The organism is Polaromonas sp. CG_9.7 (genome assembly GCF_015752205.1).
Lineage (GTDB): Bacteria > Pseudomonadota > Gammaproteobacteria > Burkholderiales > Burkholderiaceae_C > Polaromonas.
The window spans coordinates 1-112,809 of sequence record NZ_JADOVG010000007.1 but is presented as its reverse complement, the minus strand read 5'-3'; the positions used below and the strand labels follow the sequence as shown (position 1 = coordinate 112,809).

Below are 112,809 nucleotides of genomic sequence, written 5' to 3'. Positions count from 1 at the left end.
CGACAGGACTATGACATGCTGTACGACGCCGGCGTGAAGGGCATCTACGGCCCCGGCACGCCGATTCCGGCCAGCGCCAAGGACGTGCTGGAGCAGATCCGGGCTGCTATCAAGTGATCGAGGGCGAATTGCTGGAAGGCGTGCTGCACGGCAACGCGGTTCAACAGCGCCGCGCCATTGCCAAATCCATCACCCTGCTCGAATCGACCCGCGCCGACCACCGCACGCAGGGCGACGAGTTGCTCACCACGCTGCTGCCGCACACCGGCAAGGCGTTTCGCCTTGGCATCAGCGGCGTGCCGGGTGTCGGAAAATCCACCTTCATTGAAGTGCTGGGCCTGTACCTGATCAAGCAGGGCCACCGGGTGGCGGTGCTGACCATTGACCCCTCATCGAGCGTGTCGGGCGGCTCCATTCTGGGCGACAAGACGCGCATGGAAATGCTCTCGGTTCACGAATCAGCCTATATCCGGCCCAGTCCTTCGAGTTGCACCCTGGGCGGTGTGGCAGAGAAAACCCGCGAAGCCATGCTGGTTTGCGAAGCGGCCGGCTACGACGTGGTGATTGTCGAAACCGTCGGCGTCGGCCAGTCCGAAACGGCCGTGGCCAACATGACCGACATGTTCGTGGTCATGCAACTGCCCAACGCGGGCGATGATTTGCAGGCGATCAAGAAGGGCGTGATGGAACTGGCCGATCTGGTCATCATCAACAAGGCCGACATTGACGCTATCGCCGCAATGCGCGCTGAGGCCCAGATCAAGTCGGCCATGCGCCTGTTTGGCCTGGTCAACAACGCCATGGGCGCTGCGCAGGCGGCTGACTTTGACAAGCAGTGGCATGCGCAAGTTCTGCAGCTCAGCGCTCTGCACAACAAGGGCGTCGATGCATTCTGGGCGGCGGTGATGGAGTTCAGAGGTTTGCAGACGGCAAACGGCAAGCTGGCCAGCCGGCGCCAGCATCAGGCGCTGAGCTGGATGTGGGAACGCATCGATGCCGGCCTGAAACTGGCATTTCGCCAGGACCCGGCGGTCAGCGCCCTGTTGCCGTCCCTGCTGGAACAAGTGGACAATGGCCAGCTTCCTGCCTCGACTGCAGCACGAAATCTGCTCTTTGCGCACATGCAGCGGGCATAACCAGCTATTAAATAAGTAGCATAGAGTCAGAATCAAAAGAAAGCGATGTATGCAGGAAATTCTTGAGCAATTGGAAAAAAAGCGCGCGGCGGCCCGCTTGGGCGGGGGCCAAAAGCGCATTGATGCGCAGCATGGAAAAGGCAAGCTGACGGCGCGCGAGCGTCTGGACGTATTGCTGGACGAAGGCACATTCGAGGAATGGGACATGTTTGTCGAACACCGCTGCAGCGACTTCGGCATGCAGGACAACAAGATTCCGGGTGACGGCGTGGTCACTGGCTACGGCATGATCAATGGCAGGCTGGTGTTTGTCTTCAGCCAGGATTTCACCGTGTTTGGCGGCGCCCTGAGCGAAGCCCATGCCGAAAAAATCTGCAAGGTGATGGACCAGGCGATGAAGGTCGGCGCGCCGGTGATCGGCCTGAACGATTCGGGCGGGGCGCGCATTCAGGAAGGCGTGGCGTCGCTGGGCGGTTATGCCGACGTGTTCCAGCGCAACGTCATGGCCAGCGGCGTGATTCCGCAGATCAGCATGATCATGGGGCCTTCAGCAGGCGGCGCGGTCTATTCACCGGCCATGACCGACTTCATTTTCATGGTCAAGGACTCGTCCTACATGTTTGTCACCGGCCCCGAAGTGGTCAAGACCGTGACGCATGAGGAAGTAACAGCCGAAGAACTGGGCGGCGCCATCACCCACACCACCCGGAGTGGCGTGGCCGACCTGGCGTTCGAGAACGATGTCGAAGCGCTCATCATGCTGCGCCGCCTGTACAACTACCTGCCGCTGAACAACCGCGAAAAAGCGCCGACGCGCCCCAGCGCCGACCCGGCCAACCGCATGGACATGAGCCTGGACACGCTGGTGCCCTTGAGCGCCAACAAGGCGTACGACATGAAGGAACTCATCACCAAGACGGTCGACGATGGCGACTTTTTCGAGATCCAGCCCGAGTACGCGAAGAACATCATCATCGGTTTTGCCCGCATGGAAGGACAGTCGGTCGGCATTGTCGCCAATCAGCCTTTGGTGCTGGCCGGCTGCCTTGACATCAAAAGCTCCATCAAGGCGGCACGCTTTGTGCGGTTTTGCGATGCCTTCAACATTCCGGTCATTACCTTTGTCGATGTGCCCGGCTTCATGCCCGGCACCTCGCAGGAATACGGCGGCATCATCAAGCATGGCGCCAAGCTGCTGTATGCCTATGCCGAATGCACGGTGCCAAAAATCACCGTCATCACCCGCAAGGCCTACGGCGGCGCATATGACGTGATGAGTTCCAAGCACCTGCGCGGCGACGTGAACTTTGCCTGGCCGAATGCCGAAATTGCCGTCATGGGCGCCAAGGGCGCGGTCGAGATCATCTTTCGCGAAGACAAGGGCGACCCGGTCAAGCTCGCCGCCAAGGAAGCCGAATACAAGGCACGGTTTGCCAATCCGTTTGTCGCCGGCGCGCGCGGCTTCATCGACGACGTGATCCTGCCGCACGAAACCCGCAAGCGCATCTGCCGCTCGCTGGTGATGCTCAAGGACAAGAAGCTTGAAAATCCGTGGCGCAAGCACGGCAATATTCCACTCTAAGCGCCCGAGGAAAAAATACGATGTTTACCAAAATTCTGATCGCCAACCGGGGCGAAATTGCCTGCCGGGTTATTCTTACCGCCCGCAAGATGGGAATCAAGACGGTGGCGGTGTATTCAGACGCCGACAAGGATGCCCGCCATGTCGAACTGGCCGATGAAGCCGTCAACATCGGGCCCGCGCCAAGCCGTGACAGCTACCTGCAAGCCGAAAAAATCATTGCCGCCTGCAAGCAGACTGGCGCCGAAGCGGTGCATCCCGGCTACGGTTTCCTCAGTGAAAATGCGGGCTTTGCCAAGCGGGTGGAGGAAGAAGGCATTGTTTTCATCGGCCCCAAGCATTATTCGATTGCCGCCATGGGTGACAAGATCGAATCCAAGAAGCTGGCAGGGGCTGCGGGCGTGAACTGCATTCCGGGCGTCAACGACGCGATTGAAACGGCTGAAAAAGCGGTGGAAATTGCGCAGAGTATCGGCTACCCGGTGATGATCAAGGCCAGCGCTGGCGGCGGTGGCAAGGGTTTGCGTGTCGCCTTCAACGACAAGGAAGCGTTCGAGGGCTACACCAGTTGCCGCAACGAAGCGCGTAACAGCTTTGGCGACGACCGGGTGTTTATCGAGAAGTTTGTCGAGGAACCGCGCCATATCGAAATCCAGTTGATCGGCGACAGCCATGGCAATGTAATCTACCTGAATGAACGCGAGTGCTCGATCCAGCGCCGTCACCAGAAGGTGATCGAAGAAGCGCCATCGCCCTTCATCAGCGACGAGACGCGCAAGGCGATGGGCGAGCAGGCGGTGCAACTGGCCAAGGCCGTGAACTACCAGTCGGCCGGCACGGTCGAGTTTGTCGTTGGCAAGGACCAGAGCTTTTATTTCCTGGAAATGAACACTCGCTTGCAGGTCGAGCATCCGGTCACTGAATGCATCACCGGCCTGGACCTGGTGGAATTGATGATTCGCGTGGCGGCTGGCGAAGCGTTGCCGCTCACGCAAGATCAGGTCAAGCGCGACGGCTGGGCGATTGAATGCCGCATCAATGCCGAAGACCCTTTCCGGGGATTTTTGCCCTCCACGGGCCGGCTGGTGCGCTTTCAGCCACCCAAGGAAACGATGTTTGCATCGGACATCGAACACCTACACGGCGTGCGGGTCGATACCGGCGTGCAGGACGGCGGCGAGATTCCGATGTTCTATGACTCGATGATTGCCAAGCTGATCGTGCACGGCACTGACCGCAATGACGCCATTGCGAAGATGCGCGAGGCGCTGAACAGCTTTGTGATTCGCGGCGTCAGCAGCAACATTCCATTCCAGGCGGCCTTGCTTGCGCATCCGAAGTTTGTGGCCGGCGACTTCAACACCGGTTTCATTGCCGAAAACTACGCCAACGGTTTCCGTGCCGAAGACGTGCCGCATGAAGATGCCGACTTTTTGGTGGCATTGGCTGCGTATGTGAATCGCCGCATCCTGGCGAGGGCTGCTGGCATCAGCGGCCAGTTGCCGGGCCATGGCGTCACGGTGGGCGAAGAGTATGTGGTGATTGGCCTGGGCGACAGCGGTGAAAACACCGCGCAACCTGCAGTGGTGCGGGATTATCAAGCCGTTTCAGGCTCCAGCGCAGTACAGACGGGTGATAAGCGCTATGAAATATGTAGCGGCTGGCATCTGGGCGGTGCGCGCATTCGCGGCACTGTCAATGGGCAGCCGTTTGCCGCGCAGGTCGAACGTGGCGTGGGCAAGAATCCACTGGCGATACGCATCATTCACAACGGCACCCGGCTCGATGCCATGGTCTTGTCGCCGCGTGCCGCCGGGTTTCATGCGCTGATGCCTTTCAAGGCACCGCCGGACATGAGTCGCTTTGTGCTTTCGCCCATGCCTGGCTTGTTGGCTGAGGTGTCGGTGCAAGTCGGTCAAAAGGTGCAGGCCGGCGAGCGCGTGGCCGTGATCGAGGCCATGAAGATGGAAAACGTGCTGTTCGCCATGGCAGACGGGGTGGTTGGCAAGGTACTGGCATCCAGGGGCGAGTCGCTGAGCGTGGACCAGCCGATTGTGGAGTTTGTATGATGGCGGCGGCTGACAAGCGCCCGTTCAAGGTGCTGGGCATCCAGCAGATCGCCATTGGCGCCACTCACAAGGACAGGCTTCGCCGGTTGTGGGTCGATATGCTGGGGCTGGAGGTCACCGGTAACTTCGTCAGTGAACGCGAGAATGTCGATGAAGATATCTGCAGCATCGGCACCGGCCCGTTCAAGGTTGAGGTGGACCTGATGCAGCCGGTGGATATTGATAAAAAACCGGCAGTCCACACCACGCCGCTCAACCATGTTGGTTTGTGGATTGACGACCTGCCCGCTGCAGTGCAATGGCTCACGGCGCAGGGCGTTCGCTTTGCGCCGGGCGGCATCCGTAAGGGGGCAGCGGGTTTTGACATCTGCTTCCTGCATCCCAAGTCGAATGAAGAGTTTCCGATCGCTGGCGAGGGCGTGCTGATTGAAATGGTCCAGGCTCCGGAAGAAGTCATCAACGCGTTCAGTGCACAAACCTAACGCTGAAAAGTGACTTGGTCACGACACCGCGTTGAATTTTTCCGTCAGACTGTTGCGTTAACCGCAGAGAGTCGACTCCGTGTCGAAGGTCCCAAGCCACGCATGCATTTCTCAGTGCCTTTTTTGAACCAAAGGGGCGAAGTGTTTGTTGACTGTGTCGTATGCAGGAATTTCGTTGCCAACTGATGTCAATGCCAGGATTCAATCTGGAAGTATTTTCCGCGCAACCCAAAGTTCATGTCTTTGGCACACGCTGGGCGCGTGACCGTTCCAGTGCTGCCTTGATGATTGCGCGTTTGCGTTCAGCCTCGTCGGTAGCCGGCTGCGTCCGGGCAGACTGCTGGCTTGCCGGATTCATCGTCGTAGCTGCTGTTTCTTCAGAAATTTCAGAGACTTTGTGCTTGTCCCGATTGTTTCTATGCTTATGAACTTCATGGCGTGCATGTGCGGCTTGTGCTTGAGGCTCTGACCAGGCATTCCAGCCTGTGCGGGTCCCGGTGACGTCTTCCAGCTTGATGCAGTCGACAGGGCAAACCGGCAGGCATAACTCGCATCCCGTGCAGACGGGCTCAATCACGGTATGCATCATTTTGTTGCTGCCGACGATTGCATCCACTGGACAGGCCTTGATGCACAAGGTGCAACCGATGCACCAGTCTTCATCGATGAAAGCAACGGAACGCGGCCCTTCCAGTCCATTCAGGGGATTCAGCGGCAGCACCGGCAAGGCTGTTATGGCTGACAGGCGCCTTATTCCTTCGATTCCGCCGGGCGGACACTGGTTGATGGCCGCTTGGTCTGAAACAATGGCTTGCGCGTAGGCCGCGCAATCTATGTAGCCACAGCGCGTGCATTGCGTCTGGGGGAGTGCTGAATTGATGCGGTCAAACAGAGTGTTGGGATAGGTTGGCGTCACAACCTATTGTCCCACTGGTTGTCAAACCGCTTTTAAGGCGCTGTCACATGTTGGACCGCGCCAAGCTTTCTCATGCAGCTGATTTTTCCGGAGGAATAGGCGTGTCGGTTGATGCTTTGACCCCTGAATCCGGGGCCGAGGCCACGGTTGCATCCGGCATGGTCGTAGTCTGTGCCTCTGCAGTCGGGTTGTTCTTGGAAACAAATTCCGGCTTGTTCGCTGTATTTTTGACGGCCATCAGCACAGGCTTGCCCACTGGAGGTTTTTCTGCGCCGTTCGGAATCTCTTTTGCCGGTGATTCCGCAGCCGCCACTTTTGATTTAAGCCCGGGTGTTGTGGTTGCAGTCTTGGTGCCGCGCTTGGCAGCTTGTTTCTCAGCTTCAGCGGCGACCAAGGTCGTTGATGTCTTGAGTGTTGAAGGAGTTTCCAGTGTTGGCTGATTCACCGGCTTAGCTGCTTTTTTAGCTGCTACTGGCGCTTTTCCAATGTGTGCGAGTGGCTCGTTATGTTGGAGAATGAAGCTTTTTACCGCTGGATAGACCACGTCACGCCAGCGTCGACCGCTGAAAATACCGTAATGGCCAGCGCCTTCGGCTTCCAGATGGACCTTTTGGCCTGCTGCCACGCCACTGCACATGTCAAGCGCCGCGCGGGTCTGGCCGGAGCCGGAAATATCGTCCAGTTCGCCTTCCACGGTCATCACGGCCGTAGTTTTAATGTCGCCCGGTTTGACGCGCTCAAGATTACCTTCAGTGGACATTACGTCCCAGGTGCTATTGACGAGTTTGAAATCCTGGAAAACCGTTTTGATGGTTTCAAGATAATAGTCGGCGTCCATATCAAGAACAGCGTTGTACTCATCATAGAACTTGCGATGCGCATCTGTGCTGACGTCGTCGCCCTTGATCAAATTCTTGAAGAAGTCATAGTGACTGGTGGCATGGCGGTCGGGGTTCATGGCCACAAAACCGGTATGCTGCAGGAAGCCGGGGTAGACACGTCGTCCCTTGCCAGCAAAGTTTCCAGGCACGGCATAGATCACATTGTTTTCAAACCACTCGTAGGGCTTGGTCGTCGCCAGGTTGTTAACCGATGTGGGACACAGGCGTGCATCAATCGGGCCGCCCATCATGATCATGGACAGCGGGGTTTTTTCTCCGCGGGATGCCATCAGCGAAATCGCCGCGAATACAGGCACGGTGGGTTGGCAAACGCTGATGACATGGCAATTGCCGTATTTGCCTTGCAGATGGCGAATGAATTCCTGCACATAGTTCACATAGTCGTCGAGGTGGAAAGCGCCTTCGGACAGCGGCACATCACGTGCATTTTTCCAGTCGGTGATGTAGACCTTGTGGTCTTTGAGCATGGTCTTGACTGTGTCACGCAGCAGAGTGGAGTAATGGCCCGACAAGGGCGCGACCACCAGCACGGCTGGCTGGTCTTTGAGTTGCGTGAGCGTGTCAGAATCATCTGTGAACCGCTTGAATCGGCGCAGCTCGCAAAAAGGTTTGTCAACTTCGATGCGCTCATGGATCGCCAAACTTACACCTTGCTTGTCAACATCCACCTGATGGATGTCGAACGATGGCTTTTCGTAGTCTTTGCCAAGCCGGTACATGAGGCTGTAGCCGGCCGAGACACGCTGGGACAGCGGAGTTTTACCAAGGGGTGACAAAGGGCTGGTATAGAGCTTTGCCGCTGCCTGCGCAAAGTCAACAAACGGCTCCATCAACGTGCGCTGGGATTCATAGAGTTTGTACAGCATCGGGAGGAACCTTTTTTATGAAAAATTTTAAAAAACCAAATATGTTGCAGTGCAATATAACAGTCGAAGCTACTTGTCAACTAGGGATAATTGCCAATTTCTAACAAAAAATAACAAATTTATAAAAACAGAATACCTCATTTTAGGTATTGAGACCAAGTCTTTGATGGAACTCTATGCTAGAGAAAATTTCTTATAAAAACAAGAAGAGTTGGTTTGCGGTATCGGAAAAGCTCGCCAAGCTTTGAAGGAACTCTTCGCCAAAATATCAATTTTGTAGCAATCTACTGAGCAAGACTTTCTACTTCATCATTTCCAGAGGACAAACATGCTCAACCCGCTAAATGCCCATTCCCTTGACAGCTTGCCGTCGCTGAAAAAATCTGACAGATTGCCGGTCATGTTCATTGGGCATGGCAGTCCAATGAATGCCATTGGCGACAACGAATACCGGCGAAGCTGGCAGGCCCTGGGTGCCCGGTTTGGCACAGAACTGCCCCGACCGCAACTGATCCTGTGCATTTCGGCCCACTGGCTGACGCAAGGCTGGTGGCTCACCGCCATGGCGCAACCCAAGACCATTCATGACTTTGGCGGATTTCCGCAGGAACTGTTTGACCAGCAATACCCTGCACCCGGCGATCCAGATGCGGCGCGCGCCATCAGCGTGCTGGTCCGGCAGCGTGCGTCGGCGCCGCTGGGGCTTGATACTGGTGAATGGGGTCTGGACCATGGCGCCTGGTCAGTGCTCAAGCCAATGTTTCCCGACGCCGACATTCCGGTGATCCAGCTCAGCATGGACTACGGACGCGCGCCCGAAGACCATTACGCCCTGGCCAAGCAGCTCAAGGCGCTGCGTGACCGGGGCGTGTTGATTGTGGCCAGCGGCAACATCGTGCACAACCTGCGCCAGATGCAGCGCGGCGCCAGCGGCAACCAGGCTTTTGACTGGGCGCTGGAGTTCGACCAGACCATAGGCGGGCAACTTCAGCAAGGCAATCTGGATGCCTTGCCCAATTTTCAGAAGCTGGGTTCACTGGCCAGCATGGCCCATCCGACCCATGAGCATTACTTGCCATTGCTGTATGCGGCCGGTGCGGTTGATGCGCGCGAACCGATGCGGTTTTTTAACACCAGCTTCCAGGGCGGCTCGATCTCCATGCGCTCGATGGTCTGGGGTTGAACGTCAATGCTATGAAAGATGTAGCTGCTAAAGCAATACCAGTATGCGCAAATGCCATAAATTACTACTAATAAAATAAAAATGCCGGTCAGTTGATCGCTGACTGGCATGGTAGGTGGCGGACCCTTGCAGGCAGGCCAGGCTGCTTATTCCTTGATGTCGACGCCGTAGAAGTTATGCCGGCCAAACGGCGAGTTCTTGAAGTCAATGACGTTTTTGCGGACTGGTTTGATCTGCACAGCATGGGCAATGGTGAACCAGGGTGCCTGCTCTTTGAAAATTACCTGCGCCTGCTGGTACAGCTTGGTGCGTTCGGCCATGCTGGTCACGGTTTTGGCCTTCAGCACAATATCTTCATACGGCTGGTAGCAAAACTTGGCAATGTTGCTTCCGCTGACCGACTGCGCCGAAGCGCAGCCCAGCAGTGTGTACAAAAAGTTGTCCGGATCGCCGTTGTCGCCGGTCCAGCCCAGCATGCCCATCTGATGCTCGCCGGCCTGCATCCGCTTGCGGTATTCGCCCCATTCAAAGCTCTTGATTTCAGCCTTGACGCCGACCTTGACCAGATCAGCCTGCATCAGCTCGGCAATCCGTTTGGCATTCGGGTTGTACGGGCGCTGCACCGGCATGGCCCATAAATCAGTGGTGAATCCGTCCGGGTAGCCGGCTGCCGCCAGCAATTTCTTGGCAGCTTCAGGGTTGTACTCGTCATCCTTGATGGCGTCGTTATAGGACCACATCGTTGGCGGAATCGGATTCTTTGCGACGATTCCGGTTCCCAGATACACGCCGTCCACAATGGCCTTTTTATTGATTGCCATGTTGATGGCCTTGCGCACGCGCACGTCGTCAAACGGCTTTTTAGTGGTGTTGTAAGCCAGGTAGCCGACGTTGAGTCCTGGTTGCTCCAGAACCTGCACGTTCGGATCCTTGCGAATCGCCTCCAGGTCAGCCGGGTTGGGGTAGGGCATGACGTGGCATTCGCCTTTTTGCAACTTGGCCCAGCGCACCGACGCATCGGGCGTGATCGAGTAAATCAGGTCGTCAATCTTGGCCTTGCCGGCCCAATGCTGGGGAAACGCCTTGTAGCGGATGACGGCATCCTTCTGGTACTGAAGCAGCGAGAAAGGGCCTGTGCCGATAGGGTCCTGGTCGATCTTTTCCGGTGTGCCGGCTTTCAACATGGCATCGGCATATTCCTTCGACTGGACAGCCGCATAAGGCATTGCCAGATTGGCCAGGAAAGGCGCTTCAGGCTTGTTCAGCGTAATCTTGATGGTGTAGTCATCAACCTTTTGTACCGATGTCAGCAGCTTGGGCATGCCCATGTCGCTGAAATAGGAGTGGTTGGGGCTGGTGACCCTGAAAAAAGCGTTGTCTTCCTTCCACTGACGCTCGAACATGAACAGCACATCGTCGGCATTGAAGTCGCGCGTGGGCTTGAAGCTTTTGCTCGTGTTATGCCATTTCACGCCTTTGCGCAGATGAAAGGTGTATTCCTTGCCGTCGGCCGAGATGTCCCACTTTTCGGCCAACCCTGGCACCACAGTGGTGCCGCCACGCTCAAACTCGACGATGCGGTTATAGATGGGGTCATTGGCATCAAAGGACGTGCCCGTGGTGTTCACGCCGGGATAAAAGTTTTCCGGGCTGCCTTCGGAGCAAAACACCAGGGTTTTGGCCGATACCGGCGAAAGCGCCAGCAATGCGGGCAGAGCCAGCGCGCAAATCAGAGTGCGCTTCAGGGGACGCAGCCGGCTGGCAGGGGTGAGGGTCTGTTTCATCTGACGACTTCCTTCGAGGTTGGTGCTGCATCGCAGCGGGCTGGCGGCCAGACTTCCCACACGCTTGGCGTGTGCTTGCTGGTCATTCGAAAAGGGTTCGCAACAAAGAGGGCAAGGTGTTGTTCCTGAGTTCACGCAACCATAAAATTTTCGGCATAGTGGCAGGCAACGCGCCGGCCGGCAACATCGCGAAGCTCCGGTCTTTCGGCACGGCAGCGTTCGGTCACATGCGGACAACGGGTGGAAAACACGCAGCCTTTGGGTGGATTGAGAGGCGAAGGCAGTTCGCCCTTGAGCACGATGCGGTGCTTGATGACGCTGCTGCCGGCCAGGCTGGGGGTCGAAGCCAGCAAAGCCTGGGTGTAGGGATGCAGCGGTTGTGCGAACAGCGTGTTTTTCTCGCCCTGTTCGACGGCATGGCCCAGGTACATCACCAGTACGTCGTGGGCGATGTGGCGCACGACGCCCAGGTCATGCGAGATGAAGAGATACGCCAGCCCCATCGACTGCTGCAGGTCGGCCAGCAGGTTGAGCACCTGCGCCTGAATCGACACGTCCAGCGCCGACACCGGCTCGTCGGCCACCACCAGCGCCGGGTTCAGCATCAGCGCGCGGGCAATGGCGACACGCTGGCGCTGACCGCCGGAAAACATGTGCGGATAACGGTCGTAATGCTCGGGCCGAAGGCCGACCAGTGCCAGCATGGCCTGCGCTTTTTCGGCCCGCTCGGGCGCCGTCAGGGGCGTATTGATTTCAAGCGGTGCTTCCAGAATGGCACCGATTTTCTTTCGCGGGTTGAGCGATCCGTAGGGGTTCTGGAACACCAGTTGAACCGCCTTGCGAAGCTTCAAGTGCTGTTCGTCTGAACCGTGCACCGCATCGACGCCGGTGATGCTGAGTTCGCCACTGCTTGGGGTTTCAATCAGCGACACCATGCGCGCCAGCGTTGATTTTCCGCAGCCCGATTCACCGACCACAGCCAGCGTCTTGCCGGCGTGGACGGTGAACGACACGCCGCCGACAGCCTGAAGCAGATCGGGCCTGGCCATGAAGCCACGCCGGATTTCATAGACGCGCTTGAGGTTTTTGGCTTCGACCACGGGCGCGGTCACTGGGGCTGGGCTCCTCATCGTGCGGTTTCCGGCATGGGGTTGTCGTGCGCCATGGCCGCTTCCCTGCCGGGGTCGCCCAGCGGATAGTGGCAGCGCACCATGCCGTCCTGCCAGGCGCGCAGCGCCGGGCGCACGGTTCGCGAATGCTCGGTGGCGTAGGCGCAGCGCGGTGCAAACAGGCAGCCGGTTGGCCGGTCGTAGAGGCCGGGCACCATGCCGGGAATAGTCGCCAGCCGGCTGTTGCCATCGCTGCGCTCGGGCAGCGCGGCCAGCAATGCTTCGGTGTAGGGATGCTGGGGACTGTTGAACAAGGCGTGGGCGCTTTGCTCTTCCATGATCTGGCCGGCATACATGACGGCCACGCGCTGCGCCATCTCGGACACAACGCCCATGTTGTGGGTGATCAGCACCAGCGCCATGCCACGTTCCTTTTGCAGGCTGCGCAGCAGATCAAGGATTTGCGCCTGGATGGTCACGTCGAGGGCGGTGGTCGGCTCGTCGGCAATCAACAAGCGCGGATTGCAGGCAATCGCCATGGCAATCATCACGCGCTGGTTCATGCCGCCTGACAGCTGGTGCGGATACGCCTTGAGCCGACTTTCGGGCGCTGGAATGCCAACCTGCTCCAGCAGCTCGATGGCCTGGCGTGTGGCGGCCTTGCGGTCCAGGCCCAGATGCAGGCGCAGCGTCTCCGTGATCTGGAAGCCGACGGTAAAGCACGGGTTCAGGCTGGTGGTCGGGTCCTGGAAAATCATCGCCACGTCCTTGCCGGTGAGCTTGCTGCGCTCGCCATCCGACAGTGAAAACAGGTCGTGGCCGGCAAAACGCAACTTGTCGGCGCGCACCCGGCCTGGAAAGGCCACCAAGCCCATGAGGGCCATCATGGTAACGCTTTTGCCGGAGCCGGATTCGCCGACGATGCCCAGGACTTCGCCTTCTTCCAGCGACAGGCTGACGCCGTCCACCGCATGCATCACGCCGTTTTGCGAGGGAAACTCGACGGACAGGTTTTCTATTTCAAGCAGAGCCATGTTTAAATCCTGCCCCTTCTCGGCTCACTGCGTGTAGCCGGATCCCCGCGCTGGGGACAACACCTGCGGCCCGGCAAGGCCTTCTCCGTGCTGTTACTTGCGAAGAGGTCTATCGGGTGTATATCGATCTTATTCATCGTTTGAGTTTGGGGTCGAACGCATCGCGCAGTCCGTCGCCCAGCAAATTGAAGGCCAGAACGGTGATCAGGATGGCCAGCCCGGGAAAGGTCACGACCCACCAGGCGCGCAGCACGAATTCACGGGCATCCGCCAGCATGGTGCCCCATTCGGGTGAAGGTGGTTGCGCCCCCAAACCCAGGAAGCCAAGCGCCGCAGCGTCAAGAATGGCAGTGGAAACACCAAGTGACGCCTGCACGATCAGCGGCGCAGCGCAATTCGGCAAAATTTCGCTGAACATCAGCCGCATCCGGCCCGCGCCGCTCATGCGGGCTGCGGTGACGTAGTCTCGGGATGTTTCGGCAATAACTGCTGCGCGTGTAATACGCACGTAATGCGGCAACACCACGATGGCCACCGCCAGCATCGCATTCATCAGGCCGGGGCCCAGAATGGCGACGATGACAATGGCCAGCAACAGACTGGGCAGGGTCAGGATGATGTCCATTAGCCGCATGATGGCAATTTCAAAAACACCCCGGAAAAATCCGGCCAGCAGACCCAGCACGGTGCCCACCACCACCGATATCGCCACCACAGCCAGGCCGATGACCAGCGACAGCCGCGCGCCGTACATCAGGCGAGACAGGATGTCTCTGCCAATGGCGTCGGTGCCCAGGGGGTAGGACCAGGAGCCGCCCACTTGCCAGGCGGGGGGCTGCAGGAAAACAGTGCTGTCTGTGATGTTGGGGGAATGCGGTGCCAGCCACGGGGCAAACAAGGCCACCAGCAGCACCGTCACGACAACAACCAAACCCATCACGGCACCACGGTTGGCGCTGAAATAGCTCCAGAATTCGCGCAAGGGATGGACCGGGGCGGGTCCGCTGGAAAGCTTCGTTTTCAAAATAACCGTGCTCATCGCTGGTGCCTGATGCGGGGATTGATGATGCCGTAGGTGATGTCCACCAGCAGGTTGACCGCCATGACAATGGCGCCCAGCAGCAGGATGCCGCCCTGCAGCACCGGGTAGTCGCGCCGGCTGATGGCTTCAATTAGCCATTTTCCGACACCGGGCCATGAAAAAATTGTTTCGGTCAGGATGGCGCCAGTGAACAGCACGCCGACCTGCAGTCCTATCACGGTGACCACCGGAATCAAGGCGTTGCGCAGGGCATGAACGGCCACCACGCGCAGGTTGGACAGGCCCTTGGCGCGCGCAGTACGGATGTAGTCCTCACCCAGCACTTCAAGCATGGCCGAGCGCGTCATGCGCGCAATGACGGCCAGCGGATTGGTACCCAGCACAATCGTCGGCAAAATCAGGTGCGAAGCCGCCGACCAGAAGGCGCCCTTGTCGTCTGACAGGAGCGAGTCGATCAGCAGGAAACCTGTGGTTGGCTCAATGTAGTACTGTACGGACATGCGGCCCGACACCGGCGTCCATCCCAGCTGGACTGAAAAAAGCAGGATCAGCAGCAACCCCCACCAGAAAATCGGCATTGAATAACCCGTCAGGGAAATGCCCATCACGCCGTGGTCAAGGATGGAGTTTCGCTTGACAGCCGCAAGAATCCCGGCCGGAATGCCGATCAGCAGCGCGAAAAGAATGGCGCAGACGGCCAGTTCAATGGTGGCCGGAAACAGCGTCATGAATTCGCTGAGGACCGGTTCCTGGGTGATCAGCGACTTGCCGAGGTCTCCCTCGAGCACCCGGCCGATATAGATGCCGTACTGCACCAGCACCGGCTTGTCGAGGCCGAACTCCTTGAGTAATTGGGCATGGCGCGCCGGATCAATGCCGCGCTCGCCCGCCATGGTTTCAATCGGGTCTCCCGGCACCATGCGGATCAGGAAAAAAGCCAGCAATGTCATGCCCAGGAAGGTAGGAATGATCAGGCTCAGGCGGGTGAAAATAAAGCGCAGCATGGATTTGAAAAACTACTGGTCTGGTTCGTGGGGGACAGGGCCAGCAAATGATTGAATATAAGGACAAACTGCAGCTGGCTCGACAGGCAACATTTTTTCAGTGCCAGAACGCTTGAACTTAACCTGAAGCAATTGCAATGTAGCAATAAATGCGCAAGTCTTTTTTTAATCTTAGCCAATAATTTTCTGTCCCGACCGATTTTGGTGCGTCATTTCTCCTTGTTTACCCTAGCTGCGCAAGCAATCAGCCGGATCGGCGTCGGCACCTATTGGCAACCCAAAAAACAGGCATGAAAAAAGCCGCTGAATTGCGGCTTTTAGGATGGCTGGTGTGTAGACGTTTACTTGACGTGCTTGCCAATCAGGCCGGCCATTTCAAACATGGACACTTGTGGCTTGCCGAAAACAGCAAGCAGTTTCGTGTCTGCATTGATCATGCGTTTGTTCGCCTGGTCCTGCAAATTGTTGGCCTTGATGTAGACCCACAATTTGCTCACAATTTCAGTACGCGGCAAGGGCTTGTCGCCGACCACTGCGGACAACTCGGGGCTCAAGGTCAGCGCCTTCATGAAAGCTGGATTTGGTGTGCGCTTCTTGGCAGGCACAGCGACTTTCTTTTCTGCTGATTTGGCCGTTGCAGCCTCTTTGGCCGGGCCGGCTTTTTTGGCGGCAGCCGTTTTGGCAGGTGCCGCTTTTTTTGCAGCGACAGTTTTTTCTGGAGCCGCTTTTTTTGCTGGCGCTTTTGGTGCAGTTGCCATGATTGATTCCTTCTAGACAGTGGACAGATCGCCATCCGAAGAACAACTTCTCCGTGGCTTAACGCATGCTACTGGAGAAAATCATGTTTGAAAGCGGGAAAACACTTTATTTCCGGCTTCGTTTGGAAGATTTACCCATGAAAATCAAAAAATCAATGCCTGAGTATCGAAGTCAACCGAATACGGCGGCATGGACATACGGAAAATTTTTCAACATTTTTTTAAGGTGAAGTCGAAATGACCCCCATACCTTCCCCTGCATTCGCAACCTCTGATCTTTGCGATATTCATAAAAACGACGTCTCGGGCCAATTCCGGGTGATGCTGCCCGTGTTCAAAAACTTTGGGGGACTTGCCCGTTTTAGCGGACCTGTGTCGACTGTTAAGTGCTTTGAAGACAATTCACTGGTCAAGGATGCAGTGGATTCCCCCGGGGAAGGCCGGGTGCTGGTGATTGACGGCGGCGCTTCACTTCGCCGCGCGCTGGTTGGCGGTAACCTGGGCGCTGCAGCGGCTAAAAACGGCTGGGTGGGCATCGTGGTGGACGGCTGCGTGCGTGATGTTGTCGAGCTTGCGCAGTGCGACATCGGAATTTGTGCGCTCGCTGCCATGCCACTGCCCACTGAAAAAAAGCAGCAGGGGCAACGGGACATAGCCGTCCAGGTTCAGGGGGTGTGGATATATCCGGGAGACTGGCTGTATGCCGATGAAGACGGCATGGTCGTCATTGCGTCACCGACGAATGAATAAAGGTATGCAAACCTCAGTTCAAGCTGCTCAGCCCTTTGTACAGCATGTAGGCTGCCAGTAAATACAGGATACTGGCAAATACCCGCTTGAGTTTGCCGACCGGAATATTGTGCGCTGACTTGGCGCCCAGTGGTGCAGTGAGGAAACTGCACGTGGCAACAACAGCCAGCGCTGGCAGCCAGATGTAGCCCAGGGAGTTTGCCGGCAGGTTCTGCACGGTTTGTCCGCTGATGACATAGCCCAGCACATTGGCCAGGGCAATCGGAAAACCCAGCGCCGCAGAGGTGGCGACGGCATTGTGGATGCGAACATTGCACCATGTCATGAAGGGCACACTGATAAATCCACCGCCTGCGCCGACCAGTCCAGACAAAAAGCCGATGATGCCTCCAGCGGCCAACTGACCACCCGTCCCTGGCATCTGGCGCGTAGCTTTGGGTTTTTTGTCCAGAAACATTTGGGTGGCTGAAAAACTCACGAATACGCCAAAGAAAATCGCCAGGTAAGATCCTTTGAGCAGTGAAAACACGCCCAGGCTGCCAATGATGCTGCCCGCCACGATGCCGGGCGCCAGTCGCCTGACGATGTCCCAACGCACGGCGCCGCGCTTGTGGTGCGCCCTCACGCTTGAAAGTGACGTGAAAATAATAGTTGCCATCGAGGTGGCTATGGCCATTTTCACTGCCAGGTCTGCCGAAACCCCGCGATTGGCCAGGATGATGGTGAGGAACGGCACCATCAGCATGCCACCGCCAATGCCCAGCAAGCCAGCCAGGAAGCCGGTTCCCACGCCAAGCACGGCCAGTTCAGCGATCAGCAAAGGTTCGAGAATCATCGAGGCAGCAAACGTTGGTGAAACAGGACGGCCGCCGTATTCGGGTCACAGCGGCAGTGCCTGAAACGAGAAGTCTTGTTAAAAAAATTAGGTGTCTGCGAATGCCACCGGACCGTCATCCTGAACCGGGGTTCAGGTGGGCGAGGGCAGTCAAACTTCGGGTTCGTCTGACGCGAGACGATCACGCCTGTTTGACAATTTACCAAGCCCGTGCTCGTGGAGCATTGGTTCAAGGAAATATAAAGCCCGGCGCGCACCGCAGACAAGTCAATTGTAGGCCCATACGGCGATTCGATGGCCGCAGGACTGACCGAAAAGGTCACGCTGCCAAATTCTGGCTGGCCAGCGCGGCATCCAGTTTTTGAAGCAATGACTGCAGTTGCGCGCGGGACGCACCGCTCACCCCATCAGCGGCATCGGACAGCGGGTCTGGATTCTGCAAGACACGCTCAGGCATGGGGGGCGCAGGCTCCAGCAATTGATAAGCCAGATTCAGTGCCGCCAAGACGGCAATCCGATCACGTGCCTTCACCTTGGCGGCATCACGGATCTTGCACATGGCCGAATCGACGGTTTCAACCGCTTCACGCAGACGCGCTTCGCTGTTTTCCGGGCAGCCCAGCATGTAGTTCTGGCCCATGATTTGCACTTCTAGCTGTTTCATCGCGCAGGGTCCACAAAGGGGTTGACAACGGAGTCGGTGGTTTCGGGCAGGCGTTCGATCAGGGCATCCACGCGGGCACGGGCCGCACTGAGACGGGACCTGAGCGAGTCCCGCTCGTGCGACAAGGCTGTGACCTGTTCGAGCAGCTGGGCGTTGGTGCGCTGCAATTGCTCGTAGCGCAGCAAAAGCTGCTCTACGCGTTCGGTAATTTGGTCGATGGGATCGATTGGGTGTTGGTTCAGCATGGCATTTGCGATTGTAGGGTCAGGCGTATTTTGCCGCGTAGAATGCCCGCTGTTGGTGCTCGCCGCATGGTTCACATGCTGCAGTTCAACGGGAAGCAGGGGGAAGTCAACGTCATGAGCGCCGTACAACCGGTTTGCCAAGCGCTGCGACTTTTAACCTGCGCTGCCCCCGCAACGGTAAACGGACGAATGCAGTGCACTGAGCAAGTCAGGGTCTCTTTCAGTTTTCATCATGAGCCACTGAGCGTTTTGAACACGCGTTTGGGAAGGCGATGAAAGCAGTTCCGCGAGCCCGGATACCGGCCAACAAGGTGGACACGCACGTTTTTTTAAACGAACTGGCGTGTTCTTAACGCTCATGCACTGGCGGGGAACCCAGTGAGAGCATTTTGTTGATAGCTTGATCCCATGAAAATCTGTATTTCCAACGTGCGTATGGCCGCGCTGCCTTTGGCTTTGGCTGCTGTATTTCCGTCTTTTTCGCAAACGCAAACAGCGCCTCAACTCAAGGAAATGGTCGTCACTGCCTCCCGAACTGCCCAGCGGGCTGACGAGCTGGTCAGTGACGTGGTGATCATCAACCGTGCTGATATAGAAAAATCCACCGGCCGTACGCTTCCTGAAATCCTGGCCCGCGTTCCTGGGATTCAGTTCAGCGCCAATGGCGGGCTTGGGAAAAACAGCAGCGTGAACATCCGCGGCGCCGAAGCGCGGCACACGGTATTGCTCATTGACGGAGTGCGTTTTGGCTCGGCCACCACCGGCAGCCCGAGCTGGGACACCATCCCGGTGGACATGATCGAGCGTATCGAAATCCTCAAAGGTCCGGCGTCTGCCCTGTATGGCAGCGAAGCTGTGGGTGGCGTGGTGCAGGTGTTCCTGCGCAAGGGTGTTCAGGGTTTCAACCCGTATGCTTCATTGACGCTGGGCAGCTATGCGCATCGCCAGGTAACGGCCGGTGTCAGTGGTGGCAGTGGACCGGTGACCTATTCGCTTGGCTTGCAAAAGACCCGCGAGGCCGGATTTTCAGCCACCAATCCTAAAGTGCTGTTTGGCAATTACAACCCCGATACCGATGGCTTTGACCAGGATTCACTTAACGCATCGGTGGCTTACCAATTAAATGCTGATTGGAAAATCGATGCCGGTTTGTTGGCGTCGAACAGCACCAGCCACACCGACGATGGCCCCAACCGCGATACCTTTTACAAAGGCAAGTCACGTGTGGTCCGCACGGGCGTCGAAGGCCGCGTGCTGCCCGGCTGGAAAACCCAGTTGCGCTACAGCGAAGCATCGGACAGCAGCCGTGCAGTGGTCGCCTCCTTCTTGCCCAGCCTGTTCAAAACCACCCAGAATCAGCTGAGCTGGCAAAACGATGTGGACACTCCCATAGGCGTTGCGCTGGCAGGCGTGGAGCGTCTGGAGCAAAAAGTTGACAGCAGCACCCAATACACAATCACTGACCGCACTGTATCGTCTTACTTTACCGGTTTGAACGGCAGCGCGGGTCCGCACAGCTGGCAGGCCAACCTGCGCCGCGACCAGAATTCGCAATTTGGCGGAAGCACCACCGGTTTCGGCGGCTACGGTTTTGCCCTCACGCCGCAGTGGCGTGTCAACGCATCCTACGGCACCAGCTTTGTCGCACCGTCGTTCAATCAGCTTTATTTCCCCAATTTTGGCAATGCGAACTTGCAGCCGGAACGCGGCCGCAACACTGACCTGGGCGTGACCTGGAGTGATGCGGGGCAAACGGTGAAGCTGGTCCACTTCGACAACAAGATTCGCGGTTTTATCAGCAATACGACGATTGCCTCGAACATTCCGCGTGCCCGGATTGATGGCTATACCCTGTCCTACAACGGCAGCTTTGGCCCGCTGTCGCTCAATGCATCGCTTGATGCAATGGACCCGCGCAATGAGCTGACGGGCAAGCGACTGGCGCGCCGCAGCGCCAATCTGGCCACGCTGGGGGCTGACTATTCGGTGGGTGTGTGGGCTTTTGGTGGCTCCCTGCTGCATGCCGGCAAAAGTTTTGACGACTCAGCCAACACGCGCGAACTGGCTGGCCGCACCACTGCGGACCTGTATGTGGATTACGTGGTCAACAAGGAGTGGAAAGTCCAGACCAAGCTGAACAACGTGACCGACAAACAGTATGAAACGATTTATGGCTACAACCAGCCCGGACGCGCCGTGTATGTCACGCTGAATTACCAGCCCAAGCGGTAAGCTGGATGACCGCCCGCTGCCCTGCCATCCTTATTGCCGCTCCGGCTTCCGGCCAGGGCAAGACCACGGTGGCATGCGCCCTGGCGCGGCTGCATGCGCGGCAGGGCCGGCGGGTGCGCGTCTTCAAGTGCGGTCCGGATTTCCTGGACCCTTATTGGCTGGCGCTGGCCAGCGGCGCACCGGTGCATCAGCTCGACCTGTGGATGACCGGCGAGGCGGACTGCGCGCAGCGTCTGCACGATGCGGCGAAAGATGCTGACCTCATCATTGTCGAAGGCGTGATGGGCCTGTTTGACGGACAGCCGAGCGCGGCTGATCTGGCGCAGCGCTTTGGCTTGAAGGTGGTCGCGGTGATTGATGCCAGTGCCATGGCCGGAACCTTTGGCGCGCTGGCCTGGGGCTTGCAGCATTACATTGAAGGCTTGAATTTTGCCGGCGTGCTGGCCAACCGCGTCGCCTCGCCCGGCCACGCAGTGATGCTGGAAGACAGCCTGCGCGACCCGGCCCAATGGCTGGGCGCCTTGATGCGCAATGAAGCCCTGACGCTGCCCGAACGACACCTGGGCCTGGTCATGGACCATGAACTGGGCGATGCCATGGGCAGGCTGGATGCAGCGGCCGATGCACTGGCGGGCACGCGGCTGGGGCAGATGACAGACGACGACCTGCAAGCCTGGGCCGTTGACTTTCAGCCTGGTGATGCACCAGCGCAGAAGTTTCCTGAAGGCGCATTGCAGGGTCTGACGATTGCTGTCGCCCGCGATGCAGCCTTCTGTTTTTTGTATGCCGCCAACCTCGACTGCCTGCAGTCAATGGGCGCCAAGCTGGCCTATTTTTCACCGCTTGCAGAGGATTCACTGCCGGAATGCGACGCGCTTTGGCTGCCCGGCGGTTACCCCGAACTGCATGCTGAAACACTGGGTGCCAACACGGCCATGAAAAGCAGCATCACCGCACACGTTCAGGCCGGCAAGCCGGTCTGGGCCGAGTGCGGCGGCATGATGGCCTTGTTTGATGAAATCATCGATGCCAACGGCGTCAGCAATCCGGTGTGGGGCGTCCTGCCTGGCAGCGTGACGATGCAAAAGCGGCTGGCTGCGCTGGGGCCGCAGCAGCTTGACATGCCGGGCGGCACCTTGCGCGGCCACACCTTTCACTATTCCACCTGCGCAACGTCGCTACCCGCCGCCAACCGCACCCAAGCTGCGCCGGGACGCACCTTGCGCGGCGAAGGCGAGGCCCTGTTTGTGTCGGGTTCGACAGGCGCCGTCAAGGCGAGTTATTTCCATGCCTGGTTTGCGTCCAGCCCGGCTGCGGCGGCGCGCTTGTTTTTAAAGGAACACCATGACTGAAGCAGCAAACGACTGGCGCGCACTGGCCGCCAGCAAAGACACCACGGCCTATGGCCCGCAGCGTATCGTCTGCCTGACCGAAGAGCCCACCGAGTGGCTGTACATGCTGGGTGAAGAGCGCCGCATCGTCGGCATCTCGGGCTACACCGTGCGCCCGCCGCGTGCCAGGGAGGAAAAGCCCAAGGTCAGCGCCTACCTGAGCGCCAAGATCGACAAGATTGTTGATTTGAAGCCCGACTGCGTCATCGGCTTTTCAGACCTGCAGGCCGACATTGCCGCGCAGCTGATTCGCCATGGCATCCAGGTCACCATCTTCAACCAGCGCAGCGTGGCCGAGATTTTCTCGATGATGTACCAGCTCGCCGCAATGGTCGGGCAGGTCGAGCGCGGCATGCTGCTGATCGGGCAGATGCAGCAGCGGCTGCTGGACATCGAGCAGGCGGCGCGCTCACTCAAGCGCCGCCCCAGGGTTTTTTTCGAGGAATGGCACGACCCGCACATCAGCTGCATTGCCTGGGTGTCCGAGCTGGTCGGCATTGCCGGCGGCGACGACTGCTTTCCCGAATTGGCAAAAGAACCGATGGGCAAGGGGCGCATCATTGCCGACGGGCTGGAAATTGTGCAGCGCGCGCCCGACATCATTTTTGGCTCCTGGTGCGGCAAGAAATTCCGGCCCGAGCTGGTCGCCGCCCGTCCTGGGTGGGAGAGCGTACCGGCTGTCAAAAATAATCAACTGTTCGAGATCAAGTCGTCCGAAATCCTGCAGCCCGGCCCGGCCGCGCTGACCGAAGGCGTGGAAAAGCTGCACAAGTTCATCCTGGGTTGGGATGCAGCCCATGGATGAAATGCTGTCCGCTGCCCGCAGCGAACTGATTTTGGGTGGCCAGAAAAGCGGCAAGTCGCGCCGCGCCGAGTTGCTCGCGCGCAGCTGGCTGGCGCAGTCGCCGGCGCATCAAGCGGTGCTGATCGCCACCGCCCAGCCCTGGGACGCCGAAATGCGCGAGCGCATCGCGCGCCACCAGACCGACCGTGCCGAGCGGGTGCCGGGCATGCAAACCGTGGAAGAGCCGCTGGCGCTGGGCCCAACCTTGGCCCGTCATAGCCAGCCGCAAACCCTCGTTGTCGTGGACTGCCTGACGCTGTGGCTGACCAATTTGCTCATGCCAATGGAGAATTCCAAGCAAAATGAGGCTCTGGCGCACGATCCACGGGCGCAAGTAGCTATGCTTTTAAGAGCAATCGAAAACGCCGCCGGCCCGGTCGTGCTGGTCGGCAACGAAATTGGCCTGGGTGTGATTCCGCTCGGGCGCGAAACGCGGGCGTTTGTCGATGCGCTGGGACTGATGAACCAGGACGTGGCGCAGGCTTGCCAGCGTGTCACTTTCATGGCGGCCGGTTTACCGCTCACTCTTAAAGGCTAAGCATGAAGGATTTATCTTGCTTTTCCTCCCTCCGGGAAAGTGCTGGGGTGAGGGCTAGCAGGATGAAAACTTTCACCACAGCTTTCATCCTGCTGCTCAGCCTGGCCGTGCTGGCCCCGGCCCACGCCTTGCAACTCACCGATGACAGAGGCGTCAGCGTCACCCTGGCGCAAAGCCCGCAGCGCATTGTCAGCCTGCTGCCTTCGCTGACTGAAAGCATCTGCGCGCTTGGGGAGTGCCAGCGTCTGGTCGGAGTGGACCGCTATTCAAATTACCCGGCCAGTGTCAAAAGCCTGCCTGGAGTAGGCGGTGGACTGGACCCGAACATCGAGGCCATCGTCGCGCTCAAACCCGACGTGGTGGTCCTGGCCACTTCATCGCGCGCCAGCCAACGCCTGGAATCGCTGGGCCTGAAGGTCGTGGCGCTGGAGCCCAAGACCCATGCCGATGTGCAGCGCGTTCTGAAAAAGCTAGGCGCGCTGCTCGATATTCCCGACGCTGCGGGCGCTGGCCGAGTCTGGCGCATCATCGACAGCGGCGTTTCGGCGGCCGCGCAGTCGCTGCCGGCCAAGGTCCGTAACACCCGCGTGTACTTTGAAGTCAGCCGCGGGCCTTATGCCGCCGGCGAGTCGTCCTTCATGGGCGAAACGCTGACCCGGCTGGGCGTGAAAAACATCATTCCCGCCGCACTGGGACCGTTTCCACGCATCAACCCGGAATTCGTGGTGCGCGCCAATCCGGACCTCATCATGGTGAGCAGCCGCAACGCCGATGCCATGAAAGCGTATCCCGGCTGGGGCGCCATCAAAGCGATACGCGATCAGCGCATTTGCCTCTTCAACCCCGAGCAATCCGATGTGCTGGTGCGGCCCGGTCCACGCATGGCTGAAGCGGCACGCATCATGGCCCAGTGCATCGCCGACAACGCAGGCGCTGGATGAGCCTGACCTTCACCCGCCAGCACCGCAAGGCGTTTTGGCTGGCGATCGGTTTGGCGGTCGCGTCGGTGGCTTTGCTGCTGCTCGGCATGAGCGTGGGCAGCACCGGTTTTGACAGCGTGCTGAACATGCAAAACGATGCACAGGCGTTGCTGATCGTGTCGGAAATCCGCCTGCCGCGCACCTTGGGCGCCTGGCTTGCCGGTGCGCTGCTGGGACTGGCCGGCGCGGTGGCGCAAGGCCTGTTTCGCAACCCGCTGGCCGATCCGTATTTGCTTGGCAGCGCGTCGGGCGCCTCGCTCGGCGTGGCGCTGGCAATGGCCCTGTTTGGCATGTCGCCGCTGGCCACGCACTGGCTGGCGCGCCTCGGCTTGACGGGGGCCGCCTTTGTTGGCGCCGTGCTCGCCGTGCTGCTCACGCTGGTGTTGGCCAAGGGCGTGCAGCACACGCTGCGGCTGCTGCTGGCGGGCGTGATTGTGGGTGTGGTGCTGGGCGCCGTCACGTCGCTGATCCTGCTGCTCACACCTGAAATCATGCAGGCGATGCAGTCTTTCATGCTGGGCAGCACCGCTTTTGTCGGCTGGAGTGCCTGCGCCATCATGGCGGCGGTGTTTGCCGTGATGATGCTCGCTGCCTGGATGATGAGCCACGCGCTCGACGGCCTGGCGCTGGGCGAATCGACCGCGCACAGCCTGGGTTTGCCTCTGCCGCAGATGCGCGCGGCGCTGGTGGCGGTGCTGGCGCTGGCCACCGGCACGGCGGTGGCGCAAACCGGGCTGATCGCCTTTGTCGGCCTGGCCGCGCCGCACCTGGTGCGCTCCGTCGTCAAGACCACGCACGGCCGCCTGATCGGCCTGGCCAGCCTGACGGGTGCGGTGCTGCTCACGGGCGCCGACATCCTGGCCCGGTGGCTGGTGGCGCCGCAGGAGTTGCCGGTCGGCGTGCTGACCGCCGTTCTCGGTGGCACTTATTTGCTCTGGCTGATGCACAGAAATACCGGGCGGGGGAACGGACTGTGACGGCTCCGGCAGTCGATGTCGCTATGGATTCAATAGCTATAAATGCCCGATCCATAAGCGCAAAGCTCGGAAATGATGAAATTTTGCATGGCATTGACCTGGCGTTGCCTCATGGCCGCTGGACCAGCATCGTCGGCCCCAATGGCGCGGGCAAATCAACGCTGCTCAGGGTGCTGGCGGGATTGCTGCCGCACAGCGGCGAAGTCACATTGCTGGGCCAGTCGATGGCCGCGATGCGCGGACGCCATCGGGCGAGGCAACTGTCATGGCTGGGCCAGAACGAAAGCTCGGCCGACGACCTGACGGTGTACGACGTGGCCATGCTCGGTCGCCTGCCGCACCAGGCCTGGCTGGCGCCGCCCAGCCCCGCCGACCACGCCGCCGTCGAGCGTGCCCTGCGCGCGACGCAGGCCTGGGACTGGCGCGGCAGGGCGCTGGGCCAGCTCTCGGGTGGAGAGCGCCAGCGCGTGCTGCTGGCGCGCGCGCTGGCGGTCGAGGCTGCGGTGCTGCTGATGGACGAGCCCCTGGCCAACCTTGACCCGCCGCACCAGACCGATTGGCTATTGATGGTGCGTCATCTGGTCGCCAGCGGCAAGACTGTGGTCAGCGTGCTGCACGAAATTTCTTTCGCCTTGCAGGCCGATGCGCTGGTGGTGATGGACAAGGGCCGCGTCACGCACCAGGGCGCCTGCGCCGACGTCGCGACGCACCGGGCCGTTGAGAACGTGTTTGACCACCGCATTTCCGTGCTTCACTTGGGCGGGCAATGGCTGGCTTTGCCCCGAATCTAGTTTTTCGTTCTGCTCAGCCATGCCCCATGCACTTTACGAACCTGATTTTCAGAAAACTCAATTTTCGGGTGCTAAACTGAAAGAGAACTTCAGGTGGCCTGCAGACTTCGGTTTGCAGGCTTAAACGGGAAGTCGGTGCGCACGGGTTAGTCATTAATCCACGCCATTCCGACGCTGCCCTCGCAACGGTAAACGAGTCAAAGCCAGATCCATCACCACTGTGCCAACGCATGGGAAGGGGATCCGGCAAACAAGCTTTGTGCTTGTTCACTCGTGAGCCCGGAGACCGGCCTGATTTTTTGCGCGTGATCTTGCGATGGGCAAGGGTCAGCAGGCGTCAGTCCACAGCGGTTTCGGGCATTTTTGCACCGGCATCCGTTGCTTTTGCGGCTTCGCCTTCTTTCTCCTTTTTTCCTCCCTTCGCTTCATCACACCCATTTAATCTGTCGCGCGATGGGCGTGGAGGAGACGATATGTTGAGGCAACGTTTTTCAGCGTTGGTGTCATGAGCGGCGGCACTGTGTGGTTTGTGGGTGCAGGGCCGGGTGACCCGGAACTCATCACCGTGAAGGGCCGGGCGCTGATCGAGCGCGCGGGCGCCATTTTGTTTGCCGGCTCCCTGGTCAGCGAAGCCGCCACGCGTTGGGCACCGGCGGGCTGCGTGATCGCCGACAGCAAGGACATGACGCTGGAGCAGATGTCGGCCTGGCTGATCTTGCAGGCCGGGCGCTGCCGGACCGTGGTGCGCCTGCAGACCGGCGACCCGGGCCTGTATGGCGCGCTGATTGAGCTGGTGCAGCCGCTGGACGCGGCCGGCGTGCCGATTGCCGTGGTGCCGGGCGTGTCCTCGGCCATGGCTTCGGCTGCAGCCGCGGTCGAAAGCCTGACCCTGCCTGAAGTCACCCAGACCGTGATATTTACCAGGGTGGAAGGGCGTACGCCGATGCCTGAAGGCGAATCGCTCGAAGCGCTTGCAGCGCACCACAGCACGCTGTGCATTTTCCTGAGCATCACGCTGATGGGGCGTGTCACGGCAGCGTTGACGGCGGCCGGCTGGTCGCCTGATGCGCCGGTGGTGGTGGTTCACAAGGCCAGCTGGCCGGACGAAGAAAAAATCATCCGGGGCACTGTGGCCACCATTCAGGGCCTGTGCCGCGACGCCAAAATCGTCAGCCAGTCAATGATCATCGCCAGCCCGACGCTGGGTTCCCGGCACTGGCAAACACTGGCCAAGTCGAAGCTTTACGACGCCAGCTTCACGCACAAATTCCGGCGCGCCAGCACCGGTTTGACAACCGATACATCCCCCAATCTTCCGGAGACAACATGACAGCAGACACCATTCTTCTGGTGGGCCACGGCTCGCGCGAAAAATCAGGCAACGACGAGATTGAAGCGTTCGCGGAGCAGTGGCGGGCGCGTCAGCCGGGCTGGCGCATCGAGATTTGCTTCATCGAGTTTTCCGAAATTACCATGAGCGAAGGCCTGCGCCGCGCCGCCAGCGGCTCGCAGCGCGTGATGGTGGTGCCGCTGATTTTGAATGCCGCCGGGCACGTCAAGATGGACATTCCGCAGGCTATCGATGGTGCGCGGCTGAAGTTTCCGGGGGTGCAGTTCTTGTACGCACCGCACCTGACGGCGTGCGATCACATCCTGTCGATTGTCAAACGCCGCCTGAAGGGTGCGATGAAAGTGCTGGACATGCCGGACCCGACGACCACCGGCGTGGTGATGCTGGGGCGTGGCTCGTCAGACCGGCAGGCCAATGGCGAAATGGCCAAGATGGCGCGTTGGCTGATGGAGGAAACCGATCATCCACTGGTCGATCTGGCCTTCACCGGCATCACCTGGCCGCGCCTTGAAAAAGCGGTGCAGCGGCAAAGCCTGCTCGGCATGACGCAGGTGGTGGTGCTGCCTTACTACCTGTTCAACGGCACGCTGGTCGAGCGCATCACCCGGCAGGTCGACAATCTGAAAATCCAGTACCCGACCATCCGGTTCACCTCAACCGACTACTTCGGTTTTGAGCGGGAAATTTTTGAACTGCTGGAAGAGCGGGTGAATGACTTGAAAAGTGGCGTCACCGCGTCACGCATGCCGTGCGATGGTTGCAAATACCGCGAGTTCGGGGTCGCAAACGGCATGGGTGGCCACCACCACGACGACGCCGTTGCGCACAACCACGACCATGATCACGCGCACGACCATGCCCATGAACATGCGCATTCTCCTGCCCAGGCCACGATTCAAATTCATGCGCACCCGCACCCGCACCCGCATCCGCATCCGCATCCGCATGACCACGCCCATCCGCACGAAGTGGCTCACTCATGAGCCATGCCAACATCGTCACCGAGCAGCTCACGGCTGCAGGCCGGGCTATTGAGCACGATTCTTTTGCCGTGATTGACCGTGAAGTGTCATCGCACAGCTACACATCGGACCAGTGGCCCATCGTGCGTCGCATGATCCACGCGAATGCCGACTTTGACTTCAACGGCATGACCGACTTTCATCCGCAGGCGGTTGCGGCTGGCGTGGCGGCTGTGCTGTCACGCGGCACACGCGTGGTGGCCGATGTGGAGATGATTTGCGTTGGCCTCTCGGCTCCGCGACTGGGCCACTTCGGCATGGCCACGCACCACTTCATCTCGGACGCCGATGTGATCGAGGCCGCCAAGGCTGAAGGCACGACCCGCGCCGTGCAGGCCATGCGCAAGGCGCACCGGCTGGGTCTGGTTGATGGCGCCATCGTGGGCATCGGCAATGCGCCCACGGCTTTGATCGAGCTGGTGCGGCTGATTCATGACGAGGGCGCGCGCCCGGCGCTGGTGGTGGGCATGCCGGTTGGATTTGTTTCGGCGGCGGAATCGAAAGACCTGATGGCCTTGGAAAACGCCGTGCCGTGGATCGTGATTCGCGGCCGAAAAGGCGGCTCGACGCTGGTAGTGGCTGCGATTCATGCGCTGCTCGGGCTGGCCGAGGCGCAAGAGGTGCTGCACAAGGCGTCTGCATGATGGAAAAAAACGCGCCACGCGGCACACGCACCGGGTTCACTACCGGCGCGTGTTCGGCTGCGGCGGCGCGTGCCGCCACGCTGGGGCTGCTGACCGGACAGGTGCCTGGGCGCATTGAATGCCTTTTGCCCAACGGCGACCTGGTGACGTTTGACGTGCTGGACGGCGCTGTCAATGCAGACACGGCGCATGCCATGGTCATCAAGGACGCGGGCGACGACCCGGACTGCACCGACAAAGCGCACCTTACTGCCGACGTGACACTGCGCCGTGACCTGCCCGGCCAGGTGTTGCTGACCGGCGGATTTGGCGTGGGCACGGTGACCATGCCCGGCCTGGGTCTGGCGGTGGGGGGGCCGGCGATCAACCCGGTGCCGCGCCGCAACATCACGGCCAACGTACAGGCTGCCGCAGGGGAATTGCTGGAAGAAACCGGGTTTGAAGTTTGCATTTCCGTGCCGCAAGGGCTGGAAATGGCCAAAAAAACCCTGAACGCGCGGCTTGGCATTCTGGGCGGAATTTCCATTCTGGGCACCTCGGGCATCGTCAAACCGTACTCGACAGCCGCCTACCGCGCCAGCGTGGTGCAGGGCGTGCAGGTGGCGGGCACGTTGGGCCATGGCGTGGTGGTGCTGACCACGGGCGGGCGCACCGAGAAGTTCGTGATGGCCGAAATGCCGCATTTGCCTGAACCGGCTTTTGTGCAGATGGGCGACTTTTTGCGCTACGCCATGAGCGCGGCGGTCAAGGCCGGTTTGAAACAGGTGGTGATTGGCGGCATGGTCGGCAAGCTGACCAAGATAGCGCAGGGCGAAACCATCACCCACGCCGGCCGTGCCGAGGTTGATACCGGCTTGCTGGCCGACATTGCGGCCAGCCTGGGCGCCGAGTCCGAGGTGTGCGATGCCATTCGCCAAAACGAAACCGCGCGTTATGCCGGTGAACGCATGGATGCGCTCGGTCTGGGTGCGGCCTTTCACAAGGCGCTGGCCCAGCGTGTGATCCAGACCCTGCAAGCGCGTTATCCCGATAAATTTGATTTGAAAGTGCTGGTTTGCGACTTTGACGGTCGCAAGATAGCGGAGGCCCCTTGAATTCCGAAACGATAAACCTGATTGAAAAATGCCGCATCATCGGCGTGCTCGACGACGGCATCGCCAGCCTGAGCCGCACCGCACTGGCGCACCTGGCGCAAGCGCAACTGGTGATTGGCGGCACGCGTGCACTGCAGCTTTTGGCAGGGCAGATGGATCCATCCGCCCTGCAGCGCGACCTGACAGGTGCGCTGTCGCAGGTTCCCGAGTGGATTCGTACCGCCCAAAGCGAACACCAGCGCGTGGTGGTGCTGGCCACCGGCGATCCGCTGTGCCACGGCATCGCCGCCTACCTGGCGTCGCGCCTGTGCATCGAAGCGATTGAGGTCATGCCCAATGTCTCGACGCTGCAACTGGCCTGCGCCCGGCTGGGCCTGCCGTGGCAGGACATGAAGTTTTCATCGGTGCACAGCAAGGACGCCGGCGACTGGGTAGAAGGCGGCGAGCCAAGCCACGGCCTGTATGCGCTGCTGCGCGATATTCGCCAGAATGACCGCCTGGCCGTGCTGACCAGCCCCACCAACACGCCGGACTGTATTGCGCGCATGCTGGTCACCGAGGGCCTGGCCGATGATTTCGAGATGGCCGTGGCTGAACGCCTGTGCCAGCCCGAGGAACGCATTGTCAGCGGCATGCGCATCAGCGCTGCTGCGCAGATGCCGTTTGCCGACCCGAACGTGGTGCTGCTCTGGCGCACGTCCTTGCGCCCCGAGCCCGTGCTGCTGGGCCTGCCCGATGCCCGCTACCAACAACGCTACCCCGAAAAAGGCCTGCTCACCAAGCAGGAAGTGCGCGCCGTGTCGCTGGCCCGCATGCAATTGCGTGCCAGCAGCGTGGTCTGGGACATTGGCGCGGGTTCGGGCTCCGTGGGGCTGGAGGCCGCGCGGCTGTGCAGCCAGGGACATGTCTACGCGATAGAGAAAAATATCGACGACGGCGCCAATGTGCGCGACAACCGCCGGGCACTTGGCGTCAGCAACCACACGCTGGTGCATGGCAAGGCACCCGACGGTTTGCAGCACTGGCCCGACCCGGACGCCGTGTTCATCGGAGGCTCGGGTGGCGAACTGGCTGCACTGATCGGCCTGATATTGCAGCGCTTGAGGCCCGAGGGCTGGCTGGTAATGAATTTCGTCACGCTGGAAAACCTGGCCACCGCCGTCGAGACGCTCAAGTCGCTGGGTGTGGCCTGGGACGTTTTGCAGTTGCAAGCCTCACGCAGCAAGCCGATCTTGCACATGAACCGCATGGCGGCCGAAAACCCGGTGTGGCTGGTGTGCGCGCAAAAGGCCATCGCGCCCCAAGCCGCCTCCAGGGAGAAAAGCGATGACTGAACTGCATACTGCTGCCGTGCCTGCGCCGGGCCGCTTGTTTGGCGTGTCTTTGGGCCCCGGCGACCCGGGTTTGATCACGCGCCGCGCCTGGGCTTTGCTCGAGCGTGCCGACGCAGTGTGGACCTACCCGGTGCGCAGCCTGCGCAAGGAAAGCTACGCGCTTGACATTGCACTGCGCGGCGGGCTGGCGCTGCCTGCGCAGCACCAGCCGCTGCTGTTTCCCATGACACACGATGTGGAAAAACTCGCCCGCCACTGGCTCAAGGCTGCCGAAACCGTCAAGGCACTGCTGGCAACGGGCCAGGACGTGCTGTTCCTGGTTGAAGGCGACGCTTCTACCTACGCCAGCTTTTGCTACCTGGCCCGGGTGCTGCGCGAGCTTGATGCCGAGGCACGCATCGACATCGTTCCGGGTGTCACGTCCTTTAACGCGGCCTGCGCCCGGCTGCAGCTGCCGCTGTCGGAGCAGGACGACACCATCGCCATCGTGCCCGCTGCCTATGGCATTGCGGCGGTCGAAAAAATGCTGGACGACTTTGACACGCTGGTGCTGATGAAGGTCAAGCCGCTGCTGGACGATTTGATCGATCTGCTGGCGCGCCGGGGCTTGCTGGCACACAGCCGTTTCATTGAAAAAGCCGGCTCGCCGGTCGAGCGGATTGTTCACGACGTCGCCGAACTGAAAGGCACGCAGGTCAATTACCTGTCGTTGCTGCTGGTCAAGAACCCGGGCCGCGTGCGCGGCGACATGCAGCGCGGCTGCCGCAAGAAAACAAGCACTGAAATCGAAGAGGAAACTTTAGGATGACCATCAACCCCTTGCCTGACAACGATGCCGCCCTGCGCATCGTCCTGGTCGCCATCACCAAACACGGTGCGCAGCAAACCGCCGGATTGGCACGTCGAATGCCGCAAGCCAGCGTTTGCGTGGCGGAAAAATTCGCGCCGCTCATGGCCGGCTTGCCCAACCCGGTGCGCGCCTACAGCGGTGCTTTTCGCGACGAAATCGCTACGCTTTTCACCGAGTTTGACCAGGTTGTTTTCTTTGTCTCGCTGGGCGCCGTGGTGCGGCTGATTGCGCCGCACCTGAAAAGCAAGGACGAAGACCCCGGTGTGCTGGTGGTCGATGATGCGGGGCAGTTTGTGATTCCGGTGCTGTCGGGCCATGTGGGGGGCGCCAACGCCATGGCCGAGCAGGTGGCCGGGTTGCTGGGTGCCACTGCCGTGCTGACCACGGCTTCTGATGTGGGCAAGACCATTCCGGTCGATATTCTGGGCCGTGAACTCGGCTGGAAGGTCGAAGCGCCCAAGATCAACATCACCCGCGTCTCGGCCCATGTCGTCAATGGCGAGCCGGTGGCCGTGGTGCAGGAAGCGGGCAGCCCGAACTGGTGGACGCGGCCCACGCCATTGCCGTCCACCATTCACAAATTCGAGCGTTTTGAAGACGTTGATCTGAATCATTTCAAGGCGGTGCTGTGGATCACCCATGCGCCAGTGACAGCTGAACGCTGGCAACAGCTCAACGAGCGTCTGGTGGTCTACCGCCCCCCGCAAGCCGCATGAGCGCTGAGGCGAAGCGCATTGCCGTCGGTCTGGGCTGCGACCGTGGCACGCCGCTGGCGACGCTAGAGCAAGCGCTGGACGAGGCGCTGGCGCTGGCGGGTGCGCGTCTGGCCGACGTGGCGGCAGCCGCCAGCATCGACCTCAAGGCTGACGAGCCGGGGCTGCTGGCCCTGGCTGCCAAACACGGCTGGACGCTGAACTTCTACACCCCCGCGCAACTGGCCGCTGTGCCCGTGCCCAACCCGTCCGAGACGGTGCGCATGTACACCGGCAGCCCGTCAGTCAGCGAAGCTGCTGCCTTGCTGGCCGGATCGGCGGCAGGGCAAGTGCTTCCCGGCACGGCATTGCTGGTGGAAAAGCACAAGTGCCGGGGCACTGACGGACGCAACGCCACGGTGTCACTGGCCCGCTGCCATCGTTTTTCACATTAATTTCTTCAGCTTTTTTAACCCCGAAATGGAGCAACCCATGAACACATCTGCCTCTTCTGCCTCTCCTGCTTTGTTGCCTGTCAGTGCAACCCGCAGCCTGTTGCTGCAACTTGCCGCGGGTGCCGCCCTGGGGCTGGTGGTGTTGTACGGCGTGGCGTTTGCCGAAAGCCCACTGGCGCACAACGCCGCGCATGACGTGCGCCACGTCACCGTCAAGCCTTGCCATTGAACCAAGGAATCAACCATGATTTTTCAACGATTGATCTGGGCCGCACTGGTAGCCGCAATGATGGTCGGCAGTGTGCAGTCCGGTGTGCAGCAGTGGCAGGCCGTGCCGATTGTTCATGCCGCCGAAGTGTATGAGGGGCAAAAGGCCGAAGCACCGGACGCGCTGGCAACACCAGCCGCCACCATGACGCATGTCCACGCCGAAAGTGTTGCGTCTTCACATGATGAACACGGCACGGCAGAGGCATGGTCACCGGCAGATGGTGTCGAGCGCAATGCATGGACTTGGGTGGCCAATGTCCTCCATGCCTTCAGCATGGCGCTGCTGGTGTATGCCGTCATGGGTGTCTGCCTGTGGCGCGGCACGGTAATGCGTTCCCTGCCGCTGGGTTTGCTGGTGGCGGCTGCAGGCTGGCTCAGTTTCCATTTCTGGCCCTCGCTCGGCTTGCATGCCGAGATTCCCGGCATGGACGCGGCCCGCCTGGGCTCTCGCCAGGGTTGGTGGATGCTGGCGGCAGGCAGCGCAGCGCTGGCCTGTGTTTCGCTGGCCGGTCTGCGGGGTGCATGGCGTTGGGCGGCAGCGGCAGCGTGGCTGGCCTTGCCTTTTGTCGTGGGTGCGCCGCACATCAGCGCTGACCCGCTGGCCGGTTTTAGCGGTGAGGCTCAGGCGCAATTGCGCGAACTCGGCACGCAGTTCATCTGGGCCACCACCTGGCTGTCACTGTCTTTCTGGGTGTCGATGGGGATGGTGTGCGGCGCGGCGTTCCAGCGCTGGCTGCGTCCGGTAATGGAGGCAACGATTCAACGCGCCAGGCCGCTTGCATCTGCCGGCAAGGCGGTGAACCCATGACCCGCCCGCAAGGAAAAATCATGCTGGTGGGCATTGGCCCCGGCAGCCACGACCACATGACGCACCGTGCGCGCGCAGCCATTGCCGAGTCTGACGTGGTGGTCGGTTATGTCACCTATATCAAGCTGGTGGCTGATTTGCTGGAAGGCAAGGAAGTCGTGCGCAAGGGCATGACCGAAGAACTAGACCGTGCCGTGCATGCGCTGGCCAGCGCCCGCGAAGGCAAGAAGGTGGCGCTGATCTCCAGCGGCGATGCCGGCGTGTACGGCATGGCCGGGCCCACCTACGAGGTGCTGTTTCAAGCTGGCTGGACGCCCGAGTCTGACGTGGAGGTTGAAGTCGTGCCGGGCGCGTCGGCCATCAACGCCTGCGCGGCGCTGGTGGGTGCGCCGCTCACACATGACTTTTGCTCGATTTCCCTGTCCGACCTGCTCACGCCCTGGCCAGTGATAGCCCGCCGCCTGGACGCGGTAGCCGCCGCTGACTTTGTGGTCGCCTTGTACAACCCCAAAAGCGGCCGGCGTACCCAGCAAATCGTGGAAGCGCAGCGACTTTTTCTTCGGCACCGCAGGCCAGACACACCGGTGGCGGTGGTCAAGTCAGCGTATCGACGCCGCGAGCGTATTGAGTTCACCACACTGGACAAAATGTCGGACTGCGACATCGGCATGCTGACGACGGTGTTGATTGGCAACAGCAACACCTTTATCCGTCACGGCTTGATGGTGACTCCGCGCGGTTACGCCAACAAGTACGAGCTGCATGGCGACGGCAGTACCCGCCAGGGCGAAAGGCCTGGACGTTCGTTGTCCACCGGCTTGCTGGGCTGGATGGAAAACCTGAAGGCTGACCATACCGAGGGCGAAAGCATTGCGGCACTGGCGCTGCGGCACAAACTGCCAGCAGACTATATCGAGGCCGTGCTCATGACGCCGGCAGAAGAAGTTGCGCTCAAGGAAGACGCGGCCAGCACCGAGGAATCTGAAGCATGAACGAGGTGGTCAAGCCAAAAATTGGCAACTACAAACGCCACCTGCTGATTTGCACCGGGACGCGCTGCACGCAAGATGGCGCCTCCCAGCACCTGTATGACAGTCTGGGCGACAAGTTCAAGGCAGCGGGGTTGCACGAGGGCGAGATGCGCGTCAAGCGCAGCCGGGTGAGCTGCTTTGCCGCCTGCAAGGGCGGACCGGTCATGTGTGTGCAGCCTGATGGCGTCTGGTACTACAACGTCACCCCGGCCAACATGGACCGCATCATCGATCAGCATCTGGTCGGCGGCCAGCCTGTGGCCGATCTGGTGTTTCACCAGGGACCGGATGGCTGCGATGCAAGCTGAGGCCCTGCGGCCGTCCGGTCAGGGGTTTGTGTCCATTGTGGGCGCCGGTCCCGGCCCGGTCGATCTGATGACTCTGCGGGCTCGTGACCGGCTCCAGCGTGCCGAGGTGGTGATGTATGACCGCCTGATCACGCCCGAGGTGCTGGCCTTGATCCCCGAGGCGGCAGAGCGCGTGTATGTGGGCAAGGCCCTGGGGAATCACGCCGTGCCGCAAACCGGCATCCATGCGCTGCTGGTTCAGCATGCACGCAGGGGCCGGCGAGTCGTTCGGCTCAAGGGTGGCGACCCCTATGTGTTCGGACGCGGCGGCGAAGAGGTGCAGGCCTTGCAGGCGGCAGGCATTGCCTTTGAGGTGGTGCCGGGCGTCACGGCGGCCAGTGGGTGTTCGGCGGCGGCGGGTATTCCCCTGACCCACCGCGACCTGGCGGGCAGCTGTGTTTTCTTGCCCGGCCACCTGGCCGACGACGACGCGACGCACGACTGGACAGCCTTGGCAAAGGCCGGCCAGACGCGCGTTTTTTACATGGGCCTGCAGCGCCTGCCACAAATAGCCCATCAATTGATTGCACACGGCCTGGCACCTGATACCCCTGCCGCCATCGTTCGCGATGGCGCGCGCCCCACCCAGACCATCATTGCCACCGGCTTGCGCGACCTGGTTGCGCGTGCCACAGGGTATGGTCCTCAGCCCGGCTTGCTTATCATTGGCGAGACCGTACAACTCAGCCCTGATTTCCACCCTCCTGCACAGCGAGCCCCATGCAAATAGAAACCCCACCGTCAGACAAGCCCTACGAAAAACCCGAAGGCGAACGCCGGGGCCTGCTGATCGTCAACACCGGCGACGGCAAGGGCAAAAGCACCGCCGCCTTTGGCCTGGCGCTGCGCGCCCACGGCCGCCACCATGTGCATGGCCGGGCCGTTAAGATTTTCCAGTTCATGAAGGTGCCCAGCGCCCGCTTCGGCGAGCACCGCATGTTCGAGCAGTTGGGCATTCCGATTGAAGGGCTGGGCGATGGTTTCAGCTGGAAAAGCCAGGACCTGGAGCATTCGGCCCAGCTCGCGCGCAATGGCTGGGAAAAAGCCAAGGCCGAAATCATGGGCGGCGAGAACTTCATGGTCGTGCTCGACGAGATGACCTATCCGCTGATCTACGGCTGGATGCCGCTCGACGACGTGCTGCTGACGCTGCAAAACCGTCCCAAAGACGTGCATGTGGTCATCACCGGCCGGCGCTGCCCGCCCGAGATCATTGCGCTGGCCGACACCGTGACTGAAATGACCAAGATCAAGCATGCGTTCAACGCGGGCATTCCGGCCCAGCGCGGCATTGAAGACTGAGGGTGTGAACGCGCCTGCTGACACCGGTCAGGTCACCCACGCTTTCAGCCTGCCCGAGCGCGAGGCGGTGTACCGCGCCATTCACGAACGGCGCGACATGCGCCATTTCAGTGGCGGCACCGTGGCCGACGACCTGCTGCAGCGCCTGCTGTCGGCCGCGCACCATGCGCCCAGTGTCGGTTTCATGCAGCCGTGGCGCTTTATCCGGGTGCGCAGCCAGTCGCCGCGCGAAACCATGCACGCGCTGGTCGAACAGGAACGTGTGCTGACCGCGCAGGCTTTGGGCGCGCGTGAAGACGAATTCATGACGCTGAAAGTGCAGGGCGTGCTTGACGCCGCCGAGCTGCTGGTGGTGGCCCTGCCGCCGGGGCGAGAAGCCCACGTGTTTGGCCGCCGCACCCTGCCCGAGATGGACCTGGCGTCTGCCGCCTGTGCGATTCAAAACCTCTGGCTGGCCGCCCGTGCCGAGGGGCTGGGCATGGGCTGGGTGTCGATTTTTTGCCCCGTGAAGCTGGCCGAACTGCTGAAGATGCCCGAGGGCAGCAGGCCCATCGCCATGTTGTGCCTCGGTCCGGTCCACGCCTTTTACGACCAGCCCATGCTGCAGGCTGAAAAATGGGCGCGTCGGGCTGCGCTGTCGGACATGGTGTTTGACGACTGCTGGGGTCAATTGGCAACGCCCGCCGCCGGAGACATCCCGCAAGGCCAAGGCCCGGGCGCCTGACATGCTGATGGGCTGGGCGAGTTTTTTCCCGTTTCTGAGTTCCGGCGGCATGGCCGGATTGAGCGCGTCCGCGCTGGCGCTGGTGTGGCTGGCGGTTTTACTGCTGGCCTTGTGGATTGACCGCCGTTTTGGCGAGCCGCCGGCGACGTTTCACCCGGTGGTCTGGATGGGCCATTACCTCCAGGCCTGCGGCCGTGTCAGCGTGGCTTGCCCGCCTGCGCTGGCGTTTGTTCTCGGCGCGCTGGCGTGGTGTGTGGGCGCGCTGGGCGTTGCCGCACTGGCCTGGGCGCTTCAGGCGCTGGCCTTCTGGCAGCTGGCCCTGTTCATCCTGCAACCGGCACTGGAAACCGGACTGGCCGCCGCCGCACTGCTCATGGCAATGGCTTGGCTCACCAAGTCCATGCTGTCGTGGCGCATGTTGCATGACGAAGCCGGCGCGGTTGAGACGGCCCTGCAGCAGTCGTTGTCCGCCGGACGCGCGCGCCTGTCGTGGCTGGTCAGCCGCGACACCGCGCCGCTGACGGCGGTGCAGGTGCGCGAAAGCGTCATCGAAACCCTGGCTGAAAACCTCAATGATTCGGTGGTGGCACCGATTTTCTGGTTCGTGCTACTGGGCCTGCCGGGCGCAGCCGTTTACCGTTTTGCCAACACCGCCGATGCTATGTGGGGCTACCGCGGCACTTACAAAGGTCAATATTGGGAATGGGCCGGCAAATGGGCGGCGCATGCCGACGATGTGCTGTCGTGGTTGCCGGCGCGGCTGACGGGCGTGCTGCTGATGGGCGTCACGGGCAACTTCTGGCCGGGCGAAATGCAACGTCAAGCGGCAAAAACCCCTTCGCCCAACAGCGGCTGGCCAATGGCGGCCATGGCGCTGGCGCTGGGCATCAGCGTGAGCAAGCCCGGCGTGTACACCCTGAACGCCACCGGGCGCGCACCGCAAGCCGAGGATGTGCTTCTGGCGCAGAAATATGCATCAAAAGTGGTCTTTGCGCATGCTGCAGTTGCTCTGGCAGCTATTATTTTTGTAGTCATTTCATGGATATGAAAAACGCGATGCTTCCGCTGCCACTGCGCCTTCATGGCGGCCCTGACCGCTTCGGCGCGGCGCCATACGATTTTTCCACCAACGGCAACGCCTGCGCGCCGTGCCCAGCGGCACAAGCGGCCGTCCGGCAAGCCGATGCCAGCCAGTACCCCGACGCCAGCTACAGCACATTGCGCCAGCAACTGGCCGATTTTCATGGGGTCGATGTGCTGCGCGTGGTGCTGGCCGCCAGCGCCAGCGAATTCATTTTCCGCATCACGGCTCTGGCCGCGCAAACGGCACAAACCAAAGGGCAGGGCGGCACCGTCTGGCTGCCGCCGCACAGCTACGGCGACTATGCGCAAGCCGCCCGTGCGCATAAGTTGGTGGTAGCCGCCGAACCTGATGCCGCGCAATTGCTCTGGGCCTGCGAGCCGTCCAGCCCGCTGGGTCTTGCACAGGCGGAGCTGGAGAAAATGGTTTCTACGCTACTCGCTTCGCCTAGTTCGCCGTCCCTTTGCGGGGCTGAACTTGCTTGGGGCGGCCAGTCGCGGCATTCATTCGCGGGCACTGACGCGCTGTGTGTGTTGGACCGTGCCTATGAGCCGCTGCGCCTGGGCGGCGCACCAACATTGAGTACGGCGCAACTGCAAAGCGTCTGGCAACTCTGGACGCCAAACAAGGCGCTGGGCCTGACCGGCGTGCGCGCCGCGTATGCGATTGCGCCGGTGAACGCCGAAGAAACCATTGTCGCCCTCGACCAGCTCAGTGCGTCCTGGCCCGTGGGCGCGCATGGCGTGGCGCTGCTGCAAGCCTGGACCCGCCCCGATGTGCAAGCCTGGCTGGCCGAAAGCCTGGTCACGCTGCGTGACTGGAAAGCCCGGCAAATCCATTTGTGCGAGTCCCTGGGCTGGGTTTGCCTGCCCAGCGATGCGAATTTTTTCTGTGCGAATCCGGCATTGCCTGAAGGCCTGAGTTTGCAAGACTCACTGGCCCGATTGCGAACCCAAGGCATCCAGCTGCGCGACACCGCCTCGTTCGGCTTGCCCGGCCATGTGCGCATGAGTGTGCAGCCACCGCAGGCGCAAGCTGCGTTGAAAATGGCGTGGACATCGTTAACCGCCATCACCAATTGATCAATAAAGGCTTGCATGATTCCCGATAAATCGCCTTTGGCCCGCTGCGTCATGGTGCTGGGCACCACCAGCGGCGCCGGCAAGAGCTGGCTGACCACCGCGCTGTGCCGTTATTACGCGCGCCAGGGGCTGAAGGTCGCGCCCTACAAGGCGCAAAACATGAGCAACAACGCACGCGTGGTGGCGGGTGGCGAGATCGGCAGCGCGCAGTATTTTCAGGCGTTGGCGGCCCGCGCCACGCCCGAAGTACGCATGAACCCATTGCTGCTCAAGCCCGAAAAAGACACGCAAAGCCAGGTCGTGCTCATGGGCCAGGTCAGCCCGGAACTCTCGCGCATGGAATGGCGCGGCCGCAGCCTGTCGGTCTGGCCGGTGGTGGCGCAGGCGCTGGATGCGTTGCGGGCGGAAAACGACGTGGTGGTGATTGAGGGCGCGGGCTCGCCGGCCGAGATCAATCTCAAGTCTTGCGACATCGTCAACATGCGCGTGGCCTTGCACGCCAACGCCGCTTGCCTGCTGGTCACCGACATCGACCGGGGCGGCGCTTTTGCCCATTTGTACGGCACGTGGGCGATGCTCGATGACGCCGAAAAAAAGCTGATCAAGGGTTTTGTGCTGAACAAGTTCCGGGGCGACGCCAGCCTGCTGGCGCCCGGCCCGCAGATGCTGCAGGATCTGACCGGCGTGCCCACCGTCGCCACGTTGCCGATGTGGTGGCAGCACGGCTTGCCTGAAGAAGACGGCGTGTTTGACGACCGAAGCACAGCCGCCGGCATGGTCACCAGGACCGTGGCGGTGATCGCCTATCCGCGCATCAGCAACCTGGATGAATTCCAGCCGCTGAAAAACGTTCCCGGCGTGCGCCTGAAATGGGTGCGCAGCCCGTCCGGGCTGGCCGGTCTGGACGCGGCCGACTGGGTCATACTGCCCGGCTCCAAAGCCACCAGCGCCGACCTGGCCTGGCTGCGCGCGCAGGGGCTGGACCAGGCGATTGCTGCACATGCCCACCGTGGCGGCGCGGTGCTGGGCATTTGCGGCGGCCTGCAAATGCTGGGCGAAGCGCTGATCGACCCGCACGGCATCGACGGCAATGGCCCCGGCCTGGGATTGCTGCCAGTGGTCACGCTGTTTGACGAAACCAAGACCGTGCAGCACCGTCAGGCCAGATTCGAGCCAGTGCGCGGGGTATGGAGGGCTTTGTCAGGGGTTGACGTGCAGGGCTATGAAATCCACCACGGCCAGACTGCGCCGCACACAGCGATGGCGGCTGCGGGCGACATTGCGTATCCGGTCATGCGCGACGGGCTGGCCTGGCAAAACGCTGCCGGCAATGTGCTGGGCCTCTACGTGCACGGGATGTTCGAAGACCCGCGTGTGCTGCAAGCGCTGTTTGGCGCCGCCACCCCAACGCTGGAGTCGGTGTTTGACGGGCTGGCCGACTATGTCGAGCAGCATTTCGAGCCCGGCATGCTGGCATCGCTGATTGACGCGCGTGAAAAAGTGCCAGTGGTTGGCAGCAAATCAAGCCAGTCCAACGCTGATTGATCTCAACGGTTTTTCAGGGTGCTACAGGGCCGCCCGCTGCGGCAATCAGTTCGTGCAGCAGGGCGACGATCTGGTCAGGTTCGGCGGGCTTGGTCAGGTGTCCGTTGAACCCCGCCTCGGTGGCCTGGTCACGGTCGGTGTCGTTGCCCCATCCGGTCAGGGCGATCGCCACTGGCTGCCGTGCGACCGCAATGCGGCGCATGCGGCGGCAGACCTCGTAGCCGTTGATGTCCGGCAATCCAATGTCCATCAGCACAGCGTCGGGCATGTCTTTGGTCATGGCGGCCAGTGCCGACTCCCCGGTGTAGGCCACGCTGACCCGAAAGCCCATCATGTCCATCATTTCGGCCAGCAGGTCAGCCGCGTCGCGGTTGTCTTCCACCACCAGCACGCGTGCGCCGGCACCGTCAACAAACGGCAGTTCGGCTGACGGCGCCGGCACGCTTTCGGACGTGCCACCAGCGGGTAATTCGATGCGGAAGGTGCTTCCCTGACCGGGTCCAGCGCTGGTGGCTTGCACGCTGCCGCCATGCAGCAGCAGCAGCTTGCGCGTCAATGCCAGGCCGATGCCAAGACCGGTGTTGCCATGCAGGCCGCTGGGCCGGTCCTGAATGAACAATTCAAAGATTCTTTCCAGACTTCCTGCGGGCAGGCCGCTGCCGTTGTCGCTGACCTCGATGGCGGCCGTGCCGCCTTCCTGGGCAACCCGAACACAGATGCAGCCGCCAGACGGTGTGAACTTGATGGCATTGGTCAGCAGGTTGACGACGCACTGGACCAGCCGTGTCGCATCGCCGCGAATGGTGATCGGCTGCTGGTCGGTCGGGTAGGTAAGCGTCAGTCCGGCGGCATCAAGCGTGGATTGCACTGAATCGATGGCGCTTTGCACCACCGCACGCAGGTTCAGCGTTTCGAGCTGCAGATGAACCGTGCCGCGCGTGATGCGGGCAACGTCGAGCAGGTCGTCCACCAGTCGCGTGAGATGCAGCACCTGGCGCTCAATGACGGTGCGCGCCCGCTGCACCGCCAGGTCTGCCGGATTGCGAAGCCGTATCACCTCGACGGCGGTGCGGATGGGCGCCAGCGGATTGCGCAGCTCATGCGCCAGGGTCGCCAGAAACTCGTCTTTTTGACGATCGGCTTCGCGCAGTTTTTCGTTGGCGGCGTTCAGCGCCTGTTCGGCAAGCCGGATGGCTGTGATGTCATGCGAGATATGGCCGGTGCCGTAGACACGTCCGTCAATGTCGATCAGGGGAAAACTGGTGTCAAGGTAGTACAACGTGCCGCTGTCAAGTGGTGTTATCCGTTCGGTCTGGATGGCCTGCAGGGTCTGCATCACTTTCAGCTCTTGCTGGCGCGACTCATCGGCATAGGCTGATGGCACCAGGTCATACATCGTCAGTCCGCAGATGGCCTGCCGGCTCATTCCGAGGACTTTTTCCACCTTGTGGTTCACGTCTAGGAAACGGCCGTCAATGTCCTTGTACGCAATCACGGTGGGAAAGTTGTCCATGGTGCTTTGCAGCAACTGTTGGCGCTCGCGAAGCGCCTTCTCGGCACGGATGCGGTCCGTGATGTCTACCTGCGCCACGACGCCGCCGACTACCTGACCGTCAGCGCCGAGAACCGGCGCTGACGACAGCACGGTGAACCGCCGCTCGTTCGGCTGGCCAAAGGGCTCAATCTCGATGATTTCATGGCAGGTTTCCCCCTGCAACGAGCGCGCCAGCCCCCATTCATGCGCCAGTATCCGCTGTCCGTGCCGCGCCGACCCATCAGCCCACCAGCCCCTCCACTCACCGTAGTTACTGACATTTTCCGAGAATGGCGCCATGCCCCAGATATCTTCGGTGGCCTTGTTCATCCGCAGCAGCTTGCCTTCCGCGTTGGCCACGATAATGCCCGCGGGCACCGCGTTGAAGGTGGCATTGAGCACACGGCGCTCGGCTTGTTCCGCTTCGGCCGCGCTAATGGCCTCTTTGCGGCTCGCGTGGAGCGCGGCCATGGCCAGCACCCGGGCCGTCACATCCACCCCGCTGGCCACCAGGGTCGTGATCTGCCCGTTGCTCTCGCGCAGCGGGCCGACCTGGAAATCAATCGTGAAGGTGTTTCCGGAACGCGCCAATTCGATGTCGAAACGCACGGTTTCTCCGGCCGATGCACGTCCGATGGCGGCGCGCAGCTGTTGCTTTCCTGCATCGCTGGCCCACCACGAGGCTTCCCACAGTGGACGGCCCATTACGTCAACCCTGCGCACATTGGCCGCCAGCAGAAATTCCTCATTCACCTCCTGCAGCGTGCCGTCAAGGTCGAGAATGCCGACATAGACATACAGGTTGTCCAGCATCAGTCGCAGCCTCTGGCTGGATTCGCGCAACTGCTGCTCGGTGCGGTTTACACGAACCAGTGCAGACTTCATGACATTAATCACCAGGCAGTCAATGAGCAAGATAGCCGAGAAAAAAGTCAAGGCGACCATGTCGGCACCGGTCAGGGGGACTAACCGATCCGGCTGGATGAAAAAGAGCCAGGCCGCCAGAAAGCTCAGTCCAGATGCGAGCAGCCCGGGGCCGAGACCTGCCAGGTAAGTCGCCAGCAGCACCGCCGGAAAAAAGGTCAGGAAAGGAAAACCTTTGGCAGGCAAAACATCAATCAACTCAAAGCGTGCAGCAAATGCAACGAGGAAGAAAAGTATTGCCAGTGCATACCGCTTCCATCTTGAGGCTTCGGTCATGCGCTGGGCATAGGACAGGCCCAGGTAACGCATGGGCAGGGAAGCTGCAGGGGATGTTTGGTACATAAAGTAAAGACTGCTTCAGGATGAGGCTGGATTTGTCATGTCGTGCGTTGCACAAACCAGTCCATGTGCCCAGTGGTTTCTGGGCAAAAACGCCCGATCATATCTTTACCTGCTTGCGTTATGGGCATTGAGGGGGACTTCCCTTAGGTTGCTTGTAGGCAGTTGCTTGCAGCCAGGCGCTGTCTGAAATTCGCCTTCTTGCTGTTTGCAGGGTAGCCAAATATTCATGTATTGCTTTAAAAATCCTTGTAGCACCGCAGGCATGATTTGCCTGTAGGACAAGACTTTTATGCGGGGCCGTCTCAATCCGGACAGCCTAGCCTGGCAGGCGCTTGAAGGGACCAAAACAAGCCTCCAGCGACTCTTCGCGACAAACGATGAACTGGTCTTTTTTCGGGCTGAACTGAATGTATCGCGTCAGCGGCTCGCCAGGCGCCTCATGCAGGTCGCCCGAACAATCCCTTTTGCCGTTGCTGTCGGTCACGGTTTCGCTCAAGCGGTAAAAGCCCAGCAGGCTGGGAATGCGCGTGACTTCGTAGCGGCTTTTCGTCGTTTCTTCGCCGCTGCTGCCCTGGCGCGTGCCATTGGCACGGTAGTGGAGTTGCTCGGTGCATGACTTGCCTGGCAAGGTCCAGGACCAGCTTGCAATGAGGGGATGCGATGCAACCGCAGGCGTTAGCGGCTTGGCTGCATGGGCTGAAAAAAAGCTGCCAAGGATGACGGCCATAAACAAGGGTGTTCGCAAACGGGTGACTCCTGATGAATGATGGAAAGGGGACCAAGCCGGCCTGGACTGTGACGCTGATTATCAGGAAGTTGAAAGAACGGAGCATCGGACGCTGGGTTTTCCTGCCCTGCGAATCACAACAAATCAAGAGTTCTGGCCAGGCCGTATCGCTGAAATCGCGGTGGTGAATGACCCTGCACCCGCGCCGTTGTCGCAGCCGTTGCCGGCTTTTGGCCAGACTCCACCTAAACTGGCAGTCCCAACTTGAGGAGACATCCATTTCATGCTAACCCTTTGCGGCTTTCCGGTTTCAAACTATTACAACAAGGTCAAGCTGGCGCTGCTTGAAAAAGACGTGCCTTTTAACGAAGAGGTGGTGACGCTGCCCATAACCGACGCTGCGGCGCTGCAGGCTTCGCCGCTGGGCAAGGTGCCCTTTTTGCGCACGCCCGAGGGCGGCCTGTGCGAAAGCCAGGCGATCATGGAGTTCATCGAATCGGCTTATCCCGAACCGGCGCTGCTGCCGGCCGACCCGTTTGCTGCCGCCAAGGTGCGCGAACTCATCACCTATATCGAACTGCACCTGGAACTCGTCGCGCGGGAACTTTACGGCCAGGCTTTTTTTGGCGGAACGGTCAGTGAATCAACGCAGGTGCGGGTTCGCAAGCAGCTTGAAAAAAACATTTCTGCCTTCAAGCAACTGGCAAAATTTTCGCCTTATGTGGCGGGCGAGCTGTTCACCCAGGCCGACTGTTCTGCTTTTGCCAGCCTGCCCCTGGTCGGCATGGCCACCCGGGCGGTGTTGGGCGAGGATTTGCTGCTGGCGGCTGGTATTGACTACAAGCCCTACATCCGCCTGGTCAGTGAACGGCCATCAGCCAAGAAAGTGCTGGCTGACCGCAAGGCCTACCAGGCCAAGCCCGCCGCCTGAACCGGATGCAAGGCCAGGCGTTCAGCGGCTGTTGAAGGCATCAAGCGCTGCGCGACCGGTGGCCGGGTCGTCGGTGAAGAAACCATCAACGCCGGCCCGCAAAAAGGTACTGATTTCGTCAGCCAGCTTGCCATGCTGGCTTGGCGACGCCGCATCGCCTAGTTGCAGTTCGGCTGGCAGGAAGGGGTTTTCGGGGCGAAATGTGTAAGGGTGCACGAACAGGCCCGCTGCATGCGCATCCGCCACCAGCGATGTCGGCTTGCCCAGGCGGTTTTTTGCGTCGCGGGGAATCACCATACTTTTCTCGGGTCCGATGCCGCTGGCATAGCTGGCGACCTCGCGCAGGCCGGAGGCGGTGCCGATGTCGGCAAAGGTGCGCGCATCGCCTGCCAGCCTGAAGTCCTCAGGCCTGCCGCGTCCCGCCAGAAGTTGCACGCTGCGCAGGTCGGTCAGCGTGCGTATTTCTTTCAGGCTGGCCACTTCAAATGACTGGATGAACACCGGCGCCAAGCGGCCCCGGTAGCCATTGGCATGCAGCGCATCGACCAGCCGCTTTTCCAGCGGCAGGCCGATCGACCTGAAATAGCCCGGATGCTTGATCTCGGGGTAAATGGCAATCGTCCGGCCGGTTTTCAGTGTTTTGGCTTGGGCCAGATCCATGACGGCTTGCAGCGTCGGCACCGCAAACTGGTCGTTGTAGGCCATGCTGGCCGGACGGTTCAGTGGAATGCGCTCTCGGGCACGCAGCGTCTGCAGTTCGGCCAGTGTGAAGTCTTCGGTGAACCAGCCGGTGGTGCTGACGTTGTCAATCAGCTTCGTCGCACGCCGCGCAGCAAATTCCGGTTTTTCGGCGACGTTGGTGGTGCCGGAAATCTCGTTCTCATGTCGCGCCACCAGGACGCCGTCCTGCGTGCTCACCAGATCAGGTTCGATCGCATCGGCGCCATCGTCGATCGCCCGGGCATACGCTTCGAGCGTGTGTTCGGGACGAAATGCGCTGGCGCCCCGGTGGCCGATCACCAGTCGGGCGGGCAGGGGCGCGGTGGTGGCCTGTTGGGCATGCGACGTGTTGTGCGGACTGGCGCCGCAAGCCGACAAACCCACTATGGCAATGGTTGCAGCGCAGACATAGAAATGCTGTTTTATCAAGATTCCCGGGTCTCGTTTCGTGAATCCCAACGCCTGGTCCAGATACCGCTCATCCATTCTTCAGGTTGGTTTTGAAGAAGGCCACGGTCCTGTCCCACGACAGCCGTGCCGCCGCAGCGTCGTAACGCGGCGTGGTGTCGTTGTTGAAACCGTGCTGCGTCCCGGCGTATTGGTGCGCCGTGTATTGAGCACCCGCTGCGTTGAGCGCGGTTTCATACGCCGGCCAGGCGGCATTGATGCGCTCGTCAACGGCCGCCAGGTGAACCAGCAGCGGCGCCTTGACCTGGGCTGCTGCCGGCGGCGCGGGCGTGTTGCCGTAAAACGGCACGGCTGCACCCAGATCCGGCATGCGAACTGCCATTTGATGGACGATACCACCGCCGTAGCAAAAGCCTACCGCGCCAAGTTGGCCGGTGGCGTCGGGTCGTGACTTGAGCCACTGGCTGGCAGCCAGAAAATCTTCCATCGCCTTGGACTGGTCCAGCGTGGCAAACAGCGTCCGGGCCTTTTCTTCATCGCCCGGATAGCCGCCCAGCGGCGTCAGTGCATCTGGCGCAAAGGCCATGAAGCCGTCCAATGCCAGACGCCGTGCAATGTCTTCGATGTGCGGGTTCAGGCCCCGGTTTTCGTGGATTACCAGGACGGCCGGCAATTTGGTCCTGTCGGCGCTTGCGGGGCGTACCAGATAGCCGTTGATGCTGCCATTGCCGGCGGGCGATGGAACGCTGGTCCGCTCGCTCTTGAGCCGTGCATCGTCCTGCGGAACCTGTTGGCCCAACGCAAAATTGGGGCTCAGTGCTGCCAGCAGGCCGACGGCGGTCACCCCCGCCGTGGCAAACTTTTGCGCCTTGCCCAGAAAGCCGCGCCGGTCAAGGCTGCCGTGGACGTAGGCATCAAACAGAATCAGCAATTCCTGGTCAAAGTCTTGCGCGGTCAGGCGTGGCGGCATGGGGCGTTCCATGGTTAAAAAAATAGCAGAATACGCCGCGCGCCGATCAGCCGCCGTGCGGTCTTTTCATGGGCAGCAAGCCATGGGGTTATCGCCGGGCGAGTCCGATGGAACGGCCGCGCCTGTGTCAGTGTGCGGCGCGTTAGCATCATGGCTTTGCCAGGAGCCCCCATGCGCCAGCGCGCCAGCGAACCCCAAGCCTCTGTCGCCCTTTACTGGGACTTTGAAAACCTGCACGCCAGCCTGTGCGAAGCCCGCCAGGAAGGCGCCTACAGCAAGCAGGACAACCGCTTTCGGGTGCAGGAGCCGCTGATCGACATCCAGGCGGTGGTCGAGCTGGCGGCTTCTTTCGGGCCGATTGCCATCAATCGCGCCTACTGCAACTGGCAGTATTTCAGCCGCTATCGCGACGCGTTGCTGCAATGCGCAGTCGAGCTGATCCAGCTTTTTCCGCCTGGCGGCTCGGCCAAGAATGGCGCCGACATCAGCCTGTGCCTGGACGCGATGGAAGACATGGCGCGCTTTGGCCATATTGGCACGGTCATCATCGTCGGTGGCGACAGTGACTTCATGCCGGTGTCGCAAAAAGTCAAGGCCGCTGGCCGAACCCTGATCGGCATCGGCACGCGCAAATCGACCAATCGCCACTGGGCCAAGAGTTGCCATGCCTTCCATTACTACGAAGCCCTGCTGGACAACCTGCAGGCACCTGAACACGCGCTAACGCCATCGGCGGAGTTGCTTGCCGACGATGCCGCCGCCGGGCTCTTGACACGGGCGGTTCGCCTGCTGGCCCAGGCCCAGGGCGATGCCTGGGTCAGTCCGCAAGCCGTCTGGCAGATGATTCTGCGGCTGGACTCGACCTTTGATCCGAAAGAACATGGCCACGCGAATTTTCCGGCCATGCTGTCGGCTTTCGGCGCGCTGCTGGAAGTCAGCGAAGATGGCCAGCCGCCCCTGCTGCGGCTGCGCTGATAGCCGCTTTCTTGTTCTCAAGGGACTATAAAAAAGATAGCTGATTATGCAAGCTGGGTATGCGGATAGTGCCTTTTTTGTGCTGAAAACAGATCAATTCATAGCGCCATGCCTTCCGTGGCCTTCAGGACCAGCTGGATAGGCCATCAGCCGGCGCAAGAATCCGGATAAGTTCGGGCGGCAGGGCGTATTCTTCCAGGTTGACGCCCGGTCCGCCCCGGTCGACCACCAGGAAATCAGTGGTCGCGTCCAGCGACAGCAGCGGATGGTGCCAGGTTCCGCGCGCATAGTTGACGCCCTGTCCGGGAGCGGCGATGAAGCAGCGCAGCCCCTGCAGATCAGGCGCTTCCAGGCCGGGCGCCACCACCACCAGATAAGGCAGGGCCGCCAGCGGCATGAAGGCCTGGCTGCCCAGCGGGTGACGTTCAAGGACGTTCAGGAACAGCGGGAACTGGCGCGGTTGCGAGCGAAAGATGCTGATCAGTGCCTTGGCGCCATGGCCCGCCAGATCGACGCAGGCCAGGTCGTGGTAGCGCTCGGCATGGCCCTGGTTGATTTGCAGGCGCTGTGCGCTGTCGCACGCTTCAATGACATCGCCAAACGGCGCAAATGCGGCGGCGGTCAGCGGCTCGGGCTTCAGGAGAACAGGGGTCATGGCTAGCAGTCGATGTCTTCGAGGACAGTTTCAAACGTTTCGGCGGACCCCATGCGCTGCTTGCTGCGCTTGCTGAAGGCCACACCCATGGCCAGCGTTTGCGCCAGGCTCATGGCGGCGCACAGCGAACGGAAGCCCAGCAATTCGGCGTCGTTGACTTCCAGCACCAACTCGGCGCCTTGTGCAATTGGACTGAAAATGGAATCTGTCAGGGCCAGCCGTTTCACGCCGCGCCGGCTCAGCTGCTGGCACACCTGCAGGGTGTCGCCGGCATACGGCGGAAAGCTGACGGCAATCAAAAGTTGGCCGGCGCCGGCTATCGAGGCCTGCTCGTGGATGCTGCCGCCCAGGCCGTTGATCTGCACGGTCGGGCAGCCTACCCGGTTCAGTGCGTAAGCCAGGTAGGCGGCCACGGCATACGACCGCCGCAGTCCCACCACATGCACGAGCGTGGCCTGCTCGATCAAATCGATGGCGGCTTGCAACGGCAGGCTGGCAGCGTCGGCGCGCAGATGCTCCAGCGACACCATGTTGGCCTGGCTGAACGCTTGCAGCACCTGGGCCGGATCGTCCGGATTGTCCAGCGTCTGCTCGCCGCCGAAATGCCGTATGCGTTGCGGAAAGCTGGGTTGTCCGGCGTGCTGGAGCGGTTCGCGAAACAGCCGCTGCAGGTCGCTGTAACCTTCGCACCCCAGAAACTGGGCCAGCCGGATAAAGGTCGCAGCCGCCACCTTGGAGGTTCTGGCCAGCGTCGCCACCGGGTTGAGTGCCACCTCGTTGGGATGGTCCAGTGCGTAACGAGCGGCGGCGCGCAGGCGCGGCGTCAGCCGTTCGCTTTCCCGGCCGATCATCTCGCGCAATTCGGCCAGGTTGGCAGGCCGGGCGAGGCGTTCGGGTCTGGCGGGTGCAGGTGTTCTGGACTGGACTGTTGGTGTCACGGGGCTGTGCCGGGGAAGTTCAAAACGCCTGTACCGTACCACGCGGTACGAAGCGGCCCATGCCTTCGCGGCCCAGCCACTCCTCGCCGTCGACGATCAGCTCGCCGCGCAGGAACACTTTCTTCACCTGGCCGCGCAGCGTTCGGCCTTCAAGCAGCGTGTAGTCGCACTGGCTGTGCAGGTGTTCGGCATGGATCACCTGTGTGGCGCCCGGGTCGAACAGCACCACGTCGGCATCGCTGCCGACGGCAATCGTGCCTTTTTTGGGGAACAGGCCGAACAATTTGGCCGGCGTGGTCGAGGTCAGCTGCACGAAGCGGTTGAGAGACAGCTTGCCCTGCATCACGCCGATGTCGAACAGGCTGACCAGCCGGGTTTCGATGCCGGGCGCGCCGTTGGGAATTTTCGAGAAATCATGCAGGCCGCTCATCTTCTGGCGCTGGTAGCCCAGGTGGCCTTCCTTCATGCAAAACGGGCAGTGGTCGGTGGCGATGACCTGCAGGTCGTCGTAGCGCAGGGCGCGCCACAAATGCTTGTGGTCGTCCGGGGTGCGCAGCGGCGGCGTCATGACGTACTTGGCAATCTCGAATTCGTCGCTGTTGTAGACCGAGTCGTCGAACAGCAGGTAATGCGGGCAGGTTTCGGCAAACACCGGAATGCCTTCGGCGCGTGCGGTGACGATGTGCTTGAGCGCCTGGTTGGACGAGACATGGACAAAGTAGATCTGCGCCTCGGCCAGTTCGGCCAGCCGGATGCCGCGGTGCGTGGCTTCGCCTTCCAGGATGGCCGGTCGTGTCAGCGCGTGGTAGCGCGGCGAGGCGTGTCCAGCCTCCAGCGCTTCCTTGATCAGCAGGTCGATCACCGTGCCGTTTTCGGCATGCAACGCCACCATGCCGCCGTCAGCGCCGACCTGGCGCAGCATCTGGAAAATCGCCGCGTCGTCGGCCATCATCACGCCGGGATAGGCCATGAACATCTTGAAGCTGGTCACGCCTTCGTGCCGCATGGCGTGGCGCACGTCGGCCAGCACTTGGGCATCGACGCGCGTCACGATGACGTGCAGGCTGTAGTCCACGTTGACCTGCGGGTCGGCCAGGCGCTGCGCCCGGGCAATCGCCTCTAACGGCGAGTCGTCGGCGGTCTGCAGCGCAAAGTCGACCACCGTCGTGGTGCCGCCGAAAGCCGCTGCCCGCGTGCCGCTGGCAAAAGTGTCGCAAGTGACCGTCGGGCCGATGATGTTTTGCAGATGGACATGAGTGTCCACGCCGCCCGGCAGCACATACAGGCCGCTGGCGTCAATCACCTTCACGCCTTCGCCCACGACCATGTTTCTGCCGATGGCATGGATCACGCCGTCCTGCATCAGGACATCGGCGGTGTAATCGTCGGTGGCCGTGATGACGCGGCCGTTGCGGATCAGGGTGGCGTTCATGGTGTTCAGCCGATGGCTTGGTCAAGGTGGCGGACCAGCCGGTCAATTTCCTGCACGGTGTTGTAGTGCGCCATCGACACCCGCACCACGCCGCCCTGGCTTTGCAGCCCGAGCGCTTCGATCAGGCGCTTGGCGTAAAAGTCGCCAAAGCGGATGCCGATGTTGAACCGGTCCAGGTGACGCACGATCGATTCGGAGGGGCGGCCCTTGACCACGAAGCTGATGGTCGGAACGCGCTCTCCAGCCGTCTGCGCCGGCAGGCCGATGATGCGAACGCCGGCTTTGTTGCGAAGGAAGGACAGCAGCCGCTCGGCCAGCAGGTCCTCGTGGTGCTCGAACAGGTCGAACGCCGCCTGCATCAGCTGGCGCTGGCTGCCTGTGGCGCCGTGCGCCGTGCCCATGGCGCACAGGTAATCTGAAATGCCGATGCAGCCATACGACAGCTCATAGTTGACGTTGCCGGGCTGCAGCTTGTAAGGCAGAACTTCAGGGCCGATGAAGTAATGGTTCAGGCTGGGCAGCGGCAAGAGCATGTCGCGTTTGCCCCAGAGCACAGCGAAGTGCGGACCGAAGACCTTGTAGAAGCTGAAGACGTAGGCGTCCGCGCCACTGGCCTGCACATCGACCAGGCGGTGCGGCGCATAGGCGACGGCATCGACCATAAGCCGCGCCCCGGCCTGGTGCACCAGCTCGGCCACCTTGGCCACCGGGTTGACAGTGCCCAGGATGTTGGACGCATGCGTCATTGCCACCCAGCGGGTACGCGGATTCAGCAGCTGTTGCAGGTCTGCCAGGTCCAGCGCCAGCGAGTCGAGGTTGACATTCCAGAACCTGATGACCGCTCCGGCCTTTTCCAGCCGTGTCCAGCAGCCGATGTTGGCCTCGTGGTCGGTGTTGGTGACGATGATTTCGTCGCCCGGCCGGATGCCCGGCAGCAGCGCCTGCGTGAACAAGAACATGAGGCTGGTGGAAGCGCTCCCCATCACGACTTCGTCCTCGTGCGCAGCGTTGATCAGCTGGGCCACCGAACGCCGGGCCGCAATCACGCGCTCGCCGGCCGCGACCGATTCGGAATAGCTCGCGCCCAGCTGGACGCTGCTCGTCAGCAGGTAGTCGCGCACCCGGTCGGCGACGCGGGCCAGCACCTGCGAGCCGCCGGCATTGTCCAGGTAGGTGTAGCCGCTGGCCAGGCCTGGAAATTCGGCGCGCACCAGGTCAAGGTTCAGTGTGGGTTGCATTGGGCTCATGTTTTGGGAGTTCCGGATTCAATGGTTGACGATGGCCTGCAGGAATGCCTTGGTGCGCACTTCCCGGGGGGTGGTAAAAAATTCTGTGGGCGGGCCTTGTTCAATGACGCGGCCGGCTTCCATGAAGATGACGCGGTCGGCCACGCGGCGGGCAAAGCCCATCTCGTGGGTGACGATGACCATGGTCACGCCGGACTTCGCCAGGTTCTGCATCACGTCGAGCACTTCGCCGACCATTTCCGGGTCAAGCGCAGAGGTCGGCTCGTCAAACAGCAACACCTTCGGCTCCAGCGCCAGCGCACGGGCGATGGCCACGCGCTGCTGCTGGCCACCCGAGAGTTGCGCCGGCAGTTTGTGTGCGTGGTCGGCCAGGCCCACCTTGGCCAGCAGTTCGGCGGCCCGCTGGTCAGCTTTTGCCCGGCTCAATTTGCGCACGCGCAGTGGCCCGAGTGCCACATTGCGCAAGGCCGTCAGGTGCGGAAAAAGGTTGAAACTTTGAAACACCATGCCGACCTCGGCCCGCACCTGCGCCAGGGTCTTGCCGCGCACCACAGGCTGGCCATCGACGCAAATCTGGCCCTGCTGGTAGTCCTCCAGCAAGTTGATGCAGCGGATCAGCGTGGACTTGCCCGAACCCGACGGGCCGACGACAACGACCACCTCGCCCTCGGCAATGTCGAGGTTGATGTCGTGCAGCGCAATGAAGTCGCCGTAGCGCTTTTGCAGCTGGCTGATGTGGATCAGCGGCGGCGTGGCAGTGGTCAGGGGTTTGGACTGCAATGAAGTGGCTGTGGTCATCGGGTGGCGGCGCGGTGGCGCGCTTCAAAATAGCCGACCAGCCGCACCAGCGGCAGCAGCAAAAGCAGGTAGAGCACGGCAGCGCCGATCAGCGGCGTCGGGTTGGCGGCCAGGGCCTGCGCCTGCGTGGCCTGCTTGAGCAGATCGGGCATGGCCACGACCGATGCCAGCGCGGTGTCTTTCAGCACATTGATGCAGTTGCTGGTCAGCGGCGGCACCACGATGCGAAAGGCCTGCGGCAGCACAACATCGCGCATCGTGTCCAGAAAATTCAGCCCCATGGCTTCGGACGCCTCGAACTGCCCCTTGGGCAAGGCCTCTATGCCGGAGCGGAAAATCTCGGCGGTATAGGCTGCCGACACCAGGGAAAGCGTCAGCACGGTCGAGGCGAACGACGACAGGCGCACGCCGACGAAGGGCAAGGCGTAGTACACCAGCACCAGCAGCACCAGGATCGGAATCGAGCGAAACACGTCGATGTAGATGCGGGCGGTGCCGCGTACGGGCAAGGGGCCGTACAGCCTGAGCAACGCCAGCAGCAGCCCACCGATCAGGCCCAGCACGATGCTGACCACGCCGAGCATGACGGTGATGCCCAGGCCCTGCATCAGCATGGGCAGCGCGCCGCGCAGCACGCCCCAGTTGAAAAAAGTGTCGATCAAATCCATGCGGAAGGGCCTGCTGTGGGGGGCGTCGTTGCCGGATTTAAAAAAGGCCGCTCAGGGCAGCCCGTCCTTGCGGTTGATGCCTTGCGGGTTGACGCGCACCGGCTGCCTGGGCGGCCGGTGGCGATGACGGTTTACAGCTTCGGAATGTCCATGACCTTGACGGTGGAAGAATCAGCCGGCGGCATGGTGCCAAACCATTTCTGGTGGGTTTTGGACACGAAGCCGTCTTTTTTCATTTCCGTCAGGATGTCGTTGAGCCGGGCGCCTTCGGGCCAGTTCTTCGCCGTCATGAAGGAATAGCGCTCGCCAGTGGGAATGCGCGCGGCAATGCGGTATTGCGGCTTGTCCTTGATGTAGTACTCGACCGCCGGAATATCGCTGATGTAGCCATCGATGCGGCCTGCCGCCAGGTCCAGCATGGCGGGGGCCAGGCCTTCGTAGCGGGTGATGGTGGCAATCTTGTACTTCGCGGTATTTTGCGTGGCGTACATGTCGCCGGTGGAGCCCGTGTCCACGCCAATGGTCTTGCTGGCAATGTCTTCCAGGCGGTTGATCTTGGTGGCTTTGAGCACCGACAGCGACTGGTCGCTGTCGTAGTAGGGCTGGGCAAAGGCCACCGACTCCAGCCGCTTGGGCGTGATGGTGATGGACGACACGGCGATCTGGATGCGCCCCGACTGCACCGCCGAGAACAGGCCGTTGAACGGAATGTTTTCAATCTGCACGCTCTTGCCGGCGCGACGTGCGGCTTCGTTCACCAGGTCGATTTCAAAGCCGACGATCTTGCCGCTGGCGTCCTGGAATTCCCAAGGCACGTTGCCGACGTTGGCGCCGACCGTCCAGTCGGCGGCGAAGGCCGGGAGGGCAGCAGAAGCGGCCAGGGTGAGCATCGCGGCGCAGAGTTTGAATTTCATGCTGTCTGACTCCAGTGAATGGAAACGGTGAAAGGGCAGGAGGCCGGCTTGGCGAGAACAAAAAAAGCTGTCCGGTAGCAGTCACTCTATCAGAGTAAATTATTTGATTCAATAAGTTTTTATAATGAATTATTTGCGCCAATATGGTGCGGTGCAGTGTTTTTTGCACGCTTCCAGTGCATTGATTTGAGGGCCAGACGAACAGTGGCCCGGACAGCATGCAGGCCGTCAAAGCGCATTGCTGATTCGTTTTTAACCAGAAAGCAGAAATTTCAGCATGAAATATGCCTCTGGCGCAGGCGTGTCATGCGTTAGTAGCTATGAATACAGTAGCTAAAGACGGTCAGGCGCCTTGTGCGCCGTGAGGGGCAGCCAGGGAGATTTCGCGCTATGGCTATAGATTGATCTGACCGTTGCCCGCTGGCCAGGGGCTGAACGGGAAGGGCAGTTCTTCGCTGCCAAAGCTTTCAAACTCGGCGATTTGCAACAGGTAGCGGCCCAGGCTGCGGCCCAGCTGCTGCAGCCTCGGGTTGGGCGCGCTGGTGGCGGTCAGCACCAGTTGCAGCACGCAAAGAAACAGCAGGACCGAGGCCGCCAGCTGGAACGACGCCGCCAGCAGGATCATCAGCAGCGCCCGGACCCACAGCTTGCGGGGCGGCGGCGGGAGCGCGCGCATGTCGTCGCTCATGAGTGGCTTGCTAGCGTGTGATCAGCACGGGGATCGAAGCCGTCGCCAGGACCTTGGCCGTCACGCTGCCGACCACCAGCCGCGCCAGGCCGGTGCGGCCGTGCGAGCCCATGACGATCAGGTCGGCACCTTCATCCGTGGCAATCGTCACGATGCCTTCGGATGCCGTCAGGTCCTCCGAAATGCGGGTGACCAGGGCCACCGGCGCGCTGCCACGGCTGCACAGTTCGGCGACCTTGGCATGTGCCTGGGTGGCATGTTCATGGGCGGCGGACATATACGACTGGAAACCCAGCGGATTGGACTCACCGATCCCCAGATAGGGATAGGGGTCGACCGCGTAAAGCGACGTCAGGCGGGCGCCGTGGGTGCGGGCCATGTCAACGGCGATTCGGGCGGCATTTTCAGAGGCGACGGAGCCGTCGGTCGCAAGAAGGATGTGTTTGAACATGAGGGATTCTTTCTTTGATTTTGAATTTGCTTGTGTTTTAAGAAAGTTCTGAAGTTTCAGAAACCGATAAGGTCCTGACCACCATGTCACAGGTGCCGGGCCAGGTCAAGACCATTTGGTTCGAAAGGCTTGCTGCTGCCAGTTTCAGTTTGCTGGCAGGGGTGAATTCAGCCGTTATGCCTTTCGCAAAACACCCTGTTTTGCTGCAAATTGCAACAAGCATTTCAAGTCGAGCTTGAACAAATTTTGCGAGAAGCAATAATTTTGCTGTCGAGCCATCTTTGTTGTTTTATATAAAAATTCACAAATTTGGCTCATTACCTGTCCTGTTGAAAGTACTGGTTTCAGCAAACCAGCTTATTCGGTATGCCCACTTGTTGTAACTTTTTGGGCTGGCTGGCGCTTGAGGCCCGTGCAAGGCAAGCGTATAAATTTGACCATCGCGAATGAACCCTAGGCTTGAACACTTCCTTCGTGATAGCCGGGCCTTCAATACCTGGAGACCCTGAACCCAACCAGAGGAGAACACGAGATGTCCGATCCTGTAGGGCCGGTTTTTGCCGGTGGCTTCGAAGAGTTTGTCATTCAGGACGAGGCGGGAGAGGGGCATACGCTGCTTTTCCTGCCGGATCGCAACAACGACGCCTTGCAGCGTGAGCGCAAGCCGCCGGTTTTCTATTACATCCCGGAAAAAGTCCGGCTGGCGCGCAATGCTGCCAACAACGACTTCAAGTTCCGGCACATTCACTTCGTCGGTGTTTTCGACGAAAGCATCGCCGGCATTGACAAGGGCGAAACCTCAGGCGGCGTGCTGTCGCTGACCACGACATCGCGTTTTCCGCCCAGCGTCCTGAAACAGGCGGAAACGCAGATTCTGGAACGCTTCAGCGGCCGCAACGACAAATACTGGGGACTGCGCACGCGCGTTGCCCCGCAAATCCGCATTGCGCCTATCACCTCCAACCAGACCGCCATTTCCAGCCTGGCGCCGGATTCGTCGGGCGCCACGCCTGGCATTGGCGCCAATGCCGGCAGCGGCACCGGCGGGGTGGCCAATCCCACGCCTGGGGCGGGAGGCGGCGAGCCCGGCGCGCCCGAAGGCCCGCGCAGCCGCGACTTCATGCAGCTCGGCTCACGCTCGGCCTGGGCGCCGGTGCCGCACGGCCGCAATTTCCGGGGCGCGCAGCTTGACGCCTGGGCCTGGCGCATCCAGGGCAGCGGCCCGGGCTCCATCACGGGTGGCGAGAACGCCTACGGCGGCGTCATCGGCCCGATCCCGAGCGAGATCGTCTGGGCCGGCTTTCACGGCACCTACAGCCCGCTGTTCGTGACGCAAAACCTGATCATGCCGATGTGGTCGCAGCTGATGCGCGTGAAGATCGTCGGCAGCTGGGATCGCATCTTCCAGCATTTCTCGGCCCATATGAATGCCCGCTACCTGTGGTTTTCCGCCGACATCAAGGCCGAGTTCAACAACCTGCGCGTCAACGGCGACATCAAGGTGGAAGTGGACATCGACGGCACCATGCCGGGCGCGCAGGAAATGGAGAAGATGATCAACCAGCGCATCGACCTGATCGTCACGCAGTTCACCGAACAGGCCAAGAAGGTGATTTTCGACCCGCCCCCTCCGCAGGTCGAACCGGCCCAGGCATCCACCTCGGGAGGCGGCCTGTTCGGCTCGCTGTTCGGCTACAACGCCGGCCTGGCGCTGAAGTTCCGGCGTGACGAAACACAGCTTGACCTGAAGTATGAAGAGACGCGCTACTTCCGCTACAACCAGCCGCACACCATTTCCAGCTCGCTCGAAGGCTTCTACAACGAGATCAAGAACGATCCCAAGGCCGAGGGCAAGTACTTCCAGCGCCTGGTGCTGGGCGAACTCAGCCGCAAGCTGTTCCGCATCGTCAAGCCGGTGGTCAACTGGCCTGACAAAGCCCGGAACTGGGCCGGCGAGCCGGTGGCCTTCATCTCGGCGCAGGTTGGCTACCCCGACTCGGGCGGCACGATTGGCTGGAAGCCCGCAACCTTCCAGAAGAGCGACTCGCCCGACCTGACCTTCCGGCCGGTGTGGATCCAGTGGCGCAAGGGCGAGGTGTCGAATCCGCCCGCCTCGTGGGAGCCCGACGCCACCTACATGAAGCGCAAGATCCACCTGCTCGAGCCCCCGACCGAGAGCGAGTTTCCGTTCTTCCACATCGATGTCGAGCAAAACGTGATCGATCTGGACCCCGGCGCCAACGGCACGCTGTCGAATGACAACATCATGGAAGCCCGCGCCGACTCGGCGGGCACACTGGATGTCGGGCCGATTGCGCTGAGCGTTGAACTCCAGTCCACCGCCGAGATCGTCGAGGTCGAAATGCGCGGCAAGGGCCAGCGCGCCGACGGCAAGAACCGGGCCGACAAGGTCACGCGTTTTCGCTTCCTGTCGTCCGACCAGCTGGAGCCGCGCTTCTGGCGCATCTACACCGGCCAGGCCGACTTCAAGACCGACTACCAGTACCGCGTCAATGTCACGGTGCGCGGCAGCCTGACCACCAAGGGCCAGGCCTGGACCGGGCCATGGGAAAACGCCATTGGCAATGGCGCGATCATGATCAACGTACCGATGGCCGATGACCCCGGCGTGACCAAGCGGTCGCTGACGCAGCGCGAGATGTTTTCCGATGTAGTGGTCCGCGCCGCCGATGGCCTGGACGGCGCAGGGTCGGGCGCCAGCACTGCGGCGCCACCGGCGCCACCGGACGTGGGAACCCCCGCCAGCGTGGGCGGCCAGCCGCCAGCGCCTCCGCAGGTCACGCCGGTGGCTCAGCCGCCAGCCGCGCCCACCGCCCAGCCCGTGGTGATGGGCCAGCCGTCGTCGCCGCCAGCTGAACCGCAGGCTCCTCGTGAAAAGACGGTATCGGCGGGAGAAGTCAGTGGCTACCGCGTGCGGGCCGATGACAATTCGGTGGAAGGCTTCCGGGCAAATGACTATGCGCCGGTTGCATCAAGCCAGGGCGGTCGGGGAAAAGACAGCCTGCGCCAGACCGTTTCCAGCGGCGGCCAGGACCCAGAAGGTTGGGTCAACACCTGAGCTGGCCCGCCAGCGGCACCGGGCGGGCGCGATCCACGCGCCTGCCCGGCTTTCATGGCCCGTTACCTTGCGGGGTGCTCTATGGCAATGTCATCAACCCTCGATTCTGCGGCGGCGCGCCTGCCGCCGCAAAAGCTGTTGCGGGCGGCCATGCCTGAACCGGTTCCGGAATCTGTTCAGATGCCCGGCGGTGGCGACGCCTTGCGTCACGGCATCCTGAAGGTGCCGCGCCTGGTGGCCGGAAAAACCTCGCCAAAGTTCTCCCTGGTGCTGCTGCTGTCGCGCGCCCCGATGGCCGGTGAAGACTCGATTCGCCCGCTGCTGATGTCGGCCTACCTTGGCATGGAACTGGACTACCGGCTGCCTTCAGCACCCGGACAGCCCGATCCGGCCCGGCCGGTCTTTGCGCGCCAGGCCCAGGTGTGGCTGCATGCGCCGGGACAGCCGGCTTTCGCCGTGGCCAGCCTGAATGCACCGCTGCTGCGCGGGGCGCTGCACACGCCACTGACGCGTGAACAAACGCTGTCGGTGCTCGATGCGCTTGACGATGTGCCGGGTCCGCTGGCGTTGGCAGCGCGCATCGACTACCGTCCCGATACAGCGGCGTCCGGCGTGGCGCTAAACCTCTGCCCCGCCGAACTGTGGGACCGGCTCAAGGCGCTTGCGGTGGATGGCGCGCTGGGCGAAAACGCCTTTCAACAGGTGTTCGGCCAGTGCAATCTGCCGCCTGAGGCTTTTGCCGACTTTCGCCGCGCCTGCGACGGCCTGCTGGTGCCCAGCCAGGACGGCGCTCTCCTGGGCCGCCGTCCGGCGCCCGGAGCGGCTCGCTTGAAGACAGGCAATGGCCAGGGCGGATTGCGCTCTATCGAGGTGGACTGCCCGCTTCAGGCGGTTCTTGGCCATGCCCTGACGGCGGTGGATCGCGCGGCTTGCATCAGTGTGGTCGGACCCTCGGGCAATCTGCAGGGCGGCCCCTTGCTGGACACCTTGACGCGCAGCAGCTCGCGCTCAGCCCGGGGGTCTGTCGGCATGGGCGCCATGCTCGCCGGCAACAGGATTCAGACTGTGGCCGCGACCCTGCAGCCTTCAATCCGGCCCGTGGCGACGGCGCACCTGATCTCGGCCGAGGCGATCCGCATCCAGCAGCCGGCTTCGACGGCTCCAACCCCCGCCGTCACGAAACTGACGCACTACCTGCTGCCGGAAGCGGTTTTCCTGACGGCAAGCTTTGCAACAGAGTCGCTGCCCGTTCTGGGTGACCTGAACGCGCCGCTGTTCAGCGACAAGAACAATGCCGGGCTGCGCTGGTATTTGCCCGACATCACGCTGGTCCGGCCTGCGGCCAGCGAAGCGCCTGACGCCAGCCCCTTCCTTTTTGACCTGGAACGCATCGGCACCAGCGCCTCGGGACAGCCGGCCATCCGCGCGCGCTTGCGCTTCACGCTGGACATGTCGCAGTCTGCCGCCACGCGCGCCGCATTGTCTGCGAACCCCGGCCTGACGGCGCGGATGGTCGAGCCGGTGCAGCCTTCGGTCACGCTCAGCGTGCCTTTCATTGACGATGTTTCCGGCCAACTCCGGCGGTCTGACTGCCGGGCTTCCCTCGTGCGTTCAGGCAACCGGCTGGTGGCTACGGTGGAACTGATGAATGATGCCGCCCGCACCGCCTATGGCTCGTTGTCCACGGCCGGCTTTCAAACAGAGCCGGCGCGGCTGGAAGTGGCTTTTCAGTTTTCCGGTTATGCACCGGTCGTGAACCGGCCGCCGCTGGTGCTCGGCGGCAAGATTTCCTCTGCCGTGCTGCTGGCCAGGCAGCGCGACGACGCCGACAGCATCCGGGTGGTGTCGGGCGGACGCGAATTTGCGGTGCGGCCGGGTTCGCTGCAGACCATAAAGCCCGACCTGACGCTGGCCGGACGCATCAGCAGCTCGACCGCCGCCATTGCCTTGAACGAGAAGATTCAGTATGCCCTGCGCAACAGCATCCGCCAGCAGTCGCTGGACGCCTTTTTTTCCTGCGCCGAACTGGGCGCCTTTTACCGCGAAAAGCAGGCGGCAGCGACGGTCTCGATTGGCTGCGCCGAAGCTTTTCGCCTGGGCCAGGCCTCTTCGCTGACCTACCAGGAAGTGGTGGCGCTGAACCGGCCAAATTACCGCGTGTTTCGCAATCTTCGGCAGCCTGGCCGCTTTTTGCTGGTGCCGCTGCGCTTTGAAGTGACCCGCTACGCGCCCGGAACACCGGAGCGCGAATACCGCCCGGCGCTGATCGTCTATGCGGCGCTGGACGCCGACCAGCCGGAAAACAACCGCATCCGCTTCGAAGCCATGCTGGGCCCGTCGATTTCCCCCTACGATGTCGAGGACCTGCGCCGGCGGCTGCTGCTGGAATCTGCCAGCCCGGTGCTCGAACTGCCGAACATGCTGGCCCAGCGGATTGAATTCAGCTGGAACCTGACCGCGACGCCGCCGATCCAAGCCGCGACATCGGCCACGCCCGAAGGCTTGCATGCTGCGCTGTCAACCGATCTGGCCAGCGCGCTGCTGCTCAAGACGCTGATCCAGAACACCGGCCTGGGCGGCACCGCCCGTTTTGTGCTGGAAGACGGCAGCGTGGTCACGTCGGCGCTTTCGGTGCATCTGGGGCGCATCACCGGGCCCTGGCTGTCTGGCCCGATCACCCTGCAGCCGCAGGGTGACACGCTGCGATTGACCAACCACATCGAAAGCTCGGTGGCGGTGAAGGATGTGTACCTGTTCAACGGACCGGGCGAGCCTGCCCGCGTGCCGGTCGAGGCGTCGCTGGCGGCGGGTGCGTCGATCGACGTGGCCGCGCCTGCCGGCTACACCACCGCGCAGGCCGATTGCGTGACGCTGGCTGACGGCAACCCGACGCTTGAAGAAGTCCGCGCGATGATCGAGGAGATCGAGTGCAACGTGGTGTTCATCGATGTTGTCAATTATGAGAACCACGGGCTCACCCGGCTGGACATCGACGCCCGGCTGCAGGGCGTTCCGGGCGTTTACCGGGTCGGCATGGACAGCCGGCGCGGGGCGGTCAATTTTCTGCTGCCGCTGACCACCTACCTGGCGGCGCGCATGGTTGAATTCCGGCTCACCAAGGTGTTTGCCAGCCAGCCTGCGGAAATGCTGGCATGGCGCGCCTGGGACATGCAGACCGGCAGCAACATCGTCACGATCACCTCGGACATGATTTCCGCCTAACCGAAGACAACCCAAGGAGCGCTCAAATGTCAAAAGGAATTGCTGTCAATATCGGGCTGAATTTTGTCAATCCGGATGCCTACAACGGATGGAACGGACAGCTTGCGGGTTGCATCAACGATGCCCGCGACATGTACCAGATCGCGACGCAGGTCGGTTACAGCGCGACCCTGCTGACCGACGCGCAGGCCTCGGCTGCCGAGGTGACGCGCGTCATCGGCCAGGCGGCGCGCCAACTGGCGGCGGGCGACATCTGCCTGGTCACGTACTCCGGCCACGGCTCGCAGATCACCGATGTGACCGGCGACGAGCCAGACGGGAAGGATGAAACCTGGGTGCTGTGGGACCGCCAGTTGCTGGACGATGAACTTAATGGGCTGTGGTCCGGCTTTGCCGCCGGCGTGCGCATTTTCTTGCTGTCTGACAGCTGCCACAGCGGAACGGTGGCGCGGGTCATGAGCTTTCAGAAAAAGTTCAAGAGCGCGGAATTCGCTGCGCAGTACGACCGCCCGGTGAACGCGCCGCCGCGCATTCGCGCTGCTGATCCGGCCGCCGTCCATGCCAACTACCTGGCCAACAAGACCAACTATGAAGTCAGCCAGTGGACGCACCGCGCGGCGGTCAATGCCAGCGTCACGCTGATCTCGGGCTGCCAGGACAACCAGCTGTCGTCCGACGGCGATGCCAACGGCCTGTTCACCCAGCGCCTGAAGGAAGTCTGGAACGGCGGCGCTTTCAGCGGCAGCTATGCGCAGTTTCATTCGGCCATCGTCGCACGCATGCCGTCGGACCAGACCCCCAACCTGTTCCGCACCGGCGTGTCCAACCCGGCGTTCGATGCTGAAAAGCCGTTCACCATCGGCGCTGCCAGCATGGGTGGCACGGGTGGCACGGGCGGCACGGGAAGTGGCGGCAGCCTGTCGATTTCGGCGCCCGCGTCATTCACCAATGGCGCCACGCCCGTCAGCTTCTCGGTGTCGGTGCCCTCAAGCCATTACTTTGCCGTGGAAGTCGCCACCGATGCCAGCCTGTTCAACAGTGCGGCCAACGGCGGGCAGCGCAATGACAATAATTTTTATGCCTCCTGGAAGGTCGCGCCGTTCCGCCAGGGCAACTCGTTCACCCTGCCGCTGGACGCCTGGAACCGGCTGCGGCAGGGGGCGTCAAGGCTTTACTACCGGCTCTGGTGCACGGCCAGCCCGACCGCCTGGGTCAACTACCAGGTGACAACCCCCGACAGCGATGCGCAGTCCGCCCCCGGCATGGACCTGACGGCGCAGAGCCAGCCCGGCAGTGGCGGCGGTGACACCGGCACGCCGGCCATCACCGCGCCCACCACCTTTCCGGCCAACGGGGCGGCGCCACGCTTTCAGGTCAACCCGGGGGCTGGACGCTACTACGCGGTCGAGGTCTCGACCAACAGCTGGTACTTCACCGACCAGTACAGCGCGCAGCGCAACGACACCAATTTCTACGGCTCCTGGAAAGTCGCGCCTTTTCGCTCGTCGGCCCTGTACCCGGCGGCTTTCGAGTTGCCGGCCGATGTCTGGAGCCGGCTGCGCGACAACGCCACCAATGGACGGCTGTATTACCGCATGTGGTGGACCGAGTCGCCCACCCAGTGGGTCGGGCATGGATGCACGACACCCAACAGCTCGGGTCAGAATGCGCCGAGTTTTGCGCTGTCACGCGAATTCGACATGGCGTCGTTCGAGAACTCGGACAAATGAGGTGACCCGCGGCGCGGCTGGAAGATTTTTATGAATGAAAAAGCCTTCTGCCGCAAGTGCAGCCTGCGTAATCAGCTATTGAAAAAGTAGCAAATTGCCCGATGGGTCAAGTCAGCTCAAAACGCCTGGGCCCGCCGCAAGCCGTGCTGACGCGCAATCCGGCCCGGTGCCATTGCCGGGCTGGTAATGCGCGCAGATCGCCTCGACCAAAGACTGTGCATAGGCGGGCAGCGCTTCGCTTTCCCGTACCAGCACGTAACGCTCGCGCACACTCCAGTCGTCGATTAACTCGATCAGCGCCAGGTTCATGCTGTGCTGGTTGCGGCGCGCAGCACTCTCGGGCACGATGCCGACCCCCACGCCTGCGCCAATCATGCGGCACATGGCGTCAAAGCTGCTCAATTGAACGCGCAGCTTGAGCGGCTTGCCCAGCTTGTCGGTGACTTGTGCCAGAAAGGTTTGCAGCGTGCTGCCCTGGTGCATGCCCACGGCGTCGTCGTCAAGCGTGTCGGCAAAGGCAATGCGCTGGCGACTGGCGAGGCGGTGGTTGCGCGGCGTGACCAGCACCAGCCGGTCGGTGCTGAAATGGTGCGATTGCAGGCCCAGGGTGTCGACCTGGCCGGCCACGATGCCGATGTCGGCGCGTCCGTCGAACACGCCGCGCGCAATTTCCGGGTTGGGTTTTTCCTGAAGATCAACGTTGACATTCGGATTGGCCGCCAAAAAGCCCGGCAAGATTTCAGGCAGAAAATCGGTCACGGCGGTGGTGTTGGCAAACACCCGGACATGGCCGCGCAGGCCGCCGCTGTAAGCCTGCAAATCGCGTCGTAATTGCTCGGTCTGGCGCAGCACGCCGCGCGCGTGGTGCAAGAAGGCTTCGCCGGGCGGCGTCAAGCGCACGCCGCGCGCTTCGCGGTAAAACAGCGGCAGACCGGTTTGTGTTTCCAGCGCCTTGATGCGTGCACTGGCAGCGGCCAGCGACAGGTTCTGGCGCCGCGCTGCGCGGGTCAGGTTGGATTCTTCCGCACTCAGCACGAACAGGCGCAGGTCGGTCAGGTCAAATTGCATGGCGCGATGCTAGCGCAATGCCGCGCCAGCGTTCGGCTTTGACGAAGGCTTGGTTCTAAAATGGCAGATTGCCGTGGTACTGAAAACCCGCCATCATGCAGGGCATGACACTCAACAACGACGCGCGCACGCTGGACTCCGCCACCTTGGCGCACTTGCAAGGCTGGGTCGGCCAGACCGAGAGCCTGATCGACGAGATCAGCGCTGCGCCGGTGCGCGGGCTGTCGGCCACGCTGGACCGCGACGACCCGGCACCGCTGCCGGGGTTCGCGCTGTCGCCCTTGTGGCACTGGCTTTATTTCGTACCGCAGCCGCTGCAGCGCGAGATTGGCCCCGACGGCCATGCCCGGCGTGGCGGTTTCTTGCCGCCCGTGCCGTTGCCTCGCCGCATGTGGGCCGGTGGCCGGCTGCAGTGGTCGCAGGACAATCCTCTGGTGGTGGGCGATGCCGTCAAGCGCATTTCGCGCATTGAGTCGGTCACGCACAAGGCCGGCCGCACGGGCGACCTGCTGTTCGTGCTGGTCAAGCATGAGGTTCACAACGCCAGCGGCCTGGCCTTGCGCGAGGAACATGACATCGTTTACCGCGCCGCCACCCAGCCCGGTGACCCGCTGCCACAGCCGGTATCGCAGCCGGTATTGGCCGAGCCAAGCGCCGCCTGGCAGCGCACCGTGGTGCCCGACGAAGTGATGCTGTTTCGCTATTCGGCACTGACCTTCAACGGCCACCGCATTCACTATGACCGAAAGTACGTGACCGAGGTCGAAGGCTACCCAGGCCTGATCGTGCATGGCCCGCTGATTGCCACGCTGCTGGTCGATCTGGTGCGTGCGCATGCACCCGGCGCGTTCATCACGTCTTTCAGTTTCAAGGCGGTGCGGCCGACGTTTGACCTGCATCCGTTCACCCTGCACGGCCAGCCCTCGGAAGACGGAAAAACCGTTCGCCTGTGGGCTCAGGACCACGAAGGCTGGCTGACCATGCAGGCGACTGCCGCGCTGGCCTGATTTATTTTTTTTATTTAAAAACTGTTCATGATCAAAACTACTCCCGACCAATACCAGGAAATCCGCGATGCAGTGCGCGCGCTGTGCGCCGAGTTCCCCGACGAATACCACCGCAAGATTGACAATGAGCGCGGCTACCCGGAAGCGTTTGTCGATGCGCTGACCAAGGCCGGCTGGCTGGCCGCGCTGATCCCGGTGGAATACGGCGGCTCGGGGCTGGGCCTGGCCGAGGCGTCGGTGATCATGGAAGAAATCAACCGCAGCGGCGGCAATGCCGGCGCCTGCCACGGCCAGATGTACAACATGGGCACGCTGCTGCGCCATGGCTCGACCGCGCAAAAAGAGCTCTACCTGCCGCGCATTGCGAGCGGCGAGTGGCGCCTGCAATCGATGGGCGTGACCGAACCCAGCACCGGCACCGACACCACCAAGATCAAGACCAGCGCGGTGAAAAAGGATGGCCGCTACGTCATCAACGGCCAGAAAGTCTGGATCTCGCGCGTGCAGCATTCCGACTGGATGATCTTGCTGGCCCGCACCACGCCGTTGGCCGACGTGAAGAAAAAGAGCGAAGGCATGTCGATCTTCATGGTTGACTTGCGCCTGGCCGAAAAAACCGGCATGACCGTGCGGCCGATTCCCAACATGGTGAACCACGAAACGAACGAGCTGTTTTTCGAGAACCTGGAAATCCCCGAGGAAAACCTGATCGGCCAGGAAGGGCAGGGCTTCAAATACATCCTGGACGGCCTGAATGCCGAGCGCACATTGATTGCCGCCGAGTGCATTGGCGACGGCTACTGGTTCATCGACCGTGTGACCAAATACGTCACCGAGCGCGTGGTGTTTGGCCGTCCGATCGGGCAAAACCAGGGCGTGCAATTTCCGATTGCCGAAAGTTATATTGAAATCGAGGCTGCCAACCTGATGCGTTTCAGGGCCTGCGAGCTGTTTGATGCCCGCCAGCCCTGCGGCGCCGAAGCCAACATGGCCAAGTACCTGGCCGCCAAGGCCTCGTGGGAAGCGGCCAATGCCTGCATCCAGTTTCATGGCGGCTTTGGCTTTGCCAATGAATACGATGTGGAGCGCAAGTTCCGTGAGACCCGGCTGTACCAGGTCGCACCGATCTCCACCAACCTGATCCTGAGCTACATGGCCGAGCATGTGCTGGGCATGCCGCGCTCCTTTTAAGGGATGGCCATGACCCGACCGCTTGACGGCATCACCGTCGTTTCCCTTGAACACGCCATTGCCGCGCCGTTCTGCACCCGCCAGCTGGCCGATCTGGGCGCGCGCGTCATCAAGGTCGAGCGCCCCGGCGTCGGCGACTTTGCCCGCGCCTACGACACACGCGTCAAGGGCCTGGCGTCGCACTTTGTCTGGACCAACCGCTCCAAGGAAAGCCTGACGCTGGACCTCAAGCAGCCCGATGCGCTGGCTGCGCTGAAGCTGCTGCTGGACCAGGCCGATGTGCTGGTGCAAAACCTGGCGCCCGGCGCTGCCGCACGCATGGGCCTGTCGTTCGAGGCGCTGCGTCAGGCGCACCCCCGACTGATCGTCTGCGACATCTCGGGCTATGGCGAAGACGGCCCGTACCGTGACAAGAAGGCCTACGACCTGCTGATCCAGAGCGAAGCGGGTTTTCTGTCGGTCACCGGCACGCCCGAGGCGCCCAGCAAAGCCGGCAATTCGGTGGCCGACATTGCCGCGGGCATGTATGCCTACACCGGCATCTTGTCGGCGCTGCTGCTGCGCGGCAAGACCGGGCAGGGCTCGCACATTGATGTGTCGATGCTTGAATCGCTGGCCGAGTGGATGAATTACCCGATGTATTACGCCTATGACGGCGCGCCGCCCCCGCCGCGCACCGCCGCGTCGCATGCCAGCATTTATCCCTATGGGCCGTTTGCTGTGGGTGATGGCGGCACGGTGATGCTGGGCCTGCAAAACGAGCGCGAATGGAAGGCGTTTTGCGCCGGCGTGCTGCAGGACGCGGCGCTGGCCACCGACCCGCGCTTTGACAGCAACGCCAGGCGAAACGAGCACCGCGAGCCGTTGAAAGCGTTGATCCTCGGTGTTTTCAGCACGCTGACGACGGCGCAGGTCGAGGCCCGGCTTGATGCGGCGCAAATCGCCAACGCCCGCATGAACGACATGGCCGGCCTGTGGTCGCATCCGCAGCTCAAGGCGCGGGGACGCTGGCAGGATGTCGGCTCACCCGCTGGAGACATTCCTGCACTGCTGCCGCCCGGCCGCAACAGCGCGTTTGACTACCGCATGGATGCCGTGCCCGCCGTTGGCGAGCACACCGAGGCCATCCTGCGCGAGCTGGGGCAGGGCGATGCGCAGATTGCGGCATTGCGCGCGGCGCAAGCCATTTGAGGCTTGCAGCTCGCCTCCCGCCCTGGGGTGATTCGATCACGCTAAGAAGCTATCAAAAAAATAGCTGCTTGCGCCCGTGCAGTATGCGCAAACAGCCTATTTGACTCATAAGGATTCACCATGACCCATGCGACTGCCGAACTGGCTGCGTTTGCCGCCGGCCTGCGTTTTGAAGACATTCCCGAACCTGTGGTGCGCCGCACCGAGGATTTGCTGGTGGACTGGTTCGGCTCTGCCGTTGCCGGCCACGGCGCCCGGGCCGTCGACAGCATCACGCGCTTTGCGGCCGCCATGGGGCCGCAGCCGGTGCCGGGTGGCGACACACCAGCCGGCCCGTCCGAGGTGATGGTCAGCCGGGCGCGCACCAGCCCCTACTTTGCCGCTATGGCGAATGCCGCCGCGTCGCATGTGGCCGAACAGGACGATGTACACAACGCCTCGGTGTTTCATCCGGCGACGGTGGTGTTTCCGGCGGCACTGGCCACGGCGCAAGCGCTGGGCGCCAGCGGACAGCAACTGCTTGCCGCCAGTGTGGCGGGTTACGAAGTGGGCATCCGCGTGGGTGAATTCCTTGGCCGCTCGCATTACAAGGTGTTTCACACCACCGGCACGGCCGGCACGCTGGCCGCTGCCGCTGCTGTGGGCCATCTGCTGAAACTCGATGCGCGGCAGATGCAGCATGCCTTCGGATCCGCCGGCACGCAGTCGGCCGGGCTGTGGGAGTTTTTGCGCACCGCGTCGGACAGCAAGCAATTGCACACCGCGCATGCCGCCGCCGCCGGCCTGATGTCGGCTTACCTGGCCAAGGACGGTTTCACCGGCGCGGCACAGATTTTTGAAGGCCCGCAGGGCATGGCCGCCGGCATGTCGAGCGACGCCAATATCGCGCGCCTGACCGACCGGCTGGGAACGCGCTGGGCCACGGCCGAAACCTCGTTCAAATACCACGCCAGCTGCCGCCATACGCATCCGGCAGCCGATGCGTTGCTGCAGGTCATGCAGGAAAACCAGCTTGGGGTCGATGACCTGGCGCGTGTCGTCACGCGGGTGCATCAGGGTGCTATTGACGTGCTGGGGCCGGTGGTTCGGCCCACGACCGTGCACCAGTCCAAGTTTTCCATGGGCACGGTGCTGGCGCTGGTGGCCCGTTTTGGCCATGCCGGCCTGGTTGAGTTTGACCGGCATTTTGGCGACGACACCACCCAAAGCCTGCGCGACCGCATCACGATGGAACTCGACGCCGAAGTCGATGCCGCCTACCCGCAGCGCTGGATTGGCAAGGTCACGGTGCACACCCTTGATGGCCGCGTGCTGCACGGCCGTGTCGACGAGCCTAAGGGCGACCCCGGCAACACGCTGAGCCGCGAAGAACTCACCGCCAAGGCATTGCGCCTGGCGGCTTTCAGCCAGGGCGCCACGCCGACCGAAATGCAGCTGGCTGTCGATTCCCTGTGGCAGGTGGCGCAATGGCCGCGTGTCGGCATGTTGCTGCCGGAGGCCTGATGACTGAAGCGACTGCAACCTCCACGCATCACCTCGCACGCGCCCGCTCGTTTTTGTTCGTTCCGGCCACCCGGCCGGAGCGCTTTGCCAAGGCGCTGGCCTCGGGCGCTGACGCGGTGATCATCGACCTGGAAGACGCGGTGGCCCCGGCCGACAAGGACGCGGCGCGCCACGCGTTGCTGCCGGCGATGCTGTCGCTCAATCCGGCGCAACGCGGCCGCTTGCTGGTACGCATCAATGCGGCGGCTACGCCGTGGCATGCCGGCGATCTGGCGTGCGTGCGTGAATGGGTCACACAGGGACTCGGGGCGGTCATGGTGCCCAAGGCCGAGTCGGTGGCGGGGTTGGCAGACGTGGCCCGCGCCGCAGGGCCATGCGCGCTGCTGCCGCTGATCGAATCGGTGGCGGGACTCGACGCGGCCACTACGCTGGCCGCCTGCCCGCAGGTGCTGCGGCTGGCGTTCGGCCATCTCGACTTTCAGGCCGACGCAGGCCTGGCTTGCGCTGCCGACGAGTCCGAGCTGGTGCCGGTGCGGCTGGCGCTGGTGCTGGCTTCGCGCCGCGCCGCGTTGCCCGCGCCGGTGGACGGCATCTCGCCCGGCACGCAAGACACCGTGCAACTGGCTTCAGATGCAGCGCGCGGCCGGCGCGGCGGCTTTGGCGGCAAGCTGTGCATTCATCCGGCCCAGGTGGCGGTGGTGAACGCGGCGTTCACGCCCAGCGCCACCGAGATTGACTGGGCTCAGCGTGTGGTGGCGGGTTTTGCTGCGGCGGGCGGCGGTGTGTTCAGTCTGGACGGCCGCATGGTGGATGCGCCTGTGATGCTTCTGGCGCAGCGCACATTGGCGCATCGTCGCGACGATAACCAGGCTGGCTGACCGCACGCAGAAGTGAAATCAACGTTTTAAATCGGAATGGCGGTTTGTACTCATGACATTCAGCACTTTTGTGACTTACCATTTCCCCGCGGGCCAGACATTCGAGCTGGCCGTTTTTTTTAGAGACTCAGGAGACACAAGATGAAAATTGCAAATCGCATGCGCCGCCAGTTGCTTGCCACGGTCGGCATCATGGCTGGCGCGCTCGCCATGCCTATGGTTGCATCGGCCCAGGCGCCCATCGTGATCAAGTTCAGCCACGTCGTGGCAGACCAGACGCCCAAGGGCCAGGGCGCCCTGAAATTCAAGGAACTGGCTGAGAAAAAATTTCCGGGTCGGGTGACTGTCCAGGTGTTCCCCAGCTCGCAGCTGTTTGGCGACGGCAAGGAACTTGAAGCGCTGCTGCTGGGCGATGTGCAACTGATTGCGCCTTCGTTGTCCAAGTTCGACCGCTACACCAAGAAAATCCAGGTATTCGATCTGCCTTTCCTGTTTGACGATATTGCCGCTGTCGATGCATTTCAGGCCGGCCCCAAGGGTCAGGAACTGCTGGGCTCCATGGTGAACCGCGGCTTGCGTGGCCTGGGTTACTGGCACAACGGCATGAAGCAGATGTCCACCAACCAGGACAAGCTGGTCCGGCCTGAAGACGTCAAAAACCTGAAGTTCCGCATTCAGGCCTCCGACGTGCTGGAAGCGCAGTTCCGCGCCTTGAACGCCAGTCCTCAAAAAATGTCGTTCTCCGAGGTTTACCAAGGCTTGCAAACCGGCGTAGTGGACGGCCAGGAAAACACCTGGTCCAACATTTATTCGCAAAAGTTCTTTGAAGTGCAAAAGACCATCGCCGAAACCAACCATGGCGTGATCGACTACATGGTGGTCACCAACGCCAAGTGGTGGGATGGGTTGCCAGCAGACATCCGCAAGGGTCTGGGCGAAGCCATGGTCCAGGCGACCGCGCATGCCAACAAGCTCGCAAACGACTTCAACGAAGCCGACCGCAAGAAGATTGCTGAAGCCGGCAAGGCCAAGATCCAGAAACTGTCAAAGGAAGACGTGGCCGTGTGGCGCAAGTCCATGGAGCCGGTGTGGAAGAAGTTTGAAGGCGACATCGGGCGTGACCTGATTGACGCCGCCCTGAAGTCCAACAAGTAAAACAGGAATGGCCTGCTGAAGCAGGCCTTTTTTTTATCATGCGATTACTTGAGTATCTGGAGGAAGGTTTGATCACCTTCCTCATGGCGGCAATGACGCTGATCACCTTCATGCAGGTGATTGGGCGTTACGTTTTTAATTACAACTTTGTCTGGTCCCTGGAATTGACCGGGGTCATGTTTGCCTGGCTGATCTTCATCGGCATGTCTTACGGTGTGCGGGTCGGCGCCCACATCGGTGTTGATGCGCTGGTCAAGTCCCTGGGCAGCACGGCGGCACGCGTCGTGGGTTCGCTGGCGGCGGCGTTGTGCATCCTGTATGCCCTGCTGGTCGCTTTTGGCAGTTTCCAGTATGTCCAGAAAATGTACGACGTCGGCATCCTGATGCAGGACATGCCGGTGCAGAGCTGGATTCCTCGCGCAATTTTGCCGGTCGGGTTCTTGCTGCTGGCGTTCCGTTTCAGTCAGGTGCTGTGGCGTCTGGCAACCGGACAAGACGCGCATCTTCTGGGCGATGAAGCCAAGGAAGCCTTGAAGCTGAGACAAGACGAGCCGGACGGCGAGGTACAAAAATGACGATTGCTGCACTGTTTCTTTTGCTGTTTGTGTTCATGGGTCTGGGCATGCCGGTGGCCGTGGCGCTTGGACTGTCGTCCATCCTGACGATCATGATGTTTGCCCAGGATTCAATGGCTTCGCTGTCGCTCAAGCTGTTCGAAACCTCCGAGCACTACACGCTGCTGGCGATTCCTTTCTTTATCCTTGGCGGTGCGTTCATGACCACCGGCGGCGTGGCCAAGCGGATGATCCGTTTTGCCAATGCCTGCATCGGGCACATGCGCGGCGGCCTGGCCATGGCGTCTGTGCTGGCCTGCATGCTGTTTGCCGCCGTGTCGGGCTCGTCGCCTGCCACCGTGGTGGCAGTGGGCGCCATCGTGATTGCCGGCATGGTGCGCGCGGGCTATCCGCAGCCGTTTGCCGCCGGTGTGATCTGCAATGCCGGAACGCTGGGCATTTTGATCCCCCCGTCCATCGTGATGGTGGTGTATGGCGCGGCCACTGAAACCTCGGTCGGCAAGCTGTTCCTGGCAGGCGTGATTCCCGGCATCACGCTGGGGCTGATGCTGATGGTGGCCATTTACATACGCGCCCGCATGCTCGACTTGCCGCGTCAGCCGCGTGCCTCGACTGGTGAAATCTTTAAAGCCGGCCGTGACTCGATGTGGGGCTTGTTGCTGATCGTCATCATTCTGGGCGGTATTTACGGCGGCATTTTCACGCCGACGGAAGCGGCTGCCGTGGCTGCGGTGTATGCCTTCTTTATCGCGGTGTTTGTTTACCGCGACATCGGAATGCGCAAAGTGCCACACGTCATACTGGAGGCGGGCAAGGTCACGGTGATGCTGATGTTCATCGTCGCCAATGCGCTGCTGTTTGCGCATGTGCTCACGACCGAGCGCATTCCGCAGACCATTGCCGAGGCCATCATTGGCTGGGGCATGGTTGACTGGCAGTTTTTGATCGTGGTCAACATATTGCTGCTGATTGCCGGCATGTTCATGGAGCCCACCGGCATCATTTTGATTCTGGCGCCCATCCTGTTCCCGATTGCTTCCCGGCTTGGCATTGACCCGGTGCACCTGGGCATCATCATGGTGGTGAACCTGGAGATTGGCATGGTGACGCCGCCTATCGGGCTGAACCTGTTTGTCACCGCGGGCATCACCAAGATGTCGATCATGCAGGTGGCCAAGGCCGCCTTGCCGTGGACCCTGGTGCTGCTGCTGTTCCTGGTGATGGTCACTTACATCCCGGCGATCTCGCTGTTCCTGCCCAACCTGCTGTTCTAATCCCGGTACCGCCGGCTCTGCCCATGCTGATGAGCGCATGGGCAGAGAATTCAATATAAAAAATAGCTTTTAGCCCAATCCAGCAGGGTTTCAACGGCTATAAAAACCATCGTGTTTCGGTCTGCACTTGGCGTCAAGCCTGCAACTGCTGCGCCAGCAGCACTGCGACATGCACCGCCTCGCGCTGCGCACCATCCCTGATCTGATGCCGGCAACTGGTCCCGTCCGCGACCACGATGGCATTGGGCTGCTGGCGCACGGCGGGCAGCAGGCTGAGTTCGGCCATCTGCATCGACACTGCGTAATGGCTGGCCTCGTAGCCGAAGCTGCCCGCCATGCCGCAGCAACTGGACTCGATCAGCTCGGGTTTTGCGCCCGGAATGAGTTTGAGCACCTCCATGATCGGGCTGACTGCGCCAAACGCTTTCTGGTGGCAATGGCCGTGCAGCAGGATGGCTTGCGTCGTTGGTTTGAGTTTGGCCTTGAGTGTTTCCAGCTTTCCGGCGGCGGCTTCCCGCGCCAGAAACTCTTCCAGCAGCAGTGCCTGACCGCTGATGGTTTGGGCCGCGTCGCCCAGGCCCATCACCAGCATTTCATCGCGCATCGTCAGCAGGCAAGACGGCTCCAGCCCGACAATGGCGATTCCTTTTTCAGCAAACGGGAGCAGCGCGGCGACGAGTTCTGTGGCCTTGGCCTTGGCCTGGTCCACCATGCCGCTGGCCAGGAAGGTCCGGCCGCAGCACAGGCTTTTACCGTCTGCTACGGTTTTGGTAGCTACATGCACTGTGTAGCCGGCCGCTTGCAGCACTTTTAAGGCCGAACTGGCGTTGTCGGATTCGAAATAGCCGTTGAAGGTGTCAACGAACAGCACCACCGGCTGGCTGGCCGCCAGCACTTCTTCGCGAGTGGCGCTGACGGGTGCTGTATTGAAAAAAGTACGCGTTTTCCACTGCGGCAATGTGCGTTTGGCGGACAGGCCCAGCATTTTTTCGCTGAGCAATGCCAAGCCGGGAATGCGGTCACGCAGGTTGAGCAGCGGTGCCATGCGGCTGGCCCAGGGTGCGTAGTCGGGCAGGTGAGCAACCAGCTTGTCTTTCAGCGTGTAGCCGTGCTTGCCCTTGTAGTGGTGCAAAAACTCGACCTTCATCTTCGCCATGTCCACGCCGGTCGGGCAGTCACGCTTGCAGCCCTTGCAGCCGACGCAAAGGTCAAGTGCTTCTTTCACCGCTTCGCTGGTGAAGGCGTCTTCTGCCTTGAGGCCTTCAAGCTGGCCTGACAGCGCCAGGCGAAGGGTGTTGGCCCGGCCGCGCGTCAGGTGCTTTTCGTCGCGCGTGACGCGGTAGCTTGGGCACATGACACCTGTGTCGAACTTGCGGCAGTGGCCGTTGTTGTTGCACATTTCCACCGCCTTGGCAAACCCCTGCGCCGGGTCGCCGCCCGTGCCGGGCGCGCTGGTCTGCTCGGTGACCGGGTCGTTTTGCACATCCCAGGCGCGCCAGTCGAGCGCGGTCTTGATCGGAATCACCTTGTAGCTGGGCGGAAAACGCATCAGCCGCGTGTCGTCCATCTTCGGCGGATTGACGATGCGCTGCGGGCTGAGCAGGTTCAAGGGGTCCAGGTAATGCTTGATCTGCGCAAAGGCGTCGTTGATCTTCGGGCCGAACTGCCAGCCGATCCACTCGCCCCGGCACAGGCCGTCGCCGTGCTCGCCGCTGTAGGCGCCCTTGTAGTGGCGGACCAGTTCCGAAGCTTCCTCGGCAATCGCGCGCATTTTTGAGGCCCCATCCCGGCGCATGTCCAGGATGGGCCGCACATGCAGCGTTCCGACCGACGCATGGGCATACCAGGTGCCCTTGCTGCCGTGCTTGCGGAACACATTCGTCAGCGCGTCGGTGTATTCGGCCAGGTGCACCAGCGGCACGGCGCAGTCTTCAATAAAGCTGACCGGTTTGCCGTCGCCCTTGAGGCTCATCATGATGTTCAGGCCCGCCTTGCGCACCTCCCACAGGTTTTTTTGCGGTGCGTCGTCGACCATTTCGACCACCGAGCCCGGCAGCCCCAGTTCGCCCATCAGCTCGACAAGTTGCCTGATCTTGGGTGTGAGTTCAGCTTTGGAATTGCCCGAGAACTCGACCAGCAATATGGCGTCGGGCCGGCCGATCAGTGCGGTGCGCACGGTGGGCGCGAAGGCCGGGTTTTGGAGCGACAGCTCGATCATGGTGCGGTCCACCAGCTCGACCGCTGTCAACGTGCCGTCGCCCAGCCTGACGATGTGCTGGGCCGAGTCCATTGCCTGGTAGAAGGTCGGAAAGTTCACCACGCCCAGCACCTTGGTGCGGGGCAATTCAGACAATTGCAGCGTCAGCGACTTTGTCAGGCCCAGCGTGCCTTCGCTGCCTATCAGCAAGTGCGACAGGTTGACCGAACCGTCGGTCGTGTAGGGCTTTTCGTTCTGGTTGTTGAAGATGTCCAGGTTGTAGCCCGCCACCCGGCGCAGCACCTTGGGCCAGTGCGCCTGCAATTCGGGCTGAAGCGCATCGGACATCGCCTTGACGTAGTCGCCCAGCTGGCGCGCCGGTCCACCTGCCATGTCATACCGGCCCAGCTCCAGCAGGATGCCGTCGGAACGCCAGGCCGTGGCACCCAGCACGTTGTGCACCATGTTGCCGTAAGCGATGCTGCGGCTGCCGCACGAGTTGTTGCCGGCCATGCCCCCCAGCGTGGCCTGCGCGCTGGTCGAGACATCAACCGGATACCACAGGCCCTGGGGCTTCAGTGCCGCATTGAGATGGTCCAGCACGATGCCAGGCTCGACCACGGCGGTACGTGACTCGGCGTCCACGCTCAGGATGTTGCGCACATGCCTGGCGTGGTCGATGACCAGGCCCGCGCCCACCGTCTGGCCGCACTGGCTGGTGCCACCGCCGCGCGCGACGATGGGCACCTGCAGGTCACGGCAAATGTCGAGTGCGGTCTTGACCTCAGCCGCCGTGCGCGGCACGAACACGCCAACCGGCATCACCTGGTAAATCGACGCATCGGTGGCGTAACGCCCCCGGTCGGCGGCTGAAAACAGCACCTCGCCTTGCGTTTCTGCGGCCAGCCGTGCGGCCAGCCGGCCAGCGACTTCATTGCTGGCGCGGGCCACGTCGTCGTAGGCATGGCTCGCGGCTTCGCGGGTGATCTTGAGCGGGAGGGGTGCATTCATGGTTCAGGCTTGTGAAGGAGGGCGGCTGGCAGCGGCGGCATCACGCAGCTGCTGGATCACGGTTTCAAGCTTGTGGGCCAGGTGTTCGGACATCACCGCGCGCATGGCAACCGGATCGCGGGCGCTGAGCGCGGCCACCATCAGCTCATGCTCCTTGACGGCATCGCGCCATTTTTCCTCGTTCTGGTTGGAACGAAAGCGCAACGCCTGCAAGCGGGCGTTGACCTGGTTGTAGGTCGCCATGAGCACCGGGTTCTTGGCTGCGGCGTTGATGGCAAGGTGAATCGCCGAATTCAGCCGGTAGTAGCCAGTCAGGTCCCGCCGCGTGTAGGCCGCGAGCATTTCAAAATGCATCGCCTTGATCTCATTCAACTCGGCATCGGTGATGCGCTGCGCGGCCAGTTCGCCCGACTGCGCTTCAAGACCGGCCATGACCTCGAAGGTGTTGAGCACGTCGGTTTCGCTCAGCTCGACGGCAATCGCGCCCCGGTTGGGCAGCAGCTCGACCAGCCCTTCGGCAGCCAGCATCTTGATGGCTTCGCGCAGCGGCGTGCGCGAGACGTTGAGGATCTCGCTGAGTTCGCGCTCATTGAGCTTGGCGCCGGGGGCAATGCGGTTTTCAACCAGCATCTGTCGCAGCCGGTGGGCCACCTGTTCATGCAGGGCGGCTCGGGGGATAGGAATGATTTCAGCTGTCATGCTTCTATTTTGTATGCAAAAAATAAATATTTCATACAGCGATTAACTATATATTTTATTATTTTTGGTTGACAAATGAATTTTGTATGCAAAAAATAGCGACACACTTCAGGAGTTCCCTCAATATGCTGACGCTTGACTTTCATCCCACCGGCCGCCACTTTCTGCAAATTCCCGGACCATCGCCAGTGCCCGACCGTATCCTGCGGGCCATGAGCCTGCCAACGATTGACCACCGTGGCCCCGAGTTCGCCGCGCTCGGGCTGAAAGTGCTGGCCGACATCAAAAAAATATTTCAGACGAAACAACCGGTCATCATTTATCCTGCATCAGGCACGGGCGCATGGGAGGCGGCATTGGCCAACACCCTGAGCCCCGGCGACCAGGTGCTGATGTACGAAACCGGCCACTTTGCCGCGCTGTGGCAAAAGCTGGCCGACCGGCTGGGGCTGAAAACCGAGGTCATGCGCCACCCCGGCGCCAAGTTGTGGCGCCACGGCGTGGATGCCGCCCAGATCGAGGCACGGCTCAAAGCCGATACCGGGCACGCTATCAAGGCGGTCTGTGTGGTGCACAACGAAACCTCTACAGGCGTGACCAGCAACATTGCCGCCGTGCGCAAGGCGATGGATGCTGCAAAACACCCGGCATTGCTGCTGGTGGACACGATCTCGGGCCTGGCCTCGGCCGACTACCGGCATGACGAATGGGGCGTGGACGTGACCATCAGCGGCTCGCAAAAAGGCCTGATGCTGCCGCCCGGTATCAGCTTTAACGCCGTGTCCGCCAAGGCGCTGGAAGCCAGCAAGCAGGCCACGCTGCCCAAGGCGTTCTGGGCCTGGGACGAGATCATCGAGATGAACAAGACCGGCTACTGGCCGTCCACGCCGAACACCAATTTGCTGTACGCGCTGAGCGAAGCCTGCGACATGCTGCTGTCGCAGGGGCTGGAGGCGGTGTTTGCACGCCACCAGCGCTGGGGCGAGGGCGTTCGCGCCGCCGTCCGGGCCTGGGGCCTGCAGATCCAGTGCGCCGATCCAGCTCTCTATTCGCCAGTGTTGACCGGCGTCATGGTGCCTGAAGGCATTGACGCCGACGCGGTGCGCAAGATCATCTACGAGCGTTTCGACTGCTCGCTGGGCACGGGCCTGGGCAAGGTCAAGGGAAAGATGTTCCGCATCGGCCACTTGGGCGACTGCAACGACCTGACGCTGATCGCGGCGCTGGGTGGCTGCGAAATGGGCCTGAAGCTGGCGGGCGTGAAACTGTCCGGCTCTGGCGTGCAGGCCGCGATGGACTATTTTTCAAGCCATGCGGCTGTCGTGCCCGAGCGCAGGGCGGCTTGAGCCGATTCAAGTGCAAAAACCATAAAACGCTATCAATGTAATAGCTGCTTATGCCCGATGGTATTGCGCCAAGAGCATATTTCATTCAAAACTCAAGGAGACAACACCATGCATCGCAGAACCTTCATCAGCGCCACCGGCGCCGCAGCCGCCACCCTTGCCGCGCCTATGCTGTGGGCACAGGCCTTGCCCACGCAACCGATCCGCATCGTGGTCGGATTTGCGCCTGGCGGCGGCACCGACATCCTGGCGCGTGTCATTGCGCAAAAGCTGTCAACCTTGTGGAACACTACCGTGATCGTTGAAAACAAGGCAGGTGCCGCCGGCATGATTGCTGCCGAGTATGTGGCCAGGCAGCCCAGCGACGGCACAACGCTGCTGATGGCGCACATCAACAGCCACGCCATCGCCCCTGCACTGACACCGAAGATGACCTACAGCGTCGAGCGAGACTTCACCCCGGTCGTGCTGGTGGGCGTTACGCCCAACTTGCTGATCTGCAATGAGCGGCAGGCGGCGCGCACTGTCAAGGACGTGGTCGAGTTGTGCCGCAAGAACCCCGGCAAAGTCAGCTTTGGCTCGGCCGGCAATGGCTCGGCGCAACACCTGGCCCTGGAAATGTTCAAGCTGGCCGCCAACATCGACGCCATCCATGTGCCGTACAAAGGCTCCGGGCCGATGCTGACCGACCTGATCGGCGGCCAGATCGACTACAGCTTTGACACCATGACCGCTGCCACGCCGCATGTGAAAAGCGGCAAGGCGATTGCCGTGGCGCAAACCCGCCAGAAGCGCGCCAAGGGCCATCCGAACGTGCCCACCATGGACGAATCGGGTTTTCCGGGTTTTGAGGCCACGACCTGGTATGGCTTGGTCGGCCCCGGCAAGCTGCCATCGGTGCTGGCCAAACGCATGAACGAGGACATCAACAAGGTGCTGCTGATGCCCGATGTGATGGAAAAATTCGAGCAATATGGCGCCGAGGATGGCGGTGGCTCGACCGAGAAGTTCGGCGACTTCATCAAGGTCGAATCGAAGAAGTGGGCCAAGGTCGTGAAGGACGCGAATGTAAAAGGCGACGCGTGATGAATGCCCGGGACGGCACCACACAACGCCCCTTGCCCCTGGCTGGCGTGCGGGTGCTGGACATCAGCCAGGTGATGGCAGGGCCATTCGCCTGCATGCTGCTGGCCGACATGGGCGCTGACGTGATCAAGATCGAGCCGCCTGGGACCGGCGACCAGACGCGAGGCGCCATGGGCTTCAAGATGAAGGGGCCTGACAGCCTGGGCTTTTTGAACATGAACCGCAACAAGCGCAGCGTTGTGCTCAACCTCAAGTCAGGGGCCGGCCGCAAGGTGCTGCTGCAACTGGTCAAAGACGCCGACATTCTGGTTGAAAACTACCGGCCTGGCGCCATGAAGCGTCTGGGCCTGGGCTACGAGGACATCAAGGCCGTGAACCCGCGTCTGGTCTACACCAGCATCTCAGGCTTCGGCCAGACCGGGCCCTGGGCCGACCGACCGGGATTCGACCTGATGGCGCAGGCCATGTCGGGTGTGATGAGCGTGACGGGTTATCCGGGAGGTCTGCCAGTCAAGGCGGGTGTGCCGGTGGCCGACATTGGCTGCGCGCTGTTTGCCATCTACGCGACATTGTCGGCCTACATAGGGGCCAGGACCAGCGGCGAAGGCCAGTACATTGATGCTGCCCTGTTCGATGCGGCGATGGCTTTTTCGGTCTGGGACATCTGCGATTACTGGGGCACCGGCAAGCCGCCCGAGCCGCTGGGCACCTCGAACAAGATGACTGCGCCTTACCAGGCCATGGCCGCATCGGACGGGTATTTCGTGATGGGTGCCAACAACCAGAAACTGTGGCACCTTCTGTGCACCGTGATGGACCGCAAGGAACTGCTGGACGATGTGCGTTTCGGCACGATTTCACTGCGACTGGCCAACCGGGCTGCGCTCGAAGAAGAACTTGAGCGCACCTTCCGCCTTCGCCCCAAAGACGACTGGGTGGAACTGCTGCTCGCGTCCGGCATACCGGCCGGGCCCATCCTGACCTATCCGGAAGCCTTTGAAGGTGAGCATGGGCGGGCACGCCAGATGCGCATGGAAATTGACCACCCGATAGAAGGCAAGGTGCCCAACATCGGTTTTCCGGTGAAGTTGTCCGGCACGCCGCAGCAGGTGCGCCGTCATCCGCCGCTGCTGGGCGAACACAACGCCGAAGTTTTGTCTGAACTGGGTCTTAGTGCTGACGACCAGGCCGAGCTTGCGGCGCAGGGAGCGTTTGCGGCATGAACGCCGGCTCCGTTGACCTGAACATCCGAAACGGCGTGGCATCGGTCGTGTTCGACCGCCCGCAAGCGCGCAATGCCATGACCTGGGCAATGTACGAGCGGCTCGGGCATATCTGCGACCTGTTGCAGGCTGACGCATCGGTGCGCGTGGTGACGTTTCGCGGGGCGGGCGGTGAAGCGTTCGTTGCCGGCACCGACATCGAACAGTTCACGACCTTCCGCTCTGGCGACGACGGCGTGGCCTACGAACAGCAGATCGACCAGTGCATCCAGAAGCTCGAAGCGCTGCCCATGCCGACCGTGGCCGTTGTCGAGGGCTGGGCGATTGGCGGCGGTCTGGCAATTGCCACCGCTTGTGATTTCCGGCTGGCCACGCCGACGTCGCGCTTTGGCGTGCCGATTGCCCGGACGCTGGGCAACTGCCTGTCGGTGGCGAACCTGGCGCGGCTTGCCGCCGTGTTTGGCATCCCACGCGTCAAGCGCATGCTGATGCTGGCGGAAACGTTGGAGGCCAATGAAGCGCTGCACTGCGGGTTTCTGCTGCAGCTCAGCGATGCTGGCGAAATTGACGCCGCGCTAACCAGCCTGTGCGAACGCCTGTGCGCTCTGGCCCCGGTCACGCAAAGTGTCTCCAAGGAAGGCTTGCGCCGGCTGGTGAGCCAAAACCAGCCGGCCGATGAGGATTTGATTCGCCGTTGCTACGGCAGCGAGGATTTTCGCGAAGGCGTGGCGGCTTTTGTCGGCAAGCGGCGGCCGGTCTGGCAAGGCAACTGACAACGATCCGGGCTGCCAACCTCAGACTGGCGGGGCGGCGGTTTTGGGCTTGAAATCGCACCATGGCGCCACCGCGCATTGCCAGCACAGCGGCTTGCGGGCAATGCAGACATAACGGCCATGCAGAATCATCCAATGGTGCGCATCGACCAGGTAGCCAGGGGGTATTCGCCTGAGCAGTTTGAGCTCGACTTCCAGCGGGGTCTTGCCCGGCGCCAGTCCGGTGCGATTGCTGACGCGAAAGATATGCGTGTCCACCGCCATCACAGCTTCGCCAAACGCCGAATTCAGCACCACATTGGCGGTTTTTCGGCCCACGCCGGGCAGGGCCTGCAGTGCTTCGCGGCTGCGCGGCACCTTGCCGCCGTGCTGCCCAACCAACAGGCCGCAGGTCGCCAGCAGGTTTTTGGCCTTGGTGCGGTACAGGCCAATGCTCTTGATGTGGCCCTCCAGCCTTTCCAGCCCCAGGTCCAGCACGGCTTGCGGCGTGTTGGCAACTGAAAACAACCGGCGCGTGGCCTTGTTCACACTCACATCCGTCGCCTGCGCCGACAGCAGCACGGCGGCGAGCAGTTCAAACACGCTGGTGTATTCAAGCTCTGTCACCGGCATCGGATTGGCGGCTTTCAGCGTGGCAAAGAACGGTTCAATGTCTCTGGTTTTCATGGGGCAAAGTGTAGGACGATCAGACGGTTAATTGTCTGAATGCGCTTTAAAGGTGGTTTTGTGTTGAATCTAAAACGGGCTTTCAGTCCGGTATTGGCTGATGGCAGGTTTTTAAAAAGCCGTGAGCGCAGTACCATGCATGCCAGCGCTTTGGAAGCACGTCAATTTCAGCGCCTTTCCCAAGCCTTCACAGCCATTTCCACCCAAAGACCGAACCATGCCATTGCAATTTGCCGAACGCCTGAACAACGTCGAAACCTCTGCCATTCGCGAGCTTTTCAAACTGCTCGGCAAGCCCGGCATCATCAGCTTTGCCGGCGGTTTTCCGGACCCGGCGATGTTTGACATTGAAGGCATCAAGGACGCCAGCTGCAAAGCGTTGAACGAAGAGCCTGGCGCTGCATTGCAATATGGCGCCACCGAAGGCTACCAGCCGCTGCGCGAGCAACTGAGCACCTTCATGGCCAGCAAGGGCGCCACGGTTGCGCCGCAAGAGCTGATCGTGACCACCGGCAGCCAGCAGGCGCTGGACCTGCTTGGCAAAACCATGATTTCACCCGGCGACACCGTCATCGTCGAAGGCCCGACGTTTCTGGCGACCATCCAGTGCTTTCGCCTGTATGGCGCGCAGGTCATCAGCGCACCGACCGACGCGCACGGCGTGAAACCCGACGAACTTGAGCAACTGATTGCCAAGCACCAGCCGAAATTTGTGTACCTGATTCCAACCTTTGGCAACCCGAGTGGAGCACTGCTTAGCCTTGAGCGTCGCAGGCAAGTGCTGGAAATGGCCGTGAAGCACCAGACGCTGATCGTGGAAGATGACCCCTACGGCGACCTCTACTTTGGCGAAGCGCCGCCGCCGTCTTTGCTGGCCCTGAGCGACAGTGTGCCCGGCTGCCGTGAATTGCTGGCGTATTGCGGCTCGCTCAGCAAGGTGTTGTCACCCGGCTTGCGCATTGGCTGGATGATTGCCCCACCTGCGCTGCTGGCCAATGCCGTCATGTGCAAACAGTTCAGCGACGCCCACACCAGCACGTTTGCGCAGGCCACTGCTGCGCAATACCTGAAGGCGGATCGCATGCCGGCGACGCTGGCAAATGTGCGAAAGGTCTATGGCGAGCGCGCGGCCGCCATGGGCGCCGCCCTGAGACGTGAACTGGGCAGCGCGGCAGCATTCGACCAGCCGCAGGGCGGTCTGTTCTTTTGGGCCCGCTTGACCGGCGAGGGCGGAAAAATAAAGGACGCGGCTGAGTTCGCCAGGAAGGCGATCGCGCAAGGCGTGGCCTTCGTGCCGGGAGCGCCGTTTTACGCGGCAAGTCCCGATATGGCGACTTTCAGGCTCAGTTTTGCGACAGCCGACGTATCGAAAATAGAAGAGGGCATGGCGCGGCTGGGGCGGGCCATCTAAGCCCATTCAGTTTCCCTGCTTCACTCGAAGATTTTCAGGCTCTGAGGTGTTCGGCTATTTGCGTCCAGGCACTGGCTGGCAAATGGAAAATCCGGTTACTTGCTCAGGCGCCTTCACGGATGTCCAGGTGTCCATCCGTGAAGGCTGCCTCGTGTGTGGCCCTGGGTTCAGTTGGCTTCATCCGACAGTTGGAATAAAGGAACCTCAGCCAGCGGGGCGCCCAGTTGGATGACGATCGACCTGTACGACTTCAGTTCGATAGCCGCTGGGTCGCCCTGGTAAATACGCAGGTTGCCGCCATCCCGGACATAAATCACGACTGGTGTGTTGAGCTGACCGGCCACATTCGTACGGGTGAGCGGCTGACCCCATACATTGAAAAACTGTCCCAGCGTCACCTTGTCATAATTTAGCGGTTCAACATGGAGTATGCCGGTGGCATCGTGGGTGTGCAGCGGATAAAAGCAGGTCGTGTTGAAATCTGCGTCGTCGCCAACAACACCGATAAGCTGTGGAATGGCCAGTCGAACCCCGTCTTTGTAAATCGCCAGATGGGTGTGCGCGTGATAGATATATTGAAGAGTGGACTGGTTGCGAGGTCCATAGCAAGACAGTCCGTCCACTGGCTGCCCTTGTCCGCCGCGACCGTTGGTCCGGTTGTCTTCCAGACCGCCCTGGCCGACCTGCGCGGCTCTGAATTCTCCCCGAACGACGTTCAGCGCAGTGGTCGACAGTGCAGGCGGATTTTTCCACTCGTAGGTTGGAATTTCTGTCAATGACGAGCCGATCTGGATCGTGATTTCACGGTTTTCAATCAGTGGCAATGCGTCCAGCGCTCCCGTATATTCCGTCAAGGTCCTGTTGTCCCGGATGAAGACTTTGACCGGCTTGCCGGCATAACCTGCCACATTCGTCGTGGTGAGAGGTTGCCCCCACACTGCAAAAAACTGACCCAGCGTATAGGGTGTTGCGCTGCCGGGTTTTGTACGTATCTTTCCGCTGGTGTCAGTGGTTGTGAGCGGGTAGTTGCAACCGACTGCTCTGGTTGCCGGTTCGGCAATGCCGCTGCTGCCCGCGACAATTTGGCCGATGTCTTCCGGGATAGCGATTTTTTGACCGTCCACTATCAGGTTTAAATGGGTGAACCCGTAAGCCGGAGAAGACCTGACAGGTTTTTCGCAATTGAGTCCCGAAACAATTTGACCTAGCCCACCTGTTGGCGTGGCACCTTTTGGAAAAGTTGCGGTGCCTATGCTGGCGCCATCATCGAGAGTGACTACAGCGGCCAGAGTAGGGCCCGATGGTTGTGCAGGCGTTGAAACCGTCTGCGCGCCATTGTTATCCCCGCCACCACATGCCGACAGAATAGAAAGGCACAAAACAGTAAAACTGAGTTGGTTTATTCTGGATTTAAATTTTGTATTCATTGATCACTTATCAAAATGTTGGGCAGTATTATAAAAAATTTCAATCTCGACAGATTACTAAAAAATTTTATTGTAGAGCGAGCAATCAAATTGATATGGGTAGAATTTATTGAAACAATAGTAACTAAATTCTTCGAATATTAATCTGAATATATTAATAAGATCAACAAATTCATTCCTGATTTGTTTGTTACGAAAAGTTTATTAATAAATTTGGCATTTTTAGCAAAAAATTAACAGATCATATTATTTTAATTTGTGCTGGAAGCTTAGGTTTATCCCCTTACGGATGGTCTTGTAATGGTTTTTATTTTGATACATACGGTGCAATGCATGACCTCGCCGGCGCTTGAATGCGAGAACGAAAAAGCAATACCATTGGTCGCAATAGACAGGTGAAATTCAGGGCAAATAACCAATTGGTATAGAAATCGGGTTATTACTTTAACCATAAATTCAGCGGCACTTAATTGCGGCAGTATTATTTATCTTGGCCGATGACCGGATTGCGATTTATCACAATGCAATCACTCCTGCGTTTGCACTGGTGAAGGTTTTTAGCCCGTTTCATCAACAAGTAAATGTGGCAATGCCTGTTACCTGTCAGTTCTTCAATATGGCTTCACAGTGATAGGTGTCTGCGCAAGCATTGCATGTTCCGTGGATGGCAAAAATATTGATCAAACACTTTTCTGAAGCGGGCGGCCCCTTCGTGCGAACTGGTTTGTTTGACTCAACTATCTCCAAGCTCTTCCATGCGGTCTGAATTCGTGGTGCTATGGCTCCCCTTGAGGTGCATTTCCACATCGGAGGCCACATCACCCACGGCTTTCACCGCTTCGTGCAATTGCGCCTCTGTAACATCGAGTTTTTTTGCCCACTTCGCGCATGCAACTGGGTTGTTTGTATCAATGCGGTCGGGTTGAACGCCGGGTTGGGTTGTCATATCGTTTTCCTGAAGAGTGGCTGACTGATCAACACTAAGGCTTTGGCAGCAGCGACCCTGTAGGCCAAAACCGCAGCCCATATGCAACCTTTGGCGATGGGTGGTGCAAGCAAGTTGCGCCATACAAATTGAATTTGCTATCGAATACGTAGCTTGAAGTGCATACCCATCAAACGAAAAAATTTTTTTATGCTTTAAGACTAGAAATGCTTTTTTCTAGGCAGCGTCAAGTGCGAAGCCAGACGTCGCGCTTGCAACTTGAAGCCTTGCGCAATGCACCGCTTTAAACTCTGCCCCCATGTCCCCCATCATTCAGCGCGCCGCCGCCTTTGCCCGCGTGCAATTCCACCGCCTTGTCAGCCTGATCAAGCAATACCCCGTCCGGGCCGCCCTGGTGCTTCCGGCGCTGCTGCTGTTTTACGTGCTGGTGCTGATTCCCTACACGCCGGGCATCGGCGACCTGCGCAAGGCCAAGTCCGAAACGCCTTCGGTGCTGCTAGCGTCCAACGGCACGGTGCTGGCCGAATACAGGCGCAGCAACCGGCGCTGGGTCACGCTGGACAAGATATCGCCGCATGTCGTCAATGCCTTGATCAGCACCGAAGACCACCGCTTCTACGAACACCACGGCATCGACCTGCGGCGCACTGCCGGTGCGCTGCTCAGCACGCTGTCGGGGGAGCTGCAGGGCGGCTCGACCATCACGCAGCAACTGGCGCGCAACCTGTACCCCGAGGAAATTGGCCGGGCCGCCACCATCACCCGCAAGATCAAGGAGGCAATCACTGCGCTGAAGATCGAAATGGTGTATTCCAAGGACGAAATCCTGGAAACCTACCTCAACACCGTGCCCTTTCTTTACAACGCCTTTGGCATCGAGATGGCGGCGCGTACCTATTTCGACAAGTCGGCCGACAAGCTCGATGTGCTGGAAAGCGCCACGCTGATCGGCATGCTCAAGGGCACCAGCTACTACAACCCGGTGCTTAATCCCGAACGTGCCAAAGCGCGCCGTAATCTGGTGTTGGGCCAGATGGTCAAGCATGGCAAGCTTGATGCGGCCCGGCTCGACGGGCTGGAAAAGTTGCCTCTGCGGCTGGATTTCGAACGCCAGGTCGAGCCCCTGGGCATCGCCCCCCACGTCGCCCAGCACCTGCGCAAATGGCTGATTTCGTGGGCCGACAGCAAGGGTTATGACATTTATTCCGACGGGCTCAAGGTGCGCACCACGCTAGACGCCAATATCCAGAAGCTGGCCAACCAGGCGGTGGCGCGGCAGCTGGCGCAACTGCAAAAGCTGGCGGACGGCCAGCGCAAGGCCGGCGCCGAGCGCGCCATGCTGCAGGCCGGCTTTCTGGCGCTGGATCCGCGCAGCGGCGCGGTGCGGGCCTGGGTCGGCAGCCGGGATTTTGCGCAAGAGCAGTTCGACCATGTCAGCCAGGCGCGGCGCCAGCCTGGCTCGACCTTCAAGCCATTTGTCTATGGCGCGGCCTTCATGCAGGGACTGAGCCCGTCATATGCCTTGATCGACCAGCCTGTGGCCATTGACACGGGCGGTGGCGGCGTGTGGACGCCCAGCGATGCCACGCCGCCCACCGGCCAGCCCACCACGCTGCGCGACGGCCTCGTGTATTCCAGGAACACCATCACCGCCCAGCTAATGCAGAAAATAGGCCCTGCCAGCGTCGGCCAGCTGGCGCAGGCGCTGGGCGTGCGCCAGAGCAAGCTCGACCTGGTGCCTTCGCTCGCGCTGGGCACCAGCCCGGTCACTCTGCTGGAAATGGTCGCGGCTTATGGCAGCATCGCCAACGGCGGCCACTACATGCAGCCGGTGCTGGTGGCCAGTGTCGAAGACCACCAGGGCAAGATTCTCGAAACCTTTGTGCCCGTCAGGGAATCGGCGCCGGCCATGCCGCGTGCTGATTCCCTGACGCTGGTGGACGTGATGCGCGGCGTGATCGACCGTGGCACCGGCAGCGCAATTCGCCAGCGCTACGGCATCCAGGCCGATGTGGCCGGCAAGACCGGCACCACGCAAGACAACACTGACGGCTGGTTCATCATGATGAATCCGCAACTGGTGGCCGGCGCCCGGGTCGGCTTTAACGATAACAGTGCGACGATGGGCAACTGGGGTCAGGGCGCACGCAGTGCATTGCCCATGGTTGGCGAAGTCTTCCAGGGTGCATTTCGCAACCGCTGGCTGGACCAGAACGCCGAGTTCGACATACCGCGCCGGCGGCCGCCACCACCGCAGGCGCCGCCGCAGCAGCGCAATGATTCGCTGGCGGACATTGTGAATGGCCTGTTTGGCAAGATTTTGAAGCAGCTCCAATAACCGCCAGAGCAAGTTCCGACCATGTCATCAAGTGCTTCAACGACGGCTTCGGCCATCAGCCCGGCCACGCGCCGTTCCATCTTGCTGCTGTCGTTTGCCTGCTTCGCGAGCATGGCGGCGCAGCGCATTTGTGACGCCATGCTGCCTGAGCTGTCACGCGTGTTCTCGGTCGGGCTGGCGCAGGCGGCGCAGGTGGTGTCGGTGTTTGCCATCGCTTACGGCGCCGCGCAGCTTTTTTATGGCCCGCTGGGCGACCGCGTCGGCAAATTCCGCGTCATCACCTTTGCCACGCTGGCGTGCAGCATCGGCAGTGCGCTGGCGGTGGCCGCCGGAACGCTGGACATGCTGGTGTTTGCACGCCTGCTGATGGCGCTGGGGGCTGCCGCGCTGATTCCGCTGTCCATGGCCTGGGTCGGCGACTCGGTGCCGTCAGACCAGCTCCAGGAAATGCTGACGCGCACCGGGCTGGGCAGCACCCTGGGGATTGTCGGTGGCCAGCTGGTGGGCGGCCTGCTGACCGATGCGCTGGGCTGGCGCTGGGCTTTTGTGTTCATGACGGTGCTGTTCGGCGTGGTGGGTTCGCTGCTTTGGCTGAACCTGCGCCAGCAACGCACGCCGGCTGCCAAGGTCGAGGCGCCCGTGGGTGCAACAGCGGTCCGTCCTGGTTTCGTCACGCAGGCCCTGCTGATCCTGACCGGCTCCTGGTCGCGCATCATCTTGCTGATGGCGCTGGTCGAGGGCGCTGCAGGCTTTGGCGTGCTGGCGATCTGGGCTTCGCACCTGCACCGCTCGCTGGGGCTGTCGTTGTCGCTGGCCGGTGCCATCGTGGCGCTGTTTGGCCTGGGCGGCATGCTCTACATGGCGGTCGGCCGACACCTGATACGCCGCTTCGGCCAGCAGGGACTGGTGCTGTTCGGCGGCGCCATCGTGGGCGTGTGTGCGCTGGTGCTGGCGTACACGCCGCATTGGGGGCCGGCCCTTCCGGCCAGCCTGCTGGCGGGCTTCGGGTTTTTCATGTTCCACAACACCATGCAGACCAACGCCACGCAAATGGCGCCGCATGCGCGCGGCACGGCGGTGTCGCTGTTTTCCTCGTCCCTGTTTTTGGGCCAGTCGATTGGTGTGGTGCTGGCCGCCAGCTTGATTGACCGTGTCGGGACCAGTGCGGTAATTGCCGCGGGCGGTGCGGTGATGGCGCTGGAAGGCGTGTACTTTGCCTGGGTGCTGCGGCGGCGCGAGCGGATGATGAAAGACTGACAGTATTTCCGGGTCAACTCGGCGCATCTTCGCTTCGCCTTGGCCGTGAAAAACCTGACTCCGGCTTTGCGCCTGACCGCTGACTCATCTGCAAACGCCAGGCAGGCCAGCGCGGAGCTGTCTTAATTAAAAAACCTGAAATTCAACATGAAAAATGCCATTTGCGCAAGCCCTGCATACATTTCAAGCTATTAATTTAATAGCTTGAATTTTTACGACTGGCTCGTTTCGGGCTGTTTACCGAGCGTCAGGTCGTCTTTCGTCATGCTGGTGAAGTGGTCCAGCGGCACCGCGTGCTGCGGCGCGCCAATGGCATTCGCCACCCTGTCCAGCGCTGCGTAATGCACCATATGGCCGACGCCGGGCACCAGAAACAGCTCGCTTTGCGGCAATTCATCGTGCAGCCGGACGGACTGGCTTTGCGGGTCAACGATCACGTCTTCTTCTCCGGCAATCAGCGTGACTGGCACGGTGAGATTGCCGTAGAGCTTTGACATCGCATCGGCCGCAGGCACCATGAAAGCCGCATCTTCTGCATTGGCACGCAACTGCACCGGCCGCAGCATCATCTCGCGCGAAAGGGTCGGGAAGAAATTGTTGGGCACATGCCGGGGCGCAAACATGCTTCGGGCCATTTTCTTGAGCATGAGGCGCGCTGAAATCGCCGTGACGGTATAGCGCATCACATCGCCCACCACAGGCAGGGCCACCGGCGCTGTCAGCAGTGCATCAACGCGAAAGCCGGGATAGAAATAGCCGCCCGCCAGCACCAGGCTGCGCACGTTGTCCGGATGGTCCAGTGCCATGGCCATGGCTACCATGGTGCCCATCGAATGGCCAACCACCACTGGCTGCTCGATGCCCAGGCGTTCAAACGCGGCCATGAGCAGATCGGCTTGCGCCGATGGCGTCCAGAGCCGGTCACGCGGACGGCTGCTGTGGCCGAAACCGGGCCGGTCAAAAGCAATCACACGGTGGGTGCGTGCCAGCCGATCCATCAGCCCACTGGCAATGAAGTCTGCATGCGTCACGGCATTGCCATGGATCAGCACGACCGGCAGGCCCTCACCGCGCTCGACATAGTGCAGGTCGACGCCGTCAATGTCGATGATGTCGCCAGCGGGCGCGTTGTTTCGCTCGGCCTGGCGCGCGCGCGCTGCCACCCAGGCAGCGGTGGCGGCCGCGCCCACGACAGTGGCAAGGGCAACAGCGATCGAAGGGGACAAGGCCACGGATTTCTTGCTTGAACTGAAACGGTTCATGAAAACTTTCCGGATGTTTAAAGATATAAAAATAAGGGTTGCCGCAAACGCAAACCCAAAAAATAAAGCCTAACGGGGATTGGTGTTTACCCGCGTGACAATGTGTTTTGTTACCTACGCATCACATTCCGCAAGCAGCTGTAAAAAGCATACAGCATGCATGCCATGCGGCCTTTGCCTACGCCCGTGCGCTCGGCGCGGGTTTAACGTTCTGTTTTCGACAAACAAACAGGAGTGAACAATGGCAAATGATTTTCTGGGCCAGATTCTGGGCAGCGTGCTGGGCAATGCCCAGTCCGGCCATCAAAGCCCGACAGGCGGCGGCGGACTCGGGGACCTGTTGGGCGGGCTAATGGGTGGCGGTGGTACAGGGCAGGCCAGTGGCAGTTCTGGTGGCCTGGGCGACTTGCTTGGCGGTTTGATAGGCGGCGGCGCCGGACAGGGCGCAAACCGGCCTGCCGACTTGGGCGGCATGGCCGGTTTAGGCCAAGGCGGCTCAGGCATGGGAAACAAGGGCAGTGCGCTAATGCTGCTGCTGCTGCCGCTGGCCATGCAATGGGTGCAACGCAATGGAGGCATTGGTGGGGTACTGGAACGTTTCCAGAACAAGGGTTACAGCCAGCAGGCCGCCTCCTGGGTTTCCAGCGGTACAAACGAGGAATTGCACCCGCAGGCGGTCAGTGACGTCGTTGGAACCGAAGAGTTGTCACGTTTGTCGCAGCAACTGGGCGTCAGCCAGGAAGATGTCTCTTCGGGCATGGCGCAAATCCTGCCTGAAATGATGAACCAGCTGACACCACAGGGCCGCGTGCCGGAGGATGGCGACCAAGTGCTCAACCGTGGAACATCGATGCTGGAACAACTCATGAACACTGCGCAGCGCCGCTAATACGTTGGGAACGGGGGCAACACGAAAAAGTGTGAGGGTTGGCGCCACCCTAGAATCGCGGCCATGAAAACGCTTCTGCCCCGCTTCAAGCAATTGGCCGCTTCGCTTCCCGGCAGCTTGCGTCGTCTTACCCGGCGCGATGTGGCTTGGAGCGTCGTGGCAGTACCGGTACTGGTGCTGCTGCTTTATGCACTGGTCCAGATACCATTCACGCCCAGTATTTCCGACCTGCGCAAGGAAAAGGCCGAAAAGGCGTCGGTGTTGATGACGTCCGACGGCCGCGAACTGGCCGTGTTCAAACGGGCAAACCGTGAATGGGTCAGTCTGGCCGAGATTTCGCCCAAGGTCATTGATGCGCTGATTGCCACTGAGGACCGGCGGTTTTACCAGCACCACGGCATGGACCTGAAGCGTACGGCTTCGGCGCTGTTTCAGACCGTCAAGGGCGACTTGCAGGGCGGCTCGACCATCACGCAGCAGCTGGCGCGCAACCTGTACCCCGATGAAATCGGCCGTGCGGCCAGCCTGAGCCGAAAGGTCCGTGAGGCCGTCACTGCGCTGAAGATCGAGTCGGTCTATACCAAGGACGAGATACTGGAAACCTATCTCAACACCGTTCCATTTCTCTACAACTCGCTCGGCATCGAGATGGCCGCGCGCACCTACTTCGACAAGTCCGCCGGCCAGCTTGACGTGCTGGAAAGCGCCACGCTGGTCGGCATGCTCAAAGGCACCAGTTATTACAACCCGGTGCAAAATCCCGAACGTTCGCTGCAGCGCCGCAACATCGTGCTCGCGCAGATGGTTAAAAACGGCACGCTGCCAGAAGCCAGCCTGGCCGGCTTGCAAAAAAAGCCGCTCAAGATTGATTTCGAGCGGCAGACTGAAACCCTGGGTGCGGCGCCCCACCTGGCCCAGCAGCTCAAGCGCTGGTTGATCGAATGGGCCGACCGCAACAGCTACAACATTTATGCCGATGGACTGGTGGTGCGCACCACCATCGATTCACGCCTGCAGGTCATGGCCAACCAGGCCGTGACGCATCAGGCCGACAGCTTGCAGCGCCAGGCCAGCGCGGCGTGGGGCATGAACGCTGGCTGGAAGGCGCGGAAAAACCTGGTGCAGTCTTTTGTGCGCGCCACACCCGACTACAAGGCCGCGCTGGATTCCGGCCAGACGCCGGCGCTGGCGATGTCGCAATTGCTGGCTGACGCCGCTTTCATGCGCCAGCTGCACGGCGACAAGACGCGCCTGCAGGCCGGGTTCATCGCGCTTGACCCGCGCAACGGGCAGGTACGGGCCTGGGTCGGCAGCCGGGATTTTGCAAAGGACCAGTTTGACCATGTGCAGCAGGCGCGTCGCCAGCCCGGTTCGACCTTCAAGCCTTTTGTGTACGGTGCTGCTTTCGAGGACGGCGCCAAGCCGGGCGATACGTTCCTTGACCGCGCTGTCGAAATTCCGCTGGGCAACGGCGCCTTCTGGCGGCCCAGCGATGGCGGCGGCCCGAGTGGCGCCAGCATGAGCCTGCGCCAGGGGCTGATGTATTCCAGGAACACCATTACCGCCCAGGTCATGCAGCAGGTCGGACCGGCCCATGTCGCTGCACTGGCCCGCTCCATGGGCGTTCGTGACAGCCGGCTGGAGGAGGTGATGTCGCTGGCGCTGGGAACCAGCCCGGTGACGTTGAAGGAAATGGTGACTGCCTACGGCACGATAGCCAATGACGGCAACTTCATCGAGCCGGTATTGGTCACGCAAATTGAAGACCGCCACGGCAAGGTGCTCGAAGCCTTTGCGCCCCGCACGCCCGAGATGGCGCTGCCCGCCGAAGTGGCGCAAACACTGCTCGACACCCTGCGCGGCGTGATTGACCAAGGCACCGGCTCCGGTATCCGCCGCCAGTTCGGCATTCAGGCCGACGTGGCGGGAAAGACCGGAACGACGCAGGACAACACCGACGGCTGGTTCATCCTGATGCATCCCCAACTGGTGGCCGGCGCCTGGGTTGGCTTTAACGACAACCGCATCACCATGGGCAATGGCTGGGGGCCGGGCGCCCGGAGTGCGCTGCCCATGGTGGGCGAATTCTTCCAGCAGGCTTTGCGCGCCAAAGTGCTTGACACAGCGCTGCAGTTTGACGCGCCAAAATCCGCCGGTTTTGCCAAACCGGGAAACACTCCGGACGGATCAGAAGCGTCGCCAACCCTGCAGGCCGAGGAAGGTGGCGGTCAAAACGGCGATCCGCCGCTCGAAGGTGCCGAGCAGCCAGATCCGGTTTACAGGGACGACCGGTCTTATCAGCCTTATCGGCCTTATCGGCTTTACCGGGACGAGTCCGGCGCGATAACGCCGGAAAGCTTGCCGCCCCAGTCCATGGCGCGCTTCCCCACGGTTCCACCTCCCCCGCAAGACCGTCAGGCGCAGGAAAGGCAAGGCATGCCCAGAGCGAATGAGTTGTTGCCGCTTGAAAAACGGCAGTTGCACCCTTTTGAACTTGCACCGCAAACGGTGCAAGGGGCTTCTGGTTAATATTACCTTTACAGGTAGAGGGCAGGGTAGTTTTACCCTGCCGGTGCTTGCATGCAGTCGACCATCATTTGTTTCATCTGAAATTTGCTTGCGGGTTAACCCAATTGCGGATGAGCTGACATGACGCGATGGATGATTGTTCCATTTGCGAATGGATTGAAACCGATCTGCTGCCTGCCTTTCGCACAGTCAATCAGGACCAGATTCAACCTGGGATTCCTGAAAAACAGGTGATCTGAACAATGAAAACTTTAATAATGGTGTGCTGCCTGTGGTGCTGCACCCTGGCGCAGGCCGGGACCGAGTGGTTCAACGTCATGGGAGACGCTGCCAACGAAAGCGTTAACACCATCGAGGTCGACCCTAGCCCGGTTTCAATCAACCCCGAGTCGCGCATCATGCGGGTGCGGGTAAGCCGTTCAGAAGACCGTGTGAACTGGGACGGTGTTCCCTACCGCTCTTTTGTTTCTGACGTTCTGTTTGATTGCTCTCAAGCTACGGCACGCTATCTGTCGATTGATTACTACCGTCTGCCCGCCTGGAAAGGCGAACCCTACCTGCGACGCGTGTATCCGCAGACAGAACCCCGCATGATGCTTTTTCGCGAGGTCGAGCCTAACCCCTACCGGCGAATCATTCGGGCGGCCTGCCAGACCTCGAACATCATCAATAACTGAAATGTTTGATGTTGGTGTTTTCTTGGGCCTGCAAATGGCCTGCAAATGGCCTGAAAATGGGCGCCGTGCATCAAGCAACCCTTAGACCATGAAAAAATCCTTGTCAGCCACCGGCCTTGTCTATTCGACCGACACCGGACGAATGTGCCCCGACTGCCGCCAGCCGGCTTCCGCCTGTGTCTGCCGGCTTTCAAAAGCAATGCCCAAATCCGATGGTGTGGCGCGTGTTTCCCGAAGCACCAAGGGCCGCGGTGGCAAGACCGTCACACTGGTGACGGGGCTGGCCCTGGACGAGCCAGCACTGGTGCAACTTGGCAAACAACTCAAGGCCGCCTGCGGCTCGGGCGGAACCGTCAAGGACGGAGTGATTGAAGTGCAGGGCGACCATTGCGAGCAGGTGATGCAGGCACTGGTCAAACAGGGCTACACCACCAAAAGGACAGGCGGCTGACGGATGAGTCCCGACGACCTCCCGCTGCTGCTGACGCGTGTCATGCCCTTCGGAAAATACAAGGGAACGCCGATTGCCGACCTTCCGGGCAACTACCTGAACTGGTTTGCCCGCGAAGGCTTTCCCAAGGGAGAAATTGGCCGCCTGCTGGCTTTGATGCAGGAAATCGACCACAACGGACTCTCGCCGTTGCTTGATCCGCTGCGTAAGCGCTGAACTTGAACCGCTGGCTAATTTGCTATTTTAATAATAGCTAAATATGCCCGTGGATATTGCGCAAAAGCCATTTTTAACCAACCATCTCGATAGAATAACGGATTCACAATACCTTGCTCAGGAAACGGCGTGTGCGGTCTTGCTGGGGGTTGTCAAAAATCGCAGCCGGCGTTCCTTCTTCAACGATGACGCCTTCATCAATGAACACCACCCGGTCGGCCACCTGGCGGGCAAAGCCCATCTCGTGCGTCACTACCACCATGGTCATGCCTTCTTCTGCCAGCGCCTGCATGACGGCCAGCACTTCGCCGACCATCTCGGGGTCCAGTGCAGACGTGGGCTCGTCGAACAGCATGATGCGCGGCTGCATCGCCAACGCCCGGGCAATCGCCACCCGCTGTTGCTGCCCGCCGGACAACTGGCTGGGATAGGCATTGATCTTGTCGATCAGTCCGACTTTTTCAAGCAACTCGCAGGCCCGAACCCGCGCCTGCGCTTGCGTGAGGCCTCGCACCTTGGACGGCGCAAGGGTGATGTTCTCCAGCACGGTCCTGTGCGGAAACAGGTTAAACCGTTGAAACACCATGCCGATTTCGGAACGCAGCGCATCGACATTGGTTTTCGGCTCATGCACCGACACGCCATGCACCAGCACTTCGCCGCCTGAGGCATCTTCAAGACCATTCAGGCAGCGAAGAAACGTGCTCTTGCCAGAACCAGACGGACCGATCACGCACACCACCTCTGTCGCCATGATGGCGCAGTCTATGCCGCGCAACACTGCGAGCTTGCCAAACAGCTTGGTCAGCCCCTTAACGCGAATCACCTCGTCCATAGCGCGCCTCCAGTCGTTTCACGCCGTAAGCCAAGCCCAGCGTCAATACCCAATACATCAGAGAAATGGTCAAATACGGTTCCCAGTAGCGTGAATAAGCCCCCGCCACGGTACGCGCTGCATAGGCAAGTTCAGCCAAGCCAATGGCAGAGATCAGTGACGAATCCTTGAGCAGCGAAATCGCATTGTTGCCCAGCGGAGGAAGCATTCGGCGGAAAGCCTGCGGCAGGATGATGTGGTACATGGTCCGGGGAAACGACATGCCCAGCGAGCGGGAAGCCTCTACTTGGCCGCGGTCAATCGACTGGATGCCAGCCCGGAAAATTTCTGAAATGTAGGCGCCTGAATTGAGTGTGAGAGCCACCACGCCAGACAGAAATGCACCGTAATTTTGCTTCAGATCACGAGCCGCTTCCCCCGAAATCAGCAATCCGTCCGTTGGGTTGATGAACAGTGGCAGCAAGGCAAAGTGAATCAGCAAGATTTGCACGAACAATGGCGTGCCTCGAAAAAAGCTGACATATACGGCGGCCGGCCATTGCAGCAGGTATTTGCATAATTGTTTGGCCGGTGCATGGCGCGCTTCAGCAACGCGTGCCAAGCCAACGGCCAGGCCCAGCGCTGTGCCTTGAACGATGCAGATCAGGGTGACGGCGATCGTCATTTGCAGGCCGCGCCAGAACAGACCGGCATATTGGGAAATGATGTCGGCGCGAAACCAGCCGAACCAGAGAACTTGCTCCATGAAGAGTCTGGCCAGTGTTCAGCGAATGCGCAGCACTGGAGCCATGCTGTCCATGCCATTTCTGCATTTTTTTCGCAAGCGCGTAGCAGGAGTCATGCATAAGGAGGCAGCTATCGCCGAAATTTTTTGTTTGAGGGTCATGATCAAATTGAAGGGATAAAAGTAACTGTTGGCAGGGGGCAAGCAATGCGCGGAATCACAACGCATTGGAAAATTCCCAAGGTCATGTTAACGCGTGCAAGCTTCATGCCCATCAATGAACCAGGTTGCTGTTCGTCCTGATCTCGTTCATGATGCAGTACGATTTTCATCCAGCATTACCACTGTAAGTGTCTTGGATCGGCAATCCGTTGAGCAGGCGCAAAGAGCACTCCAGTGCGCCTGAACTACTCATGCGGATTGGAAGCCCAAGCGATAGAGATGTGCAAAGGTGCCATCCATGGCCAGCAATTCCTTGTGGGTGCCTGACTCGATGATTCGCCCTGAATCCATCACGATGATGCGATCAGCGTTCTGGATGGTTGACAGACGGTGCGCAATGACCAGCGAAGTCCGCCCCTTGGTCAGGCGCCGGATGGCTTCTTGCACAGCGATTTCCGATTCAGTGTCCAGCGCCGAGGTGGCTTCATCCAGGATCAAAATCGGTGCATTTTTGTAGAGTGCGCGTGCAATGGCCAGCCTTTGACGCTGGCCTCCTGACAACTGCATGGCATTGTGGCCCAGCACGGTGTTCAGGCCTTCAGGAAGTCCGGCCAGCAAGGACCCAAGGTTTGCCGCTTCCAGACAATCCCTGACCCGATGTACATCGGCTGGCTGTCCAAGTGTCACGTTATCGGCAATGCTGCTGTTGAGCATCACCACATGCTGGCTGACCACTGCAAACTGGGAACGAAGGCACGCCAGGTCCCAGCCGCGAATGTCCTCGCCGTCCAGGGAAATACGCCCCTCGGTTATTTCGATGAAACGGGGCAGCAAGTTCACCAGGGTCGTCTTGCCGGAACCTGAAGCGCCCACAATGGCAAGCGTTTCTCCAGCAGAAATTGACATACTGAAGCCCTGAAGCACGGGCGGTGCATCAGCCTTGTAGGAAACGCCCACACCCGAAAATTCAATCTCACCAACGGCCCTTGCCTTGACAAAATGTCCGCTGGTTTCGTCGGGTGTCAGTTCCATGAGGTCCAGGCCACGCTCGACGGCTGCAAGCCCACGGGTGATGGGCGTGGCGGCATCCGACAGGCTTTTGATGGGGGCAATCAGCAGCAGCATGGCGGTGACAAAAGCCACGAAGCCTCCCACGGTTGTCGTGTTTTCTGCGCTTTGCATCAGCGCAATCGAAATCACGGCCGAAAGCGCCATCGCGGCAAGTACCTGGGTGATGGCACTCATGCCGGCATAGGCTGCTGTCGATTTCATCGACAGGCCGCGCAATGAATGGCTCAGCTTGTCAAAACGGCTGGCTTGGGATGCCTGAGCGCCATGCAGGCGAACATCCCGGTGCGCCATGACATTTTCTTCCACCACATAGGCCAGGCTGTCCGTGGCCGTCTGGCTTTCTTTGGTCAGGCGGTACAGGCGTTTGGAGAGCACCTGAATGACCAGGGCAACTGCAGGAAACAGAAAACCGACGATCAGCGTGAGTTTCCAGTTCAGGTAGACGAGGTAGCTGATGAGCGCCAGCAGTGTCAGTACATCCCGCGCCAGCCGCATGACCGCATTGATCAGTGCTGACGAGCCATTGAACACTTCATACACAACTGTATTGGCGATCATGCTGGAGCTTTGATCCGAAAACAGGCTCAGCCGGGCACTGAGCATTTTGCCAAACATGGCTTTGCGCAGTTCCAGTAAACCGTCGTTGGTCACCTTGGCCAATGCCAATTGCGCCAGGAACCCTGAAAGCCCCCGGATGATGAACAGCAGCATCAGCGTGACGGGCACTATCCAAAGATTCAAGTCATCCCGCTGGAAACCGCGATCCAGCAAGGGTTTGAGCAAGGCAGGCACAAAAGGCTCGGTCGCAGAGGCGACGACGGTGGAGCCAATTGCCAGCGCCCAACCTGCCCGCGAGCCGCTGAAATAAGGCCACACGCGCGCCAGCCTGCGCCGCAGGGTCTGTTTAGGGGCCGGTATCACGATTTCTTTTAAAGTCAGCTTTGTCACGCAGGCTGTTGTAGATGTGGTTGAGCAATAGGCTGTTCAAGAATGCTTAGACGACCCAATGCCAAGAGCAAACCGATCAGGATACAAAAAAAATCTCCTATCTGCGCATCGTAAAGGGAAGAATTGAAAAGGCAGGCAACAGCCAGCGAAATAAGGGTCGACTGTGCTGCGCGCGCATAGGGCGTGGGGAATTTCAGCGTGTCTCGCCAGATTGAAAACAGCAAGGCCATGAACATAAGAATGCCTGGAATTCCAAGTTGCACGCCCCAGAGAAAAAATTCCTGATGCGGGTTGCCGTTGCCGTCAATATCGACGTGGGCAGGATTTTTTTCATGTTGAAGCCGGTTGAATTGCGTGCTCCAGCTTCCAATGCCTGAGCCTGTAATGGGATGTTCACCGATGGCCTGCACTGCCGTTTTCCACAAATCAAGCCGTATTCCGGATGATGTATCGGCCGTTTTCTGGGCAGAGTAAGCCAACACCTCTGTTTGAACCAGGGTCATTCTGTCCCGAACCTTGCTGGAGGCAAAAAACAAGCCGAGAGCAAGAAGGAATGGCAGCAAAACCATAAAGGGTCGGTATTTTTTCGGCAGTTCCCACATGATCGCCAACGATATGAGCACAATCGAAACCACGTGGGCCGTGCGTCCCATGAGAACAAAAAGAATATTGGCGACTGCTGCAAATGCCACAAAAATCGCCAGGCTTCGACCAAATCGCCCGGGAACGAGTTCGCGCAAATGCCAGCAAAGGGCAGCAAATACTGCACTCATGATGCCTTGGTCAAGATAGCTGGAAAAGACGGCATATTCGGTCAATGCCATGCGGGAAGTTGCCCAGGGCACAGGCAGGTGCACGAACAGCATCCAGGAACTGGCCAGTAAAAAGACTTGCGCAGCAGCAAACGTGCTTAACGCATAAATTGCCTCGCGCCGGTCGCGGATGAGGATCACCAAAAGAAGCACCATGATCAGCTTGCCGTACTTGACCCACGAGCCAAGAGCATCCGCTTGAGGCGCCACGGTCCAAAAAAGGCTGAGCGCAAATGCCAACAGCACCAGCAGGACCGCAATCGGCGTAACCATGCCTTTCAACTGGCGCTCTGGTGTCGGAAAGTGGCGTGAAAAAAGCAGGACGCCCGCACCCAGAACAATCAACAAGAACTTTGAAATACTGATAAAAACCATCGACAATCCGACGGAAGCTGCTGCCAGGCAAATGACTGCAAGTCGGAAATTGATCGTGTTTTTAAACAAATTAGCTTTGGTGCGGAAAAGGATTTGCCCGCATTATCGGCGATTCCATTTGCCCTCCCGCAAAGCGAATTTGCAAGTCGGTCTGCTATGCTTTGCATACATCGGGTGACTGCCAAAGTCCTTGAACAGCGGTGGAAATGAACTAAAAAGGTATTTGTTGACAAGCTTGTCGGTCATCGTGATTACAAAGAATGAAGCACACAACATTGAGGCTTGTTTGCGCTCGGTTCACTTTGCTGATCAGATCATCGTGCTTGATTCCGGTAGTTCTGACGAAACCGTGCTGTTGGCCCGCAACCTGGGTGCAGAGGTCAGCATTAACACCGACTGGCAGGGATTTGGCGTTCAAAAAAACCGTGCGCTGGCACTTGCCAGTTCCCTCTGGGTGCTGTCTATTGATGCTGACGAGCGCTTGAGCGTTGCGCTTCAAGCTGAAATCAAGCAGGTCCTTGAACAGCCCGAGGCCGATGCCTACAGCTTTCCACGTCTATCCAGTTATTGCGGTCAATATATCCATCATTCAGGCTGGTATCCAGACCTTGTCACGCGGCTCTTTCGGCGTGGTTCAGCCCGATTTTCAGACGATATCATCCATGAAAAACTTGACTCGACGGGTCAAGTCAGCCCGTTGCGCAATCAGCTGCTGCATGAAAGTTTTCCAGATTTTGAAACGGTCTTGGACAAAGTTGATCGCTATTCCAGTGCCGGTGCCCAACGCTTGCTGAGCAAGGGCAAGTCGTCGTCATTTCCCAAAGCGCTCGGCCATGGTCTGTGGGCATTCATTCGAACCTACTTTTTGCAGATGGGGTTTCTGGATGGCTGGATGGGCCTGGCACTGGCCATCTCCAACGCTGAAGGAACTTACTACCGATACCTGAAGCTATGGCTGCTGTTGATTGACCGAAAGGCATCGTCTACATCGCCATGAAAATCAGCTTCATTGTCCTGACTTACAACCGTACAGATGCATTGCTGGCTGTTCTGCGCTCCCTGGCTCGGCAGTGCAATGATGGACATCAGGTCATCATTGCGGACGATGGTTCACGGCAGGATCAGGTACAGATGCTTTTCGACCTCTGTCCTGTTTTTAATTGTCCGGTACTTCATGTGTGGCATCCAGACAGCGGGTTCACCATTTCACGCGCTCGAAACTTGGCGGCAAGTCATGCCACAGGCGAATATCTGGTTTTTCTTGACGGTGATTGCATTCCAAACCGTGCTTTTGTAGCGCAACATGAGCGAATTGCCCAGCCTGGCTGTTTTGTCAATGGCAGTCGGGTGCTCTTAAACCATCAATTGACATCCTCTGTTCTTGATAATGCACTAGACCTTCTCATTCAGCCTGCGAATTTCTGGCTGCGTGCAAGGCTGCGTGGAGATTCCAACAAATTAGTGCATCTGCTGGGTTGGCCAAAAAATTTATTCAGAGTAAAAAAAAGATTCCTGTGGCGTGGCATCCGAGGTTGCAACCTTGGCGTGTGGAAAAGGGATTTCATCAATGTCAATGGATTTGATGAATCCTTTGAAGGCTGGGGCCATGAAGATGCCGATTTTGTACTGCGGCTTAGCCATCTCGGAATTCGAAGGAAAAATGGATTCCTGGCAACTGAGGTTTTTCACCTTTGGCATCCGGAAAGCAAGCGTGACAGTGAGTCGGTCAATAAAAATCGCGTAATGGCGCGTCTGAACTCCCATTTAATCCTTGCAGAAAAAGGTTTACGGGAACTCAAGACGTCGACATTCATCAAATTTACCCAATTACATTGATAAAAACCAGATATATGAGCATTACATCGCCTTTAAACCGCCGATCGGTTTTCAGTCTGTTGGCCGCAGGTGCAGTCTTGCCATTTCCGGCATTCGCCCAATTTCGTGTTGAAGTCTCGGGTGTGGGTATGACCCAGCTTCCGATTGCCATCGCGCCCTTCAAGGGTGAAGCGCAATCGCCACAAAAAATCGGCAGCATTGTCAAAGCCGACCTGGAGCGAAGCGGCATGTTTCGCACCGTAGATGCAATGGGTGTGGTGGCGGACGAGAATACCCGTCCTGATCTTGCAAGCTGGCGTCAAAAGGGTGCAGATGCCATGGTGACAGGCAGCGTTTCACCGCTTGCCGACGGGCGGTTCGAAGTGCGACTTCGCTTGTGGGATGTTGTTCGTGAGCAGGACCTGGGTGGACAAAGTTACACCGTCGCGAAAGCAGATTTAAGGCTGGCGTCGCATCGTGTTTCTGATTTCGTTTACGAAAAGCTCACCGGTGAAAAAGGCATTTTTTCTACACGGATTGCCTATGTGACCAAGGCGGGTCAGCGTTATACGCTGTGGGTTGCAGATTCAGATGGTGAAAGTGCGCAGTCAGCCCTTGCGAGTCCTGAGCCTATCATTTCCCCTGCTTGGTCGCCGAATGGAGCCCAACTGGCTTATGTGTCTTTCGAGTCCCGCAAGCCAGTGATTTACTCTCACGAGGTAGCCACTGGAAAACGGCGTCTGCTGGCGAACTTTCGCGGCTCCAACAGCGCCCCTGCTTGGTCACCTGATGGCAGCCAGATGGTCGCTACACTCAGCCAGGCAGGTGGCTCGCAACTGTACGCACTGCCACTCAATGGCGGCGAGCCCAAACGTTTGACCCAGACATCCAGCATCGACACCGAGCCTGCATTTTCCCCTGATGGACGTTCTATCTATTTCGTCAGCGACAGGGGCGGCTCTCCTCAGATTTACCGCATGAGCCCTGCCGGTGGAAACGCTGACCGAGTGACTTTTACCGGCAACTACAACATATCACCGGCCCTCAGTCCTGACGGTCGTTGGCTGGCATTCGTTTCAAGAATTGGGGGTGCATTCAAACTGCACGTCATGGAACTTGCTAGCGGAGCGACTACGGCTATTACAGATACTTCTGCTGACGAAAGTCCGAGCTTTGCTCCAAACAGCCGGTTGATTGTTTATGCAACGCAACAGCAGGGCAAAGAGGCGCTAATGACCACAACCCTCGACGGAAAGATAAAAGCACGTCTTTCAGGCGCAGGCGGAGACATACGCGAGCCAGACTGGGGTCCTTTCCAGCGATAAGCAATAATTCCGTAACTATTTTATTTAGCAGAGGTAATCAATGAAGCGCTTTTTCTCTTTCGTCATTTCATATCTTGTCCTTGCAACTGCCTTGGTGGCTTGTGGCTCTAATGTCAAACTGCAAGACGTTCCTGTCGAAGACAGATCCACTACATCGCAAGCTGACGCGGATGCTGCTGCAGCAGCAGCAGCTGCAGCCAGGGGTGTTACGCCCGTGCAGATTGGTGCTTCTGATGCATCCGTTGCAGGTCCAGCCAACACTGCAAGAATTGTTTATTTTGACTTCGACAGCTTTGTGGTCAAGCCTGAGTTCCAGAGCGTTATCGAGGCACATGCAAAGTATCTAAGCGCAAACAAGTCTCGCCGCATGGCCATAGAAGGGCATACCGATGAAAGTGGTGGCAGAGAATACAACCTCGCGTTGGGTCAAAAACGCGCTGAATCAGTTCGTCGTGCGCTCGGTTTGCTGGGTGTTACGGATTCTCAGGTTGAAGCCGTCAGTTTTGGCAAGGAAAAGCCTGCTGTTGCCGGATTTGATCAGGACTCTATGGCGCGAAATCGTCGTGCAGAACTTAACTACCGTTAACCAGGCGAACTAACGGTGAACATATCCAGAATTTTTTTTGTTGTAGTCGCTTGCATGCTGGCATTCAATGCCAGCGCGGCATTGTTTGAAGATGACGATGCTCGCAGGGCAATTCTTGACTTACGGCAAAAGGTTGACGCTTCGCAACTGCGCACGACCGAAGAGCTTCGAAGAGGCAATGAAGAAAATGTGCAACTTCGCCGCAGTCTTCTGGAACTGTCTAATCAAATCGAATCGCTCCGCAGCGAAATGGCTATTTTGCGCGGTCAAAATGAACAGCTGACGCGTGGTGTTTCCGATGTTCAGCGTTCTCAAAAGGATGTAGCCCAAGGTGTGGAAGAGCGCCTGCGTAAGATTGAGCCTGGTAAGGTGTCCATAGATGGCAAGGATTTTGAAGCCGAGCCTGCTGAAAAGCAGGAGTTCGAAACGGCGCTCGCCTATCTTCGGAAAGGTGATTTTTTGGCTGCCCAGTCAGCTTACACCGCCTTCCTAAAGCGCTATCCTCAAAGCGGTTACAAGTCATCGTCCCTTTTCTGGCTGGCTAATGCGCAATATGCCTTGCGGGACTACAAATCAGCGGCAGGTAACTTTCGCATGCTGGCCACTTCTGACCCCCAGCATCCTCGTGCGCCTGAAGCTCTTTTGTCAATGGCCAACTGCCAAGTTGAACTTAAAGACACCAAGGCTGCACGTAAAATTCTCGATGAGCTGATTGCTTCCTACCCGCAGTCTGAGGCAGCATCTGCTGCCAAGGAGCGCCTCGTTAAGCTCAAGTAACGGCTTAATTTTGGAACTGATCTTGCTTTATTAAAAGTCAGTTTCACGCGGTTGAAATCTTCAGTCCATGTGAGACCATACCCATGAGAAGCTAGTAAAAAAGATGAATCAGCCCGACTTGAATGCCATAGATCTTGAGCGTCGCAGTGGAGGGCTCACACGTTTGTACGGGGTTATTGGGGCTTCTCATATACGCACAGCCCATGTCGTCGTAGTGGGTTTGGGTGGTGTCGGTTCTTGGGCCGCAGAAGCCTTGGCGCGTAGCGGTGTGGCCCGCTTGACGCTGATTGACCTTGACCACATTTCAGAGTCCAACATCAATCGACAGGTTCATGCACTCGACACCACCTTGGGACAATCCAAAGTCCAGGCTATGCGAGAACGAATTGCGTTTATCAATCCGATATGCCAAGTCAATTGCATCGAAGAATTTGTCGATGGAGAAAACTGGCCAGGCCTAGTTTCTTTTGATGCTCAAGCCAGTTGTCACAAGACGGCGTTCATTGATGCATGTGACCAAGTAAAAGCCAAAATTGCATTGGCAGCTTGGGCCCTGCGAACCAATGCCTGTTTTATTAGTGTTGGTGCTGCTGGAGGCAAGCGGCTGGCCCATCAGGTAGATATTGAAGATCTATCGGCTGTCACACACGATCCCTTGCTGGCGCAAGTTCGATCCCGCTTGCGTAAGAATCATTCCGCAGCTCGAACTGGCAAGATGAATGTGATGTGTGTGTTTAGCCGCGAACCGGTTACGAAGCCATCAGTTGTACAAGGTGCTTCAGTGCTTTTCGGAGATATTGCCGCAAAAGAAAATTTGTCTGAATCGTTGGCGCCGCAATCTGATGGAACATTGAATTGTCATGGTTATGGTTCGATCGTTACCGTTACAGCGACTTTCGGAATGTGTGCTGCTGGTTGGATACTTAACAAAATTTCTGCTTGATTCGGAAAAGCGTTCAAAGAACGCTATAATTTGAGGCTGTGCTGTAGACATACAGCCCAGCCAAGAAAAAATCTTGGGACGTTAGCTCAGTTGGTAGAGCAGCGGACTTTTAATCCGTTTGTCGTGGGTTCGACCCCCGCACGTCCCACCAAGTTTTATTTGGGTTCTTAGCTCAGCTGGTAGAGCAGCGGACTCTTAATCCGTAGGTCGCGAGTTCGAATCTCGCAGAACCCACCAGCTTTAAGAAGCGCAAGTACTTAATTTCAAAGGCCTCCATTCGGAGGCCTTTGTTTTTTCTGGCTTTGGAGGCGGTTTTGATAGCGCTGATTGGAATGCCATAGTCGCCAGCTCACAGGTTCATATGCGTTTTTTTCGGCTTGCATGCTCCCTGCATGCAAGCCGAAAAAAAATTCATACCCCGAGCGTAGACAGAAGTCGCCTTGTGCAGGTCCCTTTTTGTCCGTGCCGTGCGCGCGCCGCCGGTTTCAGTCGTCGTCGTCGCGCAGCGTTGCACTTCGTGTCATAGGCCGGAAAAAGGCTAAACAAACCGGAGCTGTACGGTGAAGCGACGTTTCCAAAAACTTGCATATGTTGTCCTCAAAATTGGTTGCATCAAGATGACGAAATTTCGTCATACAAGGCGTTTAGCAACCTATTTTTAGAAGGTTAGTGGCGACTGCAAGGTGAAAAATGCGCGTGGGGCGACTGGCAGGCAGTAGCCAAAAATAGAATACCGAGCGTGAGCTTCAAAGCAGTTACTTCCTGGTCGGGTAACGCCTTGTGCTTAACAATTACCCGTGGTCTGATGCTGTGAGGTCATTTAAAGGAGTTCGTTATGGCAGTCGACACTTCATCAAAGCAACAATTCTCGGTAAGCCATCTCAATGAAGAAGACTTCAAAACTGGCGGCCTTCGTAGCTATTCGGCCTATCGGGATTTGGGCATTGCAATGGCAACAAATGGCGTTGCCACCGCGCACGTCATCCGCATGATCGCACCATTTTCAGAGCAGTTCAGCCAGCGCCACCATCACAATGTGCAGTTTCAGCTCGTCTATGTGCTCAAAGGCTGGTTCAAAAGCGACTTAGAGGGGCAGGGGGTCCAAACCATGAAAGAAGGCTCGTGCTGGATACAGCCGCCTAATATTCGGCACACCGTCGTTGGCTGGTCGGACGACTGCGAACTGCTTGAATTTATTCTTCCTGCAGAGCATGAAACCGTCATAGACGAGTAATTTGTGCGCTGTCCACAGCTCGATAGTTTCTTGCAAGAGGCGTGAGGTAAAAGCCGCCCATGCTGGATGGAATCCGTAATTTCCAGAAAATTTGAACTTGCATCCCAAGAAGTGGTAGCCAGCAATGAACGTCGACTGGATAACTATTTCGTTCCGCGGCTGTTTGGTGCGAAAGTAGCAGGTGTGAAATTCCCTGTCCGCATTCACCTTGCCGCTGTTTTTTGCCTGCCTGCGTTGCGGAAACGCTGCGCTGCAATGGCTAAATCGTTGAAACAGCCGACTCGCGCCTGTCTGTCCGCTACCAATGCGGGAGCCGTTGATTCAGGACTCCTACTGTGCGCCGGTCTACTTTACCCTGGATTCCAGTGGTGCCCGAGCCGTTTGCCAGCTCGGTCGTTCCTTGCCTAGTGGTCGATGAATGGCTGTACGACCGTGGCCCTGGAAATCTCGCCGCGACGTTGCGCTTTCGTGCTGGCGTGGTGCTATCCATCACTTACGGCACGCGGGCAACGCCGTAATCCCGCGCCCGAGCTGATGAAGTCAAAGGCGCAGTTCCAGCGGGCTTGTACATCCCTTGGAATAGCGCGAGCCAAATTTCGACCATTGTTTTCTCATCAACCTTTTGCCGTTGTTGCCTATTGACCCGCAGCGGCGTAGCATCGTTGTCCCACCAACCTGGCAGAAAGGGCACAGCCATGAGAGTTCACGGTCTCACATTATTATTTCGCTAGCGCATTTTCATTGCAGCATGCTTGGGCTCAATGCTGGTCCCGGCGCTAGCGGCCGACTGTGACGGCTCCTTGGCGTTCAACCTGGGCGGCGCGCGCCGCTCATGGCTGCTCTTTGATGGAGGTGTTACCGCGTTTGCAAAGCGCAACATCAACATTGATGGCTATGCGCGCGCCTACCATCTGCGCAACGCTTAGGCGGGCGCGCTCACCCACCTGTGCATTGCCGGGCGGGTATACCTGCGGACGGCAACTCGTATGAAGGCTCTGAGAGCAACGCGACGTGCACCGGACGTTTTATGCAGGATTTGAAGCGCATCGGTGCTGACGGCTGGACCAATCCGTCGGTAGGCGTCGTGAACTGGTACGGCATCTTGGGCCGTGGTTCTGCCAGTGTCAACGAACGCGTCATTCAATCCGTCGAGCCAGTCCTGCAGGAGGATGGCTTGGTTTTTTTATGTCTCGCCGACCACGCTGGCTGACCGTTCTATCGCTGACGAAGCCGAGCAGTCGCGCTGTGTGAACCCGCTTCGCATTGCCGCGGCCGTCGCGCCGCGCAGCCTTGTCGCTAAATGCGTGGCAATGGGGGCGTTTGGCGTCAACTACAACGTCAAAAAGCGCATTGCCGTGCCGTTTGTAGTCGATGATACGGGTCCCCGCCTTGGTGAGGGCCGCGTCACTCAGCCGCGGTTTGCCTCCGGTACTGTGCGCGTAGACCGCTTGGGTGCCCTCGTTGCTGGCATGATGTTCGCCAATGAGCGCATGAAGCGCGTACCGTTTGGATTTTGAATCCTGGCACTTCAACTCAGCCCTGCTCAGTGTCAGTCTTTTTATTTTCCCTTTGAATCCGTAAGCATGCTTGAGCTTCGACCGAACTGCGAGTGCTGCAACCGTGACCTTCCACCGGAATCTGGCGAGGCCCACATCTGCTCGTTTGAATGCACTTTCTGCGTTTACTGCGCACAGACAGTGCTGATGTGCATCTGCCCCAATTGCCGTGGCGAACTTATGACCAGGCCCAGAAGTCCGGCAGCCAAGCTTGAAAACAATCCAGCCTCGACAGAGCGCATTTTCAAGCCCGGCGGTTGCGCCAAATCTGCATTGGCTGAACAAGAGTCCGGTGTATAGCGCCAAGGGCACTGGGTGAAATTGGCCTCAATCGCTGCGAAAAGCAGCCGGCAAGGGGTCGGTGTGAGCCCAAAAGCACGCAGCCAATGATGCTAGCCGTTGCATAGCTGCAGACGGCCTACCTGTTGCGACTACCTGCCGCCTGTGCCCAGCTTATGGATTTCGTTTGGCGATTTCATTGCCAACATAGCCGCCGCCCACAGCTCCGGCGATGGTTGCCAGGGTCTTTCCCTTGCCTCCGCCTAACTGATTGCCCAGTAATCCTCCAACGACTGCACCGACGCCGATGCCAATAGGGCTATTTTGTGCAACAGGGGCTGCTTTTTGGTAGGCGGGTGCTGGCTGCTGGTACGCAGGGGCCTGGGAAAACTGTTGGCTGGGCTGCGCATGCACTTGCGCGTGCTGGACGGAATGGTGATGCATGACGGTTTTGTGCTTCGTGCCTTCGCTGTGGACTGCCGTAGCCGCTGCGACTTGAGGAGCGACTGGCTGCGTGGGGGCAGGTGCCGGCGCGGCGGCGAGCGCCTGTGTGGCAACAGGCGCAGTTTGCACAGCAGTAGGCGCCCCTGCCGTTGCATGCGAATTCGGTAAAACACCACTCATCGTTGCGATGCCCAAGAGACTCACGAGAATGACCGACACCGCAGCGCCCGCCATCAATGGGTGAATGTGGTTCGAGGGGTTATTTATTTCCATTTAATACTCCTAGTGATGAGGCTGATTAACCGCCTGAATCTTTACAACGCGCGACTCAGCAGGAAAAGTGACGCAGAAGGCATTTCAGATGTAACGGAGTTCAACAAGTCCTAAATCAGAGGTCTCGCCTGCTTGCATCAAGTTTTCGGCTGGCATGCCTGCATTGATGAAAATACTGGCGAACAACGACAAAGGTCAGCGCGGCTGGGTATGCAAGTTCGTTGGGGCTTGCCTGGACGAGCTGCCAAATGTGTTGTATGACCTCAAGGATGGAGTGAGCGTCATGAAGGGTTACTGAAAAGATGTCGCGGGACGGCCCGACCGTGCACTGCCGACAGCAATTTCAATTTCCTCAAAAGAAAGACCGAGCGCCCACCATGACAGGATCCCCAACCAATTTCTGGCAAGAGCGTTTTGAGAAAAAGCAAACCGGCTGGGACCGCGATGCGACCAGTCCTCAGTTGCTGGCATGGCTGGAGAGTGGCGCATTGCAACCATGCCGCATTGCCGTTCCTGGTTGCGGAAGTGGCTGGGAGGTGGCCGAGCTTGCCAGGCGAGGGTTCGAGGCAATCGGCATCGGCTACACCCCGGCGGCGGACGAGTGGACCCGGGCCCTGTTGACGGCTCAGGGCTTGAGTGGCGATGTCGTGCAGGCCGATGTCCTGACGTATCAGCCGGGTAAGCCGTTTGATGCCATTTATGAGCAGACCTGCCTGTGCGCACTGCATCCGGACCATTGGGTTAACTACGCCAGGCAGCTTCGCCAGTGGCTCAAACCCCGGGGCAGCATTTGGGCACTGTTCATGCAGATGACGCGACCGGAATCCACCAGCGAAGGGGTAATAGCAGGTCCGGCTTATCACTGCGACATCAACGCTATGCGGGCTATCTTTTCCGCACAGGACTGGGTCTGGCCCAAGCCACCTTATGCAAAAGTGCTCAATTCCAACGTCAGCTATGAACTTGGGCTTCATCTGATGCTTCATCAAGAGAGATGAGTACGGCTTTAACGGACTTCATGGCCCGCCGCCGGCCTCCACTACACATACGCGACCAACTCGTCGTTGGCTACAGAATTGATGGCCAGAGCATCGAGGCTTTTAAGATTCGGCCTGACTGGCAAGACGATTTCGTTCGGCACTAAAGACCTGTGGCGAAGGCGACTTTTGTCCGCATCCAGGGCATCTGGAAAGTGTTCTGAACGTGCGCATCTTGGACGATGGCGCCGATCATCACGTCCAGGTCGGCAATCTCATCGTGCAGCTCAAGATAGCGCCGACCCAGCGACTTGAGGCCGATCCGGTA

At 60.1% G+C, this 112,809-nt stretch carries 107 protein-coding genes, 2 tRNA genes, 1 other RNA gene and 2 riboswitches (1 of these 112 only partly in view); of the genes, 72 read left to right on the top strand and 38 right to left on the bottom strand.

The genetic code is table 11. The features are described 5' to 3' along the window. The 5 genes in view from scpA to IWX87_RS09140 are tightly spaced (at most 49 nt apart) and all read left to right on the top strand, a layout consistent with a single transcriptional unit that may run on beyond the window. Positions 1-117: the 3' portion of a methylmalonyl-CoA mutase gene (gene scpA, locus IWX87_RS09160; RefSeq protein WP_196863217.1), read on the top strand. Its footprint begins 2,040 nt before the window's first position; the window shows 117 of its 2,157 coding nt (coding positions 2,041-2,157); its start codon lies beyond the left edge, outside the window; the stop codon is at positions 115-117. After that, a complete protein-coding gene (meaB, locus tag IWX87_RS09155) occupies positions 117-1,136 on the top strand; it encodes a methylmalonyl Co-A mutase-associated GTPase MeaB (protein WP_370583847.1) in 1,020 nt (339 codons plus the stop codon). The genes scpA and meaB overlap by 1 nt, the downstream gene beginning before the upstream one ends. Before the next feature lie 49 nt (positions 1,137-1,185). Beyond that, positions 1,186-2,718: an acyl-CoA carboxylase subunit beta gene (locus IWX87_RS09150; RefSeq protein ID WP_196863216.1), complete on the top strand. Its 1,533-nt coding sequence runs from the start codon at positions 1,186-1,188 to the stop codon at positions 2,716-2,718. A gap of 20 nt (positions 2,719-2,738) precedes the next feature. Next, a complete protein-coding gene (locus IWX87_RS09145; RefSeq protein ID WP_196863215.1) occupies positions 2,739-4,787 on the top strand; it encodes an acetyl/propionyl/methylcrotonyl-CoA carboxylase subunit alpha in 2,049 nt (682 codons plus the stop codon). After that, positions 4,787-5,269: a VOC family protein gene (locus IWX87_RS09140; protein ID WP_196863302.1), complete on the top strand. Its 483-nt coding sequence runs from the start codon at positions 4,787-4,789 to the stop codon at positions 5,267-5,269. The genes IWX87_RS09145 and IWX87_RS09140 overlap by 1 nt, the downstream gene beginning before the upstream one ends. A gap of 235 nt (positions 5,270-5,504) precedes the next feature. Here IWX87_RS09140 and rsxB read toward each other — a convergent pair whose 3' ends face one another. Together rsxB and IWX87_RS09130 are read right to left on the bottom strand one after the other, a co-directional pair. Then, positions 5,505-6,185, bottom strand: a complete 681-nt coding sequence (gene rsxB / locus IWX87_RS09135; RefSeq protein WP_370583838.1) for an electron transport complex subunit RsxB — start codon at positions 6,183-6,185, stop codon at positions 5,505-5,507. Between the two features lie 70 nt (positions 6,186-6,255). Continuing rightward, positions 6,256-7,953, bottom strand: coding sequence for a polyhydroxyalkanoate depolymerase (locus IWX87_RS09130; protein ID WP_196863214.1), 1,698 nt, complete (start codon positions 7,951-7,953; stop codon positions 6,256-6,258). 328 nt (positions 7,954-8,281) lie between these two features. Here IWX87_RS09130 and ygiD point away from each other — a divergent pair, with 328 nt between their 5' ends. Continuing rightward, the gene (ygiD, locus tag IWX87_RS09125) at positions 8,282-9,136 is read left to right on the top strand and encodes a 4,5-DOPA dioxygenase extradiol (protein ID WP_196863213.1); all 855 of its coding nucleotides are present in this window, start codon (positions 8,282-8,284) and stop codon (positions 9,134-9,136) included. Positions 9,137-9,282: 146 nt separating this feature from the next. On the opposite strand, the gene IWX87_RS09120 is transcribed toward ygiD, so the two are convergent. The 6 genes from IWX87_RS09120 to IWX87_RS09095 all read right to left on the bottom strand — a co-directional run bounded on the left by IWX87_RS09120 (position 9,283) and on the right by IWX87_RS09095 (position 15,867). Then, a complete protein-coding gene (locus IWX87_RS09120; RefSeq protein ID WP_280757504.1) occupies positions 9,283-10,920 on the bottom strand; it encodes an ABC transporter substrate-binding protein in 1,638 nt (545 codons plus the stop codon). 131 nt (positions 10,921-11,051) lie between these two features. Next, positions 11,052-12,050: a peptide ABC transporter ATP-binding protein gene (locus IWX87_RS09115; RefSeq protein ID WP_196863212.1), complete on the bottom strand. Its 999-nt coding sequence runs from the start codon at positions 12,048-12,050 to the stop codon at positions 11,052-11,054. Further along, entirely contained in the window at positions 12,047-13,063 is a 1,017-nt protein-coding gene (locus IWX87_RS09110; RefSeq protein ID WP_196863211.1) for an ABC transporter ATP-binding protein, read from the bottom strand. Before IWX87_RS09110 ends, IWX87_RS09115 begins: the two co-directional genes overlap by 4 nt. A 133-nt stretch (positions 13,064-13,196) precedes the next feature. Then, the gene (locus tag IWX87_RS09105) at positions 13,197-14,102 is read right to left on the bottom strand and encodes an ABC transporter permease subunit (RefSeq protein WP_196863210.1); all 906 of its coding nucleotides are present in this window, start codon (positions 14,100-14,102) and stop codon (positions 13,197-13,199) included. Then, positions 14,099-15,109 carry an ABC transporter permease subunit gene (locus tag IWX87_RS09100; protein WP_196863209.1) on the bottom strand — a complete coding sequence of 337 codons (1,011 nt, stop codon included), beginning with the start codon at positions 15,107-15,109 and terminating at the stop codon, positions 14,099-14,101. Before IWX87_RS09100 ends, IWX87_RS09105 begins: the two co-directional genes overlap by 4 nt. A gap of 341 nt (positions 15,110-15,450) precedes the next feature. Continuing rightward, a complete protein-coding gene (locus IWX87_RS09095) occupies positions 15,451-15,867 on the bottom strand; it encodes an SWIB/MDM2 domain-containing protein (protein WP_196863208.1) in 417 nt (138 codons plus the stop codon). A gap of 237 nt (positions 15,868-16,104) precedes the next feature. On the opposite strand from IWX87_RS09095, the gene rraA reads away from it, so the two are divergent. Continuing rightward, a complete protein-coding gene (gene rraA, locus IWX87_RS09090) occupies positions 16,105-16,617 on the top strand; it encodes a ribonuclease E activity regulator RraA (RefSeq protein WP_196863207.1) in 513 nt (170 codons plus the stop codon). Positions 16,618-16,630: 13 nt separating this feature from the next. Here rraA and IWX87_RS09085 read toward each other — a convergent pair whose 3' ends face one another. From IWX87_RS09085 to IWX87_RS09070, 4 genes are all read right to left on the bottom strand, one after another. Next, positions 16,631-17,452 carry a sulfite exporter TauE/SafE family protein gene (locus tag IWX87_RS09085; RefSeq protein ID WP_196863206.1) on the bottom strand — a complete coding sequence of 274 codons (822 nt, stop codon included), beginning with the start codon at positions 17,450-17,452 and terminating at the stop codon, positions 16,631-16,633. Positions 17,453-17,540: 88 nt separating this feature from the next. After that, positions 17,541-17,720, bottom strand: a non-coding RNA gene (gene ssrS, locus IWX87_RS09080) — 6S RNA. Between the two features lie 51 nt (positions 17,721-17,771). Continuing rightward, positions 17,772-18,116, bottom strand: coding sequence for a cell division protein ZapA (locus IWX87_RS09075; protein WP_196863205.1), 345 nt, complete (start codon positions 18,114-18,116; stop codon positions 17,772-17,774). After that, complete coding sequence (locus tag IWX87_RS09070; protein ID WP_196863204.1) at positions 18,113-18,361, bottom strand: cell division protein ZapB; 249 nt, start codon at positions 18,359-18,361, stop codon at positions 18,113-18,115. The genes IWX87_RS09075 and IWX87_RS09070 overlap by 4 nt, the downstream gene beginning before the upstream one ends. A 36-nt stretch (positions 18,362-18,397) precedes the next feature. Next, positions 18,398-18,684, top strand: a riboswitch (cobalamin riboswitch). An 85-nt stretch (positions 18,685-18,769) separates the two neighbouring features. On the opposite strand from IWX87_RS09070, the gene IWX87_RS09065 reads away from it, so the two are divergent. The 25 genes from IWX87_RS09065 (at position 18,770) to IWX87_RS08945 (ending at position 41,746) form a co-directional block, all read left to right on the top strand. Continuing rightward, positions 18,770-20,593 (top strand): TonB-dependent receptor domain-containing protein, encoded by a 1,824-nt coding sequence (locus tag IWX87_RS09065; protein WP_196863203.1) that lies wholly within the window; start codon positions 18,770-18,772, stop codon positions 20,591-20,593. A gap of 5 nt (positions 20,594-20,598) precedes the next feature. Next, complete coding sequence (locus IWX87_RS09060) at positions 20,599-21,945, top strand: cobyrinate a,c-diamide synthase (protein ID WP_196863202.1); 1,347 nt, start codon at positions 20,599-20,601, stop codon at positions 21,943-21,945. After that, positions 21,938-22,789, top strand: a complete 852-nt coding sequence (locus tag IWX87_RS09055) for a cobalamin-binding protein (protein ID WP_196863201.1) — start codon at positions 21,938-21,940, stop codon at positions 22,787-22,789. Before IWX87_RS09060 ends, IWX87_RS09055 begins: the two co-directional genes overlap by 8 nt. Next, complete coding sequence (gene cobU, locus IWX87_RS09050; protein WP_370583837.1) at positions 22,782-23,366, top strand: bifunctional adenosylcobinamide kinase/adenosylcobinamide-phosphate guanylyltransferase; 585 nt, start codon at positions 22,782-22,784, stop codon at positions 23,364-23,366. The genes IWX87_RS09055 and cobU overlap by 8 nt, the downstream gene beginning before the upstream one ends. Before the next feature lie 62 nt (positions 23,367-23,428). Then, entirely contained in the window at positions 23,429-24,307 is an 879-nt protein-coding gene (locus IWX87_RS09045; RefSeq protein ID WP_196863200.1) for an ABC transporter substrate-binding protein, read from the top strand. Then, positions 24,304-25,323 carry an iron ABC transporter permease gene (locus IWX87_RS09040; protein ID WP_196863199.1) on the top strand — a complete coding sequence of 340 codons (1,020 nt, stop codon included), beginning with the start codon at positions 24,304-24,306 and terminating at the stop codon, positions 25,321-25,323. Before IWX87_RS09045 ends, IWX87_RS09040 begins: the two co-directional genes overlap by 4 nt. Positions 25,324-25,346: 23 nt before the next feature. Further along, positions 25,347-26,114, top strand: a complete 768-nt coding sequence (locus tag IWX87_RS09035; protein WP_196863298.1) for an ABC transporter ATP-binding protein — start codon at positions 25,347-25,349, stop codon at positions 26,112-26,114. 74 nt (positions 26,115-26,188) lie between these two features. Further along, a riboswitch (cobalamin riboswitch) is annotated at positions 26,189-26,424 on the top strand. Between the two features lie 195 nt (positions 26,425-26,619). Further along, on the top strand, positions 26,620-27,444 hold the full coding sequence (cobM, locus tag IWX87_RS09030) for a precorrin-4 C(11)-methyltransferase (RefSeq protein ID WP_196863198.1): 825 nt from the start codon (positions 26,620-26,622) through the stop codon (positions 27,442-27,444). After that, positions 27,441-28,448, top strand: a complete 1,008-nt coding sequence (locus tag IWX87_RS09025; protein ID WP_196863197.1) for a sirohydrochlorin chelatase — start codon at positions 27,441-27,443, stop codon at positions 28,446-28,448. The genes cobM and IWX87_RS09025 overlap by 4 nt, the downstream gene beginning before the upstream one ends. Continuing rightward, a complete protein-coding gene (locus IWX87_RS09020) occupies positions 28,445-29,131 on the top strand; it encodes a precorrin-8X methylmutase (protein WP_196863196.1) in 687 nt (228 codons plus the stop codon). The genes IWX87_RS09025 and IWX87_RS09020 overlap by 4 nt, the downstream gene beginning before the upstream one ends. Further along, positions 29,128-30,225 (top strand): cobalt-precorrin-5B (C(1))-methyltransferase, encoded by a 1,098-nt coding sequence (locus IWX87_RS09015; RefSeq protein WP_196863195.1) that lies wholly within the window; start codon positions 29,128-29,130, stop codon positions 30,223-30,225. Before IWX87_RS09020 ends, IWX87_RS09015 begins: the two co-directional genes overlap by 4 nt. Beyond that, positions 30,222-31,559, top strand: a complete 1,338-nt coding sequence (gene cbiE / locus IWX87_RS09010) for a precorrin-6y C5,15-methyltransferase (decarboxylating) subunit CbiE (protein WP_196863194.1) — start codon at positions 30,222-30,224, stop codon at positions 31,557-31,559. Before IWX87_RS09015 ends, cbiE begins: the two co-directional genes overlap by 4 nt. Beyond that, positions 31,552-32,367 (top strand): precorrin-2 C(20)-methyltransferase, encoded by an 816-nt coding sequence (gene cobI, locus IWX87_RS09005; protein ID WP_231374697.1) that lies wholly within the window; start codon positions 31,552-31,554, stop codon positions 32,365-32,367. The genes cbiE and cobI overlap by 8 nt, the downstream gene beginning before the upstream one ends. Further along, positions 32,364-33,125: a cobalamin biosynthesis central domain-containing protein gene (locus IWX87_RS09000; protein WP_196863193.1), complete on the top strand. Its 762-nt coding sequence runs from the start codon at positions 32,364-32,366 to the stop codon at positions 33,123-33,125. Before cobI ends, IWX87_RS09000 begins: the two co-directional genes overlap by 4 nt. After that, the gene (locus IWX87_RS08995) at positions 33,122-33,556 is read left to right on the top strand and encodes a cobalamin biosynthesis protein (protein ID WP_196863192.1); all 435 of its coding nucleotides are present in this window, start codon (positions 33,122-33,124) and stop codon (positions 33,554-33,556) included. The genes IWX87_RS09000 and IWX87_RS08995 overlap by 4 nt, the downstream gene beginning before the upstream one ends. Before the next feature lie 37 nt (positions 33,557-33,593). Then, complete coding sequence (locus tag IWX87_RS08990) at positions 33,594-33,785, top strand: CbtB domain-containing protein (RefSeq protein WP_196863191.1); 192 nt, start codon at positions 33,594-33,596, stop codon at positions 33,783-33,785. Positions 33,786-33,800: 15 nt separating this feature from the next. Further along, positions 33,801-34,634, top strand: a complete 834-nt coding sequence (locus tag IWX87_RS08985) for a CbtA family protein (protein ID WP_196863190.1) — start codon at positions 33,801-33,803, stop codon at positions 34,632-34,634. Beyond that, on the top strand, positions 34,631-35,626 hold the full coding sequence (cobJ, locus tag IWX87_RS08980; protein ID WP_196863189.1) for a precorrin-3B C(17)-methyltransferase: 996 nt from the start codon (positions 34,631-34,633) through the stop codon (positions 35,624-35,626). The genes IWX87_RS08985 and cobJ overlap by 4 nt, the downstream gene beginning before the upstream one ends. After that, a complete protein-coding gene (locus IWX87_RS08975) occupies positions 35,623-35,973 on the top strand; it encodes a ferredoxin (RefSeq protein ID WP_196863188.1) in 351 nt (116 codons plus the stop codon). The genes cobJ and IWX87_RS08975 overlap by 4 nt, the downstream gene beginning before the upstream one ends. Then, on the top strand, positions 35,963-36,742 hold the full coding sequence (gene cobA / locus IWX87_RS08970) for a uroporphyrinogen-III C-methyltransferase (RefSeq protein WP_196863187.1): 780 nt from the start codon (positions 35,963-35,965) through the stop codon (positions 36,740-36,742). Before IWX87_RS08975 ends, cobA begins: the two co-directional genes overlap by 11 nt. After that, positions 36,733-37,314 (top strand): cob(I)yrinic acid a,c-diamide adenosyltransferase, encoded by a 582-nt coding sequence (cobO, locus tag IWX87_RS08965; RefSeq protein WP_196863186.1) that lies wholly within the window; start codon positions 36,733-36,735, stop codon positions 37,312-37,314. Before cobA ends, cobO begins: the two co-directional genes overlap by 10 nt. After that, positions 37,268-38,038, top strand: coding sequence for a 5,6-dimethylbenzimidazole synthase (gene bluB, locus IWX87_RS08960; RefSeq protein ID WP_370583833.1), 771 nt, complete (start codon positions 37,268-37,270; stop codon positions 38,036-38,038). The genes cobO and bluB overlap by 47 nt, the downstream gene beginning before the upstream one ends. 1 nt (position 38,039) lies before the next feature. Continuing rightward, positions 38,040-39,086: an adenosylcobinamide-phosphate synthase CbiB gene (gene cbiB / locus IWX87_RS08955; protein ID WP_370583832.1), complete on the top strand. Its 1,047-nt coding sequence runs from the start codon at positions 38,040-38,042 to the stop codon at positions 39,084-39,086. Next, positions 39,083-40,201, top strand: a complete 1,119-nt coding sequence (locus IWX87_RS08950; protein WP_370583846.1) for an aminotransferase class I/II-fold pyridoxal phosphate-dependent enzyme — start codon at positions 39,083-39,085, stop codon at positions 40,199-40,201. Before cbiB ends, IWX87_RS08950 begins: the two co-directional genes overlap by 4 nt. Before the next feature lie 15 nt (positions 40,202-40,216). Next, the gene (locus IWX87_RS08945; RefSeq protein WP_196863184.1) at positions 40,217-41,746 is read left to right on the top strand and encodes a cobyric acid synthase; all 1,530 of its coding nucleotides are present in this window, start codon (positions 40,217-40,219) and stop codon (positions 41,744-41,746) included. 13 nt (positions 41,747-41,759) lie between these two features. Here the strand turns inward: IWX87_RS08945 and IWX87_RS08940 are convergent, their stop codons facing one another. Then, on the bottom strand, positions 41,760-44,546 hold the full coding sequence (locus tag IWX87_RS08940; RefSeq protein WP_196863183.1) for a PAS domain-containing protein: 2,787 nt from the start codon (positions 44,544-44,546) through the stop codon (positions 41,760-41,762). 316 nt (positions 44,547-44,862) lie between these two features. Further along, positions 44,863-45,273, bottom strand: a complete 411-nt coding sequence (locus tag IWX87_RS08935; protein ID WP_196863182.1) for a hypothetical protein — start codon at positions 45,271-45,273, stop codon at positions 44,863-44,865. A gap of 283 nt (positions 45,274-45,556) precedes the next feature. Here IWX87_RS08935 and IWX87_RS08930 point away from each other — a divergent pair, with 283 nt between their 5' ends. After that, positions 45,557-46,204 (top strand): glutathione S-transferase, encoded by a 648-nt coding sequence (locus IWX87_RS08930; RefSeq protein ID WP_196863181.1) that lies wholly within the window; start codon positions 45,557-45,559, stop codon positions 46,202-46,204. A 21-nt stretch (positions 46,205-46,225) separates the two neighbouring features. Here IWX87_RS08930 and IWX87_RS08925 read toward each other — a convergent pair whose 3' ends face one another. Beyond that, positions 46,226-47,410, bottom strand: a complete 1,185-nt coding sequence (locus IWX87_RS08925) for a glycerophosphodiester phosphodiesterase (protein WP_196863180.1) — start codon at positions 47,408-47,410, stop codon at positions 46,226-46,228. Next, entirely contained in the window at positions 47,403-48,314 is a 912-nt protein-coding gene (locus IWX87_RS08920) for a dienelactone hydrolase family protein (protein ID WP_231374695.1), read from the bottom strand. Before IWX87_RS08920 ends, IWX87_RS08925 begins: the two co-directional genes overlap by 8 nt. A 159-nt stretch (positions 48,315-48,473) precedes the next feature. On the opposite strand from IWX87_RS08920, the gene IWX87_RS08915 reads away from it, so the two are divergent. Further along, positions 48,474-49,277 carry an NYN domain-containing protein gene (locus tag IWX87_RS08915; protein ID WP_196863179.1) on the top strand — a complete coding sequence of 268 codons (804 nt, stop codon included), beginning with the start codon at positions 48,474-48,476 and terminating at the stop codon, positions 49,275-49,277. 124 nt (positions 49,278-49,401) lie between these two features. Here IWX87_RS08915 and IWX87_RS08910 read toward each other — a convergent pair whose 3' ends face one another. From IWX87_RS08910 to IWX87_RS08870, 9 genes are all read right to left on the bottom strand, one after another. Next, positions 49,402-49,932 (bottom strand): ureidoglycolate lyase, encoded by a 531-nt coding sequence (locus IWX87_RS08910; protein ID WP_196863178.1) that lies wholly within the window; start codon positions 49,930-49,932, stop codon positions 49,402-49,404. A 2-nt stretch (positions 49,933-49,934) separates the two neighbouring features. After that, positions 49,935-50,870 carry a MurR/RpiR family transcriptional regulator gene (locus IWX87_RS08905; RefSeq protein ID WP_196863177.1) on the bottom strand — a complete coding sequence of 312 codons (936 nt, stop codon included), beginning with the start codon at positions 50,868-50,870 and terminating at the stop codon, positions 49,935-49,937. A gap of 19 nt (positions 50,871-50,889) precedes the next feature. Further along, positions 50,890-52,302: a dihydropyrimidinase gene (gene hydA / locus IWX87_RS08900; protein ID WP_196863176.1), complete on the bottom strand. Its 1,413-nt coding sequence runs from the start codon at positions 52,300-52,302 to the stop codon at positions 50,890-50,892. Positions 52,303-52,307: 5 nt separating this feature from the next. Then, positions 52,308-53,540: a cysteine desulfurase-like protein gene (locus tag IWX87_RS08895; RefSeq protein WP_196863175.1), complete on the bottom strand. Its 1,233-nt coding sequence runs from the start codon at positions 53,538-53,540 to the stop codon at positions 52,308-52,310. A gap of 27 nt (positions 53,541-53,567) precedes the next feature. Beyond that, positions 53,568-54,347, bottom strand: coding sequence for an amino acid ABC transporter ATP-binding protein (locus tag IWX87_RS08890; protein WP_196863174.1), 780 nt, complete (start codon positions 54,345-54,347; stop codon positions 53,568-53,570). After that, entirely contained in the window at positions 54,344-55,015 is a 672-nt protein-coding gene (locus tag IWX87_RS08885; protein ID WP_196863173.1) for an amino acid ABC transporter permease, read from the bottom strand. Before IWX87_RS08885 ends, IWX87_RS08890 begins: the two co-directional genes overlap by 4 nt. A gap of 131 nt (positions 55,016-55,146) precedes the next feature. Continuing rightward, complete coding sequence (locus IWX87_RS08880; RefSeq protein ID WP_196863172.1) at positions 55,147-55,929, bottom strand: transporter substrate-binding domain-containing protein; 783 nt, start codon at positions 55,927-55,929, stop codon at positions 55,147-55,149. 394 nt (positions 55,930-56,323) lie between these two features. After that, positions 56,324-56,617, bottom strand: coding sequence for a DUF4389 domain-containing protein (locus IWX87_RS08875; RefSeq protein WP_196863171.1), 294 nt, complete (start codon positions 56,615-56,617; stop codon positions 56,324-56,326). 10 nt (positions 56,618-56,627) lie between these two features. Then, positions 56,628-57,068 (bottom strand): universal stress protein, encoded by a 441-nt coding sequence (locus IWX87_RS08870; protein WP_196863170.1) that lies wholly within the window; start codon positions 57,066-57,068, stop codon positions 56,628-56,630. Between the two features lie 532 nt (positions 57,069-57,600). Between IWX87_RS08870 and IWX87_RS08865 the strand changes: the two genes are divergently transcribed. From IWX87_RS08865 to IWX87_RS08855, 3 genes are all read left to right on the top strand, one after another. Beyond that, entirely contained in the window at positions 57,601-60,147 is a 2,547-nt protein-coding gene (locus tag IWX87_RS08865; RefSeq protein WP_196863169.1) for a hypothetical protein, read from the top strand. An 87-nt stretch (positions 60,148-60,234) separates the two neighbouring features. After that, a complete protein-coding gene (locus IWX87_RS08860; RefSeq protein WP_196863168.1) occupies positions 60,235-63,369 on the top strand; it encodes a hypothetical protein in 3,135 nt (1,044 codons plus the stop codon). 26 nt (positions 63,370-63,395) lie between these two features. Beyond that, complete coding sequence (locus IWX87_RS08855) at positions 63,396-65,099, top strand: caspase family protein (RefSeq protein ID WP_196863167.1); 1,704 nt, start codon at positions 63,396-63,398, stop codon at positions 65,097-65,099. A 111-nt stretch (positions 65,100-65,210) separates the two neighbouring features. Here the strand turns inward: IWX87_RS08855 and IWX87_RS08850 are convergent, their stop codons facing one another. Then, positions 65,211-66,167: a LysR family transcriptional regulator gene (locus IWX87_RS08850; protein ID WP_196863166.1), complete on the bottom strand. Its 957-nt coding sequence runs from the start codon at positions 66,165-66,167 to the stop codon at positions 65,211-65,213. Between the two features lie 104 nt (positions 66,168-66,271). On the opposite strand from IWX87_RS08850, the gene IWX87_RS08845 reads away from it, so the two are divergent. The 8 genes from IWX87_RS08845 to IWX87_RS08810 all read left to right on the top strand — a co-directional run bounded on the left by IWX87_RS08845 (position 66,272) and on the right by IWX87_RS08810 (position 74,941). Then, complete coding sequence (locus IWX87_RS08845) at positions 66,272-67,174, top strand: MaoC family dehydratase N-terminal domain-containing protein (RefSeq protein WP_196863165.1); 903 nt, start codon at positions 66,272-66,274, stop codon at positions 67,172-67,174. Positions 67,175-67,201: 27 nt separating this feature from the next. Next, positions 67,202-68,365 carry an acyl-CoA dehydrogenase family protein gene (locus IWX87_RS08840; protein WP_196863164.1) on the top strand — a complete coding sequence of 388 codons (1,164 nt, stop codon included), beginning with the start codon at positions 67,202-67,204 and terminating at the stop codon, positions 68,363-68,365. Positions 68,366-68,374: 9 nt separating this feature from the next. Further along, complete coding sequence (locus tag IWX87_RS08835; RefSeq protein ID WP_196863163.1) at positions 68,375-69,556, top strand: CaiB/BaiF CoA-transferase family protein; 1,182 nt, start codon at positions 68,375-68,377, stop codon at positions 69,554-69,556. 120 nt (positions 69,557-69,676) lie between these two features. Further along, a complete protein-coding gene (locus IWX87_RS08830; protein ID WP_196863162.1) occupies positions 69,677-71,059 on the top strand; it encodes an MmgE/PrpD family protein in 1,383 nt (460 codons plus the stop codon). Beyond that, positions 71,059-71,937: a CoA ester lyase gene (locus tag IWX87_RS08825; protein WP_196863161.1), complete on the top strand. Its 879-nt coding sequence runs from the start codon at positions 71,059-71,061 to the stop codon at positions 71,935-71,937. The genes IWX87_RS08830 and IWX87_RS08825 overlap by 1 nt, the downstream gene beginning before the upstream one ends. Positions 71,938-72,078: 141 nt before the next feature. Further along, positions 72,079-73,092 carry a TRAP transporter substrate-binding protein gene (locus IWX87_RS08820; protein WP_370583825.1) on the top strand — a complete coding sequence of 338 codons (1,014 nt, stop codon included), beginning with the start codon at positions 72,079-72,081 and terminating at the stop codon, positions 73,090-73,092. Between the two features lie 38 nt (positions 73,093-73,130). Then, complete coding sequence (locus IWX87_RS08815; protein WP_196863160.1) at positions 73,131-73,667, top strand: TRAP transporter small permease; 537 nt, start codon at positions 73,131-73,133, stop codon at positions 73,665-73,667. Continuing rightward, the gene (locus tag IWX87_RS08810) at positions 73,664-74,941 is read left to right on the top strand and encodes a TRAP transporter large permease (protein WP_196863159.1); all 1,278 of its coding nucleotides are present in this window, start codon (positions 73,664-73,666) and stop codon (positions 74,939-74,941) included. The genes IWX87_RS08815 and IWX87_RS08810 overlap by 4 nt, the downstream gene beginning before the upstream one ends. A 133-nt stretch (positions 74,942-75,074) precedes the next feature. Here IWX87_RS08810 and IWX87_RS08805 read toward each other — a convergent pair whose 3' ends face one another. Both IWX87_RS08805 and IWX87_RS08800 read right to left on the bottom strand, forming a co-directional pair. After that, on the bottom strand, positions 75,075-78,149 hold the full coding sequence (locus IWX87_RS08805) for an FAD-binding and (Fe-S)-binding domain-containing protein (RefSeq protein ID WP_196863158.1): 3,075 nt from the start codon (positions 78,147-78,149) through the stop codon (positions 75,075-75,077). A 3-nt stretch (positions 78,150-78,152) separates the two neighbouring features. After that, positions 78,153-78,848: a GntR family transcriptional regulator gene (locus IWX87_RS08800; protein ID WP_196863157.1), complete on the bottom strand. Its 696-nt coding sequence runs from the start codon at positions 78,846-78,848 to the stop codon at positions 78,153-78,155. A gap of 125 nt (positions 78,849-78,973) precedes the next feature. On the opposite strand from IWX87_RS08800, the gene IWX87_RS08795 reads away from it, so the two are divergent. The 4 genes from IWX87_RS08795 (at position 78,974) to IWX87_RS08780 (ending at position 83,276) form a co-directional block, all read left to right on the top strand. After that, positions 78,974-80,194 (top strand): alanine--glyoxylate aminotransferase family protein, encoded by a 1,221-nt coding sequence (locus IWX87_RS08795; protein ID WP_196863156.1) that lies wholly within the window; start codon positions 78,974-78,976, stop codon positions 80,192-80,194. A 108-nt stretch (positions 80,195-80,302) separates the two neighbouring features. Beyond that, positions 80,303-81,280 carry a tripartite tricarboxylate transporter substrate binding protein gene (locus IWX87_RS08790; RefSeq protein WP_196863155.1) on the top strand — a complete coding sequence of 326 codons (978 nt, stop codon included), beginning with the start codon at positions 80,303-80,305 and terminating at the stop codon, positions 81,278-81,280. Further along, positions 81,280-82,503: a CaiB/BaiF CoA-transferase family protein gene (locus IWX87_RS08785; protein ID WP_196863154.1), complete on the top strand. Its 1,224-nt coding sequence runs from the start codon at positions 81,280-81,282 to the stop codon at positions 82,501-82,503. Before IWX87_RS08790 ends, IWX87_RS08785 begins: the two co-directional genes overlap by 1 nt. Further along, positions 82,500-83,276, top strand: coding sequence for an enoyl-CoA hydratase/isomerase family protein (locus IWX87_RS08780; RefSeq protein WP_196863153.1), 777 nt, complete (start codon positions 82,500-82,502; stop codon positions 83,274-83,276). Before IWX87_RS08785 ends, IWX87_RS08780 begins: the two co-directional genes overlap by 4 nt. A gap of 21 nt (positions 83,277-83,297) precedes the next feature. Here IWX87_RS08780 and nth read toward each other — a convergent pair whose 3' ends face one another. Next, complete coding sequence (nth, locus tag IWX87_RS08775; protein ID WP_196863152.1) at positions 83,298-83,942, bottom strand: endonuclease III; 645 nt, start codon at positions 83,940-83,942, stop codon at positions 83,298-83,300. Between the two features lie 223 nt (positions 83,943-84,165). Here nth and IWX87_RS08770 point away from each other — a divergent pair, with 223 nt between their 5' ends. Beyond that, positions 84,166-85,353, top strand: coding sequence for a PLP-dependent aminotransferase family protein (locus IWX87_RS08770; protein ID WP_196863292.1), 1,188 nt, complete (start codon positions 84,166-84,168; stop codon positions 85,351-85,353). A 167-nt stretch (positions 85,354-85,520) separates the two neighbouring features. Here the strand turns inward: IWX87_RS08770 and IWX87_RS08765 are convergent, their stop codons facing one another. Then, on the bottom strand, positions 85,521-86,780 hold the full coding sequence (locus IWX87_RS08765; protein ID WP_196863151.1) for a hypothetical protein: 1,260 nt from the start codon (positions 86,778-86,780) through the stop codon (positions 85,521-85,523). A gap of 733 nt (positions 86,781-87,513) precedes the next feature. Further along, the gene (locus IWX87_RS08760) at positions 87,514-87,726 is read right to left on the bottom strand and encodes a DUF3606 domain-containing protein (RefSeq protein WP_196863150.1); all 213 of its coding nucleotides are present in this window, start codon (positions 87,724-87,726) and stop codon (positions 87,514-87,516) included. A 298-nt stretch (positions 87,727-88,024) separates the two neighbouring features. On the opposite strand from IWX87_RS08760, the gene IWX87_RS08755 reads away from it, so the two are divergent. Both IWX87_RS08755 and IWX87_RS08750 read left to right on the top strand, forming a co-directional pair. Continuing rightward, entirely contained in the window at positions 88,025-90,064 is a 2,040-nt protein-coding gene (locus IWX87_RS08755) for a penicillin-binding protein 1A (RefSeq protein ID WP_196863149.1), read from the top strand. A gap of 21 nt (positions 90,065-90,085) precedes the next feature. Further along, positions 90,086-91,321: an MFS transporter gene (locus IWX87_RS08750; RefSeq protein ID WP_196863148.1), complete on the top strand. Its 1,236-nt coding sequence runs from the start codon at positions 90,086-90,088 to the stop codon at positions 91,319-91,321. A gap of 212 nt (positions 91,322-91,533) precedes the next feature. On the opposite strand, the gene IWX87_RS08745 is transcribed toward IWX87_RS08750, so the two are convergent. Then, positions 91,534-92,583 carry an alpha/beta fold hydrolase gene (locus IWX87_RS08745; RefSeq protein WP_196863147.1) on the bottom strand — a complete coding sequence of 350 codons (1,050 nt, stop codon included), beginning with the start codon at positions 92,581-92,583 and terminating at the stop codon, positions 91,534-91,536. A gap of 241 nt (positions 92,584-92,824) precedes the next feature. On the opposite strand from IWX87_RS08745, the gene IWX87_RS08740 reads away from it, so the two are divergent. The 5 genes from IWX87_RS08740 to IWX87_RS08720 all read left to right on the top strand — a co-directional run bounded on the left by IWX87_RS08740 (position 92,825) and on the right by IWX87_RS08720 (position 97,345). Beyond that, complete coding sequence (locus IWX87_RS08740) at positions 92,825-93,472, top strand: YidB family protein (protein ID WP_196863146.1); 648 nt, start codon at positions 92,825-92,827, stop codon at positions 93,470-93,472. Positions 93,473-93,535: 63 nt separating this feature from the next. After that, a complete protein-coding gene (locus IWX87_RS08735) occupies positions 93,536-96,001 on the top strand; it encodes a penicillin-binding protein 1A (RefSeq protein WP_196863145.1) in 2,466 nt (821 codons plus the stop codon). A 242-nt stretch (positions 96,002-96,243) separates the two neighbouring features. Then, positions 96,244-96,678 carry a surface-adhesin E family protein gene (locus IWX87_RS08730; protein ID WP_196863144.1) on the top strand — a complete coding sequence of 145 codons (435 nt, stop codon included), beginning with the start codon at positions 96,244-96,246 and terminating at the stop codon, positions 96,676-96,678. Between the two features lie 88 nt (positions 96,679-96,766). Next, entirely contained in the window at positions 96,767-97,129 is a 363-nt protein-coding gene (locus tag IWX87_RS08725; protein WP_196863143.1) for a translation initiation factor Sui1, read from the top strand. Positions 97,130-97,132: 3 nt separating this feature from the next. Beyond that, on the top strand, positions 97,133-97,345 hold the full coding sequence (locus IWX87_RS08720; RefSeq protein ID WP_196863142.1) for a DUF3820 family protein: 213 nt from the start codon (positions 97,133-97,135) through the stop codon (positions 97,343-97,345). A 103-nt stretch (positions 97,346-97,448) separates the two neighbouring features. Here the strand turns inward: IWX87_RS08720 and IWX87_RS08715 are convergent, their stop codons facing one another. From IWX87_RS08715 to IWX87_RS08695, 5 genes are all read right to left on the bottom strand, one after another. Continuing rightward, positions 97,449-98,180 carry an amino acid ABC transporter ATP-binding protein gene (locus tag IWX87_RS08715; RefSeq protein ID WP_231374694.1) on the bottom strand — a complete coding sequence of 244 codons (732 nt, stop codon included), beginning with the start codon at positions 98,178-98,180 and terminating at the stop codon, positions 97,449-97,451. Further along, positions 98,158-98,925, bottom strand: coding sequence for an amino acid ABC transporter permease (locus IWX87_RS08710; protein ID WP_196863141.1), 768 nt, complete (start codon positions 98,923-98,925; stop codon positions 98,158-98,160). The genes IWX87_RS08715 and IWX87_RS08710 overlap by 23 nt, the downstream gene beginning before the upstream one ends. A 143-nt stretch (positions 98,926-99,068) precedes the next feature. Then, positions 99,069-99,236, bottom strand: a complete 168-nt coding sequence (locus IWX87_RS08705; RefSeq protein ID WP_196863140.1) for a hypothetical protein — start codon at positions 99,234-99,236, stop codon at positions 99,069-99,071. Between the two features lie 79 nt (positions 99,237-99,315). Beyond that, complete coding sequence (msbA, locus tag IWX87_RS08700) at positions 99,316-101,058, bottom strand: lipid A export permease/ATP-binding protein MsbA (protein WP_196863139.1); 1,743 nt, start codon at positions 101,056-101,058, stop codon at positions 99,316-99,318. Between the two features lie 23 nt (positions 101,059-101,081). Next, on the bottom strand, positions 101,082-102,341 hold the full coding sequence (locus IWX87_RS08695) for an O-antigen ligase (RefSeq protein ID WP_231374693.1): 1,260 nt from the start codon (positions 102,339-102,341) through the stop codon (positions 101,082-101,084). 121 nt (positions 102,342-102,462) lie between these two features. Between IWX87_RS08695 and IWX87_RS08690 the strand changes: the two genes are divergently transcribed. The 14 genes from IWX87_RS08690 to IWX87_RS08630 all read left to right on the top strand — a co-directional run bounded on the left by IWX87_RS08690 (position 102,463) and on the right by IWX87_RS08630 (position 110,808). Further along, positions 102,463-103,269, top strand: a complete 807-nt coding sequence (locus IWX87_RS08690; RefSeq protein WP_348535225.1) for a glycosyltransferase family 2 protein — start codon at positions 102,463-102,465, stop codon at positions 103,267-103,269. Beyond that, a complete protein-coding gene (locus tag IWX87_RS08685; protein ID WP_196863138.1) occupies positions 103,266-104,108 on the top strand; it encodes a glycosyltransferase family 2 protein in 843 nt (280 codons plus the stop codon). Before IWX87_RS08690 ends, IWX87_RS08685 begins: the two co-directional genes overlap by 4 nt. A 14-nt stretch (positions 104,109-104,122) precedes the next feature. Continuing rightward, a complete protein-coding gene (gene tolB / locus IWX87_RS08680; RefSeq protein WP_196863137.1) occupies positions 104,123-105,412 on the top strand; it encodes a Tol-Pal system beta propeller repeat protein TolB in 1,290 nt (429 codons plus the stop codon). A 40-nt stretch (positions 105,413-105,452) separates the two neighbouring features. Continuing rightward, positions 105,453-105,998, top strand: coding sequence for a peptidoglycan-associated lipoprotein Pal (gene pal, locus IWX87_RS08675; RefSeq protein WP_196863136.1), 546 nt, complete (start codon positions 105,453-105,455; stop codon positions 105,996-105,998). A gap of 54 nt (positions 105,999-106,052) precedes the next feature. After that, positions 106,053-106,775: a tol-pal system protein YbgF gene (gene ybgF / locus IWX87_RS08670; protein WP_196863135.1), complete on the top strand. Its 723-nt coding sequence runs from the start codon at positions 106,053-106,055 to the stop codon at positions 106,773-106,775. 103 nt (positions 106,776-106,878) lie between these two features. After that, the gene (locus IWX87_RS08665; RefSeq protein ID WP_196863134.1) at positions 106,879-107,718 is read left to right on the top strand and encodes a ThiF family adenylyltransferase; all 840 of its coding nucleotides are present in this window, start codon (positions 106,879-106,881) and stop codon (positions 107,716-107,718) included. Between the two features lie 75 nt (positions 107,719-107,793). Beyond that, positions 107,794-107,869: transfer RNA gene (locus tag IWX87_RS08660), tRNA-Lys, on the top strand. A gap of 10 nt (positions 107,870-107,879) precedes the next feature. Continuing rightward, positions 107,880-107,955 (top strand) — tRNA-Lys (locus IWX87_RS08655). Between the two features lie 598 nt (positions 107,956-108,553). After that, positions 108,554-108,952, top strand: a complete 399-nt coding sequence (locus IWX87_RS08650) for a cupin domain-containing protein (RefSeq protein ID WP_196863133.1) — start codon at positions 108,554-108,556, stop codon at positions 108,950-108,952. 335 nt (positions 108,953-109,287) lie between these two features. Further along, on the top strand, positions 109,288-109,470 hold the full coding sequence (locus IWX87_RS20025; RefSeq protein WP_196863132.1) for a DUF2845 domain-containing protein: 183 nt from the start codon (positions 109,288-109,290) through the stop codon (positions 109,468-109,470). Between the two features lie 282 nt (positions 109,471-109,752). Continuing rightward, positions 109,753-109,878 carry a hypothetical protein gene (locus tag IWX87_RS19875; protein WP_255532155.1) on the top strand — a complete coding sequence of 42 codons (126 nt, stop codon included), beginning with the start codon at positions 109,753-109,755 and terminating at the stop codon, positions 109,876-109,878. A gap of 101 nt (positions 109,879-109,979) precedes the next feature. Further along, on the top strand, positions 109,980-110,162 hold the full coding sequence (locus tag IWX87_RS08640) for a hypothetical protein (RefSeq protein WP_196863131.1): 183 nt from the start codon (positions 109,980-109,982) through the stop codon (positions 110,160-110,162). After that, a complete protein-coding gene (locus tag IWX87_RS08635) occupies positions 110,122-110,469 on the top strand; it encodes a hypothetical protein (RefSeq protein WP_196863130.1) in 348 nt (115 codons plus the stop codon). The genes IWX87_RS08640 and IWX87_RS08635 overlap by 41 nt, the downstream gene beginning before the upstream one ends. Before the next feature lie 66 nt (positions 110,470-110,535). Continuing rightward, positions 110,536-110,808: a DUF1272 domain-containing protein gene (locus IWX87_RS08630; RefSeq protein ID WP_196863129.1), complete on the top strand. Its 273-nt coding sequence runs from the start codon at positions 110,536-110,538 to the stop codon at positions 110,806-110,808. A gap of 153 nt (positions 110,809-110,961) precedes the next feature. Here IWX87_RS08630 and IWX87_RS19945 read toward each other — a convergent pair whose 3' ends face one another. Beyond that, entirely contained in the window at positions 110,962-111,504 is a 543-nt protein-coding gene (locus IWX87_RS19945) for a glycine zipper 2TM domain-containing protein (protein ID WP_280757513.1), read from the bottom strand. A 377-nt stretch (positions 111,505-111,881) separates the two neighbouring features. Between IWX87_RS19945 and IWX87_RS08620 the strand changes: the two genes are divergently transcribed. Next, positions 111,882-112,502 (top strand): methyltransferase domain-containing protein, encoded by a 621-nt coding sequence (locus tag IWX87_RS08620; protein WP_196863128.1) that lies wholly within the window; start codon positions 111,882-111,884, stop codon positions 112,500-112,502. The last annotated feature ends 307 nt before the right edge of the window (positions 112,503-112,809 follow it).

Coding starts and splice junctions, on each gene's coding strand:
- IWX87_RS09150 (WP_196863216.1), top strand. CDS start 1,186: ATGCAGGAAATTCTTGAGCAATTGGAAAAAAAGCGCGCGGCGGCCCGC.
- IWX87_RS09145 (WP_196863215.1), top strand. CDS start 2,739: ATGTTTACCAAAATTCTGATCGCCAACCGGGGCGAAATTGCCTGCCGG.
- IWX87_RS09140 (WP_196863302.1), top strand. CDS start 4,787: ATGGCGGCGGCTGACAAGCGCCCGTTCAAGGTGCTGGGCATCCAGCAG.
- IWX87_RS09130 (WP_196863214.1), bottom strand. CDS start 7,953: ATGCTGTACAAACTCTATGAATCCCAGCGCACGTTGATGGAGCCGTTT.
- ygiD (WP_196863213.1), top strand. CDS start 8,282: ATGCTCAACCCGCTAAATGCCCATTCCCTTGACAGCTTGCCGTCGCTG.
- IWX87_RS09120 (WP_280757504.1), bottom strand. CDS start 10,920: ATGAAACAGACCCTCACCCCTGCCAGCCGGCTGCGTCCCCTGAAGCGC.
- IWX87_RS09115 (WP_196863212.1), bottom strand. CDS start 12,050: ATGAGGAGCCCAGCCCCAGTGACCGCGCCCGTGGTCGAAGCCAAAAAC.
- IWX87_RS09110 (WP_196863211.1), bottom strand. CDS start 13,063: ATGGCTCTGCTTGAAATAGAAAACCTGTCCGTCGAGTTTCCCTCGCAA.
- IWX87_RS09105 (WP_196863210.1), bottom strand. CDS start 14,102: ATGAGCACGGTTATTTTGAAAACGAAGCTTTCCAGCGGACCCGCCCCG.
- IWX87_RS09100 (WP_196863209.1), bottom strand. CDS start 15,109: ATGCTGCGCTTTATTTTCACCCGCCTGAGCCTGATCATTCCTACCTTC.
- IWX87_RS09095 (WP_196863208.1), bottom strand. CDS start 15,867: ATGGCAACTGCACCAAAAGCGCCAGCAAAAAAAGCGGCTCCAGAAAAA.
- rraA (WP_196863207.1), top strand. CDS start 16,105: ATGACCCCCATACCTTCCCCTGCATTCGCAACCTCTGATCTTTGCGAT.
- IWX87_RS09085 (WP_196863206.1), bottom strand. CDS start 17,452: ATGATTCTCGAACCTTTGCTGATCGCTGAACTGGCCGTGCTTGGCGTG.
- IWX87_RS09075 (WP_196863205.1), bottom strand. CDS start 18,116: ATGAAACAGCTAGAAGTGCAAATCATGGGCCAGAACTACATGCTGGGC.
- IWX87_RS09070 (WP_196863204.1), bottom strand. CDS start 18,361: ATGCTGAACCAACACCCAATCGATCCCATCGACCAAATTACCGAACGC.
- IWX87_RS09065 (WP_196863203.1), top strand. CDS start 18,770: ATGAAAATCTGTATTTCCAACGTGCGTATGGCCGCGCTGCCTTTGGCT.
- IWX87_RS09060 (WP_196863202.1), top strand. CDS start 20,599: ATGACCGCCCGCTGCCCTGCCATCCTTATTGCCGCTCCGGCTTCCGGC.
- IWX87_RS09055 (WP_196863201.1), top strand. CDS start 21,938: ATGACTGAAGCAGCAAACGACTGGCGCGCACTGGCCGCCAGCAAAGAC.
- cobU (WP_370583837.1), top strand. CDS start 22,782: ATGGATGAAATGCTGTCCGCTGCCCGCAGCGAACTGATTTTGGGTGGC.
- IWX87_RS09045 (WP_196863200.1), top strand. CDS start 23,429: ATGAAAACTTTCACCACAGCTTTCATCCTGCTGCTCAGCCTGGCCGTG.
- IWX87_RS09040 (WP_196863199.1), top strand. CDS start 24,304: ATGAGCCTGACCTTCACCCGCCAGCACCGCAAGGCGTTTTGGCTGGCG.
- IWX87_RS09035 (WP_196863298.1), top strand. CDS start 25,347: ATGGATTCAATAGCTATAAATGCCCGATCCATAAGCGCAAAGCTCGGA.
- cobM (WP_196863198.1), top strand. CDS start 26,620: ATGAGCGGCGGCACTGTGTGGTTTGTGGGTGCAGGGCCGGGTGACCCG.
- IWX87_RS09025 (WP_196863197.1), top strand. CDS start 27,441: ATGACAGCAGACACCATTCTTCTGGTGGGCCACGGCTCGCGCGAAAAA.
- IWX87_RS09020 (WP_196863196.1), top strand. CDS start 28,445: ATGAGCCATGCCAACATCGTCACCGAGCAGCTCACGGCTGCAGGCCGG.
- IWX87_RS09015 (WP_196863195.1), top strand. CDS start 29,128: ATGATGGAAAAAAACGCGCCACGCGGCACACGCACCGGGTTCACTACC.
- cobI (WP_231374697.1), top strand. CDS start 31,552: ATGACTGAACTGCATACTGCTGCCGTGCCTGCGCCGGGCCGCTTGTTT.
- IWX87_RS09000 (WP_196863193.1), top strand. CDS start 32,364: ATGACCATCAACCCCTTGCCTGACAACGATGCCGCCCTGCGCATCGTC.
- IWX87_RS08995 (WP_196863192.1), top strand. CDS start 33,122: ATGAGCGCTGAGGCGAAGCGCATTGCCGTCGGTCTGGGCTGCGACCGT.
- IWX87_RS08990 (WP_196863191.1), top strand. CDS start 33,594: ATGAACACATCTGCCTCTTCTGCCTCTCCTGCTTTGTTGCCTGTCAGT.
- IWX87_RS08985 (WP_196863190.1), top strand. CDS start 33,801: ATGATTTTTCAACGATTGATCTGGGCCGCACTGGTAGCCGCAATGATG.
- cobJ (WP_196863189.1), top strand. CDS start 34,631: ATGACCCGCCCGCAAGGAAAAATCATGCTGGTGGGCATTGGCCCCGGC.
- IWX87_RS08975 (WP_196863188.1), top strand. CDS start 35,623: ATGAACGAGGTGGTCAAGCCAAAAATTGGCAACTACAAACGCCACCTG.
- cobA (WP_196863187.1), top strand. CDS start 35,963: ATGCAAGCTGAGGCCCTGCGGCCGTCCGGTCAGGGGTTTGTGTCCATT.
- cobO (WP_196863186.1), top strand. CDS start 36,733: ATGCAAATAGAAACCCCACCGTCAGACAAGCCCTACGAAAAACCCGAA.
- bluB (WP_370583833.1), top strand. CDS start 37,268: ATGCGTTCAACGCGGGCATTCCGGCCCAGCGCGGCATTGAAGACTGAG.
- cbiB (WP_370583832.1), top strand. CDS start 38,040: ATGCTGATGGGCTGGGCGAGTTTTTTCCCGTTTCTGAGTTCCGGCGGC.
- IWX87_RS08950 (WP_370583846.1), top strand. CDS start 39,083: ATGAAAAACGCGATGCTTCCGCTGCCACTGCGCCTTCATGGCGGCCCT.
- IWX87_RS08945 (WP_196863184.1), top strand. CDS start 40,217: ATGATTCCCGATAAATCGCCTTTGGCCCGCTGCGTCATGGTGCTGGGC.
- IWX87_RS08940 (WP_196863183.1), bottom strand. CDS start 44,546: ATGTACCAAACATCCCCTGCAGCTTCCCTGCCCATGCGTTACCTGGGC.
- IWX87_RS08935 (WP_196863182.1), bottom strand. CDS start 45,273: ATGGCCGTCATCCTTGGCAGCTTTTTTTCAGCCCATGCAGCCAAGCCG.
- IWX87_RS08930 (WP_196863181.1), top strand. CDS start 45,557: ATGCTAACCCTTTGCGGCTTTCCGGTTTCAAACTATTACAACAAGGTC.
- IWX87_RS08925 (WP_196863180.1), bottom strand. CDS start 47,410: ATGGATGAGCGGTATCTGGACCAGGCGTTGGGATTCACGAAACGAGAC.
- IWX87_RS08920 (WP_231374695.1), bottom strand. CDS start 48,314: ATGGAACGCCCCATGCCGCCACGCCTGACCGCGCAAGACTTTGACCAG.
- IWX87_RS08915 (WP_196863179.1), top strand. CDS start 48,474: ATGCGCCAGCGCGCCAGCGAACCCCAAGCCTCTGTCGCCCTTTACTGG.
- IWX87_RS08910 (WP_196863178.1), bottom strand. CDS start 49,932: ATGACCCCTGTTCTCCTGAAGCCCGAGCCGCTGACCGCCGCCGCATTT.
- hydA (WP_196863176.1), bottom strand. CDS start 52,302: ATGAACGCCACCCTGATCCGCAACGGCCGCGTCATCACGGCCACCGAC.
- IWX87_RS08895 (WP_196863175.1), bottom strand. CDS start 53,540: ATGCAACCCACACTGAACCTTGACCTGGTGCGCGCCGAATTTCCAGGC.
- IWX87_RS08890 (WP_196863174.1), bottom strand. CDS start 54,347: ATGACCACAGCCACTTCATTGCAGTCCAAACCCCTGACCACTGCCACG.
- IWX87_RS08885 (WP_196863173.1), bottom strand. CDS start 55,015: ATGGATTTGATCGACACTTTTTTCAACTGGGGCGTGCTGCGCGGCGCG.
- IWX87_RS08880 (WP_196863172.1), bottom strand. CDS start 55,929: ATGAAATTCAAACTCTGCGCCGCGATGCTCACCCTGGCCGCTTCTGCT.
- IWX87_RS08875 (WP_196863171.1), bottom strand. CDS start 56,617: ATGAGCGACGACATGCGCGCGCTCCCGCCGCCGCCCCGCAAGCTGTGG.
- IWX87_RS08870 (WP_196863170.1), bottom strand. CDS start 57,068: ATGTTCAAACACATCCTTCTTGCGACCGACGGCTCCGTCGCCTCTGAA.
- IWX87_RS08865 (WP_196863169.1), top strand. CDS start 57,601: ATGTCCGATCCTGTAGGGCCGGTTTTTGCCGGTGGCTTCGAAGAGTTT.
- IWX87_RS08860 (WP_196863168.1), top strand. CDS start 60,235: ATGTCATCAACCCTCGATTCTGCGGCGGCGCGCCTGCCGCCGCAAAAG.
- IWX87_RS08855 (WP_196863167.1), top strand. CDS start 63,396: ATGTCAAAAGGAATTGCTGTCAATATCGGGCTGAATTTTGTCAATCCG.
- IWX87_RS08850 (WP_196863166.1), bottom strand. CDS start 66,167: ATGCAATTTGACCTGACCGACCTGCGCCTGTTCGTGCTGAGTGCGGAA.
- IWX87_RS08845 (WP_196863165.1), top strand. CDS start 66,272: ATGACACTCAACAACGACGCGCGCACGCTGGACTCCGCCACCTTGGCG.
- IWX87_RS08840 (WP_196863164.1), top strand. CDS start 67,202: ATGATCAAAACTACTCCCGACCAATACCAGGAAATCCGCGATGCAGTG.
- IWX87_RS08835 (WP_196863163.1), top strand. CDS start 68,375: ATGACCCGACCGCTTGACGGCATCACCGTCGTTTCCCTTGAACACGCC.
- IWX87_RS08830 (WP_196863162.1), top strand. CDS start 69,677: ATGACCCATGCGACTGCCGAACTGGCTGCGTTTGCCGCCGGCCTGCGT.
- IWX87_RS08825 (WP_196863161.1), top strand. CDS start 71,059: ATGACTGAAGCGACTGCAACCTCCACGCATCACCTCGCACGCGCCCGC.
- IWX87_RS08820 (WP_370583825.1), top strand. CDS start 72,079: ATGAAAATTGCAAATCGCATGCGCCGCCAGTTGCTTGCCACGGTCGGC.
- IWX87_RS08815 (WP_196863160.1), top strand. CDS start 73,131: ATGCGATTACTTGAGTATCTGGAGGAAGGTTTGATCACCTTCCTCATG.
- IWX87_RS08810 (WP_196863159.1), top strand. CDS start 73,664: ATGACGATTGCTGCACTGTTTCTTTTGCTGTTTGTGTTCATGGGTCTG.
- IWX87_RS08805 (WP_196863158.1), bottom strand. CDS start 78,149: ATGAATGCACCCCTCCCGCTCAAGATCACCCGCGAAGCCGCGAGCCAT.
- IWX87_RS08800 (WP_196863157.1), bottom strand. CDS start 78,848: ATGACAGCTGAAATCATTCCTATCCCCCGAGCCGCCCTGCATGAACAG.
- IWX87_RS08795 (WP_196863156.1), top strand. CDS start 78,974: ATGCTGACGCTTGACTTTCATCCCACCGGCCGCCACTTTCTGCAAATT.
- IWX87_RS08790 (WP_196863155.1), top strand. CDS start 80,303: ATGCATCGCAGAACCTTCATCAGCGCCACCGGCGCCGCAGCCGCCACC.
- IWX87_RS08785 (WP_196863154.1), top strand. CDS start 81,280: ATGAATGCCCGGGACGGCACCACACAACGCCCCTTGCCCCTGGCTGGC.
- IWX87_RS08780 (WP_196863153.1), top strand. CDS start 82,500: ATGAACGCCGGCTCCGTTGACCTGAACATCCGAAACGGCGTGGCATCG.
- nth (WP_196863152.1), bottom strand. CDS start 83,942: ATGAAAACCAGAGACATTGAACCGTTCTTTGCCACGCTGAAAGCCGCC.
- IWX87_RS08765 (WP_196863151.1), bottom strand. CDS start 86,780: ATGAATACAAAATTTAAATCCAGAATAAACCAACTCAGTTTTACTGTT.
- IWX87_RS08760 (WP_196863150.1), bottom strand. CDS start 87,726: ATGACAACCCAACCCGGCGTTCAACCCGACCGCATTGATACAAACAAC.
- IWX87_RS08755 (WP_196863149.1), top strand. CDS start 88,025: ATGTCCCCCATCATTCAGCGCGCCGCCGCCTTTGCCCGCGTGCAATTC.
- IWX87_RS08750 (WP_196863148.1), top strand. CDS start 90,086: ATGTCATCAAGTGCTTCAACGACGGCTTCGGCCATCAGCCCGGCCACG.
- IWX87_RS08745 (WP_196863147.1), bottom strand. CDS start 92,583: ATGAACCGTTTCAGTTCAAGCAAGAAATCCGTGGCCTTGTCCCCTTCG.
- IWX87_RS08740 (WP_196863146.1), top strand. CDS start 92,825: ATGGCAAATGATTTTCTGGGCCAGATTCTGGGCAGCGTGCTGGGCAAT.
- IWX87_RS08735 (WP_196863145.1), top strand. CDS start 93,536: ATGAAAACGCTTCTGCCCCGCTTCAAGCAATTGGCCGCTTCGCTTCCC.
- IWX87_RS08730 (WP_196863144.1), top strand. CDS start 96,244: ATGAAAACTTTAATAATGGTGTGCTGCCTGTGGTGCTGCACCCTGGCG.
- IWX87_RS08725 (WP_196863143.1), top strand. CDS start 96,767: ATGAAAAAATCCTTGTCAGCCACCGGCCTTGTCTATTCGACCGACACC.
- IWX87_RS08720 (WP_196863142.1), top strand. CDS start 97,133: ATGAGTCCCGACGACCTCCCGCTGCTGCTGACGCGTGTCATGCCCTTC.
- IWX87_RS08715 (WP_231374694.1), bottom strand. CDS start 98,180: ATGGACGAGGTGATTCGCGTTAAGGGGCTGACCAAGCTGTTTGGCAAG.
- IWX87_RS08710 (WP_196863141.1), bottom strand. CDS start 98,925: ATGGAGCAAGTTCTCTGGTTCGGCTGGTTTCGCGCCGACATCATTTCC.
- IWX87_RS08705 (WP_196863140.1), bottom strand. CDS start 99,236: ATGAAAATCGTACTGCATCATGAACGAGATCAGGACGAACAGCAACCT.
- IWX87_RS08685 (WP_196863138.1), top strand. CDS start 103,266: ATGAAAATCAGCTTCATTGTCCTGACTTACAACCGTACAGATGCATTG.
- tolB (WP_196863137.1), top strand. CDS start 104,123: ATGAGCATTACATCGCCTTTAAACCGCCGATCGGTTTTCAGTCTGTTG.
- pal (WP_196863136.1), top strand. CDS start 105,453: ATGAAGCGCTTTTTCTCTTTCGTCATTTCATATCTTGTCCTTGCAACT.
- ybgF (WP_196863135.1), top strand. CDS start 106,053: ATGCTGGCATTCAATGCCAGCGCGGCATTGTTTGAAGATGACGATGCT.
- IWX87_RS08665 (WP_196863134.1), top strand. CDS start 106,879: ATGAATCAGCCCGACTTGAATGCCATAGATCTTGAGCGTCGCAGTGGA.
- IWX87_RS08650 (WP_196863133.1), top strand. CDS start 108,554: ATGGCAGTCGACACTTCATCAAAGCAACAATTCTCGGTAAGCCATCTC.
- IWX87_RS08640 (WP_196863131.1), top strand. CDS start 109,980: ATGCAGGATTTGAAGCGCATCGGTGCTGACGGCTGGACCAATCCGTCG.
- IWX87_RS08635 (WP_196863130.1), top strand. CDS start 110,122: ATGGCTTGGTTTTTTTATGTCTCGCCGACCACGCTGGCTGACCGTTCT.
- IWX87_RS08630 (WP_196863129.1), top strand. CDS start 110,536: ATGCTTGAGCTTCGACCGAACTGCGAGTGCTGCAACCGTGACCTTCCA.
- IWX87_RS19945 (WP_280757513.1), bottom strand. CDS start 111,504: ATGGAAATAAATAACCCCTCGAACCACATTCACCCATTGATGGCGGGC.
- IWX87_RS08620 (WP_196863128.1), top strand. CDS start 111,882: ATGACAGGATCCCCAACCAATTTCTGGCAAGAGCGTTTTGAGAAAAAG.